Source organism: Vreelandella maris (assembly GCF_013371085.1).
Classification (GTDB): Bacteria; Pseudomonadota; Gammaproteobacteria; order Pseudomonadales; family Halomonadaceae; genus Vreelandella; species Vreelandella maris.
The window spans coordinates 1-115,343 of sequence record NZ_JABWCV010000012.1; the positions used below are offsets into that span (position 1 = coordinate 1).

The 115,343-nt window shown below is 55.2% G+C and carries 102 protein-coding genes, 2 tRNA genes and 2 pseudogenes (1 of these 106 running past the window's edge); 35 read left to right on the forward strand and 71 right to left on the reverse strand.

The window, feature by feature from the left end:
- Window positions 1-102, forward strand: a pseudogene (locus HUO07_RS11825) (IS5/IS1182 family transposase); the annotation flags it as partial.
- Between the two features lie 187 nt (window positions 103-289).
- Here the strand turns inward: HUO07_RS11825 and HUO07_RS11830 are convergent.
- Window positions 290-1,507, reverse strand: a complete 1,218-nt coding sequence (locus HUO07_RS11830) for an extracellular catalytic domain type 1 short-chain-length polyhydroxyalkanoate depolymerase (protein ID WP_176303735.1) — start codon at window positions 1,505-1,507, stop codon at window positions 290-292.
- A gap of 59 nt (window positions 1,508-1,566) precedes the next feature.
- Entirely contained in the window at window positions 1,567-1,983 is a 417-nt protein-coding gene (locus HUO07_RS11835) for a CopG family transcriptional regulator (RefSeq protein ID WP_101146069.1), read from the reverse strand.
- 316 nt (window positions 1,984-2,299) lie between these two features.
- Here HUO07_RS11835 and HUO07_RS11840 point away from each other — a divergent pair, with 316 nt between their 5' ends.
- Both HUO07_RS11840 and HUO07_RS11845 read left to right on the forward strand, forming a co-directional pair.
- Window positions 2,300-3,418, forward strand: coding sequence for an N-acetylglucosaminyl phosphatidylglycerol synthase (locus HUO07_RS11840; protein ID WP_101146068.1), 1,119 nt, complete (start codon window positions 2,300-2,302; stop codon window positions 3,416-3,418).
- Complete coding sequence (locus HUO07_RS11845; RefSeq protein WP_176303736.1) at window positions 3,396-4,421, forward strand: glucosaminyl phosphatidylglycerol flippase; 1,026 nt, start codon at window positions 3,396-3,398, stop codon at window positions 4,419-4,421. The genes HUO07_RS11840 and HUO07_RS11845 overlap by 23 nt, the downstream gene beginning before the upstream one ends.
- Window positions 4,422-4,502: 81 nt before the next feature.
- Here HUO07_RS11845 and sucD read toward each other — a convergent pair whose 3' ends face one another.
- The 9 genes from sucD to sdhC form a co-directional block, all read right to left on the reverse strand.
- Window positions 4,503-5,375, reverse strand: a complete 873-nt coding sequence (gene sucD, locus HUO07_RS11850) for a succinate--CoA ligase subunit alpha (protein WP_176303737.1) — start codon at window positions 5,373-5,375, stop codon at window positions 4,503-4,505.
- Window positions 5,375-6,541: an ADP-forming succinate--CoA ligase subunit beta gene (gene sucC, locus HUO07_RS11855; protein ID WP_008958560.1), complete on the reverse strand. Its 1,167-nt coding sequence runs from the start codon at window positions 6,539-6,541 to the stop codon at window positions 5,375-5,377. The genes sucD and sucC overlap by 1 nt, the downstream gene beginning before the upstream one ends.
- A 161-nt stretch (window positions 6,542-6,702) precedes the next feature.
- Window positions 6,703-8,142: a dihydrolipoyl dehydrogenase gene (gene lpdA / locus HUO07_RS11860; protein ID WP_176303738.1), complete on the reverse strand. Its 1,440-nt coding sequence runs from the start codon at window positions 8,140-8,142 to the stop codon at window positions 6,703-6,705.
- A 134-nt stretch (window positions 8,143-8,276) separates the two neighbouring features.
- The gene (gene odhB / locus HUO07_RS11865) at window positions 8,277-9,860 is read right to left on the reverse strand and encodes a 2-oxoglutarate dehydrogenase complex dihydrolipoyllysine-residue succinyltransferase (protein WP_176303739.1); all 1,584 of its coding nucleotides are present in this window, start codon (window positions 9,858-9,860) and stop codon (window positions 8,277-8,279) included.
- Window positions 9,861-9,898: 38 nt separating this feature from the next.
- On the reverse strand, window positions 9,899-12,733 hold the full coding sequence (locus HUO07_RS11870) for a 2-oxoglutarate dehydrogenase E1 component (RefSeq protein WP_008958563.1): 2,835 nt from the start codon (window positions 12,731-12,733) through the stop codon (window positions 9,899-9,901).
- Window positions 12,734-13,098: 365 nt separating this feature from the next.
- Window positions 13,099-13,809, reverse strand: coding sequence for a succinate dehydrogenase iron-sulfur subunit (locus tag HUO07_RS11875; RefSeq protein ID WP_101146064.1), 711 nt, complete (start codon window positions 13,807-13,809; stop codon window positions 13,099-13,101).
- Window positions 13,810-13,836: 27 nt separating this feature from the next.
- The gene (sdhA, locus tag HUO07_RS11880) at window positions 13,837-15,609 is read right to left on the reverse strand and encodes a succinate dehydrogenase flavoprotein subunit (protein WP_176303740.1); all 1,773 of its coding nucleotides are present in this window, start codon (window positions 15,607-15,609) and stop codon (window positions 13,837-13,839) included.
- Between the two features lie 4 nt (window positions 15,610-15,613).
- Window positions 15,614-15,961 (reverse strand): succinate dehydrogenase, hydrophobic membrane anchor protein, encoded by a 348-nt coding sequence (gene sdhD, locus HUO07_RS11885; protein ID WP_008958566.1) that lies wholly within the window; start codon window positions 15,959-15,961, stop codon window positions 15,614-15,616.
- Window positions 15,955-16,332 (reverse strand): succinate dehydrogenase, cytochrome b556 subunit, encoded by a 378-nt coding sequence (gene sdhC, locus HUO07_RS11890; protein WP_176303741.1) that lies wholly within the window; start codon window positions 16,330-16,332, stop codon window positions 15,955-15,957. The genes sdhD and sdhC overlap by 7 nt, the downstream gene beginning before the upstream one ends.
- A 511-nt stretch (window positions 16,333-16,843) precedes the next feature.
- Between sdhC and gltA the strand changes: the two genes are divergently transcribed.
- Window positions 16,844-18,130, forward strand: coding sequence for a citrate synthase (gene gltA, locus HUO07_RS11895; RefSeq protein WP_176303742.1), 1,287 nt, complete (start codon window positions 16,844-16,846; stop codon window positions 18,128-18,130).
- 673 nt (window positions 18,131-18,803) lie between these two features.
- Here gltA and HUO07_RS11900 read toward each other — a convergent pair.
- The 3 genes from HUO07_RS11900 to gltX all read right to left on the reverse strand — a co-directional run bounded on the left by HUO07_RS11900 (window position 18,804) and on the right by gltX (window position 20,667).
- Window positions 18,804-18,879 (reverse strand) — tRNA-Glu (locus HUO07_RS11900).
- An 80-nt stretch (window positions 18,880-18,959) separates the two neighbouring features.
- A tRNA-Ala gene (locus HUO07_RS11905) sits at window positions 18,960-19,035 on the reverse strand.
- Between the two features lie 147 nt (window positions 19,036-19,182).
- Window positions 19,183-20,667 carry a glutamate--tRNA ligase gene (gene gltX / locus HUO07_RS11910; RefSeq protein ID WP_176303743.1) on the reverse strand — a complete coding sequence of 495 codons (1,485 nt, stop codon included), beginning with the start codon at window positions 20,665-20,667 and terminating at the stop codon, window positions 19,183-19,185.
- Between the two features lie 310 nt (window positions 20,668-20,977).
- On the opposite strand from gltX, the gene HUO07_RS11915 reads away from it, so the two are divergent.
- Window positions 20,978-21,502, forward strand: a complete 525-nt coding sequence (locus HUO07_RS11915; protein WP_176303744.1) for a helix-turn-helix domain-containing protein — start codon at window positions 20,978-20,980, stop codon at window positions 21,500-21,502.
- A gap of 5 nt (window positions 21,503-21,507) precedes the next feature.
- On the opposite strand, the gene HUO07_RS11920 is transcribed toward HUO07_RS11915, so the two are convergent.
- Window positions 21,508-22,104, reverse strand: a complete 597-nt coding sequence (locus tag HUO07_RS11920) for a hypothetical protein (RefSeq protein WP_176303745.1) — start codon at window positions 22,102-22,104, stop codon at window positions 21,508-21,510.
- 146 nt (window positions 22,105-22,250) lie between these two features.
- Between HUO07_RS11920 and HUO07_RS11925 the strand changes: the two genes are divergently transcribed.
- Complete coding sequence (locus HUO07_RS11925) at window positions 22,251-23,057, forward strand: sulfite exporter TauE/SafE family protein (protein WP_101146057.1); 807 nt, start codon at window positions 22,251-22,253, stop codon at window positions 23,055-23,057.
- Between the two features lie 143 nt (window positions 23,058-23,200).
- Here the strand turns inward: HUO07_RS11925 and HUO07_RS11930 are convergent, their stop codons facing one another.
- Complete coding sequence (locus tag HUO07_RS11930; protein ID WP_176303746.1) at window positions 23,201-23,467, reverse strand: hypothetical protein; 267 nt, start codon at window positions 23,465-23,467, stop codon at window positions 23,201-23,203.
- 326 nt (window positions 23,468-23,793) lie between these two features.
- Between HUO07_RS11930 and dusA the strand changes: the two genes are divergently transcribed.
- Window positions 23,794-24,807 (forward strand): tRNA dihydrouridine(20/20a) synthase DusA, encoded by a 1,014-nt coding sequence (dusA, locus tag HUO07_RS11935; RefSeq protein WP_176303747.1) that lies wholly within the window; start codon window positions 23,794-23,796, stop codon window positions 24,805-24,807.
- A gap of 52 nt (window positions 24,808-24,859) precedes the next feature.
- Here dusA and HUO07_RS11940 read toward each other — a convergent pair whose 3' ends face one another.
- Window positions 24,860-26,329 carry a catalase gene (locus HUO07_RS11940; RefSeq protein WP_176303748.1) on the reverse strand — a complete coding sequence of 490 codons (1,470 nt, stop codon included), beginning with the start codon at window positions 26,327-26,329 and terminating at the stop codon, window positions 24,860-24,862.
- A gap of 204 nt (window positions 26,330-26,533) precedes the next feature.
- Window positions 26,534-27,565, reverse strand: a complete 1,032-nt coding sequence (locus tag HUO07_RS11945) for a succinylglutamate desuccinylase/aspartoacylase family protein (RefSeq protein ID WP_176303749.1) — start codon at window positions 27,563-27,565, stop codon at window positions 26,534-26,536.
- A 214-nt stretch (window positions 27,566-27,779) separates the two neighbouring features.
- Here HUO07_RS11945 and HUO07_RS11950 point away from each other — a divergent pair, with 214 nt between their 5' ends.
- Window positions 27,780-28,391, forward strand: a complete 612-nt coding sequence (locus HUO07_RS11950) for a TetR family transcriptional regulator (RefSeq protein WP_035559624.1) — start codon at window positions 27,780-27,782, stop codon at window positions 28,389-28,391.
- Between the two features lie 75 nt (window positions 28,392-28,466).
- Window positions 28,467-29,411: an alpha/beta fold hydrolase gene (locus tag HUO07_RS11955; protein ID WP_176303750.1), complete on the forward strand. Its 945-nt coding sequence runs from the start codon at window positions 28,467-28,469 to the stop codon at window positions 29,409-29,411.
- A 56-nt stretch (window positions 29,412-29,467) separates the two neighbouring features.
- Here the strand turns inward: HUO07_RS11955 and HUO07_RS11960 are convergent, their stop codons facing one another.
- The 5 genes from HUO07_RS11960 to HUO07_RS11980 form a co-directional block, all read right to left on the reverse strand.
- Window positions 29,468-30,154, reverse strand: coding sequence for a hypothetical protein (locus HUO07_RS11960; protein ID WP_176303751.1), 687 nt, complete (start codon window positions 30,152-30,154; stop codon window positions 29,468-29,470).
- A gap of 174 nt (window positions 30,155-30,328) precedes the next feature.
- A complete protein-coding gene (locus tag HUO07_RS11965) occupies window positions 30,329-33,514 on the reverse strand; it encodes an efflux RND transporter permease subunit (protein ID WP_176303752.1) in 3,186 nt (1,061 codons plus the stop codon).
- A complete protein-coding gene (locus HUO07_RS11970; RefSeq protein ID WP_176303753.1) occupies window positions 33,514-34,785 on the reverse strand; it encodes an efflux RND transporter periplasmic adaptor subunit in 1,272 nt (423 codons plus the stop codon). The genes HUO07_RS11965 and HUO07_RS11970 overlap by 1 nt, the downstream gene beginning before the upstream one ends.
- A gap of 76 nt (window positions 34,786-34,861) precedes the next feature.
- Entirely contained in the window at window positions 34,862-36,334 is a 1,473-nt protein-coding gene (locus HUO07_RS11975) for a TolC family outer membrane protein (RefSeq protein WP_176303754.1), read from the reverse strand.
- Window positions 36,335-36,576: 242 nt separating this feature from the next.
- Complete coding sequence (locus HUO07_RS11980) at window positions 36,577-38,547, reverse strand: sigma-54 interaction domain-containing protein (protein ID WP_217908878.1); 1,971 nt, start codon at window positions 38,545-38,547, stop codon at window positions 36,577-36,579.
- Between the two features lie 374 nt (window positions 38,548-38,921).
- On the opposite strand from HUO07_RS11980, the gene HUO07_RS11985 reads away from it, so the two are divergent.
- A complete protein-coding gene (locus HUO07_RS11985) occupies window positions 38,922-39,734 on the forward strand; it encodes a formate/nitrite transporter family protein (RefSeq protein WP_008958187.1) in 813 nt (270 codons plus the stop codon).
- Window positions 39,735-39,793: 59 nt separating this feature from the next.
- Window positions 39,794-40,234 carry a cyanase gene (gene cynS, locus HUO07_RS11990; protein WP_176303755.1) on the forward strand — a complete coding sequence of 147 codons (441 nt, stop codon included), beginning with the start codon at window positions 39,794-39,796 and terminating at the stop codon, window positions 40,232-40,234.
- A gap of 28 nt (window positions 40,235-40,262) precedes the next feature.
- Here the strand turns inward: cynS and HUO07_RS11995 are convergent, their stop codons facing one another.
- The 12 genes from HUO07_RS11995 to HUO07_RS12050 all read right to left on the reverse strand — a co-directional run bounded on the left by HUO07_RS11995 (window position 40,263) and on the right by HUO07_RS12050 (window position 52,840).
- Window positions 40,263-41,102, reverse strand: a complete 840-nt coding sequence (locus tag HUO07_RS11995; protein ID WP_176303756.1) for a fructosamine kinase family protein — start codon at window positions 41,100-41,102, stop codon at window positions 40,263-40,265.
- Window positions 41,103-41,189: 87 nt separating this feature from the next.
- On the reverse strand, window positions 41,190-42,143 hold the full coding sequence (tal, locus tag HUO07_RS12000; RefSeq protein ID WP_176303757.1) for a transaldolase: 954 nt from the start codon (window positions 42,141-42,143) through the stop codon (window positions 41,190-41,192).
- A 20-nt stretch (window positions 42,144-42,163) separates the two neighbouring features.
- The gene (xylB, locus tag HUO07_RS12005) at window positions 42,164-43,651 is read right to left on the reverse strand and encodes a xylulokinase (protein WP_176303758.1); all 1,488 of its coding nucleotides are present in this window, start codon (window positions 43,649-43,651) and stop codon (window positions 42,164-42,166) included.
- The gene (locus HUO07_RS12010; RefSeq protein ID WP_176303759.1) at window positions 43,651-45,138 is read right to left on the reverse strand and encodes a mannitol dehydrogenase family protein; all 1,488 of its coding nucleotides are present in this window, start codon (window positions 45,136-45,138) and stop codon (window positions 43,651-43,653) included. Before HUO07_RS12010 ends, xylB begins: the two co-directional genes overlap by 1 nt.
- A gap of 71 nt (window positions 45,139-45,209) precedes the next feature.
- Window positions 45,210-45,830, reverse strand: coding sequence for a nucleoside/nucleotide kinase family protein (locus HUO07_RS12015; protein WP_176303760.1), 621 nt, complete (start codon window positions 45,828-45,830; stop codon window positions 45,210-45,212).
- Between the two features lie 7 nt (window positions 45,831-45,837).
- Window positions 45,838-46,623 carry an L-iditol 2-dehydrogenase gene (locus tag HUO07_RS12020; RefSeq protein WP_176303761.1) on the reverse strand — a complete coding sequence of 262 codons (786 nt, stop codon included), beginning with the start codon at window positions 46,621-46,623 and terminating at the stop codon, window positions 45,838-45,840.
- A 2-nt stretch (window positions 46,624-46,625) separates the two neighbouring features.
- On the reverse strand, window positions 46,626-47,336 hold the full coding sequence (locus HUO07_RS12025) for an HAD family hydrolase (RefSeq protein ID WP_176303762.1): 711 nt from the start codon (window positions 47,334-47,336) through the stop codon (window positions 46,626-46,628).
- Window positions 47,333-48,484 carry an ABC transporter ATP-binding protein gene (locus tag HUO07_RS12030; protein ID WP_176303763.1) on the reverse strand — a complete coding sequence of 384 codons (1,152 nt, stop codon included), beginning with the start codon at window positions 48,482-48,484 and terminating at the stop codon, window positions 47,333-47,335. The genes HUO07_RS12025 and HUO07_RS12030 overlap by 4 nt, the downstream gene beginning before the upstream one ends.
- 12 nt (window positions 48,485-48,496) lie before the next feature.
- Complete coding sequence (locus HUO07_RS12035; protein ID WP_176303764.1) at window positions 48,497-49,363, reverse strand: carbohydrate ABC transporter permease; 867 nt, start codon at window positions 49,361-49,363, stop codon at window positions 48,497-48,499.
- 29 nt (window positions 49,364-49,392) lie between these two features.
- Window positions 49,393-50,283, reverse strand: coding sequence for a carbohydrate ABC transporter permease (locus HUO07_RS12040; protein WP_176303765.1), 891 nt, complete (start codon window positions 50,281-50,283; stop codon window positions 49,393-49,395).
- A gap of 110 nt (window positions 50,284-50,393) precedes the next feature.
- Window positions 50,394-51,716 (reverse strand): ABC transporter substrate-binding protein, encoded by a 1,323-nt coding sequence (locus HUO07_RS12045; RefSeq protein ID WP_176303766.1) that lies wholly within the window; start codon window positions 51,714-51,716, stop codon window positions 50,394-50,396.
- A 173-nt stretch (window positions 51,717-51,889) separates the two neighbouring features.
- Window positions 51,890-52,840, reverse strand: coding sequence for a sugar-binding transcriptional regulator (locus tag HUO07_RS12050; RefSeq protein WP_176303767.1), 951 nt, complete (start codon window positions 52,838-52,840; stop codon window positions 51,890-51,892).
- A gap of 128 nt (window positions 52,841-52,968) precedes the next feature.
- On the opposite strand from HUO07_RS12050, the gene HUO07_RS12055 reads away from it, so the two are divergent.
- A complete protein-coding gene (locus HUO07_RS12055; protein ID WP_176303768.1) occupies window positions 52,969-53,280 on the forward strand; it encodes a YqfO family protein in 312 nt (103 codons plus the stop codon).
- Between the two features lie 29 nt (window positions 53,281-53,309).
- Here HUO07_RS12055 and HUO07_RS12060 read toward each other — a convergent pair whose 3' ends face one another.
- Window positions 53,310-53,867: an NUDIX hydrolase gene (locus HUO07_RS12060; RefSeq protein ID WP_176303769.1), complete on the reverse strand. Its 558-nt coding sequence runs from the start codon at window positions 53,865-53,867 to the stop codon at window positions 53,310-53,312.
- 94 nt (window positions 53,868-53,961) lie between these two features.
- Between HUO07_RS12060 and HUO07_RS12065 the strand changes: the two genes are divergently transcribed.
- Window positions 53,962-54,633, forward strand: coding sequence for a CoA pyrophosphatase (locus tag HUO07_RS12065; RefSeq protein ID WP_008958203.1), 672 nt, complete (start codon window positions 53,962-53,964; stop codon window positions 54,631-54,633).
- Window positions 54,630-55,298 (forward strand): 2OG-Fe(II) oxygenase, encoded by a 669-nt coding sequence (locus tag HUO07_RS12070; protein ID WP_008958204.1) that lies wholly within the window; start codon window positions 54,630-54,632, stop codon window positions 55,296-55,298. Before HUO07_RS12065 ends, HUO07_RS12070 begins: the two co-directional genes overlap by 4 nt.
- A gap of 15 nt (window positions 55,299-55,313) precedes the next feature.
- Here the strand turns inward: HUO07_RS12070 and HUO07_RS12075 are convergent, their stop codons facing one another.
- Window positions 55,314-56,273: a L,D-transpeptidase family protein gene (locus HUO07_RS12075; RefSeq protein WP_176303770.1), complete on the reverse strand. Its 960-nt coding sequence runs from the start codon at window positions 56,271-56,273 to the stop codon at window positions 55,314-55,316.
- Window positions 56,274-56,631: 358 nt separating this feature from the next.
- On the opposite strand from HUO07_RS12075, the gene HUO07_RS12080 reads away from it, so the two are divergent.
- Window positions 56,632-57,060: a PRC-barrel domain-containing protein gene (locus HUO07_RS12080; RefSeq protein ID WP_008958206.1), complete on the forward strand. Its 429-nt coding sequence runs from the start codon at window positions 56,632-56,634 to the stop codon at window positions 57,058-57,060.
- Between the two features lie 168 nt (window positions 57,061-57,228).
- Here HUO07_RS12080 and HUO07_RS12085 read toward each other — a convergent pair whose 3' ends face one another.
- On the reverse strand, window positions 57,229-57,651 hold the full coding sequence (locus HUO07_RS12085) for an OsmC family protein (protein WP_008958207.1): 423 nt from the start codon (window positions 57,649-57,651) through the stop codon (window positions 57,229-57,231).
- Between the two features lie 215 nt (window positions 57,652-57,866).
- On the opposite strand from HUO07_RS12085, the gene HUO07_RS12090 reads away from it, so the two are divergent.
- The gene (locus tag HUO07_RS12090) at window positions 57,867-58,772 is read left to right on the forward strand and encodes a DMT family transporter (protein WP_176303771.1); all 906 of its coding nucleotides are present in this window, start codon (window positions 57,867-57,869) and stop codon (window positions 58,770-58,772) included.
- Here the strand turns inward: HUO07_RS12090 and HUO07_RS12095 are convergent.
- From HUO07_RS12095 to HUO07_RS12120, 6 genes are all read right to left on the reverse strand, one after another.
- Window positions 58,726-59,574 (reverse strand): MOSC N-terminal beta barrel domain-containing protein, encoded by an 849-nt coding sequence (locus HUO07_RS12095; protein WP_176303772.1) that lies wholly within the window; start codon window positions 59,572-59,574, stop codon window positions 58,726-58,728. The two genes, HUO07_RS12090 and HUO07_RS12095, sit on opposite strands and share 47 nt — an antisense overlap.
- Before the next feature lie 76 nt (window positions 59,575-59,650).
- Window positions 59,651-60,646, reverse strand: a complete 996-nt coding sequence (gene gntR / locus HUO07_RS12100; RefSeq protein WP_035559532.1) for a gluconate operon transcriptional repressor GntR — start codon at window positions 60,644-60,646, stop codon at window positions 59,651-59,653.
- 107 nt (window positions 60,647-60,753) lie between these two features.
- Window positions 60,754-61,281 (reverse strand): gluconokinase, GntK/IdnK-type, encoded by a 528-nt coding sequence (locus tag HUO07_RS12105; protein WP_176303773.1) that lies wholly within the window; start codon window positions 61,279-61,281, stop codon window positions 60,754-60,756.
- 29 nt (window positions 61,282-61,310) lie between these two features.
- Complete coding sequence (locus HUO07_RS12110; RefSeq protein WP_008958212.1) at window positions 61,311-62,591, reverse strand: TRAP transporter large permease; 1,281 nt, start codon at window positions 62,589-62,591, stop codon at window positions 61,311-61,313.
- 2 nt (window positions 62,592-62,593) lie between these two features.
- Window positions 62,594-63,187, reverse strand: a complete 594-nt coding sequence (locus tag HUO07_RS12115; protein ID WP_176303774.1) for a TRAP transporter small permease — start codon at window positions 63,185-63,187, stop codon at window positions 62,594-62,596.
- A 69-nt stretch (window positions 63,188-63,256) separates the two neighbouring features.
- The gene (locus HUO07_RS12120; RefSeq protein WP_176303775.1) at window positions 63,257-64,330 is read right to left on the reverse strand and encodes a TRAP transporter substrate-binding protein; all 1,074 of its coding nucleotides are present in this window, start codon (window positions 64,328-64,330) and stop codon (window positions 63,257-63,259) included.
- Between the two features lie 235 nt (window positions 64,331-64,565).
- Between HUO07_RS12120 and HUO07_RS12125 the strand changes: the two genes are divergently transcribed.
- On the forward strand, window positions 64,566-65,009 hold the full coding sequence (locus HUO07_RS12125) for a transcriptional regulator, SarA/Rot family (RefSeq protein ID WP_176303776.1): 444 nt from the start codon (window positions 64,566-64,568) through the stop codon (window positions 65,007-65,009).
- A 119-nt stretch (window positions 65,010-65,128) separates the two neighbouring features.
- Window positions 65,129-65,563 carry an organic hydroperoxide resistance protein gene (locus tag HUO07_RS12130; RefSeq protein ID WP_176303777.1) on the forward strand — a complete coding sequence of 145 codons (435 nt, stop codon included), beginning with the start codon at window positions 65,129-65,131 and terminating at the stop codon, window positions 65,561-65,563.
- 23 nt (window positions 65,564-65,586) lie between these two features.
- Here the strand turns inward: HUO07_RS12130 and HUO07_RS12135 are convergent, their stop codons facing one another.
- Complete coding sequence (locus tag HUO07_RS12135; protein WP_176303778.1) at window positions 65,587-66,279, reverse strand: aspartate/glutamate racemase family protein; 693 nt, start codon at window positions 66,277-66,279, stop codon at window positions 65,587-65,589.
- A gap of 163 nt (window positions 66,280-66,442) precedes the next feature.
- On the opposite strand from HUO07_RS12135, the gene yghU reads away from it, so the two are divergent.
- Window positions 66,443-67,312, forward strand: coding sequence for a glutathione-dependent disulfide-bond oxidoreductase (yghU, locus tag HUO07_RS12140; RefSeq protein ID WP_176303779.1), 870 nt, complete (start codon window positions 66,443-66,445; stop codon window positions 67,310-67,312).
- A gap of 103 nt (window positions 67,313-67,415) precedes the next feature.
- On the opposite strand, the gene HUO07_RS12145 is transcribed toward yghU, so the two are convergent.
- From HUO07_RS12145 to HUO07_RS12205, 13 genes are all read right to left on the reverse strand, one after another.
- Window positions 67,416-69,527 carry a TonB-dependent siderophore receptor gene (locus tag HUO07_RS12145; protein ID WP_176303780.1) on the reverse strand — a complete coding sequence of 704 codons (2,112 nt, stop codon included), beginning with the start codon at window positions 69,525-69,527 and terminating at the stop codon, window positions 67,416-67,418.
- 130 nt (window positions 69,528-69,657) lie between these two features.
- Entirely contained in the window at window positions 69,658-70,179 is a 522-nt protein-coding gene (locus tag HUO07_RS12150; RefSeq protein WP_008958220.1) for a DUF421 domain-containing protein, read from the reverse strand.
- 97 nt (window positions 70,180-70,276) lie between these two features.
- The gene (locus HUO07_RS12155; protein ID WP_176303781.1) at window positions 70,277-70,597 is read right to left on the reverse strand and encodes a hypothetical protein; all 321 of its coding nucleotides are present in this window, start codon (window positions 70,595-70,597) and stop codon (window positions 70,277-70,279) included.
- A gap of 41 nt (window positions 70,598-70,638) precedes the next feature.
- Entirely contained in the window at window positions 70,639-71,628 is a 990-nt protein-coding gene (locus HUO07_RS12160) for a lipid A deacylase LpxR family protein (protein WP_176303782.1), read from the reverse strand.
- 175 nt (window positions 71,629-71,803) lie between these two features.
- On the reverse strand, window positions 71,804-72,343 hold the full coding sequence (locus tag HUO07_RS12165) for a YaeQ family protein (RefSeq protein WP_176303783.1): 540 nt from the start codon (window positions 72,341-72,343) through the stop codon (window positions 71,804-71,806).
- A gap of 69 nt (window positions 72,344-72,412) precedes the next feature.
- The gene (locus HUO07_RS12170; RefSeq protein WP_176303784.1) at window positions 72,413-73,108 is read right to left on the reverse strand and encodes a glutathione S-transferase family protein; all 696 of its coding nucleotides are present in this window, start codon (window positions 73,106-73,108) and stop codon (window positions 72,413-72,415) included.
- Window positions 73,109-73,163: 55 nt separating this feature from the next.
- Window positions 73,164-73,781 carry a LysE family translocator gene (locus HUO07_RS12175; protein ID WP_176303785.1) on the reverse strand — a complete coding sequence of 206 codons (618 nt, stop codon included), beginning with the start codon at window positions 73,779-73,781 and terminating at the stop codon, window positions 73,164-73,166.
- 100 nt (window positions 73,782-73,881) lie between these two features.
- Window positions 73,882-74,655: an enoyl-CoA hydratase-related protein gene (locus HUO07_RS12180; RefSeq protein WP_176303786.1), complete on the reverse strand. Its 774-nt coding sequence runs from the start codon at window positions 74,653-74,655 to the stop codon at window positions 73,882-73,884.
- Between the two features lie 117 nt (window positions 74,656-74,772).
- Window positions 74,773-75,621 (reverse strand): 3-hydroxybutyryl-CoA dehydrogenase, encoded by an 849-nt coding sequence (locus tag HUO07_RS12185; RefSeq protein ID WP_176303787.1) that lies wholly within the window; start codon window positions 75,619-75,621, stop codon window positions 74,773-74,775.
- An 86-nt stretch (window positions 75,622-75,707) separates the two neighbouring features.
- On the reverse strand, window positions 75,708-77,336 hold the full coding sequence (locus HUO07_RS12190) for an acyl-CoA synthetase (RefSeq protein ID WP_176303788.1): 1,629 nt from the start codon (window positions 77,334-77,336) through the stop codon (window positions 75,708-75,710).
- 131 nt (window positions 77,337-77,467) lie between these two features.
- Window positions 77,468-79,255 (reverse strand): acyl-CoA dehydrogenase, encoded by a 1,788-nt coding sequence (locus HUO07_RS12195; RefSeq protein ID WP_176303789.1) that lies wholly within the window; start codon window positions 79,253-79,255, stop codon window positions 77,468-77,470.
- Window positions 79,256-79,377: 122 nt separating this feature from the next.
- The gene (locus HUO07_RS12200; protein WP_176303790.1) at window positions 79,378-80,751 is read right to left on the reverse strand and encodes an MFS transporter; all 1,374 of its coding nucleotides are present in this window, start codon (window positions 80,749-80,751) and stop codon (window positions 79,378-79,380) included.
- A gap of 169 nt (window positions 80,752-80,920) precedes the next feature.
- Window positions 80,921-81,565 (reverse strand): class I SAM-dependent methyltransferase, encoded by a 645-nt coding sequence (locus tag HUO07_RS12205; protein WP_176303791.1) that lies wholly within the window; start codon window positions 81,563-81,565, stop codon window positions 80,921-80,923.
- A 40-nt stretch (window positions 81,566-81,605) separates the two neighbouring features.
- On the opposite strand from HUO07_RS12205, the gene HUO07_RS12210 reads away from it, so the two are divergent.
- The 4 genes from HUO07_RS12210 (at window position 81,606) to HUO07_RS12225 (ending at window position 83,858) form a co-directional block, all read left to right on the forward strand.
- A complete protein-coding gene (locus tag HUO07_RS12210) occupies window positions 81,606-81,989 on the forward strand; it encodes a VOC family protein (RefSeq protein WP_008958233.1) in 384 nt (127 codons plus the stop codon).
- Window positions 81,990-82,149: 160 nt separating this feature from the next.
- Complete coding sequence (locus HUO07_RS12215; protein WP_176303792.1) at window positions 82,150-82,539, forward strand: DUF4870 family protein; 390 nt, start codon at window positions 82,150-82,152, stop codon at window positions 82,537-82,539.
- A 2-nt stretch (window positions 82,540-82,541) separates the two neighbouring features.
- Entirely contained in the window at window positions 82,542-83,477 is a 936-nt protein-coding gene (locus tag HUO07_RS12220; RefSeq protein ID WP_176303793.1) for a lysophospholipid acyltransferase family protein, read from the forward strand.
- 30 nt (window positions 83,478-83,507) lie between these two features.
- Entirely contained in the window at window positions 83,508-83,858 is a 351-nt protein-coding gene (locus HUO07_RS12225; protein ID WP_176303794.1) for a DUF4870 family protein, read from the forward strand.
- A 7-nt stretch (window positions 83,859-83,865) separates the two neighbouring features.
- On the opposite strand, the gene HUO07_RS12230 is transcribed toward HUO07_RS12225, so the two are convergent.
- Together HUO07_RS12230 and HUO07_RS12235 are read right to left on the reverse strand one after the other, a co-directional pair.
- Complete coding sequence (locus tag HUO07_RS12230) at window positions 83,866-85,275, reverse strand: mannose-1-phosphate guanylyltransferase/mannose-6-phosphate isomerase (RefSeq protein WP_176303795.1); 1,410 nt, start codon at window positions 85,273-85,275, stop codon at window positions 83,866-83,868.
- Entirely contained in the window at window positions 85,272-86,900 is a 1,629-nt protein-coding gene (locus tag HUO07_RS12235) for an alkaline phosphatase family protein (protein ID WP_176303796.1), read from the reverse strand. Before HUO07_RS12235 ends, HUO07_RS12230 begins: the two co-directional genes overlap by 4 nt.
- Window positions 86,901-87,126: 226 nt before the next feature.
- Here HUO07_RS12235 and HUO07_RS12240 point away from each other — a divergent pair, with 226 nt between their 5' ends.
- The 3 genes from HUO07_RS12240 to HUO07_RS12250 are packed head-to-tail and all read left to right on the forward strand — an operon-like array spanning window position 87,127 to window position 90,328.
- Window positions 87,127-88,704: an OpgD/OpgG family glucan biosynthesis protein gene (locus tag HUO07_RS12240; protein ID WP_176303797.1), complete on the forward strand. Its 1,578-nt coding sequence runs from the start codon at window positions 87,127-87,129 to the stop codon at window positions 88,702-88,704.
- Window positions 88,694-89,533: an FkbM family methyltransferase gene (locus HUO07_RS12245; RefSeq protein WP_217908882.1), complete on the forward strand. Its 840-nt coding sequence runs from the start codon at window positions 88,694-88,696 to the stop codon at window positions 89,531-89,533. The genes HUO07_RS12240 and HUO07_RS12245 overlap by 11 nt, the downstream gene beginning before the upstream one ends.
- Before the next feature lie 21 nt (window positions 89,534-89,554).
- Window positions 89,555-90,328: a creatininase family protein gene (locus HUO07_RS12250; protein WP_176303798.1), complete on the forward strand. Its 774-nt coding sequence runs from the start codon at window positions 89,555-89,557 to the stop codon at window positions 90,326-90,328.
- Between the two features lie 45 nt (window positions 90,329-90,373).
- Here the strand turns inward: HUO07_RS12250 and ribA are convergent, their stop codons facing one another.
- On the reverse strand, window positions 90,374-91,477 hold the full coding sequence (gene ribA / locus HUO07_RS12255) for a GTP cyclohydrolase II RibA (protein ID WP_176303799.1): 1,104 nt from the start codon (window positions 91,475-91,477) through the stop codon (window positions 90,374-90,376).
- Between the two features lie 181 nt (window positions 91,478-91,658).
- Between ribA and HUO07_RS21735 the strand changes: the two genes are divergently transcribed.
- A complete protein-coding gene (locus HUO07_RS21735) occupies window positions 91,659-92,483 on the forward strand; it encodes a RibD family protein (protein ID WP_176303829.1) in 825 nt (274 codons plus the stop codon).
- 60 nt (window positions 92,484-92,543) lie between these two features.
- On the opposite strand, the pseudogene HUO07_RS21740 reads toward HUO07_RS21735, so the two are convergent.
- The 4 genes and pseudogenes from HUO07_RS21740 to HUO07_RS12275 all read right to left on the reverse strand — a co-directional run.
- Window positions 92,544-93,479, reverse strand: a pseudogene (locus HUO07_RS21740) (lysylphosphatidylglycerol synthase transmembrane domain-containing protein); the annotation flags it as partial.
- A gap of 4 nt (window positions 93,480-93,483) precedes the next feature.
- Window positions 93,484-95,448 carry a glycosyltransferase gene (locus HUO07_RS12265; protein ID WP_176303800.1) on the reverse strand — a complete coding sequence of 655 codons (1,965 nt, stop codon included), beginning with the start codon at window positions 95,446-95,448 and terminating at the stop codon, window positions 93,484-93,486.
- The gene (locus tag HUO07_RS12270) at window positions 95,445-95,843 is read right to left on the reverse strand and encodes a 6-pyruvoyl trahydropterin synthase family protein (protein WP_035559443.1); all 399 of its coding nucleotides are present in this window, start codon (window positions 95,841-95,843) and stop codon (window positions 95,445-95,447) included. Before HUO07_RS12270 ends, HUO07_RS12265 begins: the two co-directional genes overlap by 4 nt.
- Window positions 95,844-95,876: 33 nt before the next feature.
- A complete protein-coding gene (locus tag HUO07_RS12275) occupies window positions 95,877-96,896 on the reverse strand; it encodes a zinc-dependent alcohol dehydrogenase (protein WP_176303801.1) in 1,020 nt (339 codons plus the stop codon).
- Between the two features lie 362 nt (window positions 96,897-97,258).
- Between HUO07_RS12275 and HUO07_RS12280 the strand changes: the two genes are divergently transcribed.
- The 4 genes from HUO07_RS12280 to HUO07_RS22225 all read left to right on the forward strand — a co-directional run bounded on the left by HUO07_RS12280 (window position 97,259) and on the right by HUO07_RS22225 (window position 100,692).
- Window positions 97,259-97,987 (forward strand): CDP-alcohol phosphatidyltransferase family protein, encoded by a 729-nt coding sequence (locus HUO07_RS12280; RefSeq protein WP_176303802.1) that lies wholly within the window; start codon window positions 97,259-97,261, stop codon window positions 97,985-97,987.
- Between the two features lie 158 nt (window positions 97,988-98,145).
- Entirely contained in the window at window positions 98,146-99,483 is a 1,338-nt protein-coding gene (locus HUO07_RS12285) for an erythromycin esterase family protein (protein WP_176303803.1), read from the forward strand.
- 25 nt (window positions 99,484-99,508) lie between these two features.
- A complete protein-coding gene (locus tag HUO07_RS12290; protein ID WP_176303804.1) occupies window positions 99,509-100,162 on the forward strand; it encodes a phosphoribosyltransferase in 654 nt (217 codons plus the stop codon).
- Window positions 100,163-100,239: 77 nt separating this feature from the next.
- Window positions 100,240-100,692, forward strand: a complete 453-nt coding sequence (locus HUO07_RS22225; RefSeq protein ID WP_422822690.1) for a hypothetical protein — start codon at window positions 100,240-100,242, stop codon at window positions 100,690-100,692.
- Between the two features lie 91 nt (window positions 100,693-100,783).
- On the opposite strand, the gene HUO07_RS12300 is transcribed toward HUO07_RS22225, so the two are convergent.
- Together HUO07_RS12300 and HUO07_RS12305 are read right to left on the reverse strand one after the other, a co-directional pair.
- Window positions 100,784-101,254 carry a GFA family protein gene (locus tag HUO07_RS12300; protein ID WP_176303805.1) on the reverse strand — a complete coding sequence of 157 codons (471 nt, stop codon included), beginning with the start codon at window positions 101,252-101,254 and terminating at the stop codon, window positions 100,784-100,786.
- Window positions 101,255-101,435: 181 nt separating this feature from the next.
- On the reverse strand, window positions 101,436-102,395 hold the full coding sequence (locus HUO07_RS12305) for a LysR family transcriptional regulator (RefSeq protein ID WP_232774720.1): 960 nt from the start codon (window positions 102,393-102,395) through the stop codon (window positions 101,436-101,438).
- Window positions 102,396-102,503: 108 nt separating this feature from the next.
- Here HUO07_RS12305 and HUO07_RS12310 point away from each other — a divergent pair, with 108 nt between their 5' ends.
- Complete coding sequence (locus HUO07_RS12310) at window positions 102,504-103,463, forward strand: sodium-dependent bicarbonate transport family permease (RefSeq protein ID WP_176303806.1); 960 nt, start codon at window positions 102,504-102,506, stop codon at window positions 103,461-103,463.
- Here HUO07_RS12310 and HUO07_RS12315 read toward each other — a convergent pair.
- Both HUO07_RS12315 and HUO07_RS12320 read right to left on the reverse strand, forming a co-directional pair.
- Complete coding sequence (locus tag HUO07_RS12315) at window positions 103,436-106,618, reverse strand: efflux RND transporter permease subunit (protein ID WP_176303807.1); 3,183 nt, start codon at window positions 106,616-106,618, stop codon at window positions 103,436-103,438. The two genes, HUO07_RS12310 and HUO07_RS12315, sit on opposite strands and share 28 nt — an antisense overlap.
- Before the next feature lie 5 nt (window positions 106,619-106,623).
- Window positions 106,624-107,811, reverse strand: coding sequence for an efflux RND transporter periplasmic adaptor subunit (locus HUO07_RS12320; protein WP_176303808.1), 1,188 nt, complete (start codon window positions 107,809-107,811; stop codon window positions 106,624-106,626).
- 452 nt (window positions 107,812-108,263) lie between these two features.
- Here HUO07_RS12320 and HUO07_RS12325 point away from each other — a divergent pair, with 452 nt between their 5' ends.
- Entirely contained in the window at window positions 108,264-109,223 is a 960-nt protein-coding gene (locus HUO07_RS12325; protein WP_176303809.1) for an AraC family transcriptional regulator, read from the forward strand.
- Here the strand turns inward: HUO07_RS12325 and HUO07_RS12330 are convergent.
- Entirely contained in the window at window positions 109,220-110,452 is a 1,233-nt protein-coding gene (locus HUO07_RS12330; protein WP_340162499.1) for a diguanylate cyclase domain-containing protein, read from the reverse strand. The genes HUO07_RS12325 and HUO07_RS12330 overlap by 4 nt on opposite strands.
- Window positions 110,453-110,550: 98 nt before the next feature.
- Complete coding sequence (gene katG / locus HUO07_RS12335; protein ID WP_176303810.1) at window positions 110,551-112,752, reverse strand: catalase/peroxidase HPI; 2,202 nt, start codon at window positions 112,750-112,752, stop codon at window positions 110,551-110,553.
- A 574-nt stretch (window positions 112,753-113,326) separates the two neighbouring features.
- Between katG and HUO07_RS12340 the strand changes: the two genes are divergently transcribed.
- Window positions 113,327-113,887 (forward strand): manganese efflux pump MntP, encoded by a 561-nt coding sequence (locus HUO07_RS12340; RefSeq protein WP_176303811.1) that lies wholly within the window; start codon window positions 113,327-113,329, stop codon window positions 113,885-113,887.
- 341 nt (window positions 113,888-114,228) lie between these two features.
- On the forward strand, window positions 114,229-115,343 hold the 5' portion of the coding sequence (locus tag HUO07_RS12345; protein WP_176303812.1) for a sodium:solute symporter family protein. It continues 538 nt past the right edge of the window; 1,115 of the gene's 1,653 nt are visible here — the first part of the coding sequence; the start codon lies at window positions 114,229-114,231; the stop codon falls past the right edge of the window.

The window sequence follows — 115,343 nt, forward strand, 5'->3', positions numbered from 1 at the left end:
TTGAAGCCGTATCGCGCCATAGCGACGCGTTACGACAAGCTCAAGCGAAACTACGAAAGCATGGTGGCCTTAGCTTGTGGTTGTTTATGGCTGCCCATGTGAAACGTCAACAGACCCTAATTAGAAAGAGAAGAATAATTGTCGGCATAAAGACCTTAAACTTTAGTTCTATATATACAAATATCACTAATATATATTTAACTAGCTTGTGCTAATTTCCAGGACGACTCTCATACAGCGCTAGGATTACTTATAGACCGAATATAGCTTCTGCTCCTGATTTTTAGATCTAAGAGCCAGCCTGCTGATGCTGAAAGAAGAAACGCAGCATTTCCTTGGTAGCATCGGGGCCTTTCGGGTCGGTATAGCTGCCTTGGGTGCTACCCCCTGACCAGGCGTGGCCAGCTCCATGAATGCGCCACTGCTCCATGTGTGGTTCGCCCTTCGCATTGTGGTGTGTGGTAAGCGTATAGGCATGGCCATTAGCCACCTTTCCCTGCACTACCTTCGCCCCCGCTTGGCGTGATGTGCTGTACTGGGCGGCCACCCGATCCGCATTGCTGGGGTGCACGGTAGTGTCACGATCGCCATGAAAGATAATCGCGGGCACTTCCGATGCCCAACCGGCCCCTTTCGCTTTACCACCGCCAAGAGGCCCCGTGCCACCCTGCATTGCGCCCAAGGCATCGGGAAGACTCTGAGCCACACCGTGGGGTAACCCGGAGTGCACGCCCACCGCCGCAAACAGATCCGGGTAGGTCATCGCCAGGGTGGTTGCCATGGCGGCACCTGCTGAAAGGCCTGCGACATAGACGCGGGAACCATCAAGGCCATGGGTCTCAATGATCTGGCGCGTCATGCCCGCAATAATCGCGGGTTCACCGCCCTCGCGCTGCTGGTCTTCGGCTTTAAACCAGTTCCAGCATTTCGAGCTATTGGCGGTCATCGGCTGAGCCGGATAGAGCACGCAACACAGCTGCTCTTCGGCCAGCCGGTTCATCTCGGTTCCGGCAGCGAAGTCATCAGGGTTCTGCGTACAGCCATGCAGCATCACCACCAGCGGCAGTGCCTGACCGGTATAGCCGCTGGGGATATACAGTTTGTAATCACGCGAGCCCACGTGGCTGGTATAACGACCGGCAGTGAACGTCCCAGGCTGTGGCTCCTCGCTCCGTGCATACTCAGGCGAGGCTTGCTCGGGTTGTGCCATGCCAGCACGAAACTTCATCCACTTGTCGCGCCATGCAGCAGGCACCTTAATATCGCCGGGCGTAAATGCGTCGGCTGGCGACTCAGTAGGCTCTGGCTTAGATTCAGTGGCTTCTTCGTCGATGACCTCGCAGGTCCCGTCGAAGGTATTGCCTTCCCGGTAAGAGGTATTCGGCGTTTCAGCGCCTCTCGATTCGGGTGCACTGCCCTGGAGAATAGCCATCGCCTCTTGCAGTTTTCCCGCACGGGTTAGCCGCGTCGCTTCTTCCATTCGCTTCGTCATCGTGGCATCGATCATTTTCAATATCCTTATTCAATGATTGCTTAGTCAGTGTTTATTGAGTGAGCCTGAGCTCTTCAGTGGATGCGATCTGCCAGAGCAGCCTTAACCGCTTTACTGGCGTTCAAGGCGCCCAGGACCACGACGGATTCAATGGTGGCAAGGGCAAGCTCAGGCGTTACGTCGTCGGCAATGCTGGCCATGCCCAGCACCTGGATCTGGAGTTTCTCCCCGGCTCCCTGCAGGGCCTCTAAATCCGCACGGCTGTAATGCTCAAGACCCAATACAAACGCCTTACGGGTCACGGTTTCCTTAACGACCTCGGCATGGGTCAACAACTGGTTACGGATAGCGGTGCGAATCAGATCGGTCCGGTTGGAGTAAAAACCTTCCTGAACCAACAGATCGATCTGCCCCAGGTCGACCACCCCAAGGTTGATAGTGATTTTCTCACTTGAATCACCGCCCTTGCGGCGCATTTCATGCACGCTCATGTGTCGTTCCTCGTTGTGCTTAGTAGCCAGACACCTTTCGCTTGGCTTAAAACATCTATATAACACTCAAACAACATCCAAATGGATTCCATTCACCATCCATATGGATGGTATATTAGTCTAGCCCTGCTAAGAGTCAACAAATAATCCAAATAAAACGATTCCTCATTACCAAGCCATCAGATGGAATAGGTGTGATGGCAAGAGGCGTTGAAAGGGATTAACAGGAAATAAAAGCCTCGGCTCAACTGTCGCTGAACTGACTTATTTCTCCTTTATGGTGAAACGATGACAATCTTTATGGTTGGAGGTTAGCTTGCACATTGCCGATGTGACGATGTTCCATGCACCCGCCAGCGGTGGTGTGCGTACCTATTTACAGGCCAAACACCGTGTTTTTTCGCGCATCCCCCAACTGCGCACCAGCCTGCTGGTGCCGGGCGCGGAGCGCGATAGTTTGGGCGATCACCACACCTTACCAGCGCTACACCTGCCTTTAGGCCAGGGCTATCGTTTTCCATTACGCTCCTCCCCCTGGCGGGATGCCCTGGTTGATCTAAAGCCTGACCTCATCGAGGCTGGCGACCCGTACGTAACGGCATGGGCGGCGTTAGCCGCGGGGCAGCGACTCGGCGTGCCGGTGGTGGGCTTCTATCACTCTGATCTGCCACGTTTGATGGGTGATCGCTTGGGGCGCTACGTTGAGCAGCGCTTAACCCGCTATGTAGCGGACCTTTATAGTCGGTTCGATAGCGTATTGGCGCCCTGTAACGCGATGGCAGATCGGCTGCGCGACTGGGGCGTCGATAATGTTCGCGTTCAGCCGTTGGGGGTCGATTTAGCGCAATTTAATCCCCAGCAGCGTGACCCCACCTTCCGACAGACCATGGGCATACCCAGCGATAAAAAGCTGCTGATCTTTGTGGGACGTAACTCACGCGAGAAAAATATTGATGTACTGCTTTCAACGATGCGTCAGCTAGGCAGCGATTACCATTTGCTGCTGATGGGTCCAGGCATGCCGCATCACGTACCCAGCAACGTCACCATTGTGGATCGCTGTTGTGGTGCCCACGAGGTAGCCAAAGCACTGGCCAGTAGTGATGCTCTGCTGCACGCAGGCACCCGCGAAACTTTCGGCTTAGTTGCTCAGGAAGCCATGGCCTGCGGCATTCCAGTGGTGGCAGCCAGGGCCGGGGCGCTGGCCGAAAACGTGCCGCTGGGTGCGGGTATTTTATGCAAGCCGCTCGACCCCACTGCCATGGCTGAGGCCTGTCTAGCGCTGTTTAGTAATGATGTCGCTGCTAGCGGGCGCTATGCGCGTCGCCATGTCGAGCGCCACTTCAACTGGGATGGCGTTATGCACTCACTGCTTGAGCACTATCAGCAGCTTTGCCACGGCAGCCAACCCTATGCACTCCACCAACACCACTAGCCGTCGCCAGCTACTGAAGTGGCGGCCTATCCACGGTGTGATGATTGCCTTGGCGCTGATTGCGCCGCTGGTGCTCACCGCCTGGCTGGGTGGCGCCGAGGCGCTTCAGCGCGTCAAACACTTCCCGCTTGGGTTGCTGCTATTGATGCTGGTGATGGCCTTTCTGTGCTGGAACCTAAATGCAGCGAGGCTACGTTTGATGCTGGGTGGTCGTGCCGGCAGGCTCGGCCAGCGCGGCGCGCTAGGGATTGAATTGGCGTCTAAGTTTGCGCTGTGCGCCACCCCAGGCGGTAGCGGTGGCCCAGCGACCCTGCTGTTGCTGCTTGCACGACGCGGCTTTCCCCCTGCCAAAGGCGCGGCAGTATTTCTGATTGATCAAGGCTGTGACTTACTGTTCTTCCTGGCCATGTTGAGCGGCCTGGTGCTCTTTTCGGTGCTCAGCGACGCCCAATGGCCACACCAATCGCTCGTTCAGTGGGCTCTGGTGGGGTTAGCGCTTATGGCGACGCTGGTGAGTGTGGTCATGCGTTATCTACCAAGCCTACTGCGCTCTCCTAGCGTGAATACGCCGTGGCCAAGCCAGTATCAGCGACGCTGGCTTGCACGGCGCCTTTTGCGCTGTCGACATGCGCTCAAGGTGACGCTAGAGCTGCCGCGTACGACGCTTCTCGCGATGATGCTGTTGACCACCGCCCATTGGCTAATGCGCTATAGCTTGCTTTATCTGGCGGTACTGGGAGTAAGCGGTCATGCAGATTGGATTTGGACCTTCCTGACTCAAATGCTGGCGATGGCCGCGAGTCAACTTAGCTTTCTACCTGGCGGGGCGGGTGCTGCGGAGGTGGGCGTGGGTGGTCTGTTGCTGCCGCTAATGGAACGCGAACAGGCCGCCGCAGCGGTATTGGTGTGGCGGCTGGTCAGCTACCATCTTTACTTGGCGGCAGGCGCCCCGCTGTTTGTGCTGTATAGCTATCGCATGCTGCGTCGCTCACCGACACCCTAGCAGTATTATTAAATAGCACACAGAAATAAATAAGGGCGCCCCGAGGGGCGCCCTTATAGCGTGCAGCTAAACGTTCATGGCTTACCAGCCAGTCACTTCTTTTAGCGCATCACCGATTTCAGCCAAAGAGCGTACGGTTTTAACACCGGCGTCTTCTAGCGCAGCAAACTTCTCGTCAGCGGTGCCTTTACCGCCAGAGATGATTGCGCCCGCGTGGCCCATACGCTTGCCAGGAGGTGCAGTCACACCGGCAATGTAGGAAACCACTGGCTTGGAAACGTTGGCTTTGATGTAAGCCGCGGCTTCTTCTTCCGCCGTGCCGCCGATTTCACCGATCATCACGATGGCTTCGGTTTTCGGGTCTTTCTCGAACATCTCAAGGATGTCGATGAAGTTAGAGCCCGGAATCGGGTCGCCGCCGATACCCACACAGGTAGACTGACCAAAACCGTGATCAGTGGTCTGCTTAACGGCTTCATAGGTCAAGGTACCAGAACGAGATACGATACCGACGCGGCCCGGCTGGTGAATGTGACCCGGCATGATGCCGATTTTGCATTCGCCTGGGGTGATAACACCGGGGCAGTTCGGACCGATCAGGCGTACGCCCAACTCGTCGCACTTCACTTTCGCTTCGAGCATGTCGAGCGTAGCGATGCCTTCGGTGATGCACACAATCAGCTTGATACCGGCATTGGCCGCTTCAAGGATCGAGTCTTTACAGAACGGCGCCGGTACGTAGATCACGCTGGCTTCCGCGCCGGTTTTCTCTACCGCTTCTTTCACGGTGTTGAAAACGGGCAGACCGAGGTGCTCCTGGCCGCCTTTGCCCGGCGTAACACCACCGACCATCTTCGTGCCATAGGCAATCGCCTGCTCGGAGTGGAACGTGCCCTGGCCACCGGTAAAGCCCTGGCAGATGACCTTGGTGTTCTTATCGATCAGGATGCTCATTACTTGCCCTCCGCCGCTTTAACGACCTGCTGAGCCGCGTCGGTCAGACTAGTAGCCGCGATGATGTTCAAACCGCTAGATGCTAGTTTTTCAGCACCCAGTTCGGCGTTGTTACCTTCCAGACGTACGACTACCGGCACATTGACGCCCACTTGCTCAACGGCACCGATAATGCCTTCAGCAATCATGTCGCAACGTACGATACCGCCGAAAATGTTAACCAGTACGGCTTTAACATTGTCATCCGACAGGATGATTTTGAACGCTTCTGCCACGCGCTCCTTGGTGGCACCGCCGCCAACATCCAAGAAGTTAGCGGGCTTGCCGCCGCTCAGGTTGACGATGTCCATGGTGCCCATGGCCAAACCTGCGCCGTTAACCATGCAGCCGATGTTGCCATCAAGCGCGACATAGTTAAGTTCCCACTTCGCCGCATCTGCTTCACGCTGATCTTCTTGCGAAGGATCACGCATGGCCTGCAGGTCAGGATGACGGTATAGCGCGTTGCTATCCAGACCCAGTTTGGCGTCGAGGCAGTGCAGATTGCCTTCTTCAGTGACGACCAGCGGGTTAATTTCCAGCAGGGCCAGGTCTTTGTCGTGGAACAACTGAGACAGACCTAGGAAAATCTTGGTGAACTGTTTGATCTGGTCGCCTTTCAGGCCCAGCGCAAAGGCAAGCTCACGCGCTTGGTACGGCTGTGCGCCGACCAGCGGATCGATTTCAGCTTTGAGAATCTTTTCCGGCGTCTCTTCTGCAACCGTCTCGATCTCTACACCACCTTCGGTAGAGGCCATGAAGACCACACGACGGGTAGTACGGTCGACAACGGCACCGAGATAGAGCTCGTCGGCGATGTCAGTGCAGGTTTCAACCAAAATCTTGGCAACCGGCTGACCTTTTTCGTCAGTCTGGAATGTAACCAGGTTCTTGCCCAGCCACTTTTCAGCAAATGCTTTAGCTTCAGCCGGGTCTTTGATCAGCTTAACGCCACCCGCTTTACCACGGCCACCGGCGTGCACCTGGGCTTTAACCACCCACATGTCACCACCGATCTTTTTGCAAGCCTCTTCCGCTTCTTCGGGAGTGTCGACTGCAAAGCCTTTAGACACTGGTAAACCATAATCGGCAAACAGCTGTTTACCTTGATACTCGTGAAGATTCATCGATTCATGCCATTGGTTGCATGTGACTCGAACGATGATCAGATTTTTTAAGAACAGTCTTAAAAGAACTGGCCATCCCCGTTCTTTCGATCTTTGTGGATTAAGACAAAGCCGAAAGTGTTGCGCCACCCATGGGTGGCGCTTCGTTGTTGCTTACTGAATTACTTACGCTTCTTGCGATTGGCCATATGAATCGCGTGGCCATCTACCGCAAGCGCTGCTTCATGAACAGCTTCCGACATGGTCGGGTGAGCGTAGCAGGTCAGGGCCAGGTCTTCGGCGCTAGAGCCGAATTCCATGGCAATCACGCCTTGGGCGATCATCTCGCCAGCGTGTTGACCTACGATATGCATACCGAGAATACGGTCAGTTTCCGCATCGGCGATAATTTTGGCACTACCTTCGGTGGCGTTATTAGCCATCGCGCGACCGCTTGCCGCGAACGGGAAGGTACCGGTTTTGACTTCGATGCCTTTCGCTTTAGCGTCTTGCTCAGTCATACCGACCCAAGCTACTTCCGGGTAGGTGTAGATAACGCTAGGAATGGTATCGTAGTTCATCTCTGCTTTATGGCCAGCGATGATATCCGCCACCATAATGCCCTCTTCAGAGGCTTTGTGCGCCAGCATCGGGCCGCGCACACAGTCACCGATGGCGTAAACGCCTGGGACGTTGGTACGGCACTGGTCGTCGACAAAGATGAAGCCACGCTCATCCAGCTCAACGCTTACGCCGTCGGCAATCACGCCTTTGGTGTACGGACGACGACCGACACACACGATGAGCTTGTCGAAGGTCATCTCTTGTTCGCCGTTGCCATCGCTGTACTTCACAACGACTTCTTCGCCTTTGACTTCAGAACCGGTCACGCGAGCGCCCAGTTTGATATCCAGACCCTGCTTCTTGAGCAGCTTCTGAGTCTCTTTGGCAACGGTGGCATCCACCATCGGCAGGAAGGAGTCCATGGCTTCAAGTACGGTGACTTCTGAGCCAAGACGGTTCCATACGCTGCCCAGCTCAAGACCGATGATACCGGCACCAATCACACCCAGACGCTTAGGCGTTTCGGTGAATTCAAGTGCGCCGGTAGAGTCGACAATCAGGCCTTCGGTCAGCGGGGTCGGCGGAATTTCCACCGGTACTGAGCCCGCAGCAATAACGATGTTTTCGGCATCATAGGTAGTGGTGTTGCCGTCATGGTCGGTGACTTCGACCTGCTTGCCGGAAACCACTTTACCGGTACCTTCGATGGCGGTAACGCCATTGGCCTTGAACAAGCCAGAGATGCCGCCGGTCAAGTTCTTAACGATCTTGTCCTTGCGCGCCATCATCTTGGTAACGTCCATGGAAACGTCACCAGCCTGAATACCCATATCGTCGAAATCGTGCTTGGCTTCAACGAACTTGTGGGACGCTTCAAGCAGTGCTTTAGACGGGATGCAGCCCACGTTCAAGCAGGTGCCACCGTGAACAACATTGCCTTCTTTACCAATCCATTTTTCAATACAGGCCGCTTTTAGGCCCAGCTGTGCAGCACGAATGGCGGCAACATAACCACCAGGGCCGGCACCGATAACGATCACATCAAACTTATCAGCCATGTTGGCTCCTTTAGCTTGCTTGCCTCCCCCCACTTAAACTCGAAGCGGGCGGGAGGCTGTGTGCGATTGCAGATAAATCCTGGTTAAGCAGTAGCGTACTCAATCATTATTTCAATAACGATGACGCTTATACTTTAGACATCCAGCAGCAGACGTGCCGGGTCTTCCAGCAATTCTTTCAAGGTAACCAAGAATTGAACGGCGTCTTTGCCGTCGATCATACGGTGGTCGTAAGAGAGCGCCAGATACATCATCGGGCGAATCTCGACCTTGCCGTTGACTGCCATCGGACGATCCTGGATTTTGTGCATGCCCAGAATGGCGGTTTGCGGCGGGTTGATGATCGGGGTCGACATCAGCGAGCCAAAGGTACCGCCATTGGTGATCGTGAAGGTACCGCCAATCATGTCGTCCATGCCCAGCTTGCCGTCACGGCCACGCTTGCCGAAATCGACAATTTTACGCTCGACATCAGCAATTTTCATGCTGTCGGTGTCACGCAGTACCGGTACGACCAAACCACGGTCGGTGGATACCGCTACACCGATATCTTGGTAACCGTGATAAACGATGTCGGTACCGTCGATAGAGGCGTTAACGTCCGGGAATCGCTTGAGCGCTTCAGAAGCGGCTTTTACAAAGAAGCCCATAAAGCCCAGCTTAATATCGTGCGCTTTTAAGAACGTCTCTTTGTACTGCGCACGTAGGGCCATGATCTCAGTCATGTCCACTTCGTTATACGTGGTCAGCATCGCCGCGGTTTGCTGCGCTTGAACCAAGCGCTTGGCGATAGTTTGACGCAAACGGCTCATCGGCACGCGCTTCTCGATGCGCTCGCCTTCGGCCGCCGGTGCAGCGGCTGATTTGGCCGGTGCCGACGATTTCGCTGCTTTCTTGGCAGAACCGTCTTTGACCGCTTTCTGAACGTCTTCTTTCAGAATGCGACCACCTTTGCCGGTGCCTTCGATCTTGGCAACGTCCAGATCATGCTCGGCAACCATTTTACGCGCGGCCGGAGCGAGGATTTTGTCACCGACTTTCTCATCGGCGCCATCGTCATCGCTGCTGTCTGCTTTCGCGGAGGCTGAATCGCCACCGCTATCGCCGCCACTGCTGTCACCGCCAGCGCCTTCAGTGAAGGTCGCAAGAATCGCTTCGGACTCTACCTGGCTACCCTCTTCAGCTTTGATTTCAGCCAGGGCGCCATCGGCCGGTGCCACGACTTCCAGCACAACTTTGTCGGTTTCGATATCGGCCAGCACTTCATCACGTTTGACCGCTTCACCAACCTTTTTGTGCCAAGTGGCCACGGTGCCTTCCTGAATCGACTCAGGGAAGCTGGGGGCTTTGACGTCATGTTGCTTGCCGCCACCGGCAGGCTTTTCTTGCTTCTCTTCAGACGGTTTTGCGTCAGCTTTCTCTTCGGTTTTTTCAGCGCCGTCATCGCTAGAAGATTTCTCTTCTTTGCTGCCTGACGCACTGCCTTCACCAATTTTGCCCAGCACCTGCTCTGACTGAACGGTATCGCCCTCTTCGGCCATAACGTCGGTCAGGGTACCCGCTTCCGGTGCGACGACTTCAAGCACCACTTTGTCGGTTTCAATCTCAACAATCAGCTCGTCACGCTCAACGCTGTCACCCGGCTTTTTATGCCACGCCGCCACTGTGCCTTCGGCAACGGATTCCGGAAAGGTTGGCGCTTTGATCTCAGTAGCCATGTCGTTTCCCTTATGTGTTCTCTAAATCCGGTGGCCGCTTATAAATTAAAAGCGTCTTCCACCAGCTGGCGCTGCTGTTCAGTATGGACGGACATATAGCCAGCTGCTGGTGCAGCAGAGGCAGGACGTCCTGCAAATTTCAACTCGCGTCCGAAGCCATCTTTCAGCATATCGGCCACTGCACGCATATTGTGCTGACTGGAGTACCAAGCGCCCTGATTAAGCGGCTCTTCCTGGCACCACACAATGTCTTCTACGTTGGTATAGCCTTGCAGCGCTTCCAGAAGTTCTTCTTTCGGGAAGGGATAAAGCTGTTCAAGACGTAAGATTGCCGTGTCATGACGCTCATTCTCGGCGCGCCAAGCGGCTAAGTCGTAGTAGACCTTGCCAGCACAAAGCACAACGCGGGTCACCTTCTCAGGCGCAAGATCGGCTTGATCAGCGAGCACCATATGGAACTTGCCGTGGGCCAGATCTTCAAGGCTCGACGTCGCTTCTTTATGACGCAGCAGTGATTTAGGCGTCATTACGATGAGCGGCTTACGCAGCGGACGAATCACCTGACGACGCAGTAAATGATAAATCTGTGCGGGGGTCGTCGGTACGCACACCTGCATATTGTGCTCAGCACACATTTGCAGGAAGCGCTCCAAGCGCGCCGAAGAGTGCTCCGGGCCCTGGCCTTCATACCCGTGGGGTAACAGCATGGTTAGACCACACACCCGGCCCCACTTCGTTTCACCTGAAGATATGAACTGGTCAACGACCACCTGGGCGCCGTTGAAGAAGTCACCAAACTGGGCTTCCCAGATCACCAAATCATTCGGCGCTGTGGTGGAGTAACCATACTCAAATGCCAGTACCGCTTCTTCCGAAAGGAAGGAGTCATGAATGGTGAAACGCGGCTGACCATCGGCCATGTTCTGCAGCGGCACATAGGTGGAACCGTCTTTCTGGTTATGCACCACCGCATGACGGTGGGAGAACGTACCGCGCCCGACGTCTTGCCCGGTAATCCGAATCGGATGCCCCTGATCGAGCAGCGTGGCGTAGGCCAGCGTTTCAGCAAAGCCCCAGTTAAGCCCCAGCCCACCGGCCTGCATTTTACGGCGGTCTTCATAAATCTTGGCCACTTGACGCTGCACGTCGACGCCATCCGGCACCTCGCACATACGGGCAGCCAACTGCTGCAGACGCTTCATATCAATCGTCGTGTCTGCATCGCCGGTCCATTCGTGGCCCAGGTAAGGCGCCCAGTCAACGAATAGAGAGGCATTAGGCTCTTGCACCAACGCATTGGCTACGTGGTTACCCGCCACCAGGTCATCACGATAGGTTTCAACCATCGCTTTGGCGGCCTCTTCAGAAAGCACACCCTGATCAACCAGGCGCTTGGCATAAAGCGAGCGCGCAGAGGGGTGATCTTTGATCTTGGCATACATCATCGGCTGCGTGCCTGACGGCTCGTCAGCTTCGTTGTGGCCACGACGACGGTAGCAAACAAGATCAATCACCACGTCTTTCTTGAACTGCTGGCGATAGTCAAGAGCAACTTGGGTAGCGTGCAGCACTGCATCAGGATCATCGCCATTGACATGAAAAATAGGCGCTTGAACCATCTTGGCAATATCAGTGCAGTATTCGGTAGAGCGAGCATCCAGTGGGTGTGATGTGGTGAAGCCCACCTGGTTGTTGATCACAATATGAATCGTGCCACCGGTTTTATAAGCACGGGTCTGGGACATCTGGAATGTCTCCATCACCACGCCTTGACCGGCAAACGCCGCATCGCCGTGGACGTTGATCGGCAGCACTTTGCTACCCTCTTCGTCGTTACGACGGTCCTGACGTGCACGTACCGAACCTTCCACTACGGGTGCGACGATTTCCAGGTGCGATGGGTTAAACGACATCGCCAAATGGACTTCGCCGCCCGGGGACATGACGTTCGAACTGAAGCCCTGGTGGTACTTCACATCACCTGAGCCACGCTCAATAACTTTCTTGCCATCAAACTCATCGATCAAGTCAGCTGGGTTTTTACCCAAAATATTGACCAACAGATTGAGTCGCCCACGGTGTGCCATGCCGATAACCACTTCCTTGGTGCCATAACCGCCGGCACGCTGGATGAGTTCATCCATCATTGGCACAAACGTTTCACCGCCTTCAAGACCAAAGCGCTTGGTACCTGGATATTTGGATGCCAGGTAATTCTCCAAACCTTCAGCGGCCGTCAAACGCTCCAGTACGTGCTTACGCACATCAGCACTGAAATCAGGCGCACTGCGTACCGACTCGAAACGTCGCTGTAACCAACGTTTCTCTTCCGTATCGACGATATGCATGATCTCGCAGCCGATGGAGCGGCAATACGTGCGCTCCAACGCATCAACGATGTCACGCAATGGCGCTTTGTCGATACCTAAAAAGAAAGAACCGGTTTGGAACTCGGTGTCCAAATCAGCTTTTGAGAGCTGATGAAAGGACAGATCGAGATCGGGGACGGGGGTGGGATTACGCAGTCCTAGCGGGTCGATATTGGCCTTTTGATGACCACGGAAGCGGTAAGCGTTAATCAGCTGCAGGACTTTTACCTGCTTTTTGTTTTCACCGCTATCGGCAGCGGCGACTACACGGCCCGGACGACTTTCGCGCCCCAGCTGGTAGAACTGATCACGGACTGGGCTTAGTGGAACATCATGGGAGGCACTGCCCTCGGGACGCGGCAACTCATCAAAATAGCTGCGCCATTCGTCAGGGACAGACTCAGGATCGGCGAGGTACTGCTCGTAAAGCGCTTCCACGTAGTGAACATTGCCGCCACTAACGTGAGAGGAACGCCACATCAACTCCATTATGCCTTGTTGCATCTCTCGGTCACCCTGCACTGATGGGGTGGTATCGGTATCGTCGCAAACGTGCGGCGACATCGCTATTGCCCTGCCGGCGGGGCGGGACATTTGCCGGCGGCGCCGGCCAACGGCCGGAAACCCTGTTCATCTAGCTATACATCATCAAGCTATTCATCATCTAACGCGTCATACGGTGTTTCGTCTTCAGTTCATGCTCGAAAGCCGGTACCCAAGGCACCGGCTTTCAAACTTGTCTGACCAGCGGTGCGACGTGACGCCGCACCACGTGACAAACCCTATGATAACAAGCGAAGCGCCATGATTTAAGTGGCATTATTACCCAACTTAAGTGGCACACGCTTTTTTACTCAAATGTCATAGACTTAGGTAGCATCTGCAAGAAGCATTTCGCGGATTTTACCGATCGCCCGAGTGGGATTAAGGCCTTTTGGGCAAACCGCCACACAGTTCATGATGCCACGGCAACGGAACACCGAGAATGGATCTTCCAGATTGCTCAACCGCTCGCTGGTAGCCGTATCACGCGAATCGGCCAGGAAACGGTAAGATTGCAGCAAACCGGCTGGGCCAACGAACTTCTCTGGGTTCCACCAAAATGACGGGCAAGCCGTTGAGCAGCAGGCGCATAGAATACACTCATACAAGCCATCTAGCTTGTCGCGCTCTTCCGGCGACTGCAGGCGCTCAATGGCAGGCGGCGGCGTGTCGTTTTGCAGATACGGCTGAATACGCTCGTACTGCTTATAGAACAAGCCCATATCGACGACCATATCGCGAATAACCGGCAAGCCTGGCAGCGGACGCAGCACCAGCTTGTTGTTCTTCACAACGTCTGACAAAGGCGTAATACACGCCAAGCCATTTTTGCCGTTCATGTTCATGCCGTCGGAACCGCAGACACCTTCACGGCAGCTGCGGCGAAACGCCAAACCGCTGTCTTGTTCTTTCATGATATGAAGAACATCCAGCACCATCACATCGCGGCCTTTGGTATCGACCTGAAACTCCTGCATGTAAGGTGCGGAGTCGGTTTCCGGATTGTAGCGGTATACGGATACCTGAAGATTGGACATAGTGACTCCCTCTCGTCTATGCGGCGTTTAGTAGGTACGAACCTTAGGCTCGAACGTATCAACGGTTTTCGGCTTGAAGTTAACGTCGCGTTTTTTCAGCTCTTTCGTCGCTGGGAAGAAGAGCGAATGCTTCAGCCAGTTGACGTCATCACGGTCTGGATAGTCGTAGCGCGAGTGGGCGCCGCGGCTCTCTTTACGCTCAAGGGCAGCGATCGCCGTCGCTTCTGCCACTTCCATCAAGTTATCAAGCTCTAACGCTTCAACACGCGCGGTGTTAAAGGCATTGGACTTGTCAGGCAGGTGAGCATTAGCAATACGCCCACGCAGTTGCGCTAGCTTATCGACGCCTTCCAGCATGTTTTTCTCTTCGCGGAATACGCCGAAGGAAGTCTGCATGATGTCCTGAAGCTCAGCTTTCAGCTCAGGAATGCTTTCGCCGCCTTCAGACTCGTTCCAGCGCGTGATCCGCTTCATGGCTGACTCAATATCAGACTCGGAAGCATCCAGGTACTCAATGCCTGCGTTCAGCGCGCCTTCGATAAACATGCCAGCGGCACGGCCGAAAACCACGAGATCCAGCAGTGAGTTACCGCCCAAGCGGTTAGCACCGTGAACAGATACACACGCCGCTTCACCACAGGCAAACAGACCGTTAACGATATGATCGTTACCGCTCTCATCCTGGGTAATCGCCTGACCATGAATATTGGTCGGAATACCGCCCATCATATAGTGGCAGGTCGGCACGACCGGGATCGGGTCTTTTGCCGGGTCGACGTGAGCAAAGGTCTTAGAAAGCTCAACGATACCGGGCAGACGCTTGCCAAGCACTTCTTCACCCAGGTGATCAAGCTTCAAGAAGACGTGATCGCCCTTCTCGCCGCAGCCACGACCTTCGAGGATTTCCATGACCATCGAACGAGCCACAACGTCACGGCCGGCCAAATCTTTGGCGTTCGGCGCGTAGCGTTCCATGAACCGCTCGCCGTCTTTATTGATCAGGTAGCCACCTTCACCACGGCAACCTTCTGTGACCAGCGTGCCCGCACCGTAAATACCGGTCGGGTGGAACTGCCACATTTCCATGTCCTGCATCGGGAAGCCAGCGCGCAGCGCCATGCCGATACCGTCGCCGGTATTGATCAAGGCGTTAGTAGTAGAAGCATAAATACGGCCTGCACCACCGGTCGCGAGTACCGTGGCCTTGGATTTAACGTGAACCACTTCACCCGTCTCGATGCACATGGCGATACAGCCAACCACATCACCGCTGGCGTTCTTGACCAGATCCACCGCGTACCACTCGTTGAGGAACACGGTGTCGTTCTTCAAGTTGTTCTGATAAAGCGTGTGCAACAGTGCGTGGCCGGTACGGTCGGCGGCTGCACAGGTACGTGCCGCCTGACCGCCTTCACCAAAGTTCTTCGACTGACCACCGAACGGACGCTGATAAATACGACCGTTATCTAAACGCGAGAACGGCAACCCCATGTGCTCGAGCTCAAATACCGCTTTCGGGCCTTCAGAACACATATACTCGGCCGCGTCCTGGTCAGCGATATAATCGCCGCCTTTAACGGTGTCGTACATGTGCCAGCGCCAGTCATCATTCGGGTCATCGGACGCGATCGCACAGGTAATGCCACCCTGGGCAGATACGGTGTGAGAGCGGGTCGGGAAAACTTTCGATAACACGGCCGTCTTTTTACCGGACTTCGCCAGTTCCAAAGCGGCTCGCAGGCCAGAGCCACCACCACCAATGATAATGGCGTCAAACGTCAGGCTACGCAGATTAGACATGTAATCAAGCTCCCCACAGAATTTGAATGCCCCACACCAAGTACACGAAAATGCCCAGGATGATGACAGCTTGGACACCCACGCGCAGGCGAGTGGACTTGAGATAGTCGGTGGTGACGGTCCACAGGCCGATCCAGGCGTGTGCAGCTAAGGCGACAAAGGCCAATAGCGAGAAAATCCGCATCCACGTTTGGTTGAACAGGCCGCTCCACGCGTAGTAATCGAGATCGGGATTAAACAGCAGAAAGGCAACGATAAAGACCGTGTAGACGGCCAGAATCACCGCAGAAACGCGCTGCATCAGCCAGTCAGAAAGCCCACTACGGCCAAAACTTGTGATGTTAGTTACCATACCCAAACTCCTGCCAGAATAATCAGAACGGCACTGACCACGACGGTGATCTGCGCTTTTTGTACGCCACCTTCAAGGGTCACACCAATGTCGACATCCATCAGCAGGTGCTTAATGCCTGCGACAAAGTGGAATGCCAGGGCGGACAACAGCCCCCAAGCAATGAACTTAGCCAAGAAATTATTGGCCAGCACATCGCTAACGGCGTCAAAACCCGCCGGAGATGACAAGGATTTACCCAGCGCCCAAAAAGCGAAAATCAGGCCAACGAACAGGATGACACCCGTAATACGGTGTGCGATCGACGTCAGGGCCGGCAGTGGGAAATGGATCGTAGTAAGGTCTAGGTTTACGGGTCGTTTGCTATTCACGGCTTTGTACACACTCTCTTGGCCCGCTCTGCGACAGGTCGGGCATGGCCCGAGCGGGCGGTGGTTGCTGGAAGGGGCTCGGCCGTTGCCAAGTCGGGCACGACCACCTACCTGCCGGTCGCGCGCCGTGGATTATAAGAACCTTCGCCCTCGCTTACAAACCGAACTCAAGCTTAACTCGACTATGGTGCAAGAAAATTGCCATCATTCGGATTCGATTTTGCGCTGCAGCATCGCTATAGTGACGATAGAGTAGCAATTTGATAAGCCTGTTAACATCTCATGTTAAACTATTGTTAACATATCGCCGGTCTTTTAACGCTTTGTCATATTGTAGATTTTTAATTCTTATACAACACTCATCATAATAACAATTTTTGTACAATACGCAGCTAGCGCTTAGGCTAATTGACAAAATGTCGCACACTTCTATAGTGGGCAGGCCTTTTCGCCGGCGCGGTATGCGCAGCAATGACTTTACGTCCCAACCCGAATTCGAAAGGAGGCCAGCATGGCTGACAGGAAAGCGACATTGACGGTAGACGGTCTTGATAAACCGATCGAGCTACCCATGTATTCCGGCACACTTGGCCCCGACGTCATCGACGTACGCGGTTTAGGCGCTGAAGGCCTGTTCACCTACGATCCCGGCTTCATGGCCACCTCTTCCTGCCAGTCTGCCATCACCTATATTGATGGCGGCAAGGGCGTACTGCTTCACCGCGGCTACCCCATCGACCAGCTGGCCAAAGAGTCTAATTTCGTAGAAGTGTGCTACACCCTGCTGTTTGGTGAGCTACCTAACGATGTGCAGTACGCTGATTTTGAATCGCGCATTCGTAACCACACCATGGTTCACGATCAGATCAACAACTTCTTTAAAGGGTTCCGCCGCGACGCGCACCCGATGTCTATCCTTTGTGGCGTAGTTGGTGGCCTAGCCGCTTTCTATCATGACCATATGGACATCACTCAAGAAGAAGACCGTATCATCAGCGCGATCCGTCTGATTGCTAAAATGCCGACGCTGGCGGCCATGTCGCACAAGTATAATGTGGGTCAGCCGTTCAACTATCCGCGCAACGACCTGAGCTATGCAGAGAACTTCCTCTACATGATGTTCAGCAACCCGTGCGAAGAGTACAAAATCAACCCGGTATACGCGAAAGCCATGGACCGCATCTTTATGCTGCATGCGGACCACGAGCAGAACGCTTCTACTTCTACGGTACGCCTGGCAGGTTCCACGGGCGCTAACCCGTTCGCCTGTATCAGCGCAGGTATTGCGGCACTTTGGGGCCCCGCTCACGGCGGTGCTAACGAAGCCGTACTGGCCATGCTTGACGAAATCGGCGAAGACTCCGAAGAGAACATCCAGCGCTTTGTTGATAAAGCCAAGGATAAAGACGACTCGTTCAAGCTAATGGGCTTCGGCCACCGTGTTTATCGCAACTTTGATCCGCGCGCCAAGGTAATGAAAGAGACCTGCGACGAAGTACTCGCAGAGCTCGGCATGGCCGACGACCCGCAGCTCAAAATTGCCAAGCGTCTTGAGCAGATCGCCCTTGAAGATGAATACTTCATCGAGCGTAAGCTGTATCCGAACGTTGATTTCTATTCAGGCATCATTTTGAAAGCAATGGGCATCCCCACCAATATGTTCACCGTGATTTTTGCAGTATCGCGTACCATTGGCTGGATTTCCCATTGGAACGAAATGCTCAGCGAAAGCTACAAAATCGGCCGTCCGCGTCAGCTCTACATTGGCCACGACCAGCGCGACTACCCGAAAAAATAAATCAACACCCCGCTTGATCAAAGGCCACCTTCGGGTGGCCTTTTGCGTATGGCCCCTTCCACGCTGGCATTACATCAAGCTACCCACCAGCGACGTGAGCCAACAACAGCTTCTACACGGTTTATAGCTTGCGCCGCCACACTAACGTGAGCTTGAGCAATTTCACCGTCTGATGGCCTACCATGATGCCCGTGGTAACCACCACCTGCTGACTTCGCTGGATACCATCATTAATTAGTCAATTTTGAATCAGCCATTGCGCTAAATCACCACCATTAAAACGCCTGAGCGCCTCCTAATATCGCTTGACTTTTTTACTTTCCGGCCTTGCCCAGGGTTTTCCACACTATCTGTGGATAACCCTGTTCACAACCACTTCAAAACGTCCCGTAATCGCCATGGGCAGTGGGCCAGCCTTAAATTGGTCATTTTTTGACCTAATATAAGTTACTGTTTTTAAACGATTTAAGTTCTGTTGAAGTTTTTTTGCGTCAACAACAAGGGGTTGTGCACAACCTTGAAACCAGAATCGCAAAAGTGGACAAGTCAAGCATAAAATCGCCCAAAAAAGTGACGATTTATAGCTTTTTTGTGAACGGCGGGAACGCAAAAATCCAGCAAATGAGAAGGCTCATTGCCAGGAAAATAACATTAGAAAGGGAGTATTAAGTAGTGGCGTCCCATAGGGGGTTCGAACCCCTGTTACCGCCGTGAAAGGGCGGTGTCCTAGACCACTAGACGAATGGGACGTATAACACTAGACATATAACGCTAAAAGCGTATCTTCCCGAGCAACTATTCACATGCTGTGGATCACATGCTGCTGAATTGGTGGAGCCTAGCGGGATCGAACCGCTGACCTCAACACTGCCAGTGTTGCGCTCTCCCAGCTGAGCTAAGGCCCCACATGTCGCGAAGACGGAGCGTATAATACTGATTCCCCTGGCCTTCGTCAACATGAAAAACGCCAATTACTTAAAGATAAGAAATTGGCGCTAGCACTATCTCAATTGCGGTTAGCTGATGTTACTAAGCTCTTTCACAGAGCTATTTCACGAAGCTATTTCACGAAACTCTTTTTCAAAGCGCTTCGCCTGTTTCTTAGAGACGCCACCCAACACCTCTATCGCGCTGCGCAGGCGAGCCCGGGTAACGTCGGAGCCAAGAATCGCCATGGCGTCCATAACCGAGGTGCTGGACGTACTGCCGGTAATCGCAATAAACACCGGTGCCAGAAACGCTTTCATTTTCAAATCAAAATGCTCGGACAGCAGCTTAACTTCGCTCAGTAGCGCCTCTTTATTCCAAGCCGAGACGCCTTCAAACCGCCAAACAAGGAACTGGAGCAATTTTACCAGCTCTTCATCCTCAAGCTTCACACTCTCAAACGACTCTTTAGTCAGTGCCGGTAAGCCCGAGAAGAAGTGCCCTGCCAACGGCATGACCTGGGAGAGCGTTTCTACCCGCGGCCGTACCTGCGGCAGAATCTGCTTAATATAGGCTTCATTGAAGGCCCACTCACGCAGCGCGCTTAACAGTGCATCATCGTCCAAGTCTTCACGAATATAGACGCCGTTCAGCCAGGTCAGCTTCTCCAGGTCGAATACAGGGCCGCCTAACGAGACACGCTGCACATCAAATTCTGCCATCATTTCTTGCAGACTGAATTTCTCGCGCTCATCGGGCATTGACCAGCCCATCCGCCCCAAATAGTTGGTGACGGCCTGGGGTAAAAAGCCCATCCGGCGGTAATAGTTGATCGACGTTGGGTTCTTGCGCTTGGAGAGTTTGGATTTATCCGGGTTGCGCAGCAGCGGCATATGGCAAAGTTGCGGCATTTCCCAACCAAAATACTCATACAGCAACTGGTGCTTTGGTGCGGAGTTAATCCACTCCTCCCCACGCAACACATGAGTGATTGCCATTAAATGGTCGTCGACCACGTTGGCTAAATGGTAGGTAGGCATGCCATCTGATTTGAGCAAAATTTGCGCGTCTACCTGCGCCCACTCCACCTCGATCATGCCACGCAGCATGTCCTTAACAACGCACACGCCTTCGGCGGGCACATTCATGCGCACTACATAAGGCCAGCCCTCTTGCTCACGGCGCGCTTGCTCTTGTGCATCCAGCGCTAAATCTGCAGGTTTTAAGGCCAGCTGCAATCCTGCTGCTTTGCGTGTCTCACGCAGCTCATCCAGCTCTTCACTGGTGCGGTAGCACTTAAACGCATGACCGGCATCCAAAAGTTTTTGAGCGTGTTGGGCATAAATGTCGCCACGCTCGCTTTGCCGATAGGGGCCATAGGGGCCACCCACATCAGGGCCTTCATCCCACTCAAGACCCAGCCAGCTCAATGAATCGAGAATCATCTGCTCTGATTCAGGCGTAGAACGCACCCGATCAGTGTCTTCAATACGAAGGATAAATTGGCCGCCATACTGACGAGCAAAACATAGATTAAAAAGCGCGATGTAAGCCGTACCAACGTGGGGGTCCCCTGTCGGAGAAGGCGCGATGCGAGTACGTACGGTCATGAAAACGTCCTATTGGCAAAAATGCATGGCGTTATTATACGCACCTTAGGCGCAACCAACAGCGGCACCCAGGGAACAACTAGCGCAAGAAAGCGTCAGAGAAATTAACTCAACGCTATTTGTCCACTAATGCGCGCTAAAGCACAATCGCTTAGTATGGCACCATAGCAACCCCTTGGACGTATACTCCAAGGTTGAGCAAGACCAATAACGAACGCATGTTCGTAGCGCCACTATTTATATTGAAAATGACTACTATAGTTAGTGGAAGACATTCACGAGCTTTTTAGCTCATCATCAGGAAAACGAAATGGAATCGCTAGGCTCACGGATCAAGCAACTGCGGCTTAGGGCCAAGCTCAACAAAGCTGCCCTTGCACGCAAAGTTGGCGTGTCAGATGTCACCATTTCTTATTGGGAATCTGGGGCGATCAAACAGATCGGTCACGAACGCTTAGTTGCGCTCGCTGACGCCCTCGACTGCTCCCTGGCAACACTATTGGAAGGTGATAGCGCACCCGAGCTATTAACGTTGACCCATACTGGTCCTCTCCCCTGGGAACAGGTACAGGCAACCACCATTAAAGTGCCCAGTCATTTGCCGTTGAATATCGACTGGAAAGCACCATGTGTGATGGCAACCCCTGGCCAAGGTACAGATTTTTCGCCCGTTAACGCTGGCGACTTACTGCTGCTCGGGCCTACTCATGTGTTTCATAAAGCGGGCCACTACGTGGTGCAACGCGACGATCGTTTCGTCATTGAGCACTTCACTAAAGCACCCAGTGACACATCGATTCATGCAGTACTATTAGCCCAATGGCATCCTGCCTAAAGCGTCTACCTCCCCGGACTCTCTAGCACCTCCACCTGGTCACGCGTTTGCCTTGGCTCACTCCCCACCAGGAAACGCTGTGAGTAGGTGGCCACCTGGCCCAGCCCGTGGCGGGATTGGCTGACAAGCTCTCCCGCCAGGTGCTGGCCCTCGTGGCCAATACGCGCCTGCACGGCGACTGGCTGCACGCTGCCTTCCGAGACTTCCACACGGACATCGTATCCGCCATCGGGCAGCCCACTGCCAGAGCCAAACGGGCCGGCTGCAAACTGGCCATTTTCGATTTGCGTTCTGGCCTGCCAGCGCACCCGGCTGATCTCACGCTCGACTACAATGCGTACTTGGGTGCCATCCGGTAAGTTGCTTTTGCCTTCCACCATTAAGCGCCGATCGCTACGTAAGGCGACCTGCGTCGATATCTCGACAACAAGCGGCTCTACTTCTACCTCAGCAATTTCCGACTCCGTCACCGGGGCTTCAGGGGTGCCCTCAGGTTGCGCGGAGGAAACCGTGTCCGTTGACGGCTCCTCCATGTCGCTACAGCCTGCCAATAGCGCAACTACCACTACCAAAATGCCAACATTGCCTATTACCTTGCGCATACGAACTCCGAAACATTACTTGTCCTGCAGCTTACCACTGCATCGCCGCTACCACAGTCGAATACTCGACTTTGGCCCCGCTACACGCGCCGCTTCCGGTACAATGTGCTTATCGTGCTAACAAGACACTTCTAGGAGCAGCGGATTTGGACATCATCTGGTGGTTGGCATATGTAGCGCTGGGCGGCTTTGTTGGCTTGATGGCAGGTTTATTAGGGATTGGCGGCGGTGGCATTATGGTGCCGATTTTAACGTCGCTATTTGTACTTCAAGGTGTGCCCCATGAACATCTCGCCCACTTGGCGTTAGGCACTGCCATGGCGTCTATTATCCCTGCGTCTACCGCCAGCCTGCTTTCACACCATCGGCACAAGGCGGTACGCTGGGACATCGTACGGTTTATTACCCCCGGTATTTTAGTCGGCACGTTTTTAGCTACCTTTATCGCCGCACTGATCCCCACCCGTAGCCTAGCCATCTTTTTCGCCTGTTTTATGGTGCTAATGTCACTCCAGATGTTGGCAAACATCAAGCCCAAACCGAACCGCGGCCTACCTAGCCCGATGGGAGTAAGCGGAGTGGGCCTGGGCATCGGTGGTATTTCAGCGCTCGTGGCGATTGGTGGCGGCTCACTAACCGTGCCCTTCCTCACCTGGTGCAACGTTAAACTCCCCCGCGCGATTGGCACCTCGGCAGCGGTTGGGCTGCCCATCGCCGTTGCCGGGGCGCTGGGTTACATCATTAATGGTTGGAGTACAGCCGGGCTGCCTAGTGCCGCGCTAGGCTATGTTTATCTTCCTGCGTTTCTACTAATGGCACCGTTCAGCATCCTCACCGCTCCGATTGGTGCCAAGCTCGCCCACAAGCTACCCGTCGCGCTACTCAAGCGCGTGTTCGCGTTTATGTTGATGGGGCTGGCGCTGCAGATGGTATATGCGGTGTTTACGGCGTGAGGAAGAGCGGATAGCGTTAAACTCAAGCGCGCCCTTTGAGGCTGCGCGGAGTAACCTAAAAAATAATGCCCTGGCCATCTTTAATGGCCGGGGCATTTTGCATCTATCGAGCGCGAACCTCTACGCTGTCTGCGATCAGCTGATTACAGGCGTTGATCGAGCCACTTTTTCACGTCCAACTGCTCGCGCTTATCACTCGGCAATTCATCACGGATCATCTCTTCTCCCTTGTGAAGCGCCGTAATGGGAGCGGAAGCGGACAGCACCGTGTTCAGCATATAAAGCACTTCATAACCCTGCTGGCGGTTAAATAGCGTGCTGTCAGGCTCACCCGTGACGCGTGAATCATCAGGTGCCGCTGCCCAATCGTAGTGATCCAGGCTCATGTTCGTTTGAGTAAAATTAGCCATTTAGCACCTCGTTCATCCAATGAAATCGCCCCTAAAATCTGGGGCCGTAGCCGCCTCCTTCATGGCGACACCCCCAGCGTAGCAAAGAATTTCATTTATGCTCGCCCAATCACGGCGCTGTGGCATATACCCTGCTATGTGCTGCGCGCCCTTTCTTACGTACAATGGCGCGCATACATCACACTACCTCTGAAAAAGTTCTCAAGGTGTACCAGGTTTTTAGGCATCAGCTGTTAAAACTGCTTGGTACAATTTGGTACATCAGGTGCGTGAATTACGGTTTTAAGAGGCAATGACTGCACTCAGTGCAGCAACAGTGTTACTAAATGACTAATTTACTTAAAGAAAATAGTGCAGATCGTGGGCGGCTTTTTTCGGTCGCGCCCATGATGGATTGGACAACCCGCGATTTTAGAGCGCTAGCACGCACCTTAACCAAGCGGACGCTGCTGTATACCGAGATGGTCACGACCGGTGCGATTTTGCACGGAACGCCCCGTGAGCGCTTTTTGGGCTATAGCGAAGTAGAGCATCCGCTTGCATTGCAGTTAGGCGGCAGCGATGCCGGTGAGCTGGCTGAGTGTGCGGCGATTGCTGAGGCGTGGGGTTATGATGAGGTGAACCTGAACGTGGGTTGCCCGAGTGACCGTGTGCAGAACAATATGATTGGCGCGTGCTTGATGGGTTACCCCGAAAAGGTGGCCGAGGCAGTGCGGGCGATGCAGGCTGTGGTGTCTATTCCGGTCACGGTGAAGTGCCGTATTGGCATTGATGACCAGGATGAGGACGCTGACCTTGAGCGGTTTATCGCTATCGTCGCTGACGCAGGCTGCGAGGTGTTTACCGTTCACGCTCGTAAGGCGTGGCTGCAAGGCTTATCGCCCAAGCAGAACCGCGATGTGCCGCCGCTTAATTACCCCCGCGTTCACCGGTTAAAGCAGAGCCGACCTGAATTGCATATCGGCATTAACGGCGGCATTAAAACGCTGGCCGAGTGCCAAGAGCAGCTTACCCATGTGGATAGCGTGATGGTGGGGCGCGAGGCGTATCAAAACCCTTGGCTGCTCGCCGGCGTCGATGAACAGCTATTTGGTGAACAAGGCCCGGCGGCGAGCCGCTTGGATGCCGCGAACGCTTTCCGGCCTTATATTCAGCAGCGCTTGGATGAAGGCGCAAAGCTGAATCACATTACCCGTCACCTGCTGGGCTTGTTCCAGGGTTGCCCCGGCGGCAGGCGTTTTCGGCGTCATTTGTCGGAACACGCCCATAAAGAAGGCGCCGGTTTGCGCCTATTTGATGACGCGCTTAGCTTGGTGAATGAACCCGAGTGCGTGGCATAAAAAACCCGCTACGCAAGCGTAGCGGGTTCGTCTTCCTAGTAGCGTAGGCTTATTAACCGTTTTCGCGGCGGTTCGCCATTACGCCCTGCTCGACACGCTCACCGATCGTTTGGTCGACGTTTTTCCAGTACTCAAATACCCGTGATAGCACCGGCTCTTCAACACCATCGGAAACGTGGCCCACAATGTTGTTGACCAATCGGTCGCGGGCAGCGTCATCCATTACCTTATTGACCAAGTCATTGGCTTGGTTAAAATCGCCATCGCCTGGGCGCAACGTGTAGGCGGCACGAACCAGTTCGCCGTCCGTCTCCCATACCGCATCTTCTGGGTACCTTTCTGGGTTGGCGTGCGCGCCCCCTTTGCTATTAGGTGCGTACACTGGGTCGGTGGAGTGGTTAATACGCATCTTGCCACCCTGGCTGTAGCTGTTCACCGGAACCTTGGGCGCGTTAACAGGGATATGTTGGTAGTTCACCCCTAAACGCGCACGGTGCGCATCAGCGTAGGAGATTACCCGCGCCAACAGCATTTTATCCGGTGAGAAACCGGTGCCCGGTACGGCATTGCTGGGCTGAAACGCTGCCTGCTCGATTTGCGAGTGGAAATCGACGGGGTTGCGATCCAACGTCATCTTGCCTACTTCTTGCAGCGGGTAGTCGCCGTGGGGCCACACCTTGGTCAAATCGAAGGGGTTGATGTGGTAGGTCTTGGCATCTTCAAACGGCATGATCTGAACTTGCAGCGTCCAGGTGGGATAATCGCCGCGTTTGATGGCATCGAACAGGTCACGGCGATGGTAGTCGGCATCCGCACCCGCCATTTGATCGGCCTGTTCCTGGGTCATGCACTTAATGCCCTGGTCCGTCTTGAAGTGGTACTTCACCCAAAAGCGCTCGCCTTCAGCGTTCACCCACATATAGGTGTGGCTTGAATAGCCATTCATGTGGCGCCAAGTGGCGGGGATACCACGATCGCCCATTAGCCAGGTTACCTGATGGGCAGATTGCGGAGAAAGCGTCCAGAAGTCCCACTGCATATCGTGATCACGCAAGCCGTTATCCGCTCGACGCTTTTGTGAGTGGATAAAGTGCTGGAATTTGAGCGGATCGCGAACGAAGAACACAGGGGTATTATTACCCACCATGTCGAAGTTGCCCTCTTCGGTATAAAACTTCAGCGAGAAGCCACGAGGATCACGCCAAGTGTCTGGGCTACCCGCCTCACCGGCCACTGTAGAAAAACGCGCCAGCATCTCGGTTTTCTTGCCCGGCTGGAGAAAATCCGCCTTGGTGTATTGACTAACGTCGTGAGTTACTTGGAAGTGACCAAAGGCGCCGCTCCCTTTTGCGTGGGGCTGACGATTCGGAATCATTTCCCGGTTAAAGGCAGCCATCTGCTCCATCAAGTAGTGATCATGCAGAACGATCGGCCCATCGGGGCCTACTGAAAGTGAGTGTTCATCACTGTTGACTGCTATACCCGCATCCGTTGTGGTGTGTTTTGGTTTATCGCTCGTCATCGCTTTTCCTCCATGTCACGGTAGACGTGGCGTATGATCGCCACTCGTTCTAGTACGATGAAAGCTTGGCTATTTGTCTTTTGTTGTCATTTTAGTAGCCGCTAACAAAGCCCATCATAGGTATAGTCAACGAGTCGCTAACTTGCCATTCGCGAAGGCTATCGTTTGCCTATCAGCTCAATAGCTTTTACTTATGAAAAGCCATTAAAAGAATGAATCAGTGGGCGGTACTAAGCTGGAGTTAAAGCTTTCAACGGCGGTTTCAGCCTCTTCAATTTCATCAAAACGGGCAATATGAAACAGCGCTTCACCCTCGTTGGCCAATGGCAAGCGGCTCATACCAATCACGATGCCATCCGCAACAGCACGCACTTCACCCTCGTCATTACCAAAGGGGTCAGCCACTTTGCCCAGCACTTCGCCTTTGGCAACGCGGGCACCCAGGCGCACCTTGGGACGCAAAATACCGTCGATCGGCGCACGCGCCCAGCTTGACCCATTGGCCAATTCGGCGGGTGCTGGCGTGCGACGGCGCTGCTCGCCAGTCAGCATGCCTAGGCGCCGCATTACCCGCAGTACACCGCGCACGCCGGGAGCAATCGCCCACTCGTCAAATCGCAACGCTTCGCCTGCTTCATAGGTCAATACCGGAATGCCGCGCGTCTGGGCGTAATGGCGAAGGCTGCCTTCACGCAGTTCCGCATTGAGCACCACGGGCGCTCCGAAAGCATCGGCCATACGCTCGGTTTCACTGCCTGGGCTCAATTGAGCGCGGATCTGGGGCAGGTTAGTGCGATGAATGGCGCCTGTGTGGAGATCAATAATGTGGGTGGCGTGATCGACGATTTGTTCACGGAACAGCGCGGCAATCCGCCCGCCTAACGAACCCGATTCGCTGCCTGGAAAGCAGCGATTAAGATCGCGCCGATCAGGCAGGTAGCGCGTTTGCTGTAAGAAACCAAACACATTCACCACCGGCACAGCGATTAAAGTGCCGCGAATGCTATTGATCGCTTTTGCGCGTAATACCCGGCGAACAATTTCCACCCCGTTGATTTCATCACCGTGAATACCACCACACACCAGCATCACAGGGCCATCCTTACGGCCGTGAACCACTTCGACTGGAATATGCAGCGGCGTATGGGTATATAAACGCGCCACCGGCACATCCACTTGTAAGCGTTGGCCGGGCATAATGGTATGTTCGCCCAACTTAAAAGGAGCTCGCGCCATGCTTTATGTCCTGTTTTTAATCGGTTATTTTCGCGATGTTAGTAAGGTTCAAAGCTAGTAACATTGCCTGTTTATACGCTTTCACTGGCAAAATGACGAATTTGTTAACTTACGTTATGCGTTGAGTCAATTATCCATACAGTTTTGAATGTAAATACTCACTCGCTTAGGTTAAAATATGACCATACAGAGTTGATAACGAGGTTCCGTTTCCATGGCAAGAAAGACCAAAGCTGAAGCTGCTGCTACTCGCGAAGCGCTGCTTGAAGCTGCAGAAGAGGTATTTTTTGCCAAAGGCGTGGCACGCACATCGCTTGAGCAAATTGCTCGCCATGCGGGCCTCACCCGCGGTGCTGTCTATTGGCATTTCAAGAATAAAGGCGACCTGTTCATGGCATTGGTTGAACAGGTGCGCATGCCCTTCCAGTCGTTAATGGATGAAGTCGACAAAACGGACACCGCCCTATCACCGTTAGAAGCGATACGTCTTGCCTGCCATGCGGGTTTGGTGCGCCTTGAACAACCGTCGTACCAACGGATACTGTCGATTTTACTGCACCGCTGCGAGTTCTTCAGCGACATTAACCCGCTTGATATGCAAGAAGAGATCGGTAACGAGTGTTACCAGGAAATGCTGGCGGTATTTGTACAGGCTAAAGAGCAGCAACTACTGCGCGAAGATTTAAGCCCGGAAGTAGCAACACGGCTAATGCAATCCATGTTGGGTGGTCTTTTCCATGATTGGTTGCGTAATCCTGACGCTTTTGCAATACGTGAACGCGGCGGCGAGCTGATCGATACCTCTATTCGTATGATGCAGCGTTAAACACCTCACCCATCCCTCGCTGCAATGCAGCAAATATGCTACTACTGGCGCTATGTCTAGCCGTGTGAGCATTCTATGGATACCCTGGAGTTTGTTCGCGTACGCGAATTAGAAGTTGCCGTACGCATTTGGAACCCTTCCGCCCCCCGCACGCTTATCGCTTGGCATGGACTTGCTCGCCACGGCGGTGACTTTAGCGCACTGGCGCGTGAACTGGGCAGCGAATGGCGTATTCTTGCACCCGATACGCCAGGCCGCGGGTTATCGAGTTGGTCGTTATTTCCAGCTCACGACTACCTTTATAGCCATTACGTGACGGTCGCCATCGCTCTATTAGATCACTTTAAACTTGATAACGTTGATTGGCTGGGCACGTCGATGGGTGGCCTGTTAGGCATGCTGATCGCTGCTGATCCAGAACACAGCGCGCGGATCTCTCGGTTAATCCTGAACGATGTAGGGCCTGAATTGAATCAACAGGGGCTGGTTGCCCTTTCCAGCTACTTTGGCGTTGCCCACCGTTTCTCAAGCTTTAGCGAGCTCCATCAGGAACTCACTCAGCACTACGCAAGTTTCGGCATCACTAAGGAGTCCGCTTGGCGTGAACTAGCGCTGAACAGTGCCCGTCGGTTGCCAGACGGTAGCTGGACGTATCACTTTGACCCTCGCATTGGCGAGCAGTTTGTGCACGATACACCGCGCGACACCTGGGCCGACTGGGAGAGTATTCGCTGCCCGGTGATGGTTATTCGCGGCGAAGAATCAACCCTGTTAGATGCCGAAACGCTGCCCCGCATGGCTGAAACACAGCCTACGCTTGTCACCCTGACCGTACCGAACTGCGGCCACGCCCCCATGTTGGATCAATCTGCACAGGTCGATCCCATTCGCCGCTTTTTAAACCACCCCGTACCACACCCAATTCCAGGCAAGTCATCGCAACCCGGCACTGGCTGGCATTACATCTGGCAGCACCCAGTGCAGTGGTTGGCGCATCAGTGGCGGCGGTGGTGGAAATAAACCGGGATGCCCAAGCCTTGGGCATCCCGGCGGCGACCCTCAATGCGCGTAATAACTCAGTGAGAGGCCGAGTAATGGCTAGCAGGGTGATGTTTTTTGCTTAACCGCAGTTTATTCAAACGAACACGTGTCTCCAGATACTCTTGCTCAGTGACACTGCGGTAAGCCCCCTCTTTAGGCAGGTACTTCACCAATACCCGGCGCTCGCCCTGTACAGGTAAGGCGTCGCGTTTGCTGAGCAGCTTTACTGTGCTGTTAGGCTCATCATCAATTACCGCAAACGCCTGTTCGCCCTCCCCCTGGCGCTCGGTCACCACTACCGTTTGGCCAAGCAAACACCGCCGGGTAAAGGGGCGGTAGCGATGCAGCACGCGGTGTAACGCATTACAAAGCGCCGCCGCCACGGGCGAGGCGATCACCAAGGTGGCCCAAAGCACCACCACGCCGACCGGAATACGTATTAAACCGAGCGGCAGCCAGCGCAACACTAGCAGTTCGATCGCGACGGTGAGTGCCGCCGCAATGGTTAGAATGACCGTTAATGCCAGCGTTGCGGGAACGCCCGCAAAGCCTAAAGAAACTAAAGTGCTAGCCAGATGATCTTCTTTTAAGCTATCGCGCTCAAACAGTTCCAAAGGGGCCAAACGGATAATCACTAGTAGCCAATAGAGCGCTAATAGCCCAAGTAGAAACGTAAACACAATGCTCGGGAATTGCGTCGCTGCGTGCAGTAGCTCGTTCATGGCGTCCTCCTCTCCCGGTACTTAGCCAGGGATGTATTGTACTTTCAGCTTAGTCGACATTAGCTTTTTAGTGCCACTTTTACTTTGACTTAGGTCATTACGACAAAAAAAGGGTGCCACCCGAAGGTGGCACCCATCTCTTTACACATTGGTTTATTCGCTAGGAGCTAAACCTTAGTGGTCATGCTCCAGCGCTGGCTTGTGGGAAGCATGCTTTTTACCCTTCATTTTGCGTCCCAGCCAGTCAGAGGCTGTCGCAATCATGGCGTAGAAGCTGGGAATGAACAGACTACCCAGGGTAGCGACAGAGAACATACCCATGGCCACCGTGGTACCGATGTGGTGGCTGCTCACGTCGCTGGCGCCGGTCGCCAAGGCCAACGGTAAAGTACCGAAAATAAACGCTAGCGAGGTCATTACGATGGGACGGAAACGCAACTCTGCCGCGGTAATCGCCGCCTCACGAATGGTTTTACCCTGCTCTTTACGCTGAAGTTCGGCGAACTCGACGATCAGAATAGCGTTTTTCGCCGCAAGCCCGACCACCACCAGCATACCGATCTGCACATACACACTGGTGTCCAGCCCGCGCAGCACGATGCCACCTATACCACCGAGGAAGGCAAAGGGGGTTGCGGTCAGAACCGCCAGAGGCAACGACCAACTCTCGTACTGAGCCGCCAGAATCAGGAACACCATCAATAGCCCGAAGACTATCGCCAGAGTCGCGGCATTACCCAGGTTCGACTCCTGGTACGCCGTACCGGTCCAACCCATGCCCCAGTTGGTTCCCAGCGTTTCCTGAACCACCTGCTCCATCGCTTCAATCGCCTGCGCCGAGCTATAGCCAGGTGCGGGATTACCCTGGAACTGAGCACCGGCGTAAACACCGAAGCGTGATACCACAGACGGACCCGTTTGACGCTCAAGCTCAACAAACTCCGAAAGCGGAATACGCTCACCATTACCGCCGCGAACATAAACGCTGCTAACGTCTTCTGGCGTTTTTCGGAATTCATCCTCGTTTTGCAGGTACACCTGGAAGTTACGATTTTGATAGCTAAAGTAGTTCACAAAGCCGTTACCAAACGTATTGGCCAGGGCTGAGTTAATGTTTTCAAGCCCAACGCCGTAACTCAGCGCTTTCTGCTGGTCGATGTTAGCCCGGTAAGAGGGTACATTGACATTGAAGGTGGTGAAAACCCGACTTAACGCAGGGTGCTGGTTAGCCTGCTGCATAATTTGCAGCGACGCTTCGTACAGCTCCCGCGGCGTTGCCCCTTCAAAAGACTGCAAATAACCGGTAAAACCGCCCGTCGTCGAAAGCCCCATAATGGGCGGCACGTTAAAGGCCATTGCGGAGCCACCATCAATACTCGCGCCCAAACCCATAATTTGGCCTACGAGATCGCTAGCCGTCAGATCACGCTCTGCCCAGGGATGCATATTGACGAACATAATCCCGCGCGCAGTATTAACAGCGCCTGAGAGAATATCGTAACCGGCAATAGCCGAGGAGTATTCCACACCGGGAATTGCTTCAACCTCAGCACTGAGTTTTTCCATATAGCGCTGGGTACGGTCAAGTGAGGCCGCATCCGGCAGCGAAACGCTCACTAACACGATGCCCTGATCAGTCTCGGGTACCAGCGTTGAAGGCGTATTGGCATATAACCAGAAAGAGCCCGCCCCTGTAGCTATCGTTAACGCTAACGCTAACACCCAAAAACGCACTAAGCCCTTTACTACCCACATATAGGCCGCAGTAATACCTGCAAACATGCGGTCAAACAGGCGTAGCGGGGTATGCAAGGCACGCTTGAACTTAGACTGTCCGGCGCCGGCAATTTTATGCTTGATAAAAATCGCTGACAGAGCAGGCGTAAAGGTCAACGCCATTACCGCCGAGAGGGCTACCGATATCGCCACGGTAATCGCAAACTGCTGATAAATCTGCCCCGTGAAGCCACCCAAGAAAGCCACTGGAACAAACACCGCCGCCATAATCAGTGAGGTCGCAATAACCGGCCCACCGACTTCTTTCATCGCTCGGATGGTGGCATCCATTACGCTGATGTCATCCTCTTCACTCAGCACGCGTTCGACGTTTTCCACCACTAGTATGGCATCATCGACCACTATCCCTATCGAGAGCACCAAGGCAAACAGCGTTAGCAGGTTGATCGAAAACCCAAACAGGTAAAAGCCGGCAAACGTCCCCACCACCGCAACGGGCACGACCGACATGGCGATCACCGTAAAGCGCCAGTTCTGCAGGAAGATAAACAGAATGACGATAACGATCAGGAAGGCTTCAATAAACGTCTTAATCACCGTCTCTACCGAAGCATCAATAAACAGCGTGGTGTCGTAAGGGGAGACATATTCAAGCCCTGGAGGGAAGCGGCTTTCCAGATCATCCATCGTCGCGCGCACAGCATTAGCCGTTGCTAAGGCATTAGCCCCAGGCTGTTGATTGATAATAATCGGCGTCATGGTGGAACCGTTCAACCGCGCGTCGATACCGTAAAAAGATGCCCCCAGTTCGATACGTGCAACGTCTTCCAAACGTAGTGATGAACCGTCGCTATTGGTACGTAAGTAAATCTCACGGAAGTCATCGACATCATTCAGTCGACCGCCTGCGGTCATGGTATAGGTGTAGGCGCGCGGTTCACTCTGAGGCGTAGAAGCAAGGCTACCCGCCGGAATCTCGGTATTTTGCGCCCTGATCGCACTGGCCACTTCGCTGGGCGTCAGGTCGTACTGTGCCAACTTATCCGGATCCATCCAGATACGCATGGCAAACTCGCCGCCGCCTAGTACTTCGGCGTTACCTACCCCGGGCACTTGGCGCAGTGCGTCAAGCACGTTCAGGGTGGCGTAGTTCTGCATATAGACGTTGTTGTAGTCGCCGTCCGGTGAGGTCAACGCTAATAACATCAAAATAGAGTCAGAACGTAGCGAAACAGTAACACCTTGGGACTGGACGGCTTCAGGCAACTGCGACAGCGCCCCTTGCACCCGGTTGTTGACGTTGATGGTATTGATATCGCCATCGGTACCGATATTGAAAGCAACACTCAGGCTCATACTGCCGTTATCAGCGCTGTTAGAGGTCATGTACAGCATATCCTCAACGCCGTTGATGGCCTCCGCGATTGGGGCCGCCACCGTTTGTGCGACGGTTTCCGCATCCGCTCCAGGGAACGTCGCCTGAACCGACACGGTGGGCGGCACTACGCTGGGATACTGCTCAATAGGCAGAATGCGCATCGACATCACGCCCACTAGCGTCACGATAATCGCCAACACTGTGGCAAATATCGGGCGGCTGATGAAAAAATTAGAGAAGTTCATTATGGTGCACCCTCTTCTCCTTCAGCGGGCTGGCCATCGGCAGCCCCCTCTTCCATTGCTTGAGCCGCCTCGGCCTGTTCTTCCGCCTCTTCTTGCTCGACACCTTCGTTAACAGCCTCCGCGTTGCCATCAAACGACTGTGGATCAATCGTCATGCCTGGCTCTAAACCGGCTGGATCACCGACAATTACCCGGTCACCCGGCTCCAGGCCGTCACGAATGATCTGCCACGGCCCCGCTATCTCACCCAGTGAGATAGTTTTCTCACGAGCCTTATTCTCTTCATCCAGGACAAACACCTGGGGGCCCATTAGGCCTTGCGTCACCGCTATCTCTGGCACCGCCATTACGTCAAAACGCTTCAAGCCGTCAAGACGTACGCGCACAAATTGGCCCGGCAGTACGGTAGCGTCAGGGTTTTCAAACGTCGCAGCGGCTTGCACGGTGCTGGTGTCTCGATCAACGCTAGAGCCCAGAAAGTCTAAGTACCCTTCTAGCTCAGAATCGCCACCTCCGCTGACACCAGGTATGCTCAAACGAGCACGAATATCCGATGGTTCAGTGCCATTGCTCAGTTGGCGACGCAGCTCAAAGGCATCGCGCTGAGGCAGTTGAAAACGCACCTCTAACGGATCTAGTGGTGTAATCGTGGCCAGCTCGGTACCGGAAGTGACCAAATTTTCCACATTAATTTGGCTTAAACCGATCATTCCAGAGACAGGTGCAGTAACTTGTGAATACCCCAAGTCCAGGTTAGCGCTAGTTAATGCCGCCTCTGCCTGCGCTACGCTTGCCTGGGCGACGCGCTGGTCAGCCAGCGCTTGGTCGTACTGCTGGCGGCTCACCGAGTTTTGGCTGAGTAGTTGCTCGAAACGTTGCGCATCACGCTGGGCGCGGGAAAGCTCAGCCCGTGCGCTTTGCAGGTCAGCTTCACGCTGGTTAACGGTTGCTTGGTAAAGATCCGGTTCGATGGTATAGAGGCGATCGCCCTCTTCGACCATTTGGCCGGGCTCGAAGTGGCGCTCTTCCAGAAAGCCATTCACACGCGCCACCAAGGTGACTTCATCATCACTGCGCAGCAAGGAGGGGTACGATTTATCCAGCGGTATATCCTGACGTGCCATTTCAGTCACTTCGACCTTATGGGGCGGGGGTTCTTGCTCGGAGCCCGGCTGAGGCGCTTCGGCCTGTTCTTGCCCACAGGCCGCAAGTGCCAGCGCGGCTACCAGCGTCATTAGACTCGCTCGGCGTGAGTGAATCATCTTCTTCATACGTTAAGTTCCCATGTATCTTTTAAAAGTCGGCTGGTAGCAAGTGCACACTTGGGTCATACACTATCGACAACCATTAACTGCCAGGCTGGGGCGGAGCACCGATGTCGAGAGCGCTCTCATAACGATCGTCGCCGCCATTCTCGGGTAAGATAAAGTTCACCTCATCACCGGTTAACCACGCGTTGACTTCCTCGATGGCTTCGACGTCCAAACGCCCGGCCTGCTGGCGCAGCGAAAGCAAATTCACCACATAGTCATAACGCGCTTCGGCGTAGTTGGCGATCGCGTTGTAAAGGTTTTGCTCCGCGTTCAACACGTCCACGATGTTACGGGTGCCCACCTCATACCCTGCACGGGTGGCTTCTAAAGCGCTGCGATTGGAAACGATGGCCTGCTGGCGCGCCTCGACGGTTTCCACGTCATTGCTCACTTGGGTGTACAGCGAGCGAACCTGCTGGATGGAGGAGCGACGCTGGGACTCGAAATCGTACTGGCTACTTTCCAGTTGATAGGTCCCTTGGCGGATGCTTGCGCTGGTGCGGCCACCGGTGTAAATGGGCAGGTTAGCGCTCAAGCCCACCTGGCTCGAGGAGTATTCACCGGCGGTGTTATCGATATCACTGTCGCCGTATTGATAATTACCAAACGCTTGAAGTGTCGGCAGGCCGCCTGCACGGGCGATTTCCACACCGGTGCGCGCTACTTCGATACCGGCCTGTTGAGCCAATACCTGCGGGTTGAGCTCAAGAGCCTGTTCCACCCAGTAGTCGCGGCTGCTGGGTTCGGGAAGGCCAACGGGCATGCTGTCGCCAAGTGCTTCAATGCTGGCATAGCGTTGGCCGGTCAGCTGCTCCAATGCCTCGAAAGCCACTTGAAGGTTACTTTCTGCGGCAATGCGATCAGCTCGTGATTGGTCGAAGGTCGCGCGCGCTTCCTCGACTTCTGTAATCGCAATCAAGCCGACCTCAAACTGCTCGCCCGCTTGTTCGAGCTGGCGCCCAATCGCCCGCTCTTGAGCAAGACGGGCCTCTAGGATTTCGTGAGCGCGCAGAATATCGAAATAAGCGCTGGCAGTGTCGATCAGCAGTTGCTGTTCGGTGGCCGCAAGCAGATACACCTGCTGGTCAATTTGGCGTTCGGTTTGAGTGACCTCCCGACGCGTTACTTCATCGTAGAGCGCTTGAGTGGCTTCTAAAGAGAGCGATACGGTGTTGTAGCGGTCATCGCTTGCGCTACTAAAATCTCCGTTAACCCTTCCTGCACCAGTGCCCACTCGCGAGGATGTCTGACTTTCGTACTGCTGGTTGTGGGCAACATTACCGGTGGCGTTGATTTGGGGAAGCAACCCACTGCGTGCCACATCTCGGCTAGCCTCAACGCTTAAATACTCAGCGCGTGCCGACGCTAACGCCGCGTTATTGTCTAATGCGTCACGGGTAATCGTGAGGAGGTCAGCCGCTTGAGCAGGCAACACAAATGAAGCTGTGAATACCGCTATCAGTAAGGGTCGTAAAGGGGCATTGACTGCCCAGTGTGCCAGTCGCATGGGATTGCCTCTAGGTATCAGCGTCAGGATGGCGAACGAACTAAGCTTCTCTGTCGACTAAGTCGATCAACTTACAAAGTCTCTCAGCTTACAAAGACACTTGGTGCATTGAGCCACTCAGAAAGATGAGCATTATAGTTACATTCATGTATGTATGCTAGCCTTGAACAATCTAAAAATGTGTGTACAACCTATTGTCAAGCCGCTTCCAGCTTACCTTAGTCCAATGTAGGGAGGGACGACTATCCACACGGCTTACTTTTACGAAATTCCCGTGGCTCAATCCCCCACTTTGTTAGCCGTGACGCTAACGTCGTTGGTTTGATACCCAGTAGCTCCGCGGCGCCGCCCGCCCCCGACACTTTGCCGCCCGCCTGGGAGAGCGCGGCTAGCGTACTTTCTCGTTGGCGCTGGCTAAGCGCATGCTCGGTCAGCAGCGTGGTTTCATGATGTTGCCCGAGGTCACGACCCGCCGTGGGCTCGTTGCTTGTGCGGCTTAACGAGCGGGGCGGCTCCCCCAACAGGAGATCATCGAATACCAGACGCCGATCCTGGGTGACGATTACCTGACGTTCAATGACGTTTTCAAGCTCACGGATATTGCCGGGCCAGGGGTAACGCTGGAGGATTTCTAATTGCGCGGGAGGGATACGCACTCCGGGCTTATTGAATTTGAGGCAGGCTCGGTGCAAAAAATGCCGCGCCAGCAGTGGCACATCCTCAATCCGTTTGCGCAAGGGCACCGAATCGATGGGGAAAACGTTAAGGCGAAAATAGAGGTCTTCACGAAAATGCCCCACCTCAATCATGTCGCGCAGTTCACGGTTGGTCGCGGCAATGACCCGCACGTCGACTTCCCGTGTGCGGTTGTCGCCCACCCGTTCGAACTGTTGATCCTGCAATACACGCAGCAGCTTACTCTGTAACTCGAGAGGAATTTCACCCACTTCATCCAAAAACAGCGTCCCGCCATGGGCGAGCTCAAAACGCCCTGGGCGGTCCTGTACCGCCCCGGTGAAGGCGCCTTTGACATGGCCGAAAAACTCGCTTTCAAACAGGTCACGCGGAATAGCCGCACAGTTTACCCGGATCAGTGGCCGGTCACTGCGCGAACTGCCCGCGTGGATAGCGCGGGCGATCAGCTCTTTACCGGTGCCCGACTCACCACTTATCAGCACATTGGCACTGGTAGGCGCCACCATCTCGATCTGTTTAATCAGCTTTGCCACGGCCGGGCTATTGCCAACAATATCGCGATGGTTGAGCTCTGCTTTTATCTCTTCTTGAAGGTACTCATTTTCCAGTTCCAGGCGCTGCTTGAGCGTCTCCACTTCGGCGAGCGCATCCCGAAGTTGCTGCTCGGCGCGCTTGCGCTCACGAATATCCCGAAACAACACCACGGCGCCCACTAAACGGCCCATCTCAAAAATCGGCGTGCTGGTGTACTCGACCGGAATCGCTTCGCCATTTTTGTGCCAAAACACCTCGTTATCGACATGGTGCACCTGACCGTCGCTGAACGAGGCGTGAATCGGGCACTGCTGCACCGGAAAGTGGCTGCCGTCGGCATGGGTGTGGTGAAACATGAGGTGCGCGTCATGGCCGACCATATCGTCGGTACTCCAGCCCAAAATGCGCTCTGCAGCGGGGTTTACAAACGTCGTTTTGCCCTCCGCATCCAAGCCATAGATCCCCTCGCCTGCCGCGCCAAGGATCAGCTGATTCTGCTTTTCGATACGCTCGAATACCTGTTCGACCCGCTGCCAACCCACTTCCCCCTGGCGGTGCTGGCGACCAAGCTCTGCCTTGGCACGTCGCTGCTCGGCTTTATTACGATCAATCAGCGTTAACAGAAGCTGTTCAGAGTCTTCAATGCACTGGGCATAAACCTCTACCCGGTAGGGCTGGCGCAGCATATCGAGTATCACCAAATCATCCGACCAGGCGGTTTTTTGCACCAGCGCCTCATCCGTAAAGCTCACCCATAGCGGCAGTGACGCACTCAAACGGTGGCTAAAGGGAGCCGCTAGAGGCATGCCTTGCTCAATACCTGTTTGCTCAGTACATAGCTGTTCAATGCATAGCAGCTCACAGGCAGCCGGATTGGCAGCCAATAGCTGATCGGTAAAGGGGTCGATCACAATCATGGCAAGCGGTGAGTAGCCGCCCATGAGTGCAGAGGCTGTGGCGTGCTTGGTTTCCTGCATAAGCATTAGCTACTACCTCAGGATTCAAGGTGATCTTCACTAATGAACCATTCAATTCCCACGCCAGTTACGATTTTTCGTTAATAAAACAACGAAATATCGTTATTTACGATTTTTCGTAACTATTCGAGTGATTCAAAACCAATGCCAAAAAAATAAATTAATCAATTAAAAACAAACGGTTAATCAGCACAATCAAGAGTTGGCACATAAATCGCAATACAAACAGTGATAGTGCGATAGCGCCACACGCTTAATCTCTTTTGCACCAGGAAGGCGCAGCCATCGGTTTTATTGCTCCTATTTATTGCTCCTAGCAGGAAACTCTAAAACTCTTGGGTTAAGCGTTAATTAACCGAAATGACACAGGAGACATGCTTATGTCTTATCTAATGCCCAGTGAATTTGTCACCAAGCTGGTGGATCAGGGTGAATCAAAAATCTATATGGGCACCCGGGATACACTTATTCGCTCCTTTATGGCGGGAGCTACCCTGGCGTTGGCAGTTATTTTCGCCATTACCATAGCGACACAAACAGGCAACTTCTTGATAGGGGCGCTGCTCTTTCCGGTCGGCTTTGTGATGCTTTACCTGATGGGCTATGACCTGCTCACTGGTGTTTTCACACTGGTGCCTCTTGCATGGCTCGACAAGCGGCCTGGCGTCACACTACCCCGAATGCTGAAGTGCTGGGGGCTGGTAGGGCTCGGCAATCTTGGGGGTGCCCTATTTATCGCCACCTTCGGTTACTTGAACTTCACCATGGGCGGCACTGAAGAGATCAACGCTGTCGGCCAAACGATGATGACCGTCGGTGAAAGCCGAACGGTGGGTTATCAGGATGCCGGCATTGCCGGTTGGATCGTGCTCTTCCTAAGAGGCATGTTCTGCAACTGGATGGTGTCCATGGGCGTGGTGGGTGCTGCCATCTCTACAACGGTTTCCGGCAAAATCATGGCCATGTGGATGCCGATTATTGTCTTCTTCTATCTCGGTTTTGAGCACTCCGTTGTCAACATGTTCCTGTTCCCGATTGGTCTGATGATGGGCGCTGACTTCACTCTGTATCAATACATTATGTGGAACGAAATCCCCACCGTACTAGGCAACTTGGTAGGCGGTTTGACGCTGGTTGGCTTGGTTCTCTACACCACCCACGTCCGCACTCAGGCCAAAAAAGTCTTTTCTTGATCGCAGCCTATTAGGCAAAAAAGGGCGTCAAACGCCCTTAACTCTAAAGGAGAACCATCATGGATAAGCTCGAAATGCGTCATACTCTGCTCGCCGCCAAAGCGCGTAAAAAAATGAGCTGGGACGACATTGGTAAAACGGTTGGCATGTCGCCGGTCTGGGTCGCTTCCGCCTGCTACGGCATGAATAGCGCCAGCAGCGATGTGGCTCATCAAATATGCGATACGCTGGGCGTGGAAAGCGACGTCGCCGAAGCGTTAGTGGCGTTTCCCACCAAAGCCTGGGACGAAGCAATTCCCCAGGACCCCTTCATCTACCGCCTGTATGAAGTGGTCGGCGTTTATGGGGAAACCTTGAAGGACGTCGTGCAGGAGAAGTTTGGCGACGGCATCATGAGCGCCATCGACTTCACCATGGAAGTCGACAAAATCGAAGACCCCAAAGGTGATCGGGTATTACTCACCTTGAATGGCAAATTTTTACCTTATAAATCCTGGTAAAACGTAAGACCTAAGCATTGTTAAGGCATTAGGTGGAAGCTTCGACCCTCGCCACGCTGCGCTCAACCGCTGACCGGTAACCGGCACCGAACAGCAGCAGGTGATTCAACAGCGGATAAAGCTGAAACAGCGCTTCACGCCTCGGCCAGTCGGTCGGGGCGTCGCCGTTCCAGTAGGCGTCAAAAAACGCCTCGCCGGGCGAGCCAAACAGAGTCAGCATCGCTAAATCCACTTCCGGGTAGTGGCGATATACCGCGGGGTCTATCAGAGCGGGCCCCTGCGGGGTGGTGAGTACATTCCCCGACCAACAATCACCATGCAGCAGGCTGGGTGGTGCATCGGGCAGCCAGCGCTCTAGATCTTCGGCCAAGCGCTCGATGCGCTCGCGCAGCTGGCTATCCAGCAGCCCTTGCTGGTAGCACGCCTCGCTAAGGGGGAGCAGGCGGCGTTCACGCTGGAAAGCCCGCCCATCACTAAGCGGCGCATTAGGCTGGGGAGTGAGCCCACAGGCATTATCCTGATGCCAACCGTGGGCATCGCCAATCACTTCGTGCAAGCTGCGCAGCCCTTCGCCAAGCGCAGTTGCGTTCTGCGGCCCGGGCACCGTGTCTAACGACTCAATGACCAGCCAGCCGTCTGCCAGTCCGAGCACTTCCGGCACCACTAGCTTCGCACAGGCATTGCGCAGGGTACGCAACCCTTCTGCTTCACCACGCAACCGAGCAGCGTCGTCATGCTTGATCACCACCTGCCCCTGGCGCGTCTCAAGGCGATAAACAGCAGCGATATCGCCGCCACTTAGCGGCTGCAAATCACCGCTCGGGGTCAGTTTAATAGACTCCAGCAACTGCCGCAGAGTGGCATCCATGACACACTCCCCATATCTGAATATAACGTCGCCAGCGTCAGGGCTTACCCTAACCCCGACGCACTTAAACCATGACTAACGTATATTTCAGCCTAGCCGTTTATCAATCAACGATTCAAGTTCCAGCTGGTCGTCGTGGAAGCGGCGGATACCTTCAGCTAGCTTGTCATTGGCCATGGCATCCTGGTTATGCCCCCAGCGGAAAGCGGCTTCGTTAAGCGGCGCAGTGGGTTTACCCGCACCTTCCCCGGCACGGATTTGCGCAGTAACGCTGCCTTCCGTCGCCTCTAGCTCTTCCAGTAACGCCGGCGAAATGGTCAGCCGTGGGCAACCTGCCAGCGCGAGCACTTGGCCGGTGGTGCGGAAGCTCGCACCCATTACCACAGTGTCGTAACCACCCTGGTTGGCTCGCTCACACACGCCCTGCACAAACTGAACACCCGGGTCGTTTTCTGGCGTGTACTCACTGCCGGTCTCTTTTTTGTACCAATCGGTCACTCGGCCCACGAAGGGTGAGATGAGAAACACGCCAGCGTCGAAACATGCCTGGGCCTGGGCATCGCTAAACAGCAGCGTCAGGTTGCACTGAATGCCCTCACGCTCAAGTACCTCGGCGGCACGAATGCCTTCCCAGGTAGATGCCAGCTTGATCAACACACGATCGCGTGACACTCCACGGGCATCGTACAGCTCGATGAGTTCATGGGCCTTGGCGATACTGGCCTGGGTATCAAACGACAAACGAGCAGCCACTTCGGTGGAAACACGTCCCGGCACAACCGCTGAAATCTCACTGCCCATGGCCACCGCCAGGCGGTCAACGGCGTGTTTGACTTGCTCTTCACGGCTGCCGCCAGAGGCTTTTACAGTGCTCAGCTCTTCGTCGATTAGCGCTTGATAACCGGACAAACTAAATGCCTTGAGCAGCAGTGAGGGGTTGGTCGTGGCATCTTGTGGCTGATAACGACGAATGGCCTCAAGATCGCCGGTGTCGGCGACGACAAGCGAATGTTGCTTTAACTGTTGCAGCTGGCTGGTCATAAAATCTCCTTGATATGCTTTTAAGCGCCGCCATGGCGTTGTTCAAGTGCTGCGCAATAACGTGCATAAATCGGTTGGTACGCGGCCACACGGTCAGGATGGGGGTCAGCCAGTGACTGGGCATCCAGGTGAACTAATTTCTCACACAGCGCTTCCAGGGTTACGCCTTCTGCACGCTGGTCGCACCAGGCCGCCTGTATCGCCGCCCCTAGGGCAGCCGCGTCGGTAATTTCGGGGCAAATCACTTGGGTACCGGTAATGTCCGACACCATCTGTCGCCATACTGGGCTATTCGCACCTCCGCCGATCAGGCGGATCTGGCTAGCCCCTGCGGTTAAATCACCCAATAATTCCAGCCCATAGCGTAGCCCGAAAGTGGCGCCTTCCACCACGGCGCGGCATAAATTAGCCTGGGTGGTATTCAAACTGGTCAGGCCAAGAAAGTCTGCTGAGGCGTTGGGCAACATTGGCACCCGCTCGCCATTGAAAAAAGGCAGCACGGTAACGCCTTCGGCGCCGATGGGCGCGCTGGCTACTTTTTCGCCAAACGCGGCTAGGTCCAGGCCGAACAGCTCGCGTACCCGCGTGGTGGCCGAGGTGACATTCATGGTGCAGATCAACGGCAGCCAGCCACCGGTGCTGGAGCAGAAGTTCGCAACCATGGCGTTGTCACACTCGACGGGGGTGGCCGAGTAAGCGCAAACGGTGCCGGAGGTGCCCAAGCTCAGCGTGATCAACCCTGGGGTAATATTGCCGGTGCCAATGGCGCCCAGCATGTTGTCGCCGCCACCGGAAGAGACAACAACCTGATCACCAAGGCCCAGCTCACGTGCGACTACCTGGCGCACCACGCCAACCGGCTCATGGGCTTCCAACAAACGGGGCAGCACCCGCGCTGGGTCTAGCTCGGGAGCTATTTCCTCAAATACCTGCAACTGCCAGCAGCGTTTGCGGGTATCGAAGTAGCCGGTACCCGAGGCATCGCCCGCTTCGGTGACCCGCTCGCCGGTAAGCCAGAAATTGAGATAGTCGTGGGGTAGCAGCAGGCTTTCGATGCGGTGGTACGCATCTGGGTGATGCTCACGCAGCCAGGCAACCTTTGAGGCGGTATAGCCGGTTTGCAGCACTAACCCCAGTTTTTCCAGGCAGCCCGTTTCACCGCCCAGGCGGGCAACTAATTCGGCATTCTGCGCGCTGGTTTCGGTATCGCACCACAGCTTGGCGGGGTAGACCGGCGCACCATCCGCATCGAGCGCCACCATGCCGTGCTGCTGGCCGGAAACGCCGATACCACGCACCTCACTCGCCGAGACCCCGGCTTTATCGAGGGCGGCAAAGAATGCGCCTTTCAGGGCCGCCAACCACTCGGCCGGTACCTGCTCGCGGCGGCCATTTTCGCCCTCTTCCAAGCGATGGGGGCGGCTTGCTTCCGACAGAATCATGCCTCGTTCAACGTCGACCACCACCACCTTGGTACTTTGGGTACCGCAATCTACCCCGATATACATCACACTGTTCCTTTGGATGACGCCAGACCCTCTAGCGTAGCGCGTGCGCCACGTTCGTGCAGTGAACTTAGAGTTGCTATATAGGCTTCAACAAAGCGGGCGCTGTCGATCAAATCACCAAACAACTCGCGGTTTTCGATAAAGGCCGTGGGTCGAGTGCGGTTCTCAGCGGCAATGGCCATTAGCGGTGCCTTCAAACGATCAACAATCTCAATCGGCTCGCCCTGCTCGTCCACCCCCTCAGCGTAGCGCGCCCAACTGGCCACCACGGCGGCACTGCGCTCTATCTCGCCACCCTGGGCCAACTGCTGGCGAATCACCGGCACTAGCCATTTGGGAATCCGGTCAGAGCTCTCGGCGCAGAGCCGTGCCAGGGTATCTTTGATTTGCGGGTTGGCAAAACGCGCAATCAGCGTTAAGCGATAATCTTCAAGATCAACCCCCGGCACTGGCGCCAATGTTGGTGTGCCCTCCTCGCGCATATAGCCCAAGAGAAAATCAACAAACAGCGGATCTTGGCATACCTCATGGGCGTAGCGGTATCCCGCTAAATAACCAAAGTAGGTCAGCGCCTGATGGCTGGCGTTGAGTAGGCGCAGCTTCATCAGCTCGTAGGGTTCGACATCCTCAACAACTTGAACGCCTACCTTTTCAAACGCTGGGCGGCCAAGGGGAAAGTGGTCCTCCAGCACCCATTGCGTAAAGGGTTCGCAAACCACTGGCCAGGCGTCCTCGACGCCAAAGCGCTGATTAAGCTCATCAATATCGGTAGGTGATGTCACTGGGGTAATGCGATCCACCATGGCGTTGGGAAACGCCACCTCGGCTTCCAGCCAGGCACCTAACTCGGAATCCCGCGCCTGGGCATAGGCGCCGAACATACGTTTAGCGACATCGCCGTTACCTTGAATATTATCGCAGGACATAACGGTAAAGGGTGCAATGCCGCGTGCACGGCGGCGGGCCAGCGCCTCCACCACGAGCCCGAAGCTGGTGGTCGGCTGGGTGGGGTTAGCAAGGTCGGCGCATACCTGAGGATTATCGAGATCGAACTCGCCACTCACCGGATGAAAGTTGTAGCCGCCTTCGGTCACTGTCAGCGACACGATACGAATCGCCGGGTCGGCCATCTGCTCAATCACCGCCTCGGTATCGTCCGGTGCAAACAGGTAATTCACCATACTGCCAATGACCCGCGGCTCGTACTGGCCGTCAGGGTGCTTGACCACCAGGGTGTAGAGATAGTCCTGTGCTGCCAAGGCCTGCTGCATACGTTTGTCGCCGGGCATCACGCCCACGCCAACAATCCCCCAATCCAGCGCTTCGCCCTGGTTCATCAGTGCATCCAGATACATCGCCTGATGGGCACGGTGAAAGCCGCCTACGCCGATATGCACAATACCGGGGGTGAGCGCCTTGCGGTCATAGTGAGGCACAGCAACATCGGCGGTTAGATTGCCCAGGTTGTGATTGTTAAGTTGGGTCATGGGTACTCTCCAGCCAAGGCCTACTTGGCGCGATGGGGATAATAAAAGTGACTAAAACGGTTACAAAAACGCTAGCGCCAGCGCTGGTCAGGCGTTAAACAGCAGCGTTTTACCAATTGCGCATTGAGCATATCTTTGTGGTGGGTCCGCTCCAGCGCCCCGGCGCGGTCCTGGCCCATCTCAAGCCAGCGATTGATCAATCGCTCAACCAACACGTCGTCATCGACGTCTATAAATAGCGTCCAATCAAATAGTGGGCGCAGGTCGCGCCAGGGAGTGCGATCCAGCAGCAAATAGTTGCCTTCGACGATCACGATGCGCTGCTTAAGCGTGATCAGCCGCCCACCTGCACGAGCGAGATCCAGCGGGCGATCAAAGACCGGTACCGCTACCGGATGGATAGCCTGACGGATGCGTTCAAGGTCGCAGCGCAGCCCCTCCACATCGAAGGTGTGAGGCGCGCCTTTAAGCGGCACCTGCTGCTCGCCCAGCACGGCGTTATCGAAGTGATAGCCGTCCATGGGCACCAGACCGACTTGGCCCGGCAAACGCTGATTAATGGCATCGCAGAGCTGGGCGCTGCGATAGGATTTCCCCGCCCCTGGCGGCCCTGCCAGCGCTACCAAGTAGCGCGATGCACCGTCAGCGGCGCTAATAATCTGTTGTGCTAAGGCATCAAGATCAGGCGTCATGGCCACCTCAGCTCATCCAATTGCCGCCATCGACATTAAGCGTCTGGGCAACTACGTAATCGCTGTCCTGGCTGGCCAGAAACACCGCTGCGCCGGTATGATCTTCCGGCAGGCCCATGCGCCCAAATGGAACCGCTTCGCCTACCAGACGTTTCTTCTCGCCAAGCGGACGGTTCTCGTAACGGGCAAAGAGTGCGTCGACTTCCTCCCACATCGGCGTATCCACCACACCGGGAGCAATGCCGTTGACGTTGATGCCGTGTTTGATCAGATCCAACCCGCAGGATTGAGTGAGGCTGATGACGGCTGCCTTGCTGGCGCAGTAAACACTCACTAGGGCTTCACCACGACGCCCCGCCTGGGAGGCTATATTGATAATTTTCCCGCCTTGGCCACGGGCTACCATGGAACGGGCAACCGTTTGCAGGGTAAAAAACATGCCCTTGGTATTAACCGCAAACTGCTTGTCGAAGCTCGCCTCGGTCACCTCAAGCACAGGCGCCATATCAAATACCGCGGCGTTATTGACCAAAATATCGATACCGCCGAAGCGCTGCATCACCGCCTCTACCATGGCATCAATCGAACTCTGATCGCAGACATTTAGTGCCACTCCCATCACCTTCTCGGCGAGCCCCAGCTGCTGCAGTGTCGCTACGGCATCGTCGATGGCGCCACGGTCAATATCGGCCACCACGACATTGGCGCCTTCTGAAAGGTAACGCTGGGCAATGGCCAGGCCGATGCCGCGAGCGCCACCGGTAATCACTGCGGTTTTATCGATCAGTTTCATAGCTATCTCCGATGAATAGGCACGCCGTTAGCATGTGGCAAGCTGGCGCCATGGGTCTGCCATTCGTCCACCAACGCTGCCAGGCCGTGCATGTGCTCTAAAATTCGCCAGGCACCGGCCTGGGTAAGGCGTGCCGACTGTTCAGCATCCACGTGGCTGGCGCCGACAAAACCGATTACGCACATGCCCGCGGCATGAGCGGCGGTTACCCCGGCAACGCTGTCTTCCACCACCAGGCAGTCCCGGGGCACTTGGCCTAACTGGGAGGCTGCCAATTGGTAGAGCGCGGGGTCAGGCTTGGGATTGGCCACCTGATCAGCAGTAAAGATAGGCACGTTGCCAAAGGCTTCTGCCAACCGCGTATTCGCCAATGACGCCAGTACGCGGCTGCGCCGACTGTTGGAAACTACCGCTTTTTCCAACGCGATGCCGCGAACGGCCTTATCCGCCCCCTCTATCGCTTTCAGTTCCCGCGCCAGGCGCGCCTCAATGGCGATGTCCACCTGTTCGGTGGCATCAAGCGGCAGTGTGTGGGCGCTTAACGCTTCGAGATGCGCAAGAATAGCCGCCGTGGTCATCCCCAGGGCCTGGCCCAGCGCCTGGTCAATATTCAGGTCGGGCAGCCACCGGGAGAGATACGCCACCAGCGTGCCTTCCGCGATGGCTTCGCTGTCGACCAGCACGCCATCGCAGTCAAAGATGAGCGTCCTCATGCAGGCTCCTCAGAAGGCGAGCCAGGGGCACGGTTATCTTGGCGGGTCAGCCCTGCTAGCGGGTGCTGCTCCAGGCTTGGCAAGGCCAGCCCGTCAGTATCAAACAAGTGGGCACGCTCGGGGGCGAAGCCAAAGTGAACGGTATCGTTAACCCGGTAGGCCACATCGCCATCGGCCATGATGGTGATTAGCTCGTCATCCATCTGAACGTACAGCGAGGTTTGGCCGCCGAGGCGCTCAAGCACTTTGATCTGTCCACTCAGCGGTCCCTGCTCATCGAGCACCAGGTGTTCTGGACGAACACCCAGCTCAAGGGCGGCGTTAGGCGCCAGGTGCTGTCCATCGACGGGCACGCTGCGCTCACCGCCACCGGGCAAACGAATAGCCACCCCGTCAGGCGTTACGCCAGTCATCGTTACCTGCAGAAAGTTCATTTTCGGTGAGCCAATAAACCCCGCCACAAAGCGATTGCAGGGGTGATGATAGAGCGCCATGGGCGAGCCTACCTGCTCTACCACGCCGTCGTGGAGCACGACGATTTTATCCGCCATGGTCATCGCTTCGATCTGATCATGGGTGACGTAGATCATGGTGGCGTCCAGCTCATCGTGCAGGCGCGCCAGCTCAATGCGCATCTGTACCCGCAGCGCGGCATCCAGGTTGGAGAGCGGCTCATCGAACAGGAAGATGCTGGGGTTACGCACAATCGCCCGGCCAATCGCCACGCGCTGGCGTTGACCGCCGGAGAGCGCTTTGGGCTTACGGTCTAACAGCGGCTCTAGCTGCAGAATCTTGGCCGCTTCCAGCACCTTGGCGCGGCGCTCCTCTTTGGGAACCCCCGCCAAGCGCATGCTGAAGCCCATATTGCCTTCCACCGTCATATGCGGGTAAAGCGCGTAGCTCTGAAACACCATGGCGAGGCCGCGGTCCGCTGGACCAACATCATTAATACGCTGTCCGTCGATCAAAATATCGCCGTCAGTAGCGCTTTCCAGCCCGGCGATCATGCGCATCAGTGTGGATTTACCGCAGCCGGAAGGGCCAACGAAGACCACAAACTCGCGGTCATTCACCTCAAGGTCGATGCCCTTGATCACCTCGGTGTCGCCAAAACGCTTGGTAATATTGTGTAATTGTAGTGTTGCCATGAGGAATATCCTTTACTTGACGGCGCCAAAGGTCAGGCCACGTACCATTTGTTTTTGCGTCATCCAACCGAGTATCAAAATAGGCGCAATCGCCATGGTGGAAGCGGCAGATAGTTTGGCCCAGAACAGCCCCTCAGGGCTTGAGAATGAGGCGATGTAAGCGGTTAACGGCGCGGCATTTGAGGTAGTCAGGTTGAGACTCCAGAACGCCTCGTTCCAACTCAAAATCACCGATAGCAGGCCCGTTGAAGCGATGCCCGGCAGCGTCAGCGGCAGCAGTAGAAACATCACCTCCTGCAGTGTCGAAGCGCCATCCATACGCCCCGCTTCAAGAATGTCCTTGGGCATATCCTTGAAGAAGGTGTAAAGCATCCACACCACAATCGGCAGGTTCATTAACGTGTAAACGATGATCAGCCCCGTTCGGGTATCCAATAGGCCAACATCGCGGAAGATCAGATAAATCGGCACCAGCACGCCCACCGAGGGCAGCATTTTAGTGGAGAGCATCCACAGCAGCGTTCCTTTGGTACGCTTGGTGGGCAAGAAAGCCATCGCATAGGCAGACGGTATTGCAATCAGCAGCGCCAGGAAGGTGGAACCAAATGCCACCGCCACGCTGTTAAGGGCAAAGCGTGCATAGCCCGAGCGCTCTTGCACCTCTTGGTAGCTCTCAAGAGTGGGCGAAAAAATCAGCGTAGGATCAGCAATAGCCGCTGATTCGGTTTTAAAACCGGTGAGGATCATCCAGAAAATGGGAAAGAAAATCACCAGCGCTACTGACCAACCCAAGATCGTCAGAAAGGCGCGTTTAGCCTGTGGGGAACGCCACCCTGACACCGAACGTGGCGCCGCCGTTTTGGAACTTAATGTTGTCATCGAAGTACTCCCAAGACACAAGTGCCGGTCTAATCTTCCAGGTTTTTGGCCACCATACGGACCAGGAAGATCGCCACGATATTGGCGAGAATGATCGCGATCACCCCACCGGCGGACGCAGTGCCTACGTCAAAATCGAGCAGCGCACGAATATAAATCAGATAAGCTAAATTGGTGGTCGCCAAGCCAGGCCCACCGGAGGTGGTGACGAAAATCTCGGCAAAGATGGTCAGCAGGAAGATCATTTCAATCATGATCACCACACTGATCGCCCGCTTTAGATGCGGCAACGTGATAAAGAAGAAAATCGCTATTGGCCCTGCCCCGTCCATACGGGCGGCTTCGACTTGATCCTCATCCAGCGATTGCATCGCGGTGAGCAGAATCAACAACGCAAACGGCAGCCACTGCCAGGCCACGATGATCACAATGGAGGTCAGCGGCAGCGAGGAGAACCAATCAACAGCGGGCAGACCAATGGATTCAGCCAGCCACGCCAGCACCCCGTTAGAGGGATGCATCATCATGTTTTTCCACACCAGGGCACTCACGGTGGGCATGACAAAAAACGGCGAGATCGCCAGCACACGAGCTATCCCGCGTCCCGCAAACTCCTGCTGAAACAGCACCGCCAGCAGGGTGCCGCCCACCACGGTAATCGCCAGCACCCACCCCACCAGCAACAGCGTGTTGCCCATAGCGGCCCATAGGGCAGGGTCGGTGAGAAGATATTCATAGTTTTCCAACCCGGCAAAGCCGGTCATGCCGGGCATTAGCAGGTTATAACGCTGGAAAGAGAACCATAGCGTCATGCCTAGTGGCACAATCATCCAAAGCAACAGTAGCGTCACGGCTGGGGCTTGAAGTGCAAGCGTTCTCAGCCCGCCAACAGTACGGCCGGAAGCACGGGTTTTAGTCATGGGATTACCTGCGAAATACGAGGCTTTATACGAAAACGGCTAGACAACATCGATAAAGCGCCTGCCCTCACTGTCAGTAACCAAGTGAACAGGCAGGCGCTGGTCTCGTTTTAGCGTTCGATGTAGCCCGCCCGCTGCATCGTGCGTTCAGTGGCACGCTGGGCGTTATCTAGCGCCTGCTCTACCGTCGTGTCGCCGGTTAACGCAGCGGCGATAGTCTGACCGACCTGAGTACCGATGGACTGGAACTCGGGGATGTTGACCGTCTGTACGCCAACGTAGGGGTTGGGTTCTAGGGTTGAGTCATTCGGGTCGGTTTCTTGAATGGCCTTTAAAACGAAATCAGCAAAAGGTGCCGCTTCGGTGTACTGCTCGTTCGCGTAAGTAGACTCACGAGTGCCCGGGGGAACGCTGGTCCAGCCTTCCGTTTCACCCACCAGCTCAATGTAGTCTTCTGAGGTGGCCCAGGTAATGAACTCAAGCGCTGCTTCCTGTTTTTCGGAAGAGGCCGGAATCGCGAGCGCCCAAGACCACAACCAATGCGAGCCTTTGGGTGTTTCTGCGATAGGCGCTGGGGCAAAACCTAGGCTGTCCGCCACATCGGATTCATTGCCGTCATACAGCTTGCCAGCGGCCGAGGTGGCATCGACCCACATGGCACAGTTGCCGCGTGCGAACAGCGCCAAGTTCTCGTTAAAGCCGTTTGAGCTTGCGCCTGGCGGCCCGTAATCGTTAAGCAGATCGACATAAAACTGGATAGCGTTAACCCATGCCTCAGAGTTGAGTTCCGGATTCCACTCTTCATCAAACCAGCGACCGCCGTAGGTGTTCACCAGGGTGGAAACAAAGGCCATGTTTTCGCCCCAGCCCGGCTTACCACGCAGACAGATACCGGCCAAGCCCTCTTCGCTGCCATGCAGTTCGCCAGCCCACTCGCGTACTTCTTCCCAGGTGGGCTGCTCGCTCATTTCGATGCCCGCCTTATCAAACAGATCCTGGCGGTAGTACATCATTGAGCTTTCGGCATAAAAAGGCAGCGCGTGTAGCGTGCCATCCAGGCTCAAGCCATCACGCACGGAGGCCAGCAGGTCATCTTCGTTGTAGTCCTCGGGTAGATTATCCAGTGGTGACAGCCAGCCGCGCTCTGCCCAGATAGGCACTTCGTAAGTACCGATGGTCATGACGTCAAATTGGCCGCCACCGGTGGCAATATCGGTGGTCATGCGTTGACGTAGAACGTTCTCCTCAAGCACCACCCAATCCAAGGTGATGTCCGGGTGAGCTTCTTCGAACGCCTCGGTGAGGCTCTGCATAATCACCATATCGTTGTTATTAACCGTGGCCACGGTGATTTCGGTTTGCGCCTGGGCATGGCTCGATATGGCAATGGCGGCCGCTAGCGTGGTGACGGGCAAGTGACGTGCGAGTCGCATAAAGCACTCCTATGGGCTTGTATTGGCATTGTTGTCGCCTTGATCTTATTGATCATCAACCGAACAAATGATCGTACGTAAGACAAAAAAAAGCAAAGCCGATCGGCTTAGACTTTACGCTAACTTATTACCCTTACTGCATGTTGCAGCGCACTCGTTTCGGTTTTAAAGGCCTAGAGCGCCTCTACAATCTGCCTAGCAGCCGCTTCGTCGGTCACCAACCCTTTCAACCAACGGCCACGCAGCGCGGCATGAATCGCCGGGGCTTTTTCACGCCCTCCCGCTATCGCCACCATATGGTGCTTGCCAAAGCGCTCCAGGGGCAGACTAGTGACCCGCCGGGTAATCGAGCAGTCGATCACCTCGCCGTCGCTATTCAGCGGCCAGCCAAGCAGCTCCCCTACCGCTGCCAAACCCAGTAACTCATCTAGTTCGCTTTCGCTAATAAAGTGATCTTGAAACAGCGTGGCCTGGCGGTCGATGCGCCCAACGCCAATAAAAGCAGCCTCGGACTCGCGCGCCACATCGGCAATTTTTTTAAATAACCGCTGCGTCAGCATCGCCTCTTTTTCAACAAGCGTTTCCGCCACCACTGGTGCGGGTAGCAAAAAGCGTTCACCGCCGGTTTTATCCGCCATCACCATCACCGCATCGTAACGGTTAGCCGAGCCGTCCCGGGCAACATTCCCCACTAACGAGACAAAGCGATGCTGAGGCCGCTCAACACGACTGAGCGCTTCTACCGCTGCCCGCACCGAACGCCCGGTGCCTAACGAAAGCGTCAACGGCTCACTGCGTTCAACCAACTGCGCCACCCGCTCGGCGGCTGCCACAGCTAGGTAAGAAGCGGCACTTTCGGCGGCGTGGTTATCGGCAGGGACCACGTCGCAGTAGGTCAAACCAAAGTGATCACGCAACGTGCTGCCTAGCGCCATGCAGTTAGAGATCGGGTGATCAATATGCACTTTCACCAGCCCCTCCTGGCGGGCCAGCGCCAACAAGCGCTGCACGCCAGGCCGTGAAACACCCAACTGGCTGGCAATCTCATCCTGGGTCATTCCCCCCACGTAAGACATCCAGGCGGCCCTGGCCGCCTGGTCCAGCTTTACCTCAAATTTATCCATACAATGGCTCACTTAATGAGTACTGAAACATCATCATACAAAGCTAAGCCCGCGACTAGTAGTCGTCTATCCGCTAACATACGTGTAGTACAGCGCTTGATGATGAATGGATTGCAGAGGGGATTAGCATGTACAAATTGGCTTTTTTTGTTCCCGTGGAAGATGCCGACAGCGTTAAGCAAGCCGTGTTTGAAGCTGGTGCCGGGCGTATAGGTGCGTACGAGAGTGTCTGTTTTCAAACCCGTGGTACGGGGCAGTTTCGCCCGACCGAAGGTGCCCACCCGCACATTGGTTCGGTGGGCAGCTTAGAAAAAGTCGAAGAGTTCAAAGTGGAACTAGTCTGTGATGACGCACACATCCATGGTGCTATCGCGGCCTTGAAACTTGCTCACCCCTATGAAGAAGTCGCTTATGATGTATGGCAGTTAGCCGATCTATAGCCGTATATTTACGTTATCAACTGGATAGCTTAGGCACTGCCAAAATAGCGCTCACGATCTTCGGGCGTCACCATGCTGATATGTAGCGGAAACTCGTTATGGGGGCGGTCAGCGTAAAAGTGCCGTAGTGTGCGCTCAATGGTCGTAAAGGCCAGTGCATCCCAGGGAATTTCGTGTTCCTCAAATAGCGCAACTTCCAGGCTTTCCGGTCCGGCGCTGAAGCCGCCGATTAGTTCGGCACGAAAAATCATATACACCTGATTGATATGCGGTAAATCAATCAGGGTATAGAGGTTGGCCAGTTTGACCTCGGCACAGGCCTCTTCGCGGGTCTCTCTGGCGGCAGCCTGCTGGGTTGATTCAGCGTTTTCCATATAGCCAGCAGGCAGCGTCCAGTAGCCTTTGCGCGGTGAAATTGCACGCTTACAGAGCAATACCTTGCTACCGCTAACGGGCAGCGTGCCGGCCACAATACGTGGATTCTGATAGTGAATCGTCCCGCAGGCATCGCACAGGTAGCGTGGGCGATCATCGCCTTCGGGGACTGCAAAACGCACCTTATCACCACAGTGGCTACAAAAGTTCATCGCGTATTCTCAACGGCTAGTGAATAGAAGCCTCGACGCGCTTGACGTCAATGACCGCTGCTGGGTAAAAGAGAACAAAGTTACTGGATGCCCTATGTTAGAGAAACTTCGCAATCAGCTGCAACAACTGACGCCTCAACGCTTAGACCACGTGGTAATGCCCGAGGCTGCGGTACTATTGCCCATTGTCGACCGGCCAGCACCTACCCTGCTGTTTACCCGCCGCGCCAGCCATTTGAGTACGCATAGCGGCCAAGTAGCATTTCCTGGTGGTAAGCGCGAGCCCTTCGATACTGATCTTTACGCCACTGCGCTGCGCGAAGCAGAGGAAGAGATTGCCCTCGACCCAACCCTGGTACAACCCCTGGGGCGGCTGTCGGATGTTATTTCGCTGCACGGCATTCGCGTTACCCCTTGGGTCGGTATCATTCCGCCTGATTTACCGCTGGTGGCCGACCCAGGTGAGCTAGACGCTATTTTTGAAGTGCCGCTCAGCCACTTCCTGGACGACCATCGCACCCATACCGATGTCATCACTGTCGATGGCGTGGCGCACTACGTGCCCAGCTATCACGTGGACGGCCACGTCATCTGGGGACTTTCAGCGATGATGCTGGTGGAGCTATTGGCCGAAGGCTTTGGGATGCCGATTGATCTGTATCAACGCCCCTTGGGCCCGCTGCGCCATTATCCGGAACGTAAAACTCGTCTCTCTTCTCCATCTACTAACACTTCCCGCCCAGCCCCATCGAGATCCAACAAATGACCCCCAGTGTTGCTACGTTTTCGCCTGCGCTCCAGCCAGCGACGCAAGTTGCCCTTGTCGATGCGCTGGTTGAGCAGGGCTGGTATGTGGGCCGCGAGGTGATTGACCTTGAGCTCTGTGAAGCACTGAACCATGAACTACTGCATCGAGCGGCCTATAACGGGTTGGACGAAGCGGGCATTGGCCGCGGCCAGCAGCACCTGTTGCGTAAGGATATCCGCGGTGACGCCATTCATTGGCTGGACCGTGAAAGCGCCGCCCAGCGGCGTTATTTAGATGCCATGCGCGAATTGCAGCAGGCGCTCAACCATGCGTTGTTTTTGGGTTTATTTGAGTACGAAGCCCACTTCGCTCACTACCCACCCGGCGCTTTTTATCAGCGCCATGTGGATAGCTTCCGCGGCCGCGCTAACCGCGTGATCTCTACCGTGGGTTATCTGACGCCCGACTGGCCAAGCGATGGCGGCGGTGAAATGGTGATTTACCATCCTGACGACCCCAGCCAAGAGGTCGCCCGTGTCATACCCGAAGCGGGCACCTTCGCCTGCTTTCTATCTGAAACCATTCCCCATGAAGTGCTGCCTACTCGCTGCCCGCGCACCAGTATTGCGGGCTGGTTTCGGCGCAATGCCTCGCTGGGTGGTGTGCTTGACCCCGCGCGCTAACACGCCCAAGCCTTATCAGGTTAACGGTACAATTTGACCGTTAGCCCGCTCCAGCACTTCACGTACCTGTTCGTAATCCGCGCTGCTGGGGCCACCCTCGTGGTGCTCTATAAGGCCGACGACGTCCAACAGCGTGTCCATGCCATAAGCGGTTTCATCCGTGGCGGTAAACGCCTGGACATAACCTCGCTCAGCGGCATCCCAGCCTACCTTGATCGGTGAATCGATAATATTGACTTGGGTGCCCACCGGCACACGCCAGAATACCGCTTCGATATCTTCCGGGTGCATACGAATACAGCCACGGCTGGCCCGCATGCCAATACCGTCCGGCTGGTTGGTGCCATGGATCAGGTAACCGGGGATATCCAGTAAAATAGCGTACTGCCCGAGCGGGTTATCAGCACCAGGCGGTACAACTGATGGCGCGGGGTCGCCACGTTCGGCGGCTTCACGGCGAATCGACTCAGGCGGATACCAGGCTGGATTTTCAAGCCGCATAGTGGTTTCGGTAATCCCCAGCGGCGTGTTGTAGGCATCGCGTCCAATACCAATGGGATAGGTTTCTACCCGCGGCGTTTCACCCTCTTCTACCTCGGGGTAATAATAGAGACGCAGCTCGGCCACGTTAATGACAATGCCGGTACGCGCTTCATCGGGCAGAATAAACTGACCGGGAATCGTCACCTCGGTACCCTCGCCCGGCACCCAGAGGCTGGTATCCGGATTGGCCATACGAATTTCTTCGTAGCCAACATTATGCGCTCGGGCAATATCCATCAGCGTACCTTCTTCGCTGGCGGTGACGGTATATACCTCGCCCACCATATTGCCTTGCTCCGGAAGCGGGAAATGACCTTTGGGCAGTTCACTGCTGTCAGCGGCGGCAGTGGACGCTAATAGCCATGCTCCCAGCGCGACACTACTGACACAGACCTGCTTTATACGTCGTAAAGGGTGGTACTGGGAAATCATCGTCAGGTTTCTCCTTTTAGGGTAGGAATATGACGACTGGGGCGAAGCAGGTCAATTCGACAGACTGTCGCACAATGACGCGGGGACAGCCTCACGTGCTGCACTGCCATAAACGTAGCCAACTAAAAGTTTTAGTTAATTGGTTGTATTTTTGATCACAACGACTAATCTATTAATTGTCTTAGCGCAGTGACGCGCATGGCGGCGTTAATTACTCAAGCGTAATTAACATACACAGGAGTAATAGCACTGGCGTTGTAAAGCTACTTTAAAGCACAGCTAACACCCTCTGCTATTGATTTATGCGGGCTATTTCGCGGAGTCGTTAAGCCCAATGAAATCGCAAGGAGCAAGTAAAATGAAAATGATCAAACCCGCCTTTCTAGGTACTCTCATGGTTCCAGCCGTTATGTTTGCTGCAGGCACCGTTAATGCCGAAGAGAATACCACTACCATGGAAGCAACCTACCTGACCGAAACACCAGAAGGTACTTTTCATGCTGATGCCTTAACCGGCAATCAAGTCAAGAGTAGTGTCGAAGATGACGAAGACATCGGCACTATCACTGACCTTGTCATCGGTGAAGATGGTCAAATTAACGCTGTAGTTGTAGGCGTCGGTGGCTTCCTCGGTATGGGCGAGAAAAATGTCGCTATCGAATGGGATTCACTTGAATTAACCAAAGACGAAGATGGTGAAGATTACATCATTACCGTTAATGCTTCACAAGACGCACTAGAATCTGCAGAAGAGTATAACCGTAACGGCGACTTGGAAGACGAATAAGCTTACTTCAGTCATACAAGCCAGTCATACAAAAAGCCTTGGCAATTGCCAAGGCTTTTTTATTGCTTTTAATTTAGTACTTAAAGAATTACTTTATGGCTAGCTTTTATTTAAAAGCCATAAAGGTTCACACATAATCGCTATGTGTGAACCAGAGCACTGGTTAAATCAGCCTTTTAACTTAGCCGTCATGCTAATGTCAGCTTTAAGCACTTTTGAAACGGGGCAATTAGCTTTCGCCGTTTCCGCCGCTTCCTGGAAAGCTGCATCGTCGGCGCCACTGATGGCGGCGACTACATCCAGATGGATTTTAGAAATATCAAATCCTGCATCGCTCTGGGAAAGGGTTACTTTAGCGCTGGTTTCAATAGAATCAGCGGTATAGCCTTTCTCACCTAAAATCATGGAGAGCGCCATGGAGAAGCAGCTGGCGTGTGCTGCGCCAATCAGTTCCTCAGGATTAGTGCCTTTTTCATCTTCAAAGCGCTTGCTGAAGGAGTAACTGGCATCTAAAACGCCACTCTCGGTTGAAATGGTGCCTTTGCCATCCTTAAGACCACCTTCCCAACGTGCGCTAGCTGTACGATCCATAACAACTCCTTGTGTGTGCCAATATGCGTAAACATATTGTCAGTGTAAGTGTCAGTGTGGGTTCGGCGAGGATTGCCGCTTGACCACCTCACCAGCGTAGCTGATTTTTTGTTTCTCTGCCGCCCCCTTACTTCCATCGCTTCCATCAACTCTCGTTCAGCCGTAAGCTAGTTAGCTACCTAACTGCGTTACTTATTTGATGTTAAGGACTCGCCATGTCGTCGGCTGATGCGCTGCGCTTGATACTGCTCTCTTCTCTGTGGGGCCTTTCGTTTATCTTTATGCGCGTAGCCGCCCCCGAATTTGGCGCGGTACCGTTAGTATTGGTACGTATGGGAATTGGCGCACTGCTGCTCATGCCGCTGTTGATCAGCCTGCATTACCTGCGGTTGATTTGGCAGCATAAGGGCCCGCTGCTTTTTTTAGGTATTGTGAATCACGTGCTGCCTTTTTCGTTACTGGCACTTGCCACCACGCGACTAGAGGCGGGCTTTACCTCATTAATTAATGCTACCACGCCGATTTTTACTGCGCTGATCGGCGCGCTGTTTTTCGCTACCGCCATACAGCGCCAGCAGTACTTAGGCCTCGCCCTGGCACTGCTGGGGGTCTATGTGCTCTCTGCGGATCGACTCGATTTCGCCCTGGGCGGCGACGGCTGGTTTATTTTGGCTGTTTTAGGCGCCACGTTTTGCTACGGCATTGCAGGCAATTATTCTAAAACGCGCCTTGGTCACCTACCCACACGTGTACTCGCCGCAGGCAGTAGCGCCATGTCAGCGTTGGTGCTGCTGATCCCCGGCATTCTATTATGGCCAAACGAGCCCATTAGCAGCCTGGCCTGGGGAAACGCGCTGGCACTGGCAGCGCTAAGCACCACTCTGGCCTTCCTGCTCTACTTTGGCTTACTCGCCAGCGCGGGCGCCACCGCCACTTCAACGGTGACGTTTCTGGTGCCGGTGAGCGCGCTGATATGGGGTTATCTACTGCTTGGAGAGACGCTGAACGTTCAGATTATCGCGGGCATGGTCATTACCCTCATTGGCACGGCGATCGCCACTAAACTACTACGCGTCAAGCGTCGCGAAACGTCGCCGCCAGTCTATCCCCCACACGAATAATACTACCTGCGCCTTCTAGCAGCGTGGCGTTCTGGCCAAAGTGGGCGCCTTTCAAAGCGGGCTGAGTATTAAGCTCAATCAAGGTTTTTAGCGGCTCAGCAGGGGCTGGTACTGCCGCCGTATGCTGATCGATAGTAGTGATCTTGCAGCGTTTGCAGGGCTTACGCAGCGCTAGTTGGAAAGCTCCCTTTTGTTCAGAAAGCGTCGCCCAACGGTCTTCAGCCCACGCCTCATCGCTCTCTACCACAATATTGGGCCGGAAACGGTTCATGGGCACTGGCGCGCCCCCTTTTGCCACCAACGCCTGATTAAGAGCATCCAACGAGCCCGTGGACGTGATCAGAAACGGGTAGCCATCAGAGAAATAGGTATGCGCCGCTCCACCGTCAAGGAAATCCTCTTCGACCGCGCGGGGAAATTCAGTTGCAAAACGTACCAAGCTCAGCCCTTGCTCCTGTTCGCCCAAGGCAGCGACTAACCAGCGAGAAACATCTTCGCTCTCCGGCAGGGCTTTGCAGTGATCATTCCACACGCTGACCAGACGCAAATTACCGGCGGGTTCTGCCAGCGGTATGTTCAGCGGGTCAACGCCAGGGTGAGATAGCACCAAGTACTCGTCGGTGAGAGCGACCTCAATGGTGGCGAGCGCAGGGAGTTGTCGCTGGGTCACAAAGCGCTGCTGGGCGTCCACCAGCATCCAGCGGCGATCCCAGGCGAGCCCGTGCTCTTGTAGCTCGCTGTGATTAACGCTGATGCCTTTTAGCGACTTTACGGGGTAGATGTTGAGTAGAGTAATCTGCACGGCAGCCTCGCGACAAGTAAAAAGGCTACTTTAGCCACTCACAATGGTGATCGCTACTCGAAAGCGTGACCTATACCTATAGCGTCATGCCTGTTTCGATACGGTAGCCTAAATCCACCACTTTCTGGGTCAGTGGCTCACCGCGAATACGCGCTAACAGCTGCCCCGCTGCTGCTTCGCCGATGGCCTGACGCGGTGTCACCACGCTGGCCAAGCGTGGTGTCATCACATGGCCCACATCGTGGCCATGAAAGCCCGCCAAGGCCATCCGCCCAGGCACCTCAATACCGCGTCGCTGGCATTCAAAATAAGCGCCTACGGCAACGTCGTCATTGGTACAAAACAGGCCATCCGCCGCTGGGTAGTCAACTAACACCTGCTTGAGTAGGGCAGCTCCCACGCTGTAAGAAGAGCGCTGGGTGCTTTGCAGCGTCACCGGCGGTAATCCGTGCTCTTCCATGGCACGACGGTAGCCCAACTCACGCTGCCGGGTACGTTCATCCAACCGCACCGCCAGATAAATCACTTGGCGACGACCGCGGCGGATCATCTCACTCACCATGTCATAGGCGGCTTGTACGTTGTCGTAGCCCACGGTCTGTTGTAGCGGAGGGCGATGGGTATCCATGATTTCGACAATTGGGATACCGGCGGTTTCCAGCATACGCAGGCTACGCGGCGTGTGATCACGGTCAGAAAGGATAACGCCATCGACGTTATAGGAGAGCAATGACGCCAGGCTGCGCTCTTCAAGCTCAGGGCTATAGCCATAGTGAGAGAGCATTAAGTGATAGCCTGCGGGTTCCGTTAACGCCTCAATGCCGACAATGATATCGGCGAACACTTGGTTGGTCAGCGACGGCACCAGCACGCCAATCGAATGACTGGTAGCCCTGGAAAGTAAATCGGGCGCACGGTTGGGAATATAGCCGATCTGTTCGGCAATCGAGAAAATGCGCTCACGAAGCCCTTCCGAAACCGTTTCAGGTTCACGCAGGCAGCGGCTGACCGTCATTTTGGTAGCCCCTACGTGGTCGGCAATGTCCTGTAGGGTGGGGCGTTTTTTCTTCAAGGGGGTAACTGCCTTATGCAGTGAGGGAGCATTGAGGTCGCCCCTTCAATCGGCGGCCTCAATACCTATTAACTCTTTTGCCTAGTGAGCGTTAGCCTAGTTGTGCGTTAGCTTAGTGTGCGGCTGGGCAGTGGCAGCGTGGCAGCAAATTGATCGACGATTTGCATGGGCGACAGGGCAATGGAGGCGTTAAACGCCTCCTCTTCATCAGGCGGCTCTAAATCAGCCAATTGACTGGCCAACATGGTATCGCCTTTGAAGAAGTGCCCTGCCCGTGTTTCTAGCCGCTCAAGCAGCAGCTCTTGCGTGCCCTCTAAGTAGAGAATCTGCAGCGCTGAGTCACCTTGGCGCAGTCGGTCACGGTAGCGCCTTTTCAACCCAGAGCAGGCAATCACCAGCGACGCATCTCTGGCCCGATAGTCGGCGAATAGCGCCGCCAACGTATCGAGCCACTCACTCCGATCATCGTCATTGAGCGGTGTGCCGCTGGCCATTTTGGCTACATTGGCGGGCGAATGGTAATCGTCGCCATCAATGAACGTCGCCCCTACGGTTTGGGCCAACTGGCGGCCAATGTGCGACTTTCCAGAGCCAGACACACCCATCACTAAAATACGATGCGAGAGGGTCTTCACAGAAGCTCTCCTATTCATTACCAAGAACCTCAGTTGCCGCGCACAGCGGTAAGATCAGGCAGCCAGGTAACGATACCCGGGAAGGCGATCAGGATCACCAGCACGACGAGGAGCGCTGCGTAGTAAGGCAGCATCGCTTTGACCAAAGACTCCATGGAGACTTTACCCACACCACAACCGACGTAAAGGCAGGTGCCAACCGGCGGGGTTAGCAGCCCGATGCCCAATACAAAGGCCATTAGTACGCCAAAGTAAGCAGCATCAACACCTACCGAGGTCACAATGGGCGCAAGCATAGGCGCCATGATGACCATGGCCGGGGTTAAGTCCATTACAAAGCCCACCAACAGCAGCAACGTTGCCACGATCAGGAGGAGTAGGAACGGGTCTTGGGTAATCGCCTGCACTTGGCTGACCAGGGTTTGCGGCACCATATTGATGGTCAGGAACCAGGCAATCACCGTGGCAAATGCCAGCAGCATCATCACCATGCCGGTCAAACGAGCAGTACGAATCAGCATACCGCCGAGCTCTTTGATCTTAAACTCACGGTAAACCACTAGCGAAATAGCCAGCGCATAAAGCAGTGCCGCTACGGCCGCTTCGGTCGCGGTAAAGACACCGCCAATAATACCGCCAATCACGATGACCGGGAGTACCAGCGCAAGCCAAGCATCTTTGAAAGCTTTCCAGAGACGATCCCAGCGGAATTTCTGCACACCGCCGCCATCTTTTTTGGCAAGAATATAGGTGGTCACCATCAGCGCAAAGCCAATCAACAGGCCCGGAATGATACCGGCGATAAACAGGCGGCTAATTGAGGTTTCAGTGACGATGCCGTACAGAATCAGCGGGATGGAAGGAGGAATAATGATCCCGATCACCGAGGACACGGTGTTGATCGCGGTAGCATTAGCCGCGGTGTAGCCCTGCTCTTTCATGGAGGGAATCATCATCGCGCCGGTAGCGGCCGTATCGGCCACCGCTGAGCCACTGATGCCACCAAAGAACATCGAACCGGTAATGGCAACCTGCCCTAGCCCACCGCGCATAAAGCCGACCATAGCGCCAGCCAGCTCCATCAAGCGACGAGCGATACCGCCATTGCTCATCACCTCACCGACTAAAATAAAGAACGGGATGGCGAGCAACGGAAAGCTGTTCACCCCACGAATCGACTGTTCGATCATAATCGACAGCGGAATATCTGAGAGTACCGCCATGACCAGCGCCGCCACGCCTAAACCAAAGGCAATGGGCAGCCCAATAACGATAGAGACCAATAAAATGGCCAGGAAAATCCATAGCATGATTAGCGCTCCCGCTCAGAGTGGCGAATAACGTTAAGGCTGACCCACATCCGCCACACCGCTACCACCGCAATAAAGATGACACACAGCACCAGCGAAAGGCTGATAAAACTCAATGGCACATCCATAATCGCTGAGCGCCCGCTTGAACGCGACAGCACTTGGTAGCCACCCCAAATCATTACCACCATTAAGCCGGTAATAATCAGGTGCTGCAGTAAATAGAGCATGTGCGCCAAGCGCAGCGGCAAGCGCCGCACCAAGGCATCAACGGCAATGTGCTCGTAACGGGAAAACGCCGCGGCGGCCCCGATAAACACCAGCCATATAAACAGCATACGCGCCAGCTCATCCGCCCACGGCAGTGAGTAATTAAACAGCGCTCGCCCTACCACGTTGCAAGAAACGGACACAATCAACGCCACTAAAATAGCGCCGATAAGATACTCCATACCTAAGGTAAGCCAGCGAAACAGCGCCGGGCCTTGGCGGGCATCGGTATCGATTTCCAGAAGCTTGCGGTTGGGGTCGTCTAGATACACCGAAGGATCTTCAATCGGCGTAGGAGAGTTAGGGGGTGTAGAGGAGAGTGACATAGGAACTCCAGGGGCACTAACACATCGGGCAGGCACGTTGCCTGCCCGATGGCGCGCTAAACGTAAGGTTTAGTTGCTGCTCTCTTCAACGATCTTTTGGATGTCGGCGATCAGGTCTTCACCAATGCGCGGCGCCCACTCTGCATATACAGGCTGAACGGCATCTTGGAAAGCGGCTAACTGCTCGTCGTCCAGGCGGGTAATTTCCATACCACGCTCTGCCAACTGATCACGTGACCAGTCATCGTACTCAGCTGACAGCTGGATTTCATAGTCGGCTGACTGACGCGCTGCTTCCAGTACCAGTTCCTGATATTCGGGTGCCATGCGCTCCCAAGTACGCTCAGAAAGCATCATGATAAAGGGAGTATAGACGTGGCGTGTTTCGGTGCCATAATCCTGAACTTCATTAAAGTTCGAGGTGAGGATGGTGCTCCAAGGGTTTTCCTGGCCATCTACCACGCCCTGCTCCATCGCAGAGAAAAGCTCACCAAATGCCATCGGCGTTGGGTTAGCGCCTAAGGCTTCCCAAATCGCCAGATGCACCGGGTTTTCCATGGTACGAACGCTTAAACCTCGCACATCAAGACCTGCTACGTCGTCAGGACTTGCCACCGGGCGAGCACTGTTAGAGAGCTGACGATAGCCATTCTCAGAGAACGCGAGTGCTTTCAGGCCAGTGCCATCAAAAGCGTCCAGCATGCCCTGGGCCACATCGCTCTGCATGACGGCTACCGCGGCTTCACGGCTAGGCAGCAGGAACGGCAGGTCAAAAGCAGCAAGCTGTTCAACGTAGCCAGTAGTGGCGGAGCTAGACGGGTAAGTCATATCCAGCGTACCGGTTTGCAGCATTTCCAGCATTTGAACATCGTCACCTAACTGGCTGTTAGGGAAAACGTTAACCTTAATGCGGCCGTCGGTACGCTGCTCCAAAATCTCACCAAAATATTGGCTAGACAGGAACTGTGGCGAGCTTTCCGCAAGGCCGATGCCCATACGTAATGTGTGCGAACCATGATCGCCGACTACCTCGCCCTCGATCTCAGGCGGATCAGAGAGTTCTGGGCTCTGAGCATGCGCCATACCAAACGTCAGTGTGGTCGCACCGACCAGAGTTAGCGTGCTGCGCCAAATAGTTGTCATTGCGTGATCTCCAAATATTCGTTGTTGTTAACGGTGAATGGGTAAGAATTGAGTTGTTACTGGCTAATTGAATGAGCGCCAAATTGTTACCGGTAACATTAATGATGCGAAGGCTAGCTAGCTGCCAAGTGCGTGTCAAAACAAAACTGCCAACTTACGACCAACGTCTAGGGATAGCCACTCACCGCTTCGCGCGCTACATTACCCTACATATTTCGGATCGGAACCCATACTTGTGCAACCATCTTGTAGCGACTTAGAACTCGATCATCAGCTCTGCTTTGCGCTCTACTCAACTTCATTGATGATGACCAAGGTATATAAGCCACTACTTAAAGAGCTTGGCCTTACTTACCCGCAATACTTAGCCATGCTGGTCTTATGGCAAAACGATGGCATCACGGTAGGCACCATGAGCAAACGCCTTCTGACGGATCCCGGCTCGCTGACCCCGCTGCTAAAGCGCCTCGAAGCCGACCAGTTGTTAAATCGCAAACGCAGTCATCAGGATGAACGGGTAGTTGAGCTTTATCTCACCGAGAAAGGCAAAGCCCTTCGCGAGCAGGCAGGCCATATTCCTAGCTGTGTGGTGCATGCGAGTGAGCAGTCAATCGAAGCGTTGACCACATTAAAAGAAGATCTGGTGCGATTGCGCGATAGCTTGCAAAAAAGCCAGTAGCTTTTGCTGAGTAGCGAAGGGCACAAAAATAGTCGTCAATTTATATTGCGCGCAAAATAAAGCTGCGCTAAATTAAAAGCGTAGGTTGATAATTAATAAACGCTGACAGGAAATTCGTAATGACGACCACCACTATCGAGAAAGTTGTATATCGCGCCCATGCTACCGCTACGGGTGGCCGTGAAGGCCATGCCAAATCATCCGACGGCGCATTGGACGTAAAACTCAGCACACCGAAAGAGTTGGGCGGCGCTGGCGGTGACGGCACCAACCCCGAGCAGCTCTTCGCAGCTGGCTACTCGGCCTGTTTTTTAGGTGCGCTAAAGCACGTGGCGAGCCAGGAAAAAGTAAGGCTGCCCCAAGAGACGAAAATTGATGGGCATGTCGGTATCGGCGCTATCCCAACCGGCTTTGGCATTGAAGTTGAGCTAAAAATTAACCTCCCAGGCCTAGAGCAGGACGTCGCTCAGCAGTTGGTCGATAAAGCCCACATCGTGTGCCCTTACTCAAACGCCACCCGTGGCAATATTAACGTCACTCTGACGTTGGTCTAAGCGTCGTTACTTCGTTTAAGTCATCATGTTAGTGCCCACGCCACCGCTCTCTGCACATGCAGAGCGGTGGTGTCATAAAGCGGCACCGCAGTATCTTGCTGGCTGACGAGCATGGCGATTTCAGTACAGCCTAGAATCACCGCCTGAGCGCCTTGCGCATAAAGTGAATCGATAATGGCTAGATAGCGTTGGCGGGAGACATCTTCTATACGGCCTTGGCAGAGCTCATCAAAGATCACCTGATGAATAGTGTCGCGCTCAGATTGCTCCGGCACCACGACCTTGATGCCGAACTGCTCTTCTAACCGGCCAATATAAAAGTCCTGCTCCATGGTAAAGCGGGTGCCTAATAGGCCCACCCGATTAATCCCGTCGGCTTGTAGCTGTAAAGCAGTGGCATCGGCAATATGCAGCAGAGGAATGGTAATCGCCTGTTCAATCGCGGGCGCCACTTTGTGCATGGTATTCGTGGCAATCAGTAAACAGTCAGCACCTGCGCGTTCGACTCCTTGAGCAGCGCTGGCGAGCAGCTCGCCTGCCGCGTCCCAATCGCCCCGCTGCTGCATGGCTTCTATCTCTGCAAAATCGACACTGACCATTACGATCCTGGCCGAATGAAAGCCGCCTAGTGCCGCTTTAACGCCTTCATTTAAGGCCCGGTAATAGCTTTGGCTCGACTCCCAGCTCATGCCGCCCAGTACACCAATGACACGCATCCACCACCCCCAGAGAACTTGAACTGTTTTATTAACAGGCTAACCACCAGCCTACCCTTGTAGCGGCTTTTCATCACCCCCATAACCTTAGAATAGTCGCACAGAGAAGATGATCATTCCTGTACCCAGCAGTTACCGATAACCGGTTAATAGCGAGGAAATAATGAGCGATAACACCTATACCCCACCGAGCGTTTGGAAATGGGAACCTGGCAATGGCGGTAAATTTGCCAATATCAATCGCCCCATTGCGGGCTCCACCCATGACAAAGCACTGCCGGTAGGTAAACACCCGCTGCAACTCTACTCCTTAGCGACCCCCAACGGTGTCAAAGTCACCGTCATGCTTGAAGAGCTGTTAGAAAAAGGTGTGACTGGTGCCGAGTATGACGCTTATCTGATTCAAATTGGCGAAGGCGACCAGTTCAGCAGTGGTTTTGTCGAGGTGAATCCCAACTCTAAAATCCCCGCGCTGATGGATCACTCCACCCAACCGCCCCAGCGGGTGTTTGAGTCTGGTGCCATCCTGCTTTATCTGGCTGAAAAATTTGATGCTTTCCTACCCAGCGATCCGGCGAAGCGCACCGAGTGCCTCTCCTGGCTATTCTGGCAAATGGGCAGTGCTCCAATGCTGGGTGGCGGTTTTGGCCATTTCTATGCCTACGCACCTGAAAAGTATCAGTACCCGATTGACCGCTACACCATGGAAGTGAAACGCCAGTTGGATGTGCTGGATCGCCACTTGGCGGAAAACCGCTTTATGGCAGGCGATGAGTACACCATTGCCGATATGGCGATTCACCCCTGGTACGGCGCGCTGGTAAAAAACCGCGTTTACGAAGCGGCGGAGTTTTTGGAGGCGCACACTTACAAAAACGTTCTACGCTGGACCGAAGAGATCGATGAGCGCCCCGCCGTTAAACGTGGCCGCATGGTCAACCGCACCTGGGGCGAACCTCACGAGCAGTTGCATGAGCGCCATGACGCCAGCGATTTCGAGCTTCGCACTCAAGACAAACTTGACGACCAGTAACTAACCGCTAAACACATAGCAACTAAAAGGGCCTACGCGTGTTGACTCAGCGTAGGCCCTTTTTAACGACTGTCTATCGGCTAAACCACTCTTGCTGCCAGACTTAGAACTGATAACGCACGTTAGCCGTTACATTTCGGCGTGCGCCGTAACCGCAGTCTCCCCCCTCATAACGGCACCAGGAAATAGTTTCATCGTCGGTGAGGTTTTTAACATCCACTGAGAAATCCCACTCATCAATCGTATAGCCCACCATAGCGTCATAAAGGGTGCTTGAGGGCACCACGGGCGAACCACCAAAGCCAACATTATCGCCAACGTAACGTACCCCGGCCCCAACACGCCAATGGTTACCTACATAGAGCCGGTTCCACCAAGAGGCCTGCTCTTCCGCTACCGCCGACAGGCGCTCGCCGGTACTGTCGTCAGTGGCATTCATATTGGTGTAAGCCAACTGCGTTTCAAAGTTCTGCCAGCGCTTGTTAACTTGAAGCTCCCAACCGTCTACCACCGCGCCTGTTTGCTCAACACCGCCTGGCGTTACACCATCACTAACGCGATTCTGCTGAGTGATATCAAAATAAGCGGCGCTGATCGCTAAAGACTGATCGGGAGAGAGGTATTTTACCCCTGCTTCCTGCTGATCGCCCGTAGTGGGATCCAGTGCGTTGGCCTCAGCAGTACCGTCGGTTCCCAGATTCATGGTGAAGGCTTCGGAGTAGCTGACATACGGCGAGACGCCATTATCGAAGCGATACATCAACCCTAAACGCCCAGTTGTGGCTTCTTGGTCGCTTACGGTATCCGGGCCAGAAAGCGCTAGCGTACGATTTTCAGCCCAATCGTGACGTAGGCCGGCCGACACCACCACCGGTCCCAGCTCAATGTGATCCGCTACGTATAAACCCACCTGCTCGATCTCATTATCCGGTCGATCCTGAGGATCCAGCGCCTCTAGCTGTAAATTACCGTACTGCGGATTGTAGATATCGATAGTGCCGCCCAGCCCCGCCCCTGAGAAGTAGTTATCCTGCTCCCAGCGTGCATCCTGGCGATCCATCCCGACTACCAACGTATGCTTTGTCGCCCCTAGTTCAAACTCACCTTCCATTCGTGCATCAAGGTTCAGAATTTGAGTCGCTGCGTCAGCGGTAAAAATAGTACGTGACACTTCACCGTTGGCGTCTGGCACGCTGGGAATATCCACCCAGTGCTCGCGCGTTTCGGTACTGGAGTCGGTATAGCGGGCAGTGGCCGAAAAGGCCCAGTTATTAGTTAACTGGTGGTCAAAAAACAGCGTGGTTTCGGTTTTTTCGCGATCGTAACGATCCCAGCCCGGCTCTCCCACAAATCGCTCAGAGCCAATAAAGCCCTGGGAACCGGGTTCGAGCGTACCCGCCTGCGGTAAGAACTGCGCTGACACTTGGCCGGTGTTTTCCTGGCGGTTAATTAACAGCGTCATACTGGTGTCGTCACTTGGCCGCCAGGTAAACGACGGCGCCAGCAGGTAGCCATCATCCTCCACATGATCTACCTGGGTATCGCTATCCCGCTGCAATGCCACCAAACGATACAGAAATTTGCCTTCTTCATCCGCAGAGCCCGTCACATCTACCGCCAGCTGTTTGCGGTTGTGTGAGCCAACCTGCGCCCATACCTCGCCGCTGCGCTCTTCCTCAGGCAGCTTGGAAACGCCGTTGATAACACCCCCTAAATCGGCTTGCCCGTATAGCATTGAAGAGGGGCCGCGTAGCACCTCGACTCTCTCCAACGCATACACATTGCTGCGGACACTGTTGTACGAACCGTAAATTTGGCGCAAACCATCCAGGTAGCGGCCAGCGTTCAAGCCGCGCACTGTGGCGCTGTCGATACGGGTATCAAAGCCATAGTTGCCCGCATTGACACCGGGCGTATAGAGCAGTGCCTCTTGAATATTTTGCGCCCCGCTGTCCTGAATGAACTCCTCATCAATCACTGACATGGAAAAGGGTTGCTCACTTATTGGCACGTTCATTTTGCCAACCTTTGGCACTTCTTCCATTTCGATGTAGCCAAATTGGCCAGCAGATTCTGCGGTTACTTCGACCGTGTCCAGCTTAACGGCCGATGAGCTTAATTCTTCTTGGGCGAGCGCATAAGTCGAAGCCCCGCATAAAGAAGCGAGCGCGATGGCGCTGGCTAGCTTGCGCAAACGAAAGTGTGGAGTGTACATAATGATCCCGGAGCAAATTATAATGCTGTTATTAACACGAATATTAATGATAGTGATTTTTATTCGTGTAAATATAAGGATCTCATCACGGTGTGTCAACTAACCGCTTCCCCCGCGGGCTTACTAAGACTTATGAGGGGCCACGAACGCCCTCTAAACTTGATTGGCCGCTCTCTGCCTGGTTTTTGACAATACTTAACGAGCCATCTGTTTCTAGCACGACGGCTTCTACTGCGGATACATCACTAAGGCCACTGCTACGAATGGCAGAAAGTACCTCGTCTTGCGTTACCCGCGCTTTTCGCAATGACGTTAAAAGAAATTCACCTTGGTAAAGCAGCATCAGCGGCTCGCCAGTCACTAATCGGCGTACCCAGCGAAACCGCACACTGGTCCAGGTGATTATAAATTGAAGTGAAATTAGTAGCGCTAAGGCAACCGCTCCATCCGCCAAAGCCACATCTTTAGATAGCAGCACGGTTGCCAGCGTGGAACCCAGCGCTACCGTAACAATTAAGTCGAAGGCATTCATTTTTGAAAGCGTACGGTTGCCCGATAGGCGCAGGAAGAGGATTAGCGTTGCATACGCCAATAGTCCGATAATCAAAATACGAAACAAACTGCTCCAGCCATTAAAAAATACCAGTTCCATATGCGTGTTCTCCTTAGGCATCAAGCGATATGCAAATAGCTGCACACCTCTGCCCAGGCTAGCACTCCTGAGCTAGTTGTATACGCAAGGAAAATATTTAGTGCTGGCTCTCCCACCACTTGGCGTAGGAACTGTTATGGGGCGCAAGGCCGCCTTCATCGGGGGCATCATCATCCCACCACACTGGGCCACGCTCCCCAAGCGCTTCTTTAGCAGCTTGAACCGCGTCACGGGCTTGGCGAAGCGCATCGTCATCTTCTTGCTGTTGGGCCGTTCTAACGGCCCGGCGGGATTTCATCAACTCTTTGATATGGTTGCGTTTTTGGTCTTCACCTAAGCGCGGATCAGTACAGCGCCAGAGTCGATTTTTGGCAATAAAATAGCGCCCATCGGGGGTGTGGGGGTATTGCTTGGCCATGAATACTCTCCTCCCGAAAGACGCTCAAACCTTTAAGCAGTTTAGAAGCGCTTGGACAGCGTTAGAGCTCCAAACTTATCCTGATCTTCTTGCCCATCAAATTCGCGTGAGCGCTGCACAGCAGCGTAAGTGACCTGCCAATCTTCCCAGGCCAACGCCAGCCCTGCGGAAATGTCGCCCACCCACTCTTTGCGGTCAACCGAGTGGCTATTTCTGAAACTGTTGCCATCCAGCGTCAGATTTTGCGCCATGTAATAGCCATCTACGCTCGCAAACAGATACCACTGCCAGCCATCATTTCCAGTCATATGGTGGCGACTACCGGGGTTTGGCGTCAATGTGGGAATACCCGAGGCTTCGTCGCCCCAGCGCACGCTATATCCAGCGCTGGCATAAGTGTACAGGTTACCTAAGGCAGCCCCGACGCTAGGACCATGAGCAAATTGCTTGCCAATAAACGGGGAGCTATGCCACCACTGACGACGCATAGCGAAGTTCACAATGGCTTCATCGCCAAGCTGATTCTTCCAACCATTAGGATGATCACTTTCGGTGATGCGGTGTACTTCTCGCTGAATACTATCGGCAAGCGAGGAAGGTCCTACCAAACCAATATCCAGATGCAGATCGGTCGCTTGACGCCAATTGCCCATCGGCACATCTTCATAAAGCGAAATACCACCGTAAACAAGGCCTGCATAGGGTCGATCGTCTTCAATCAGCCGACTTTCTTCAATGTTATTCGGCGTATAAATCTGATGCACCAACCGATAAGCGGCCATGTCGGCGCTGCCAATCAAGCTATCGGGAAGCGCCGTCGCTAAGCGCTGCATCCAGTTTTCATCACTGGGCTCAAAGGTCCAGTAAAGCTCAAAGCCGCTGGTAAAATGGCCATCATCACTACTGGCCATGCCATCATTTGCGTGCTTAATCGAGAGTACACTATCCTCGGCTTGCGCCTGCGATGACATCAGACTAATGGCAGCTATCAGCGGGAGCAATTGCCAGCGTGAAGGGTTATTTCCTTTCATTACTCGTTCCTTGAGATAGTCTTTAGGTCACAACAAACATTGTTGATTGTATGTAATTGTGCAAAAAGATAGCAAGCATACTTTTAAAAAATAAAGGATGACCCATTGGCCATCCCTTTATCGGTCTATCGCTTAAGCTTCTAGCATCAAAGGATAGACGAAAGTCTGATGATTTCTAGCGATCGCGCAACAACCACTGTGGTGTAATTTCATGCTGACCCTGTTCATCGGTAATAAACAGCGATCCTTCACTGATCATAACGGCCCAATTGATCCCTCGTGGCAGGTCTTTCGCAATGGTCGTTAGGGCTTCTTGTGGCAATCCCGCCACGTGCACATTTTTCAGCGACGCCACACTGGGCAGCACCTTACTCTCCCACTGGTCTACCCGACCGTAGGCGAGTAACGACACGCGCTCCGCCCGCCGTGAGCACCAGGTGATGCGCTCGGCATCCGGCAAGCCGACTTCTATCCAGTGTAGCAAGCGGCCATCTAAACTCTTCTCCCACAGCGCTGGCTCGTCTACATCGGAAAGCCCGCGCCCGAAAGCCAGCGTCTCGCTGTACCACAGGACATAGGCGAGTAAGCGCGCAGTCATGCGCTCCTCGGTTTCTGATGGGTGGCGGGCCACGGTAAAGCGCAATGTTTCATACACCCCGCGATCCAGGTCCGTCAGATTAATATCAACTTTGTAAGGCGTTGCACTAAGAGCCATGGACGTTTCCAAACGAAAATTTGCGCCAGTGTACCCGATGCCGGGTGTCCCTGGTGAGTTGTCACAAGGTTAAGACGTGCGGTAATCAACTTCCAGCGTGCCATTCTTTAGCGTTTCAGCTTCGTGCATAGGCTCGCGCCACGTTTCTTCCAGCGCGGCTTGATACCAGGCCTGCATGGCAGGCAGCGCTAACAGGCGTTCGACATAGGCCTGGGATTTCTCACTCACCGGCAGCTTGAACGTCTGTACGCGAAACGCCACAGGGACATAAAACGCGTCTACCGCGGAGAAGTGCTCACCCGCTAAAAACGGCCCGCCAAAGCGCTCAATTCCCTGTTGCCACAACGCATCTAAGCGGTTCACATCGGCCTTGAGATTGGCCGATAAGCCATTCAATGCCACCCGCACACCGCAGTTCATTGAACACTCGTCACGCAGGGCGCCAAAGCCGCTGTGCATTTCAGCCGTGGCAGAGCGCGCCCAGGCGCGGGCGGTTTTATCACTCGGCCAGACGTTAGCGTGTTGCTCGGCTAAATATTCAACAATCGCCAGCGAATCCCACACCGCCAGATCACTTTCCCTATCCACTAAACAAGGCACTAAGCCCGATGGCGAAAAGCGGGTGTAAACGTCATGGCTAGCGCCAAAGCCGCCTTCAAAAGGCATGAGATGTTCGTTGAACGGAATCTCCATTACTTTCATCAACACCCAGGGGCGCAGCGACCAAGAGGAATAGTTCTTGTTAGCGATATAGAGATCAAACATACAGCGCTCCTTGTATGTGAAATTTGAAGTAGCCGAGCGATATGGGCTGTCATCCTTAACGTGCCGCCTGAGCGAGGGTATTGCCTCCTAAGCCCATTAATACGCCACCACCAATGCGCTGGATGAGCCGAGAGGAGCCGTGGGATTTTTGTAGCCATTGGCGTAGAGGACTCGCAAGTAGCACCACCATGACATCCGCAGATGAAAACAGCACATTGGTGGCGATACCTAGCCAGAGCAGTTGCCATGCTACCGGCATCGCGCTCTCGGGCTGCACAAACTGGGGCAGAAACGCGACAAAGAAAATCGCGGTTTTAGGGTTGAGCATCTCCACCAGAAAGCTGTCGCGAAGCACACGTTTCGTGGTTGCCAGCGGCATCTCTTCGCCGTGGGTGCGAATGCCCTGCTGCCATAGCCGCAGTCCCATCCAGAGCAGGTAGAGCCCACCGATTATTTTCATGGCGATGTAGGCAGGGGGAATCGCCGCAAACAGCAGCGCTAATCCTAGCGCGGCGGCAACCACATGCACATAACACCCCATATGCACACCGATGACCGCTAACCACCCTGCCCGTCGGCCGCGCCCCAACGTTTGCGCTGCGGTATATAGCATTGCAGGCCCAGGTAAATAAGCGAAACCAAGCGCGGCGAGAATAAACGCGGCCCATTGCATAGTGGCGGCTCTCTTGAAAGGAACAGTTAGCTTTCGAGAATAAAACGGGGGTGGCGCAAGCGCCACCCCCTAAATAAGTAAACCTGTAATTAATCAAACCTTAGAAGTTCGGTTTGCGCTTCTCGACAAATGCCGCCATGCCTTCTTTCTGCTCGTCACCGGCAAAGCAGAAGGCGAACAGGCTGGTTTCCAGCGCTAGTGCGCTATCAAGGTCTTGATCCATGCCGTCGTGAACTGCCTGCTTGGCGCCGCGCACTGACTGTGGGCCGTTGCCTTTGAGTTGCTTGGTGAGTTCTTCAACGTAGCTCTCCAGCTCCGCTTGCGGCATCACACGGTTCACTAAGCCGATACGCAGCGCTTCTTGGGCATCGATTTTGCGCCCGGTAGTGACCAGGTCAATCGCCATGGCAGGGCCAACACGGCGTGGCAGACGCTGGGTGCCGCCAAAGCCGGGGATAACGCCCAGGAGCACTTCCGGCTGGCCGAATACGGCGTTGTCGCTGGCTACGGCCCAGTCGCAGGCCAGCGCCAGTTCGCAGCCGCCGCCAAGGCAAAACCCGTTCACCAGCGCGACCACCGGCACGGGCAGTGTCTCTAGGCGTTTAATGGTACGCAGCGCCTGGCTGGCGAAGGCCCGCGCTTCTTCGGGCGTTTTTTCACGCATTTCAGTGATATCTGCACCCGCCACGAAGGACTTCTCGCCCGCTCCGGTAATGAATACGGCGCGCAGATTGGGCTGGGCTTCAAGCTCAACCAAATGTGCTTCCAGCGCGGCAAGCACTTCGCTGTTCAGGGCATTCAGCGCTTTAGGACGATTGATGGTCAGTCGCACCATCCCGTCGTTATCAACCTTCTCGATCACTGCTTCGCTCATGGCGGACTCCTTATTCGATTTATTATTGAACATGAAAGTGAATACCACTCAACCCTAGCGAACGCTTGGTTGAGTGGCAATGACTTCTTTATGCCGGGCTGGTTTCGTCAGCGCAAGTTAGTCGTAGTGATAGAAACCGCGACCACTTTTGCGGCCTAGATAGCCCGCGGCAACCATGCGTTTGAGTAGTGGGCAGGGACGGTATTTCGGGTCGCCAAAGCCCTCTTGAAGCACTTCCATGATTGCCAAGCAAACATCCAGCCCAATCAAATCCGCCAGCGCTAGCGGCCCCATGGGGTGAGCCGCGCCTAGTTTCATGGCGCTATCAACAGCTTCCGGCGTTGCAGTGCCCTCCTGCACGATAAAAGCTGCCTCATTGATCATGGGCACCAACAGTCGATTCACAGCAAAGCCCGGCGCATCACCTACCAGCACGGCGGTTTTGCCCAGCGCCTTTGCAAGCGTTTCAATCTCGGTCACGGTAGCGTCCGAGGTTTGCTCGGCGCGAATCACTTCCACCAGTTTGAGCACCGGCACCGGATTGAAGAAATGCATGCCCACCACGCGCTCAGGGTGCTCGCATACCGCCGCCAGGCGGGTGAGCGACAGCGACGAGGTGTTGGAGGCTAAAATAGCCGTGCTGCTCATTTGGCTAAGATCGCGAAACAGCTTCTCTTTGAGTTCGGGCTGTTCGGGGGCCGCCTCGATAATGATCGCGCAGTCGCTGAGAGCATTGAGTGCGGTAGTGGTCGATAGACGGGCAAGAGCGGCACTTTTATCCGCCTCGCTGATCTTCTCTTTAGTGACCAATTTACCCAAGCCTTTATCGATATTCGCCTTGGCGCGGCCAAGCTGCTCTTCGGCCACATCGTAAAGGCGCACGTTAAAGCCACTGGCAGCCACTACCTGGGCAATCCCCTGCCCCATGGTACCGGCGCCCACCACGCCAATTTGTTGGTCACTCATGCACGATTTCCTCTATTGGTTGTCACTACTAGCGGTTATCACTACTGGCGGTTATCACCGCTAGTGCTTATGTCTATTAGGGCTGGTTAATGATTTTTAGCTTCTTCACGCAAGACGAATTTTTGTATCTTGCCCGTTGATGTTTTCGGTAGCTCGCTGAAAATAACCGTTTTAGGGACTTTGTAGCCCGCCAAATGTTCACGGCAGTGGGCGATAATATCGGCCTCGGTGACTTCGCCATAGCCCACCTTGAGCTTCACAAACGCACAGGGCGTTTCGCCCCACTTCTCGTCAGGCTTGGCGACCACTGCGGCCTCTTCCACGGCGGGATGGCCGTAAATGGCGTCTTCCACTTCGATGGTCGAGATGTTCTCTCCACCGGAAATAATGATGTCTTTCGAGCGGTCTTTGATTTCGATATAGCCATCCGGATGCCAAACCGCCAGATCGCCAGTGTGGTACCAACCGCCTTCCAACGCCTGCTGGGTGGCCTCCGGGTTCTTCAGATAACCTTTCATGACGTTATTGCCGCGCATCAGTATCTCGCCCATGGTTTGGCCATCTTTGGGTACTGGTTCAAGGGTCAGCGGGTCGGCCACGCACAGGGCTTCCAGCATGTGATAACGCACGCCCTGACGCGCTTTGATTTTGGCCCGTGCTTCGATGGGTAATTCATCCCACGCCTCACGCCAGGCACACACGGTCACCGGCCCGTACACTTCCGTGAGGCCATACACATGGGTGACTTCAATGCCCAGCTTCTCGACCCCGGAAATCACCGAGGCTGGCGGCGCGGCACCGGCGGTGGTGACTCTGACTGGGTGATCGAACTGGCGCTTATCTTCCGCGGGCAGGTTCACCAGGCCATTAAGAATAATAGGCGCCCCGCTGAAGTGAGTAACCTTCTCTTCGGCAATGAGCTGCATGATCTTTTTCGGGTCGACGCGGCGCAGGCACACGTTGACCCCGGCGTTGGCGGCAATGGTCCAGGGGAAACACCAGCCGTTGCAGTGGAACATCGGCAGTGTCCACAGATAGATCGGGTGGTGGGGCATTGCCCACTCCATGATATTGCTCACCGCGTTGAGATAAGCACCGCGGTGGTGGTAAACCACGCCCTTAGGCTTGCCGGTAGTGCCAGAGGTGTAGTTGAGCGAGATCGCGTCCCACTCATCCGCAGGCAGTTGATAGGCAAAATTGGCGTCGCCCTCGTTAAGCAGCGCTTCGTACTCAATCTCGCCAATGCCTTGCGTGTCGCCGAGAAACTCTACATCGGCAACATCAATGATCAGCGGCTTGTGGGTTAGCTTGGCAACGGCTTGTTGGATGACCTCAGCAAACTCGGGATCGACCAAAATGGCTTTCGCCTCGCCGTGCTCCAGCATATAACTGATCGCCTCGGCATCCAGGCGAATATTCAGGGTGTTCAACACACAGCCCGCAAGCGGCACGCCAAAGTGCGCCTCGAACATTGCCGGGATATTAGGCAGCATGGCGGCCACGGTTTGGCCCGGCTGGATGCCCCGCTTTTCGAGCGCAGAAGCAAGCTGGCGACAGCGTGCCCAGGTTTGCCCCCATGTGCGCCGGGTGCTGCCATGTACGATGGCAGGGTAATCGGGATAAATCGACGCCGAGCGTTCGATAAAGGTCAGCGGTGATAGCGGTACGTGATTAGCGGCGGTTTTAGGCAAGCCTTGCTCGAAAATAGCGGCCATGGTCGGCTCCTGTTGTTGTTAAGCATCCGTTTTAAGGGATCGTTTTAAGAGATCGTTTTAAATAAATGTTTTGATTGCCTAGAAACGGCACCGCCGCCTCTAGGGCGGCGGTGCTGACTCGCGTATTAACGTCAATAAACCTCAAACTCGCTTAAGCACTGTGTTCCCGCCTCGATCACCGCGCGTTGAGCACGACCTACCGGTAGCCACTGAGTGATGGCAAATTCGGCACTACGCATTTTGGCAGTATAGAAGGGATCGTCGTTGCCGTTGTTAAGGGCGGCCTGGGCGCTCAGTGCTGCTTGGCCCATCTGCCACGCGCACAGTACATGCCCTGCCAAGTTAAGAAACGGCGTGGCGTATGCCTGCACTGCATCTGCCCCTTTTTCAGGGTCAGAGCCTTGTTCCAACACAATGGCCTGGGCGGTTTTTAAGTCTTCCAAACCTGCCGCCAAGCCACGGCCCAACGCTCTAAGTGCAGGGTCGGCGTTGAGTTTCTCCACGGTTGCAGCAACGTCGTAAAGGAGCGCGGTAAGCGCTTCGCCGTTGTCACGCTGGAGCTTACGGCCTGCCAAGTCGAGCGCCTGAATACCGTTGGAGCCTTCGTAAATCGGGGCAATGCGGGCATCGCGCAGCAGCTGGGCAGCACCGGTCTCCTCCACGTAGCCCATCCCGCCGTGTACCTGAATGCCCATGGAGGCAATATCCACTGCCTGATCGGTAGAAAAACTTTTGATCACCGGAATCAAAATATCGGCGCGGGCCTGGGCGGCATGGCGGGCTTCATTACTTTCAGCGTGGCGGGAGGTATCCAGTTCGGCGGCGCAATAAAGCGCCAATGCCCGCAGCGCATCGGTGCGCGCACGCATCGAAAGCAGCATACGGCGTACGTCCAAGTGATCGCTGATGCTGCATTCAGCGCCGCCACGGTTTTTGGGAGAGCGACCCTGACGACGCTCCAACGCATAGGCAAAGGCGTGCTGGCAGGCTCGCTCGGCCACACCAATGCCCTGAATGCCGACTTTGTGGCGCGCCTCGTTCATCATGGTGAACATGTGATTAAGACCACGACCCTCTTCACCGACCAAGTAACCAATGGCACCACCGTTTTCACCAAAACTGAGGGTGCATGTCGGCGAGCCGTGAATGCCCAGCTTATGCTCAATGGACGCGCAGGTGACATCATTGCGCTCTCCCAGTGAGCCATCTTCGTTAACCAGAAACTTGGGCACCAAAAACAGGGAGATGCCTTTATTGCCTTCCGGGGCATCGGGCTTACGGGCCAGCACCAAGTGGATAATATTCTCGGCGGCGTCGTGTTCGCCCCAGGTGATATAGATCTTCTGGCCGCTGATTCGGTAGTGGTCGTTTTCAGGGAGCGCACGGGTGCGCACTTGGGAGAGATCCGACCCGGCTTGGGATTCGGTGAGATTCATGGTGCCCGTCCAGGTGCCTTCCACCAGTTTGGGCAAGTAGGTCGCTTTGAGCGCATCGCTGCCGTGATGCGCCAGTGCTTCGATAGCGCCAGCGGTCAACATCGGGCAGAGCCCTAGCGCCATATTGGCACCGTGAAGCATCTCCTGCACTGCACTGGCAACCACTTCGGTCAGGTTCTGACCGCCTAGCTCTTCTGATACACCGATACCGTTCCAGCCCCCCTCGACATAAGCTTGATACGCCGCTGCGAAGCCTTCCGGGGTCGTTACACTGCCGTCGGCATGGCGTTTGGCCCCCTGCTGATCGCCAATCTTGTTAAGTGGCCCCCAGACATCACCGGCCAGTTTTGCGGCCTCTTCAAGTACCGCCTCGACCAAGTCTGGCGTGGCTTCTTCAAAGCCCGGTAGACTAAGCGAACGGTGCGCTAGTAGCTCTTCGAGCACAAAGCGAAAATCGCGTACCGGCGCGGCGTAAACATTCATAGCGAACCTCGGGCTGGAGTTAAACAATTGTTTGAAAGTCTGCCTACGATAGTAGTAACACTCTCCCGCCTACACCATTAGCCCAAGGTATCAGCCGCTACCGATAACGTCCCCTCTTGGTTTTATTTTCGCTCACTTACTTGCTCTACATCATCATAGTAGGTGATATGGCTCTCATCTTCTGCGGGCGGCCCGACTACCGGTTCGGCGGCATCGACATCCCAAACGGCTTCAGAAAGGTCTTCCAGGTGTTCATGCTCCAGTGCCCCCTGCATTAGCTCCTCGGTAACCACCAGTTCGGCACCGGCAGCGGTCATTGGCGTAGTCGGTGTAAACGGAGCCACGGGCACCGGTGCTGGGCGTACATGACGACGCCAGGAGAAGAACATCACAAAGAACAGGCTTAGCGAACCGAAGGCCCAGAACAGACCCGCGTCTCCCATTGCCGTCATCACCGGGGAAATCATCAGTGGGCTGATGGTAGCGCCAATCGAGTTGATCAACAGCAAGCCTTGACTCATCCGCACCAGAGCCCCAGCAGGCGCACGGTCGGCGGCGTGGCTTACGGCCACTGGATAAAGGGCAAAGACGCCACCGCCGAGCAGGAACAGCAGCACTGCCAATAGCGGTGTCGAAAGAGGTAACCAGAGTATCGCCGCGGAGATAAGCACACAGAATCCGCTGATGGCGATTAGTACCATTTGTCGGTCATGGCGATCCGACCAGCGGCCAATCGGGTATTGCAGCAACATGGCCCCCATGATGAGTACCGCCATCATCTGACCCACCTGGCTCACGCTCATACCATTACGCTGCAGGTAGAGTGGCAACAGCGTGTAGGCCGCGGCGACGACCATACCCGAGCCTAAACTACCCATCACGCCGGTGGGTGTCAGAGTAATCAAACGGTGTGGGGGAAGCGGCTCGGCGTGCTCGATAATCGGCGATACGCGGGGAATCATCGCCATGGGCAGCACAGAGAGCGAAGCCAATAGGCCAATCACCATAAAGGGCGCAGTAACACCCATGGCATTCGTCACGCCTAGCAGCAACTGACCCAGCACCCCTGCGGCGTACAGAGAAATCATATATAGCGCCAACAGGCGGCCACGGACTCTTTGATCGCCAGCCGTCAGTAGCCAGCTCTCGATGACCAGATACACCCCAACCGTGGCCCAGCCGCCGATCAAACGCAGCGCAAACCACGCCCAGGGGTCGAAAAACAAGCCTTGTAGTAATACCGTCACGGCCACTAACGAGGCAAAGCTGCCGTAAGCGCGAATATGGCCAATGCGCAGCAACAGGCGATCATTCACCATTGCGCCCAACGCCAAACCGATGAAATAAGCCGACGAGACAATACCGATCACCGTCGCCGATTCACCGGCGGCATCAAGGCGCACGGTAATTAAGGTGGCAAGAAAACCGTTGCCTATCCCGAGAATGAATAGCCCTAATAGGGGCGCCAGCGCCATGGCTAGCAGTTGCCGCGACATGAAAACCTCGTCTTGACTAAAAGTGGTGAAAAACAGGCGTGAAAAACGCGACTGAGCGATTTCACAACGACCGTTATCTCACCTGGCACATCGAGTCAGGCAGGGATAGCGGCGCGCAATTATTGCCCCCAAGGGTGCAAAGTCAATGCTTTTCTAAGGTTACAATTATTCACCTTAGCGATTTATGTAGAATAACCGTGTCTGGCCCAGGAAATTCCACTACTAAACTATTCTTTTGTGCCCACCAACGAAAGGTCTCTTCACTAAAAAAGCTGATATGGGTGGGGTCGCTAATATAGTGCCAGCGAGCAAAGGCGTCAGGGGTAGAAACGCGCTTGGTCATCAGCCCAAGATAACCACCGGGCGCGAGCTGTCCGGCCAGTTGTTCCAGCACTTTGCCAGGCTGCGACAAATGCTCCACCACTTCTGTGGCAGTGATAAAATCGAACGTCTGGGTAAGCACCGCGGTATCAGGGGCATAATAGAGGTCGTAAATCGCCATCTGAAAACCGTGCTCGGCGAACATGACGGATAGCGTCGGCCCCGGCCCGGAGCCAAAATCGAGCCCGCGAGCGTCAGCGGCAAGTTTGGCCAGCAGCGGGGTAAATAAACGCCCTAAAAAGCGTCGGTATCCCGTATCATGCGGCGAGTTTTGATGCTTGTCGTATTCGGCCTTTTCAGCGGCAGCGCTCAAATGCTGCTCTGGGGGGACAAATACCAGCTTGCACGTGGCACACTGGTAGTAGTCACGACGCCGATCCCGGTGGTAAAGCGCAGTGGTGGTTTCCGCGCAGAGTGGACAGCGGCGCATCATCGTATTCTCTGGCTTATCGTTATGTATTAAGGAAAGTGGCATGCTATCAGGTCTGGATCATCTTGTAGTTACCGTGACCGACATGGGTCGCGCCGTCGATTTTTACTCACGTGTTTTAGGCTTAGATGTACGCTACCGCGATGCTCAACGGGTGGATTTAATGCTCGGTGATACCGCGTTGCGCCTGCATCAAACCGACACCGACATTGCCCCCATCTCAGCAACCCCAACGCCCGGCAGCCTGGATTTATGTTTGCGTTGCCAACTGCCGCTGGATGAGTTTAAGCAACACTTAGACGCCTTGGCTATCGACGTAGAGTTGGGGCCCGTTGCTCGCCAAGGCGCCAATGGCCCCATTGAGTCGATCTACCTGCGCGACCCGGACGGCAATCTACTCGAGATTTGCCGACCTGCTGCGCGTTAGTGCCCAATTTTCGTTAGTGATAAGGCGAATAGCGCACGCTATCATAGTGCGCCGGGGCAACCTCTGCTGAGGGTGCTTTGCATTACTAAAGAAGTGCTTTGCATCTCTAACGCAGCAGTGCCCGCTCAGCACTTATAGCGATTTACTGAAAGGAAATGTTATGCAAGATAACGCCAATGAGGCGCCACAAGAAGGCAACGTTGTCAGCGAAGAGCGCCCTCAAAAGCCCGACACCACCATGGCAATGGTGAACTATGCGCTCTATCTGGCCAGTTTCTTCCTCGGTTTTACGTCGCTTATCGGTGTGATCATCGCCTACGTCTATAAAGGCAAAGGCCCTGCATGGCTAGACGAACACTACCGCTATCAGATCCGCACGTTCTGGATAGGGCTAGTCTACGGCATTGTCTTTTCGTTCTTGACGCTCATCTTGATCGGCTTCCCGTTGCTGCTGGCCCTCGCCGTCTGGCTGATTATCCGCTGCGTTAAAGGCTTCAAAGGGCTGCAAGAGAAACGCGCCCCTTCCAACGTAGATACCTGGTTGTTTTAGATATGAAGCAACAAACGGGTGATACCCAACGCCGTTTTTCAAAAGCCAGTGCGATTAGCTGGCTATGGCGCCAGCTATCACGCTGGTCGCTTAAGCGGCTATGGCGCATGGCATCAGTACTGGGCCCAGTGGTTTACCGTTTCAATAAGCGTGAGCGAGAGGTAACCGAGCGCAACCTGACGGTCGTTTATCCCAACCTCTCTAACGCTGAACGTCAAACCCTTGCCCGGCAGAGTTTACGGCACTCAACCGCTACCATGTTGGAATTAGGCCACGCCTGGATGGCGGAGCCAAATAGAGTAGAAACCAGCGTTTTAGCGGTACACGGCCGCGACAAACTCGATAGTGCGCGCAACGAAGGCCGCGGTGTCATTGTGCTCGCCCCGCACTTCGGCAACTGGGAAGTGCTTAACTTCTGGCTATCGAGCCATTTCCCGTTTACCGCCATGTACGAGCCCCCAAAAATTAGCGATCTTGATCCGGTGATTCGCCATGGCCGTGAACGCATGGGGGCGAGCCTAGTGCCCACCAACCCCCGCGGCGTTGCAGCACTGCTCAAAGCGCTTAAGCGCAGCGAGGCGATTGGCATACTGCCCGACCAGGAGCCGGATTGGGGCAGTGGCGTTTTCGCGCCTTTCTTTGGTCGCGATGCCTACACCGCCACGTTGCTACCCAAACTAGTAGCCCGCACCCAGGCACGTGTGATCACCGGGGTCGCGCTACGGGTACCCGGCAGCGGGTTTGAGATTTATTTTCTCGATGCCGATGAGCGTGTTTACAGCCCCGATGACCAAACGTCTGCCACCGGTGTGAATGCCAGCGTGGAAGCCGCAATAAGCTTGGAACCTGCGCAGTATCAGTGGGAGTACAAGCGCTACCGTAAAGTGGTCCAAGAGCAGCAAAGGCTAGCTAACTACCGCGACTATCGCCTTTATTAGTGCGTCGACTTTATTAACCAGAGCTTACTGATGACCCAAAACGTTTTATCTCGGGATGAGATACGCCCGCCGCAGATTATTTATGCGTTATTCCTGGCGGGTATTGTCACTGCCAATATCACTCTACTGATTGGCGTGGTGATCGCCTATGTCTACCGCAAAGACGCCGCACCGTGGCTACAACCGCACTACCGGTACCTGATTCGCACCTTCTGGATTGGCACGCTGTATGCCTGCATCGCCTTTTTACTCAGCATTGTCATGATTGGCACCCTGCTCTGGCCGATGCTCGCGGTGTGGTTGGGCGTTCGCTGCGTGCTCGGCTGGATCGATGTACGTAAGGGCCGCCCTCCCGCACGCCCGGCTAGCTGGCTTTGGTAAGCTACCCTCACTCGTTGTTGTGTCGAGCGTAAACGTCATCCAAGCGCTCGATATCGTCTTCACCGAGATAGCTTCCCGACTGCACTTCAATCAGCTCAAGAGGAATTTTACCGGTATTTTCCAGCCGATGGAGCGCGCCAATAGGGATATAGGTCGACTGATTTTCACTCACCAGAAAACTGCGCTCTTCAAGCGTTACATGCGCGGTTCCCCTCACTACTATCCAGTGCTCAGCGCGGTGATGATGGCGCTGCAGTGAAAGCCGGCCACCGGGCTTCACGGTAATGTGTTTGACCTGATAGCGCTCGCCACTGTCCATCGCCTGAAAGCTGCCCCAGGGTCGCTGTACCTGGGGCGCCGAACACGGCTCGCTGCGTCCTGCCTTTGAGAGCGAAGCCACCAGCTGTTTGACCTGCTGCGCCTGATCACGGCGGGCCACCAGCACGCTGTCCGATGTTTCCACCACAATCAGATTCTGCACACCCAGCGTAGCGACGAGACGGTGTTCGGCAAACACCAGCGAATCCTGCGTATCGGTCAGCCAGGCATCGCCTTTGCTAACGTTGCCCTCCGCGTCAGGTTCAACGGTTGCCCACAGCGCATCGAAACTGCCGATATCGCTCCACGCAGCCGCCAAGGGCACCACGGCGGCGTGTTCACAGTGCTCCATCACCGCGTAGTCGATGGAGTCTGCCGGACAGCGATTGAACGCCGCTTCACCCAAACGCAGGAAATCCAAGTCACGGTGTGCTGCGCTCACCGCCTCCTCGCAGGCTTCCAGCATTGTCGGCTGTAGCCGCTTTAATTGATCCAGATAGCTTGAGGCGCGCAGCAGAAACATCCCGCTGTTCCATAAGTAATCACCGCTTTCGACTAACGCTGCAGCACGCTGGGCATTGGGTTTTTCAATAAAGGCCGCAAGATGATGGCCGCCTTCCAGCGGCTCGCCGCAGGCAATATAGCCATAGCCGGTTTCAGGCTGGGTCGGCACCACCCCAAAGGTAACGAGATAACCCGCTTCGGCTAACGGCGCGGCGACTGAAACGCTGTGTTGGAACGCATGAACGTCGCCAATTGCATGATCTGCGGGAAGCACTAACAGCAGCGGGTCTTCTCCCGAGAGGCGGGCCAGCAGCGCCGCACAGGCAATCGCTGGCGCAGTATTACGGCCTTCAGGTTCGAGCACAATAGTGGCGGTTTGATTCATTTCGCGCAGCTGTTCGGCCATTAGAAAGCGGTGGCTATGGTGGCCCATCAACATCGGCGCTGCATCGGTTAACCCAGCTAAGCGGCTTAGGGTTTGCTGCAGTAAGCTTTGAGACGAGGTTAAGCGCAAAAACTGTTTGGGCATTTGCTCTCGGGAGAGCGGCCACAGCCGTGTGCCGCTGCCACCGCTTAAAATTACCGGTTGGATCATTGCTGCGTCCTTGTGGTCGTCCTTGTATCCGGACGAGTGTCTGCATCATCTGCTAACTCACCAAAATCATCCTGCAGCCAGTGGCGCAGTTGGCTCATCCTGGGCGCGTTACTTGCCTGCTCCAGCGCGGGTAGCGTGCCGGGAATAAAGCCACGCTCTATAAATGGCGCCAATAGCGCTGGATCGCCACTGATAATATGCACCGGTACCGCTGCGCTGGCATCGTCGCCGGTAATCAATGGCGCGGCCTGATGATCACCCAGCACTATCATCAAGGTATGGTCATCCACCACCCGTTCGGCCCAGCGTCCGACCACTTTTACAGCGTAGTCCACCGACCAGGCATAGTGGTCGCGAATACGTTCAATGTCCTGCCACAGTACTTCTGGCGGGTCGCCAGCGTTCTCCCAGGGCGCAAAAATGCTGCCATCCCCAATCAAAGACCACTCTTCAATCACCGGCAGAATAGGCGTCCAGGGGGCATGGCTAGAGATTAACGCCAGTTGGGCAAACACCGGCGACTCACCCAACAAGTGTCGCTGAGTGTAGTCGAGGGTGAACTGATCGGGCATGGTCACCCAGTTGAGCGCAGGCCCGGCGTAGTCGATATCTTTTGCCGCGGCAATTTGATCGAAGCTGTAGGTCTCCCCTTCTGGCCATGTCAGGGTAATAGCGGGCATTACTGCCAAGGTCCGCTGACCGGTAGCGCTGAAATCATCAATCAAGGTGGAGTGGTCGCTGTCTAGCATCAATTGATACCACAGCTGATTATCGATCCATCGCCCGCTGAGCGCCGTTGCGTGGGCAAGCCAGGATTGCCCGCCACGGATCGGCGATTCCAACAACCCAGAGACAACATGAAGCTCGCGCTCCTCTAGCCGCTGCTGCATATCGGCAAGGGTCGGAAGCAGAACTTCCGCATAACGAGGATTATCCAGCGCAGAGACGCCATAAGACTCAATAAAGGTGAGCAACACATTGTGGCCAGCGAGCCCAGGTAACCGCTGACTTTCCAGCGGCGCTGCCTCCAATTGCGCGGTAAAGGCCAAGCGCGCGGCGTGGGTATCGGTCATTTGCTGCCATTGAAACCGTGTGCTGTTGACCATCGGCAAACGGGCGCTATCCACTAGCCGCACACCGTTAAGTTCAAGTGCGGTACCAATGGTGGCAATGACTAATAGCGTCAACGCAGCGATACCGGGCAGCCGTTTAATCGAATAAGTAACGGGAGGAAGTAGTAGTCTCACTAAGCCTAGGGCGATACCAAGCAGCACGGCAGCCCCTGCCAGCATTGCGCAAACTGCCAAAAACTGACCTACATTACCTACTAATAAGTGATAAATGGAGCGCAGCAAAGGGACGTCAAGATAGAGGTTGAGTGGCCGGGCAAACGCCATGTGAGTAGCGGCAGTGCCTAAATTCACCGCTGTCGCCAACATGATCCAACTGGCAAACCCAACACCGGCGAAACGACGCGCCTGACCGACGGGAAGCAACAGCATAAGAGGCGCAATGATAAACGCCTCCCAAGCGATCAAATGGGCGCCGACCTCTCCAAACCGCCACCATAGCGGCGCAACGAGCAGGACATTCAGCAGTAGTGACGTTAATAATATTCGAATCATCGCATTCTCATTTGTACCTGCTTTAGCTTACAGTGTCTGAAGTACGACCTCTCCATGTTCGGTCTTTAAGAGTGTGTACCCAAGCGCAAGAGAAAAGAGCAAGGAATAGAACGCAATAATCCTGTACGTCCGCATGCAATCGTATAGTTATTGTGTAAAAATTTCACGTACTGCTTGGCTTATTGCCAAACGTTTTGCAGGCCTTCACTCGATAAGGATTTCGCCCATGCGTTTTAGCCGTGTTTGCAGGTGGCAGGTTGGTAATTGGCAAGCTGGTAAGTGGATAGCTAGTAAATGGATAATTGCACTCGGCTGTGCGGTGGCTTCAACCGCCTATGCCGACGACGACAAACATTTCAGCGCCGTCATTGAGCGCGCCCAACAGCTTGCTGAAGCGCCTTATCAAGCCCCTGAAGAGACGCTGCCTGAGGTATTACGTGAACTCAATTACGATACCTACCGGCAAATTCGCTTTGATCCTGATCACGCCTATTGGCGCAATGAGAGTCCCTTTAGCCTCCAGCTATTTCACAGCGGCTTTCTTTTTCAAACCCCGGTCGCACTCAATGTGATCGAAAATGACACAGCCTCCCCGCTCCCCTTTTCGGCGGAAGACTACTCCTATGATGGCAATGCCGAAAAGCTGAAAGAGCACGATTTATCGGGCAGTGACCACGCCGGGTTTCGTCTGCATTACCCCCTCAATAATGAAGAGTACGCCGACGAGTTTGCCGTTTTTCTCGGTGCTAGCTACTTCCGCATTGTGGGGCGCGACCAAGCATACGGGCTATCGACCCGCGGGCTAGCGATCGACACCGCTTCACCTGAGGGTGAAGAGTTTCCAGCGTTTCGCGAATTTTGGCTTTATAAACCCAGCGCAGACGCCAAACAGATTGAGCTATTAGCGTTAATGGACAGCCCCTCTGTCAGCGGTGCCTATCGATTTATTATTGAACCCGGTGAAAAAACGCAGGTAGAGGTGGAAGCGGAACTGTTTGCCCGCGAAGACATTGCCAAGCTGGGGGTTGCGCCGCTCACCAGTATGTTCACTTACGGCGAGGCAAGCCGCGAGCGGCCTGATGATTTCCGCCCCCAGGTACACGACTCCGACGGTCTGCTGATGCATACCGGCAACGACGAGTGGATCTGGCGCCCACTTACCAACCCAGAGCAGCTACGCACCTCGACTTTTGCTGATAGCTCCCCCCAAGGGTTTGGCCTGATGCAGCGGGAGCGTGACTTTAACCGCTACCTGGATATCGAAGCCCAATACCACCGCCGCCCCAGTCAGTGGGTGGTACCGTTAGATGCGTGGGGGCCGGGGCACGTGGAACTGGTCGAAATTCCGACACCCGATGAAACTCACGACAATATCGTTGCTTACTGGGTCGCGGATGATGCGTTAAATGCTGGCGAATCCCGTCGTCTCCATTACCTGACGCACACGCTTAACACGCAGCCGGAAGAGCACCACCTTGGCCGTGTGATCCGCACCCGCCATGGCAGTGCCGGCGTGCCGGGGCAAGAGGACTCGGCGGCGCCAGGGGAGCGTCAGTTCATTGTCGATTTCCAGGGCGGTGCGCTTGAGGATATCGCCGCCGACCAACCTGTCGAGCTGGATATCAGTACCCATCAGGGCGAGGTAAAATTGCCCCAGGTAACCGCACTCCCCATTGGTGGCTGGCGAGCCAGCTTTCGGCTGTCCGCAAGCGACCAACCCAGCGATGTTCGCCTGCGACTCATGTTGAACGACGAACCCGTTAGTGAAACATGGAATTACGTCTGGTACCCCGATGCCGGATAAAGAGGTTCAGGGAACACGCCTAATGCGGCGCATGGCGCTGCAACGGCTGCGGAGCGCGGGCGGGCTCGCCCGCTCGCTATTCATTTATTGGCGCCCGGGGCGTCAGCGGGGGCTCCAGCGCCTTTACCAGCCGTTTATTCAGCCTGGTGCTGTCGCGTTCGATATTGGCGCTCACTTAGGTGACCGCAGCGCGGCTTTTCATGCACTAGGCGCAAAAGTGATTGCTCTGGAGCCCCAGCCCGATCTCGTAAAGTGGTTTAAGCGATTGGTTAGGCCGAAAAGCATCACGCTGCTCCCCATGGCGGCTGGCCCAACAGAGGGTTTTGCCGACATCGCTATTAGCCCCGGCAACCCGACGCTTTCCACCCTGGCCACCGAATGGCGCGAACAGATTGGCGAGCGAAATTCGGGCTTTAGCCAAGTGCGCTGGGAACAGCGCTTGCGGGTACCGGTCACCACGCTGGATACGTTAATTGAAGAGTATGGTGAGCCCAGCTTTATCAAGATTGACGTTGAAGGCTTTGAAGCAGAAGTGCTGGCGGGGCTAAGCAGCCCGGTGGCGGCGCTTTCGGTGGAGTTTGTGGCGGGTGCATTAGCAGTTAACCACGCCTGTGTTAACCATTTAAGTCGTCTTGGCGAGTATCGCTATAACGTGGTCGCTGGAGAGCAGCGCCATTTCCGTTGGGCCGAGTGGCAAACGCCGCAAGCGATGACCGAATGGCTAAGCGCTGGCGCTGATGAGCTAGCTTCTGGCGATCTCTACGCCTGCCGCTCGGATCATCAGTTGCTTCAGAACAATGTTCACAACACTATCCACAACAATGTTTAAACCCTAAAGGCTTTTCATTTCATGATTCACCACTGGCAAACGCTCACCGCACCGCAATTAGCCGAGTTCGCCCAACGCGATCCGGTAGCAGTGCTGGTACTCGGCGCCATTGAACAACACGGCACCCACCTTCCTTTGGCGACCGACCTCACTATTGGAGAAGGTCTGCAAGCCGCCATGCTGGTGGAGCTTGACCCGCATCTTAATGTGATCTGCCTGCCCGCCATTGCCGTCGGTGCAAGCGATGAGCATACCAGTTTCCCAGGTACGCTGAGCCTGCCAGCGCCATTGGCGATCGCCACGCTAGAAGCGTATGGCGACAGCCTGGCCCGCGCTGGCATTCGTCGTCTGGTACTGCTGAATAGCCACGGCGGCAATAAGGCGGTAATGGATTTAGCAGGCTTAACCCTGCGGCGGCGGCATGGAATGCGTGTGGTAAAAGCCACCTACACACGGCTCCCACCGCTAGAAGGCGCCATTGAGGCTAATGAGCTGCGTTACGGGTTACACGGTGGGCTACTCGAAACCGCCATGATGCGCTATTTGGCACCAACGCTTGTCCAGCTAGACAACTATCAAGCCACGCCGCCTGCGGCGCCCGCTGACGATGCTTTAGTGAGTGCAGAGGGTGCAGCAGCGTTTGCCTGGTTAGCGGAAGATTTAAGCTCCCATGGTGTGGCCGGTGATGCCAGCCACGCCAGCGCCGAATTAGGCGAGCGGCTGGTGATGCATTATGCCCGCCAGTTAGCGGCTGTCGTGACAGAAACCGCCCACCTACCGCCGCTAACCAGCTAAAATTACTTCACGATTGGAGCAGCGTGAGCCCGCGACCGTTTGCGGTTAGCGCTGCCCGCTTAGTACGTCTTCTAACAGATGTCCGCCGCGGGTAGCCTTGGCGTTTAGATAGCGCTGGTTGTGATTGGTAACGCTACCGTACAACGCCTGGCGCGAGACGACCTCAATACCGCCCTGACGCAGCGCTTCCATTTTCAGCGGGTTGTTGGTCAGCAGCTGCACTTGCTCAATATCGAGTGCGTTAAGCATATCCACCGCTACCGCGTACTGGCGCTCATCGTCCCCAAAACCAAGCACTTGGTCGGCATCCACAGTATCCAGGCCACCGTCTTGCAAAGTGTAAGCGCGCAGTTTATTGGCTAAGCCAATGCCCCGTCCCTCTTGCGCCAAATAAAGCAGCACACCGCCGCCCATGGCCTGAATATCCGCGACTGCGTTGCGTAATTGCTCGCCGCAGTCACAGCGCAAACTGCCAAACAGGTCACCGGTTAAGCACGCTGAGTGCATGCGTAGTGGCACCGCTTCTTCCCAACTCTCCGGCTTACCAATAACGACGGCAACATGCTCGCGTAGGCCATCCGGCTCACGGAAAAGCACAAAGCGGCTTTCAGCGGCATCCTCCAAGGGAATATGTGCTTCGCTAACGCGCTTCAGCATGCCCGGCGCACCGGCCAAGCAGTGCTCAGCGTCTTTAGCGGTAACTTGCAGTAGCCGCCCTTCTGCTAGCTGTTGCTCGATATTCGCAGCGGCCTCTTTGCTGACAAAAGCACAAAGCGCTGCTGGAATTAACAGCGCGCGGCGCATCAGCGTAACGGCCCCTAGTTCGGCTAACCCCGCTGGCTTTAAGCCGCTTAGCAGCCCACTCGCAGGTTGCGAAAGCGCCTCCGCCGTGGCTAAGCCATGCAGCTCATTGGTGCTTATCCTTGTCGCGAGCGGCAAGCTGGCTGCTTCAGCGGCTAACGTTACGCCCATGGCTGCCAAGCGGTGACGGGTAAGCACCAGCGAAGGCCGCGCGCCTGCTAACCGAGCAAGCGCTTCGACTGACTCACTGCCTTCCAGTGCCTGCACTAGCAAACGCTGCTCACCAGCATTTACCACTATTGGCAATCCGCGACGGATATCGAAAATAGCTCGTTCAATCTGGTACATGTAGGCCTCCTGGCTTCCTGGCGTGGGGGATGTACGCGCTTGCGCTGAACAACGTGCTGTTAACTACTTGTTCTGAACTACTTGCTCTTACCCAAGTAGCGCCCGCATGATGAAGCGGTTTTTTTAGCGCGGAGGCGTCATGCCCGACTCCCATGTCAATACGGGTGTTAATAGCAGTGTTATGAATACTAGCGGCACTATTTCGCTGGCCGATGCCTGGCACTGGCTCTCGGCTCTGCGTCATCGGCGCCCTTGCGGGGTGGCGATCACCGTGACGCCAAGCGGTGAGTGGCAAACGGATCAGCCGGTCAGTATTGAGGCGCGTGAGCTGCTCGACTGCCTGACCCCGTTGGCCAGTCGCCCAGCCTGGGTCGTGGCTCAATTGGGCCAAAGCCTTGATGGTCGCATCGCGACGGAAAGCGGCCACTCCCATTACATCAACGGCCATGAAAGTTTGGTTCACCTGCACCGCCTGCGCGCCCTGGTCGACGCGGTGGTCGTGGGCGCGGGCACCGCCAGCGCCGATAATCCTCAACTGACCGTGCGACACGTTAGCGGCACTAACCCGACGCGGGTGGTGCTGGATCCACGCGGCCGTATCCCCAATGACTTGTCGCTGCTGTGCAAAAGTGCCGCGCCGACACTGCTGATTGTGGGGCCTGGGGCAGCGGACACGACGCTGCCTTCCCACGTTCAGCGCTGTGTGCTGCCGCTGGGTGCCAACGGCCAGTTCAATCCGTTTGATGTCATCACCCTGCTGGCCGATAAAGGCCTGCCCCGTGTACTGATTGAAGGCGGCGGCATCACGGTATCTCAGTTTATCGAAGCGGGCGCCGTTGACCGGTTGCACCTGCTGGTCGCTCCGCTGCTGATCGGCTCCGGCAGGCCAGGGCTTCAAATGACGCCCATCCAGACGCTTGAGAGTGCGCTGCGCCCGCCCACGCGCACCTTCCGCTGTGGCGACGACACGCTGTTCGACCTGCATCTGCGGGATACCACCGCCTGAGGGCTGCGCTTTCTCGCGACGGCTTAGCGCCACCCAAATACCCGGTAGGCTCGCCAGTAGCACCAGCACACCGTAGGCCAACGACACCGCCACTCCTTGGGCGGGCGGCAGTCCTACCAGCGCCCAGACCCCAGCCGCAGCGCCTTCCCGCAAGCCCCATCCGGCCACCGAAAAGGGAATCAGCATCGCCAACAGCAGCACCGGTGTCAGCGCCAGCACATCCAATGCCGCTAGTTCAACGCCAATTGCCCGCGCCGCACACACCATCACTAAACCGTAGCTCAGCACAATGACCAGCGACGAGAATAGTTGCTGAGGCCATACATTACGCTGCCATAAGCCGCGTTTAACATCGCGCGCCAGGGCTTGGCACCAATGCGGCAGCCGTGCCAACCGATGGCTTATATGTTGGCGCAACAGCAGGCCGCTGACGATAACCACCGCGAGCGCAGCCACGACGCCTAAGCCCACCGCAGTAAGTACTGACACTCCCAACGCGGCATGCCAGAGCGGTGATAGCAGTAATGCCGCAAGCGTTAGCACAACCACAGCCACCTGGCCCGAGGCGCGCTCAATAATGACCGCTCGCCAAGCGCGACCGCGTGACTGCACCTGAGCCGCATGACGATGTGCCCGCCCGGCGTCGCCCAGTACTCCACCGGGCAACAGCTGATTAACCAGCAGCGCCAAATAGTACTCTCGCAGGGCATAAGCAAACCGCAGCGGTACATCAATCAGCCCAGCGGTAAACTGCCAACGCCAAGCGCAGAGCATGACCTGCAGCGTACTGATGACTAACGCCAGCACTACCCACCCAGCCGAGAAGCGCTGCACTTCCGCCATGATGGCCCGGGGGTCGACCCACAACAACACGGCCCCCAGCAAGGCAATACTGATCACCACCCGCCGCAGCCATGGACTTTGCAGGCATGGGCTTTGCAGACATGGACGAATGTACGCGCCTAGCCGGGTGCACAACGTCTGAGCAAACCCCATCGGCTTAGGCCTCTTCCTGAGGCTTGGCAAGCGGGGGAATGGCAAAGAGATCACGGTGCCCCACCCAAATCCCCAGCTCGCCGTTGACCACCGCCTGCTGGCGCTGCTCCAACCAGCTGGCAATGCGTGCCGCGGCGTCAGGGGCTTGTTCGGTGGCGGCCTCGGCCCAACCTTCCAACAGCGCCATCATTAGCGGCTGCTGGTCACGGCTGCCAGCAGCCAGTTGCCATGGGGTATCGTCCTGCTCAATGCGATAATCGGCCTTTTCAAGGGTAGCTACTAACACCTTTTGAGCCTGACCGCCCAATGCATCCCCCAAGCCTTTATCGCGCTGTTGGTGGGCAATAAACATAGCCAACAGCCAGTGGTCTTCATCATCCAGCACCGGCTCGCCCTGGGCATTGATAAAGTGCCACTCTCCGGTCACGCTCAGCGCGATTAGAAGCGCTTGTTGCTGCTCGGCACAGCGCCCCACTAATGCCTCGATCCATTGCTGAGAAACCAGATCAAGCAGCGCCGACGCCGTCACTAGGTGCGCATCGTCCAGCGGTACATCGGTAATCGGCTCCAGCGATACACAGTGCGTTTCGACGGCCACAGGCTGCCCTTGGCTATCGCTTAACCCGGCGGCACGCTGGCGCGCCTGCGCTAACAAGAGGACATCGTGATCAATCAGCTCCCAGCGCTGGTGGCCGTTAAAGCGCGGGGCCAGAAAGCGCATGTTACTACCCCGACCACAGCCAAGATCCGCGATCAGCGGCGTTGAGCTACGTGCCTCCAACCACTCGGCAGCTAATTGAGCAAGGCGCTGGCTGCGTGAGGCGAAATCAGCGGCCTCGCGCAGCGTTAGCCAATCGGATTCAAACTGACTCCCAGCGCGCAGGGTTAGCGAATCATTGGCGGCATGGTTTTGCGCTGTTAACGCCGCGGCGAAGGACTCGCTCGCTGCCTGCCAATCGCTTAACTGGCCACGGGCCTGGGCAGCGCCATGACGCAGTTTCTGGCGCAGTTCTGCATCGTTACAAAATCGGCTCAACGCGTCTTGAAGCGCCGCAACATCGCCCGGCTCAACGCTCAACCCGGCACCTTCTGGCAAGGTGTCGCGTAGCGCGCCACCGGTGGTAGTAATCACCGGCAGGCCATGGGCCAAGGCTTCGGTGACCACCATGCCATAGCCCTCATACCAGGAAGGCAGCACTAATGCATGCGCGTGTTGGTAAGCCGCTTCCAACGTCTCGCTATCGCACTCGCCGCGGAGATGCACACTGCTTTGCAAACCGTTCTGGTCAATCAACTGCTGCACGCGTTGCGTAAACGCCGCGTCTCGCGCGCCACCATAGCAGTCGCACTGCCAGCGATCACCGGCCACTCCCGCTAGCGCTTGAACCAGAATATCTTGCCCTTTGCGCGGCGTTAGCGTTGCCACACACAGCAGGCGCAGCGTTTCACCGGCCGCCGCTTCGGGGCTAAACGGTGCCTTGGCCACGCCTGGCTCCACCACGGTGACACTTGCATTGATGGGTATGTCATAAAGTGCCGCCAGCTCCGGCAAACGCCGAGCGGTAAAGTGGCTAGTGACAATAATGCGCGCCACAGAAGTAAGCGCGGTTAACTCGCTGCGATGAAAGCGCTGCTGTTCAGCCTCATCAAGGCCCAGCTCATCGCCTAAGGGATGGTGTAGCAGCGCGGTAATATCCAGCCGCGTTGCATGCTGGGCGACCACGTCAGGCAGCGCCCCCATGGCCAGGCCATCGATCACCACCGCCGCATGGTCGGGAAGTGACTCAAGCGCTTGAGCTAGTGCCGCTGCCGCATCGGCGTCCGCATCGGGAAACACGCCTGCCAAGCCCACGACGTCAATCTCCCAGCCCTGGTCACGTAGGGCAGAGACAATACGCGCATCGTAGATATAGCCACCGGTGCGCTGAGCAGGGTCACCGGCAACGATCAAGGTAAAACGCCGACTCATAGTGCGCCTTCGTAACTAGCCCAGGCCACATGAGACTCGTGCAGTTTGATCTCCATATGGGTAATGCCCTGGGCGGTGGTGCCCATTTTGCCTTCGCCAATCGCTTTGGCTAGCTGGTCGAAAATCACCTTAGCCATGAACTCGGTGGTGGTGTTTTTACCTTTAAATTCGCTTACTTCATCCAGGTTTTGGAAGTTGTAGCCTGCTAATACCTCTTTGACAGTTTCGCTGGCAAGGCCAATATCGATCACTAAGCCATCCTCATCCAGCTCAGGGCGCTGGAAAACCACATCCACCACATAGGTGGCGCCATGGGTACGCTGGGCGGGGCCAAAGATTTCGCCGTTAAAGCTGTGGGCAATCATAAAATGGTCACGAACGCATAAACGAAACATAAAAACTCCTGATTAATTGTTTAAAAACACAAGTTATGCGGAATATCGCAGCCGATGGCAGAGCTCAACACTACCGCGCCCAAACAGCGTATTAGCAAGCGTAGGCAATTGTTTAAAGTCGCTTTCACCGCTGATCAGTGCATCTAACCGCTCATCCACCAGTAAGCTCAGCGCGAGCCTAAGGCGGCGCTGGTAGTCCCAACGAGGGCGAAGTTTTGGTGGCAGTTGGCCTACCTGGCTGGCTTTAAGCGTCAGCCGCTGGGAGTGAAAAGCGCCGCCCAACGGAATCGAGACATCGCCCTCGCCAAACCAGCTCATTTCGATAATGCGACCTTCACTACCCACTAACTCCAAGGCCTGGCGCAAGCCAGCCGAGTGACCGCTGGCATGGATCACGCAATCTTGATCATGGGGGGCTTGTTCAGGCGTGGCGAAGGCAACGCCTAACTGCTCGGCGAGCTGGCGGCGCGCTGGGTTGATATCGACCATATACACATCCACGCCGGGTACCTGGGCACACAGGTACGCCACTAGCGCGCCGACAACACCGGCTCCAATAACGCAAATTCGTTCGCCCAGCATGGGCTCGGCATCCCACACGCCGTTGATGGCCGTTTCCATATTGGCGGCCAATACGGCGCGTTGAGCGGGCACATTGGCGGGCACTTCAAGCACCGCTGAAGCAGGCACGGTGTAGTAGTCCTGGTGGGGGAACAGGCAAAAGACGGTTTTATCTAAAAGTGCATCTGGCCCTTGTTCAACGCGACCAACGCTGCAGTAACCGTACTTGACCGGGGCGGGAAACTCACCCAACTGAAAAGGGGCGCGCATGCGCGAAAATTCGCTTTCAGGCACGCGACCGTTAAACACCAGCGATTCAGTGCCACGGCTAATACCGCTGTACAAGGTACGCACCTGCACTTCATCCTGAGCGGGCGTCGCCAGAGGCTCACCCCGCAGCTCGCCTTGGACTGGGCTGGTCACCCAGAAGGCGGTGGCGCAGCGGCTTTTGCCAGCGTCCTGTTTATTGCCAACATCGTCAGGCGTCGACATGAGCGATCCTTTTCGTTACAAGCTCGACTAAACCGAGCTCTATTTCATTCCATTGAAAGTAGCGTGGGGCCATGGCGCTGCACATTACGGCGAGGTTGCTCGTTATGTGACTTGGCCCCTTACCATACTGGACGGCCACCTCTTGAATGGCCCCATACAGAACAGTCATTAATGGCTCACCATCTTTAGCGTAGCGGTTGAAAAGAAATTATTCGATTAACAATGTGCAACACTTGAAGCTAACTAGGCTATTTTCCTTGATCATATAGACAACCCTACCTCCTTCTACAAGAATGGTACATATAAAAATACTTGCATCATTTATTTCAACTGCAGACAGCGATGCCGCTTTGTGAGCCACCATGCCGTTTTTTTCAAATGCCTCATCCATGACACTACCCAAACGGCTTTATAGCGCTGCAGAGCTACTGCTGGGCGGCTTGGTGCTAATGACTGTAGGTAAAGCATTACCGCAATTAATGGCTACTTCGGCCAACTGGTGGGTTGCCTCGGCCTTCTACACGTTTATATCTATCTTAGTAATGGTGTTCTGGCCCCACGGCTCACTGGGTTGGGCAAACCGGGTCACGCTGGCCCGCGCGGTATTAGTCGCGCTGCTGGCAGGTGCGCTCGCTGCCAATGCGTTTGTAGAGGTCATCTGGCAGTGGTTAGCAATCGCGGTGATCGCTCTACTGTTGGATGGTGTTGACGGCTGGATCGCTAGGCGCACCAAAAGCCACTCGCTGTTCGGCGCGCGCTTTGACATGGAGCTGGATGCCCTACTGATATTGCTGCTTTGCGCAGGATTGCTGCGGTTAGAGTCTCTGGGCCTGTGGGTGCTGATGATTGGGGGGATGCGCTACCTGTTTGTGGCCGCCAGTTGGCCGTTCCCCTGGCTTGCAGAACCGCTGTTCGAAAGCTTTCGCCGTAAAGCCGTATGTGTCTGGCAGGTGGTTGCGCTGCTGTTGGCGTTAACGCCACTTACCTCCCACCTTGTTGCCAGCCTGCTGGCCATTAGTGCGTTGCTTTCATTGTTATATTCATTTGGCATTGACGTTTGGTGGCTGTCACGAAAAACACGCCGCTACTAATGCACTGCGTCTTCTAGGGAGCCATTTCGCAGCTTAGCGATAAATGCTTGGATAAGCTGTTTCTTCCTTACTATAGTTATTTTCAAGCTATTCGTAATTTTCAAATTGTCAGTATTTTTAAGCTGCTTTTTCGCCTGTTCGTGTCCTGGGAGATTCCTATGGATCACTCGACAACAACACCCTATGCGTCCGCCCAGCAAGCAGCCAAGGCCATCGCTGCTGCTTGTGAGCCGCTGCCAAGTTTGCAAGAGGAAGACGCATTCGGCGCCCATTTTGATCGTTTCGGCGATGCCAAGATTGTGTTGTTAGGCGAGGCGTCCCACGGAACTTCTGAATTCTATCGCGCCCGTGCCGCCATTACGCGACGACTTATCGAACAGCACAATTTCAATATTGTAGCGGTTGAAGCGGATTGGCCGGATGCTGCATACATCGACCGCTATGTTCGGCATCGCGCTGCAACAAGTGATGACCGACAAGCTTTCACACGGTTTCCCGCTTGGATGTGGCACAACGAAGAGGTGGCGACTTTCACCGAATGGTTGCGCCAACACAATGCCGAGCTGCCTTTCAGCCAACGTACCAGCTTCCGTGGGTTGGATATCTACTCACTGCGCGCGTCCCTTTTCGCCGTGCTTGATTACCTGGATCGAATCGACCCGGAAGCCGCTCAAGCGGCCCGTCAACGTTATGGCTGTTTAACGCCCTGGCAAAGCGAACCAGCCTTGTACGGTCACGCCCTATTACAAGAAGAACAAGATACGTGCGAAGAGGCAGTGGTTGAGCAACTTCAGGCGCTACTGGAACACCGCATTGAGTATATGGCCAAGGAGGGCGAAGAAGCCTATTTCAATGCCACCCAGAACGCCCGCGTAGTGAGAGCCGCCGAACAGTACTATCGGCTTATGTACCGTGGTTCCACCCAGTCATGGAACCTACGAGACCGCCACATGTTCGATACGCTACAGCAGGTGATAGAAGCCAAAGGAGCAGACGCTAAGGTAGTGGTCTGGGCGCATAATTCCCATATCGGTAATGCGTCGGCCACTGAAATGGGCTGGCAGGGTCAATTCAATATCGGCGAGCTGTGCCGCACCGCCTATGGCGATCAAGCTGTTTTAATCGGTTTCGGCACACACACGGGGATCGTGGCAGCGGCTGACAACTGGGATTCGCCAATGAAGATCAAGCAGATCGTGCCGTCACGGGCAGACTCCTTTGAACGAATTTTTCATGAAACACAGTTGCCACGCGCCTTAATTGAGCTTCGCAACCCTCAACACTCTAAGGTTCGAGAACAATTAACCCAAACACGCCTGGAGCGTGCTATTGGCGTCATCTATCGTCCGGAAAGCGAGTACTACAGCCATTACTTCAAGGCCTCGCTAGCAGAGCAGTTTGATGCCTATGTGTGGTTCGATGAGACCACCGCAGTAACGCCACTGCCGAGCGAAAGGCCCCAGGGAGTACCCGACACTTATCCTTTTGGGGTTTAGGCCGTTTGGCGCTTAGGAGCCACACATGCACACGCAACAAGCACTTTTTGATAATCGACGAGCAGCAGGACGAAAGCTTGCCCACGCATTATCCGGGGCGCGATATGACCTAGTGCTGGCACTACCTCGAGGGGGTGTGCCCGTTGCCTACGAGATAGCGATAGCCCTTAAACTTCCGCTGGATGTGGTCATCGTGCGTAAGATTGGCGCGCCTGGGCAACCCGAGGTTGGGCTAGGCGCTGTCGTCGATGGCGACCCACCTCAGGTGGTATGGACCGCGGATGTGCTGCAGGTTTTTCAGCCTTCTGAACGTTATCTTGAAGCTGAAGTAGCGCGCCAACTAAGCGAGATAACCCGCCGCCGTCAGGCCTATATTGGTAACCGGGCGCCCATTAACGTGAGCGAACGTCATGTATTACTGGTGGATGATGGTATCGCCACCGGCGGAACCGCAAAAGCAGCCGCCAGGGCACTACGTCAGGCAGGCGCCGCTTCCGTTACTCTGGCAGTGCCTGTCGCTCCGCAATCCACATTGGATGAGTTAGCTACCGAGGTTGACGATTTGGTCTGTTTAGCTACTCCCGAGCCTTTTATCGCCGTTGGCCTTCACTATCAAGATTTCACCCAAACCAGCGATGATGAAGTGATCACCCTTTTGCAGAAGGCCCCCTCTTTTTAACGCACTCTTTTGAACGTTCTCTTTGATATAGATTAAAAGACAAAAAAGCCAGCTTTCACGACGTATGAAAGCTGGCTTTGTTTAATCTAGGTTTAGGCTTTTACGCTGCCTTTTTCGTACAAAGCCTAGGCAGCCATCGCAGCACACTCACTGGCGCAATGATGGCACGCCTTAGCGCACTCCTGACAATGCTCGGCATCGTGTTTGGCACACTCATCACCGCACGCTTTGCAAATATCAGCGCATATTCGGCAGATGTCCTTGGCGTATTCACTCCCCTGGGCCATGAAGGAAGCTGCCAAGCGGCAAATTTGCGCGCATTGGCGATCCAAACGGATACACTCAGCCATCATTTTCACATCATCTTCTTGCAAGCAGGCAGTAGCGCAAGAATCACAATAAACGGCGCAGACATTACACGCTTCAATACACGACTTATATTTTTCAAATTCCATCTTTCCACCCTCCTTGTCAAAAAACGAGAACACGGCTGGCCGTTCGCAAGGCAGGCCTTACAAGCCGTACGTTGAACTCCAATGGGTCGCATTTCTATGGAGTTCGTATAAAAGAGTAGAACAGCCTGCTTTCAACACAAGCGAAGCAAGCGGCCTCATTAATGGCCTAGCACTCCAATCCTAGCCGCTGGTGCCACTCGGCAAGACTCTCATCCGGGTACTCATCAAAGCATTTGTCTTGAAACTGCGCATTGACCTCGACCCAATCCGCCCGGCTTCCCAGCATCATGTGTGTTTTCTTGGGAGGGGTCGGCAAGTCGGTATCAATCGCTGAGGCAAAGGGATGCACCAGCTCAGGCCAATCGGGGTCATAAACCCACAGCGACGATGCACAGTGTTTGCAGAAATGCCGCTCCCCTGTGCTCTGCTCCCCCTTGATAAGCGCGCGATAGACGCTGACATGTTCTTCACCAGTTATCTTAAGCGTTTCGTTATCGCCGCTAAGGTTGATGGCGTAGCCGCCACCACCTGCCGTTTTGCGGCAAATGGAGCAGTAACAGCGGTTGAAAGGATAAGGGTGGTGTGACGTCACACTAAACGTCACTGCTTGGCAGTGGCATGAACCTTCGAGCAGCATAGTTGCCTCCGTTTGCAGCGGTTACCCAAGACGAATATCAAGGCGCGACAGCATGAACCGAGTGCGATCTTAAACTCTCTCTTAAGTTCTCACTCAAGCCCTCTCTTAATATCTTAGCTTAGCGCATAGGATCTAGGCCGCTTTTAACGGGGATAATTGACGCTGTTTGTAAGTCAAGGCATCAGCGTTCAGCCTCTAAGGCTTGAAGCAATTCAGCCACGGCCATCTCCCCTTCAGGCTCGTCAAACGCTTGTGCCAGGGAACCTTGTACATAGCTCAAAAAACGAATGGCGGCGGGGGGTAAGCGGCGTTGTCGCCTGACCACAAAGTGCCAACGACTTTTCAGCGGAAAGCCCTGCAGCGGCAGTTCTTGGACACCGTTGGGCGAATCTGCAACAACGTGGCGAGATAGCACTGCTAGGCCCATGTTTGACGCCACCGCTAGCCGAATAGCCTCATTACTGGCGATCTGCTGGGTAGAGCGTAGCTCAATACCCGCATTATACAGCCAGGCATCAAAGGTATGCCGAGTCGCAGAGCCCGGTTCACGCAGCAGAAATCGCTCCTCTTTGAGTGCGTCCATGTTGAGACCCTCTACGCTTGCCCAACGACAATGCTGGGGCCCCACCACTACCAATGGATTGCTCAGAAAAGGCGCGGCTAACACATCGTCATCAATGGGTGGATGACTAAATACGTAGATGTCATCCTCATGGCGTTCAAAACGATTGAGCATCTGCTGGCGATTACCTATCTCCACCGTGACATCTACCTGGGGGTTAGCCTGACCAAACGGCCCTAACAGCCGTGGCAGTACATATTGCGCGGTGTTCACCAAGCCGATACTGAAATGCCCGCGCCCTCCGCGGTTGTACTCTTCCAGGTACTGATTAAACACATCGGCACGGCTAAGCAAATCTTGGCTAAGTTGATAAAGCGCCTGACCAACCTCAGTGGGCACCAAGCGACCTTCCTCGTGGCTCACAATTGGTTCACCGACAATCTCTCTCAGCCGCTTTAACTGCTGAGACACCGTGGGTTGGGTCAGGTGGAGCCGATTTGCAGTGGCCGTCAGTGAGCCTGTGCGAACCACGTCGGCATAGACCTGTAGCAAACGAAAAGTGAGTTGTCGTACTTTCATAGCCAGCACCATAGAAAATCATCTATGACTGTATAAAGTCTATTTGTTTTCATCAATCTCTTTGGATCGCTAAAGTAACCGCTTTAAAACCCATCAAGGAGATTGTCCGTGCCGGATATTGTGGTGATGTTTTTTGTGCTAGGTGTGGTGGCCGGTGTGGTGCGCTCCGATCTCAGCATCCCCAAAGCCGCTTATGACATATTGAGCCTACTGCTTATGCTGACCATTGGCCTTAAAGGCGGCATGGCGCTGCATGGCAGTTTGAGCATATCGCTGCTGGTCGAGTTAGCTGGCGTCACTCTGCTCGGGATCATCATTCCACTGCTTATCTTTCCGGTGGTTCACTATTTGGTGCGGCTATCCATCGCCGACAGCGCCAGCCTTGCAGCCCACTACGGCTCCGTTAGCGCCGGCACCTTCGCCGTGGCCCTGGCGTACACTGAAGCGCATAGCCTAGTAACAGGTGGGCAGGTGACGCTTTACCTGGTACTGCTCGAACTACCGGCCATCATGCTGGGCCTGTTGCTCTACCGGCGCTTCAGCCGTAAAAAGACCGCTGACACAATGTCAGAGCCGATCAAAACTTCCGGGCTGTGGCACGAGACTCTGACCAATCGCGGTGTAATCCTTTTGGTGGGTGGTGTACTTATTGGCTGGCTATACGGCCCAAATGCAGGTGAGTCAGTCACCGGGCTGTATACCAACGCCTTCCATGGCATTTTGGCACTATTCCTGTTGGAGATGGGCTTGGTCGCGGCAGAAACACTGCGCAGCCTGCGCTGGGGGCACAGCCGTCTGATTATATTCGCACTAGCGGCACCTATCGTGCTTTCCTGCTTTGGCCTGCTAATGGCGTACTGGCTAGGGCTACCCACTGGCTCAGCGGTTATTCTAGCCAGTCTTTCCGCCAGTGCCTCTTACATTGCCGCGCCCGTTGCTATTCGCGCCGCCATTCCAGATGCCAACATTGGCCTTGCCATGCTGGCATCTTTAGGGCTCACCTTCCCTTTTAACGTGTTAATTGGCATACCTCTTTATCATCAACTTTGGGCATGGCTGGTAGGATGAGGTGAAGTGCCCAACGTAGCGCTGCGATGACTGGTTAAAGGACCAGCCAGCTTACGCAGCGCCACGTAGAACACCGGGGTCAGGAACAGGCCGAACAGCGTCACGCCGATCATGCCGGCAAAAACCGCCGTACCCAGCGCGGCCCGCACCTCGGCGCCTGCGCCGGTGGCAACTACCGAAGGCAACACCGCCGCCGTGAAGGCGATCGAGGTCATGATGATCGGCCGCAGCCGCAGCCGGCAGGCTTCCAGGGCCGCTTCCACTACGTCCTTGCCCTGCAGTTCCAGCTCGCGGGCGAACTCCACGATCAGGATGGCGTTCTTACACGCCAGGCCAATCAGCACCACCAGCCCCACCTGTACAAAGATGTTGTTGTCACCCCCGCCAAACCAGACGCCGATTAGCGCCGCAAGCATCGACATGGGCACGATCAGAATCACCGCCAGCGGTAGCGTCCAGCTCTCGTAGAGGGCCGCCAGCACCAGAAATACCAGCAGGATCGACAGCGGAAAGACCACCAGCGCCGCATTACCCTGGGTGGATTGCTGATAGCTCAGGTCGGTCCACTCCAATGCCATGCCCGATGGCAGCACCTCTTCCGCCAGGGCGGTAATAACATCCATTGCTTGTGTGGAAGAGAGTACCCGAGGATCGAACTCACCAGCCAGATCCGCTGCTGGATAGCCGTTGTAGCGCAGCACCGGGTCTGGGCCGAAGGTTTGCCGGATATCCACCATCGTACCGATGGGCACCATCTCCCCCTGGTCATTACGGGTACGCAGCCGGGCGATATCTTCTACGCTGGCCCGGAAAGGTGCGTCCGCCTGGGCGATCACCTGCCAGGTACGGCCAAAGCGGTTGAAGTCATTCACATAGGTCGAGCCAAGATAGGTCTGCAGGGTGTCGAACAGTTCGGTCAACGGCACACCCTGGGCCTTGGCTCTCAGCCGATCCACCTCGGCATCCAGTTGCGGCACGTTGGATTGATAGCTGCTGATTGGAAAGCCCATCCCCGGCGTTTGCGCAATCGCACCCTGGAGTTGATTGACCGCCTGCTGCAGCGCGCCATAGCCAAGGTTGCCGCGATCCTCTATAAACAGCTGAAAGCCCGACCCATTGCCCAGGCCCAGGATCGGCGGCGGCATAAAGGAGAATGCAAAGCCTTCTTTCAAGCCGCTAATGCCCTGGTTGATGCGGGCATTTATTTCCGCAGCGCTCAGGCTGCGCTCACCAAAGGCGCTGAGAGTAAGAAAAGCTACCCCGGTGTTGGAAGTATTGGTGAACTGCAGCGCGTTAAGGCCGGGAAAGGCAACGGCGTGCTCCACGCCTTCGGTCTCCATGGCGATGTCCACCACGTCCTGAAGCATCTGATCGGTTCGCTCCAGCGACGCACCTTCCGGCAGAATGACGCCCGCAATCAGATAAAGCTTGTCCTGCACTGGAATAAAGCCGGGTGGCACCGCCTTGAACATCACCCCGGTGCCCAGCAGCAACAGCGCGTAGACCACAAACACCGCGCCACGATGCTTCAGGGAGCGGGCTACACCGCCCTGGTACTTGTGGGAGCTGGCGTTAAAGAAACGGTTGAAGGGCCGGAAGATCCAGCCGAATAGCGTATCGATCACGCGGGTGGGTCGATCTTTGGGCGCGTTATGCGGCTTAAGCAGCATCGCCGCCAGCGCGGGCGACAGGGTCAGCGAGTTGATGGTGGAGATCACCGTGGAGATGGCAATCGTCACCGCGAACTGGCGGTAGAACTGCCCGGTCACGCCAGAGAGAAAGGCCATGGGGATAAACACTGCACACAGCACCAGCCCCACGGCGATGATCGGCCCGGAAACTTCCTTCATGGCCTGATGCGCGGCGGCCTGGGGCTTCAGGCCCTCCTCGATGTTCCGCTCCACGTTTTCCACCACCACGATGGCGTCGTCCACCACGATACCGATGGCCAGTACCAGCCCAAACAGGGTCAGCGTGTTGATGGAGTAGCCCAGCAGGTAAAGCGCCCCAAAGGTGCCGATCACCGAGACCGGCACCGCCAGCAGCGGAATAATGGAGGCCCGCCAGGTCTGCAGGAACAACGTGACCACCAGCACCACCAGCAGTACGGCTTCCATCAGCGTTTTCACAACGGACTCAATCGAGTCATTGACGAAGATCGTGGTGTCGTAAACCGCTTCATATTCAACGCCTTCCGGGAACTGTTCGGACAGCTCGTCCATGGCGGCGACCACCTGCTCGCGGATAGCCAGTGCATTGGCCCCTGGCGCCTGGAAGATACCGATGGCGACCGCGTTCTGGCCGTCCAACTGCGAGCGCAGCGTATAGTCCCCGGCACCCATTTCCAGCCGGGCCACGTCCGAGAGCCTGAGGATCTCGCCGTTCTCGCCGCGCTTCAGCACGATGTCACCAAACTCCTCCACCGTCTCCAGCCGCCCTCGGGCATTGATCAGGGTGAGAAAGTCACTCTCTTCAATGGGTTCGGCCCCCAACTGACCGGCGGATACCTGCACGTTCTGCTCGCGCATGGCCCCCACCACGTCGCTGGCCGTCAGGCCACGGGCGGCTATGCGATCGGGATCAAGCCACGCCCGCATGGCGTAGTCACCCCCGCCGAATATTTGCGCGTCGCCTACACCTTCAAGCCGGGCCAAGCGATCACGGACATTCAGCCGCACATAGTTGCGTAAGTAGAGGGTGTCGTATTCACCGCTAGGCGAGGTCAGGTGAACGACCATTAGAAAGGTGGGCGACTGCTTCTGGGTGGTGACGCCTTGACGACGCACGGCTTCCGGCAGCCGGGCCTCGGCCTGACTAACGCGGTTCTGCACCCGAACAGCGGCCTGCTCGGCATCCGTGCCAGGGCGGAAGGTGACGGTCATCTGCAGCACGCCGTCAGAGCCCGCCACGGACTTGAGGTACATCATGTCCTCAACGCCATTAATGGCTTCTTCCAACGGCGTCGCCACGGTCTCGGCGATCTCCTTCGGGTTAGCGCCGGGATAAACCGTACGCACCACCACCGATGGCGGGACCACGTCCGGGTACTCACTGATGGGCAGGTTGGGAATGGAGATCAGCCCCACCGCCAGAATGATGATCGATAGCACCGCCGCAAAAATCGGTCGATCCACGAAGAAACGGGAGAAATTCATGGCGATTAATCTTCCCTGGCAGCAATGGTGGGCTGAGCGTTCACCGGCGGTACATCAGCCACCTTGTGAGGGGCGACTTCCATACCCGGCATAAAGACTTTTTGCACCCCATTAACGATCACTCGGTCACCGGCGGTGAGTCCTTCAGTGATGACGGTTTGTTCTGCCACTTGGCGCCCGGTGGTTACCTGGCGACGTTCTGCCCGGTTATTGGCATCCACCACATAAACGTAGCGGCGATCCTGGTCGGTCAAGATCGCCTTGCGGTCCACCAGCAACGCCTGCTCTAAACGCGCTATCGGCATTTCGACCCGCGCAAACTCCCCAGGCCGGATGCGACCATCCGGGTTGGCCAGCACCGCTCGAAACTGCAGAGTTCCCGTATTGGGGTTCAAATGGTTGTCGATAAAGTCCAAAGCGCCTGTATATTGCCGCTGCGGGTCGCCGCCCAACTCAATGGTGAGGCTGTTCGGCATATCACCGATTAGCAGTGTCTGGCTCGCAAACGCGGCCTGTTCGTCCGCCTCGAAATAGACATGTACCGGATCGATGCTCACCAGCGTGGTCAAAAGGCTCTGATCGGCGTTGGCCAGATTGCCGCGGGTTACCATTGCCCGACCGGCACGGCCACTAACCGGCGCCGTAATGTGAGTGTATTCCAGGTCTAGCTCGGCGGTATCTAACGCTGCCTCGGCGGCATCCACCATGGCACGAGCATTATTCAGGGCCGCTTGACGCTGATCATGCACCTCTTGGGAAATGGCCTGACGCCCCAGCAACACCCTGGCGCGCTCGGCTTCGCTGGCAGCCTGAGCCAGCTGGCTTTTGGCCTGAGCGAGATCCGCCTGGGCGGCGCCAACACGGGCCTGGTAAGGCCGCTGATCAATCAGGAACAGCAGATCACCCTGCTCTACCAGCTCGCCCTCCTCAAAGGCGACTTCCTGGATATAACCACTCACCCGGGCTCTTAACGCAACCGTTTCAGCCGCTTCCACCCGCCCGGTAAACGACTCGCTCAACACCACCGGCTGAGCGATGATTTCCGCGACATCGACTTCCGGCGGCGGCGGTGACGAAGGCGCTGCTGCCTCCTCACTTTTGGCCTCGCATCCGGTCAACAAGGCCGTTAACAATAGGAACAGAATCACTGTTCGGCTGCTTGCAAAGCGGCTTCTTTGAGACAGACTTCCCATGATGACTTGCTCCAATGGCTACCGAAAACCGATAGCAACGTTCGTTATACATTTCACACCGCGCGGGCGGTTGACGATTAACTAGTCGTTTACGCAGCGTCAGAATCGACAGTCATTTATTGTTATCAGGAGGACTGAATGGGCTGGCATGATCGAACAGTGACTTACTGTCAATCGGACGTTACTCACCATAGGCGACGCTAACGCATTCGAGGTAGCGGGTTTCTGCGGGAAGATTGCCTAATTCTGCCGTGGCGGGTAAAAGCATTAATAAGGCGGGCGACTCAAGATAAAGCGTTGTTTACGCGCCTGAGCTTGATGAAGGTCTGATGACACTCAGCGTGGATTGCCGGTTTCTGCGAGGTGCTTGCCTGAACCTGCAAAAATACATGAAAAAGCCTTCGATTGGTGAGGCGAAGGCATATACTTCGAGCTGTTAGGGAGGAGAGCCATTGACCGTTATCGTACCTGAGCAGATCGCCCATTTCTGCGACAGCCTGCCTCAGCAGCTGAGCCAAATCGCCCGCCGCTGGACGCCCTTGGAAGAACTCCAGGATACGGCGATTGCCGAAGTGCAACTCGTGCGTGCTGACGCGCCCACCAGCTTTCACTGTGCCGTATACGAGCCGTGTCTATGCTTTGTCATTCAGGGCAGCAAGACCGTGCTACTGGGTGACAAGGAGATCGTATACACCGGCCCCAGCTACATGGCGAGCGCCGTTCACCTACCGGTGGTAGGCAGGATTGATCATGCGACTCCCGAGCTCCCCTATCTGGCGGTAAAGGTTGCGGTGAATCCTCAGGAGGTAGCGGGGCTGATACTGGAACTGGGCGACACAGCGCCGCCCGCGGGGAATGACACTATCTGCCCCGAGATGGACTGCGGCTTAAAGTCTGCCCCCATGGATTCACGTATGCAGAGCGCGCTTTACCGACTTTTAAGCCTGCTCGACACCCCAGAAGATATTAAGGTGCTTTCGCCCCTGGCCCGTCGTGAGCTGATCTATCGAGCACTGATGGGTGCAATGGGGCCTCACATGCGCCGGTTTACCGCCTCGGACTCCCAGGCTAACCGAATTGCGCGGGTCATCTACGCTCTTAATGAGCACTACGCCCAGCCGCTAAAAATCCGCGAGCTGGCGGCAGTCGCCAATATGAGCGAATCAACCCTGTACCACAGCTTCCGGCAAGTCACCCGTATGTCGCCGCTACAGTTTCAAAAGAAGCTACGCCTACACGAAGCGCGGCGGCTCATGCTAGCCGAAGGGTTGGAAGCAGCCACCGCCAGTTACCGGGTAGGTTATGAAAGCCCTTCCCACTTCAGTCGCGAATACAGCCGCATGTTTGGCGCCCCGCCGCGGGCAGATGTTAGCCAGTTGCGTGCAGCCGGAGCATCACCGCTGCCCGCCTAGTCGGCAGCGTTATTGGTATCTAACGCAGTTGGAGGGGAAGCAAACTCACTATGCAGGCAAACGTTGGCTGCGTCGGCACCTGTTTTATCGAACGTGTCGTAAAAACACATCTGATTAGAACCGGCTTTTTTGGCTTGATACATCGCCTGATCCGCGGCTTCTAACAACGCATCAGGAGTGGCGGCGGCGCCAGGATAAAACGCGACCCCAATGCTGACGGAAATCTGAATGCGCTGTTGCCCCATGTAAAATGGCATCGCCAGGGCATCGATGATCGTCTGTGCTACAAGCTCGACATCTTTGCGCTGCTCAGCGCCGGTGAGCATCACGGTAAATTCATCCCCACCTAGACGGGCAACCGTATCGTTGGCTCGAACACAGTCAGCAAGGCGTTCCGCCACGTCAGACAGTATGCGATCCCCCGCTTCATGGCCAAGCGAGTCATTGACGTCTTTAAAGCCGTCAAGATCCATAAAGAGCAGCGCAAGAGGCCGACTACGGCGCTTGGCATGTTTGATTTCCTGCTCCAGCCTATCCAGAAAAAGGCGCCGGTTCGGCAAGCCGGTCAAAAGGTCATAGTGGGCGTTATGCCACACTTCCTCTTCCGCAATAGCCTGCTCAGTAATATCGCGGGAAATGCAGACCGTCGCTTCAGTGTCTTGCTGCTCATCAAGCACGGGGGCAAGTAGATACTCGAACCGCTCACCCTGGCCAGAAGCAAAGGTATGGGCGAACTTACCGCGAAAAGTAGTCTGTTCAGCAATCACCTTATCCAAATTGCGCTGAAAGTCAGAGGCAAAGGAAAAGCCAAGGTCAAACGTGGATTTACCAATAATCGCCTCGGGCGCCATCGCGAACAAATCGGCAGTGGCCTTGTTGGCGTATATAAACCGACCGTCGAGATCCAGCACATAAATTGGGTCTGGGGATGCGAGCAGAATGGCACCAAACAGGCGTGTTTCCATCTCTTTTTCGGTAGCGTACTGCTCCAATGATTCGGCGACGGCCTGGTCTATTGCTTCATGGAAACGGGTAAGATCTTCAAGCCGTTGGCCCGCAAGCGTTGGGTGTGCTTTACTCCAGTGCGACACCACGCTCGCGCGCAGCGCCCGAAACTCAGATACCGTTTCAATAACGGTGAAGCCGCTATTCTGCCGGTCCCCACAGTGAACTTCTGCCCAAGTCTCTTCCTCACCCTTTGGTGCGACCCCTACGGTTGGGGATAACACAACAACACCCCGAACATTGGTTACTATCCAATGTTCGGGGTGCCGTGCATTAGTGATGGGCTCGTGTTTTTAGTGCGAACAAACCATCAAGGGCCCCTTCAGCGGTGCAGGTCGAACCTGTCGTTTTCCATGACCTTTACCCATCCAGCCACAAACTTGTCGATCATATGGCGTTCGCCTCCGTTTGCTGCGAACTCCTCTGCAATGGCGCGCAACTGCGAATTCGAGCCGTAAACGAGATCAACCCGCGAGGCGGTCCACTTGGTCTCGCCAGATGCGCGATCACGACCCACGAAGCGCTCTTCGCTCTCATCAACCGGCTCCCAGACAGTGCTCATATCGATGAGATTGACGAAGAAGTCATTGGTTAACTGGCCCGGACGAGCAGTAAGAATGCCGTCGCTATTGTGGTCATCGGCGTTGGCACCGATGGCTCGCATACCGCCCAATAGCGCCGCCATCTGCGGTGCGCTGAGGTTAAGCATAAACGCCCGGTCAATCATCAGGTGCTCGGCGGGAATGGACGTCGACTGCGCCTGCATATAGTTACGAAATGCATCGTGTCTCGGCTCAAGGTAGGCGTGGGTATCGACCTCTGTCATCTCCTGAGAAGCGTCGGTGCGGCCTGGGGTGAACGGCACAGTGAGATTGTGACCAGCGGCTTTTGCGGCCATCTCGACCCCGACACTGCCTGCAAGAACGATCATATCCGCCAGCGAGATATTCGCCTCAGAGTCGTTTTTGATTTGCTCCAGCCGCTTAATCACGTCCGCCACGCCAGCGCGCACGTTGATGTCCCAGCCAAGCTGCGGTTCGAGCCGAATCCGCGCGCCGTTGGCGCCCCCGCGATGGTCGGTCTGGCGGTAAGTACAGGCTGAGGCCCAGGCCGTTCCCACCAACTGCTTGGCGGTTAGTCCAGCGTTGTCGATCGCCTGCTTCAACGTGGCAACCTGCTCGTCAGTGACCAGCGGCCCTTCATGCTCAGGTACCGGGTCTTGCCAAACGAGCACTTCACTGGGCACCTGCGGGCCAAGGTAACGGGCACGTGGCCCCATATCGCGGTGTAGCAGCTTATACCAGGCGCGGGCGAACTCATCGGCGAGCACGTCCGGATTCTCGCGAAACTCCTTGGATATTTCGAGGTAGATCGGGTCGACGATCATTGCCATGTCGGCAGCATTCATCACCGGTGGATTCTTTTTGCCTTCAACGTGGGCATCGGGCACCCAGAACCCTTCTTTCACCTCTACCGGCTCCCACTGATTGGCGCCAGCCGGTGATTTTTTGACCTCCCACTCGTGGGAGAAAATCGTCTCCAGGTAGGTGTTGTCCCACTTGGTCGGTGTGGGGGTCCAGGCCCCTTCGAGCCCTGAGGTAATGGTGTATTCACCCAGGCCGGTTTCGTGCTTATTGGCCCAGCCAACGCCCATTTCGTGGAGCTTGGCCTCTTCCGGCGCCCCGCCGACGGCATCTGCGGGCCCGTTGCCGTGCATCTTACCGAAGGTGTGCCCGCCTACCGTCAGCGCGACGGTCTCGCGGTCGTTCATGCCCATTCGTGCAAAGGTTTCGCGAACGTCCATGGCCGATTTGGCCGCGTCTGGCACGCCGTTGGGGCCTTCCGGATTGACGTAGATCAAGCCCATTTGCACCGCAGCAAGCGGGTTATCGAGTACGCGGTTGCCGTCTTCGAAACTGCCGGTATAACGCTCATCTTCAGCGGCGAGCCATTCGGTTTCCGGGCCCCAATAAATGTCATCCTCGGGCGCCCAAATATCAGCGCGGCCGAAGCCGAAGCCAAAGGTTCTAAAGCCCATGGTTTCAAGCGCGCGGTTGCCAGCAAATACCAGCAAATCCGCCCAGGAGAGCGTTTCACCATATTTCTGTTTGATGGGCCACAGCAGGCGGCGCGCCTTATCCAAGTTGCCGTTATCCGGCCAGCTGTTGAGCGGGGCGAAGCGCTGTGCCCCGGTGCCGCCGCCGCCGCGACCATCAAGCGCGCGGTAAGTGCCTGCCGCGTGCCACGACATACGGATAAAGAACGGGCCATAGTGACCCCAATCGGCAGGCCACCATGCTTGTGAATCGGTCATCAGGGCATCGACATCGGCGCTCAGCTCGTTGACATCAAGCTTTGAAAACGCCTCGCCGTAGCGGAAACCTTCACCAAAGGGATTGGCGTCCGGGTGCTTCTGATGCAGCACGTTAAGGTTGAGTTGGTCGGGCCACCAGTGCTCGTTGCCTTGCAAACGTGGCGTGGTACGTGCGCCCCACTCCTGGCGTGTAGGCTTTTGATCAGACACGTTATTCTCCTCTCAAGTTGGTAATTCTGGTCGCACCAAGTGTCGAAAAACGGTTGTCGAAACCCTGTTGCCGAAACCCCATTTTCGAAACCCTGTCAGGCCTGCGACACCATTGAAAGATTCCATGAGCCATCAGATATATTGAAGGATTCAACACCGAAACCGTCAAGCTGCGGGACGAGCAAATACGGACAACCGTGTCTAACGAGTTCTGACCATGGCTGGCGCTATTGTCGGTGTGGTCATTATTAACGCCATTAATGCTTAACGTTAACCAACAATAAAAATAACAACTTTAAGTTAATAAGCACCATTAAAGATACAAAACAACCAACGATTTAAAAGAGGTTAAACTATTAAAAAGCAATAAAATCAGCTGCCAGACACATTGTTAGCCAAGGCTATGTTAGTTCACTATTAAAAACTTTATTTTTAAAACGCCGTCTTGTTTGTTCATTAAAAGCTGATAGGATTCAGCGCTATTAAATACCCGATGATTAAACTCAAGTATGGTTTTTGCTTCCATGCTGACAGGGTTTTGCGCGGTACTTTTCAGCGAGCGAGTGCATCTTTCATGACGCCTTTCACCCTGCTATTCCTGGCCGTTTCCATGTCGGCAGACGCCTTTGCCGCCTCCCTCAGCAAAGGCGCCGAGCTGCAAAAGCCGCGCTTCCGGCATGCCATCGGGATTGGCTTGGTATTTGGTGTGATCGAAGCCATTACCCCGATACTCGGCTGGGCAGCGGGTAAGGCGTCGCAACAGTATGTGCAAGCCTGGGATCACTGGGTGGCCTTTACGCTACTCTCCATTATTGGCCTGCATATGATGTATGCCGGGCTCAAGAAAGACGACAAGTTAGTACAGCGCAAACAAACACTCTGGTTATTAGTGTTAACCGCCACGGCGACCAGTATTGATGCCATGGCCGTGGGTGCCAGCCTTGCGTTTATTGATGCCAATATTATCGCCACCAGCTTAGCGATTGGTTTAGCCACTACCGTCATGGCTTCCATGGGCACCTTCCTGGGCCATAAACTCGGCAAGTTTGTTGGCCACTGGGCGGAGCTGATTGGTGGCATCGTATTAATGGGTATTGGTTTAGCGGTATTGGCAGAACACACCGCGTTTTTTTGAATAACCCCCTCCCCACCAAGCGCTCTACTCCCCCGCTCATTAGCGCACCTACCTGTACTGTTCGACCCTAAGGGAGTAGGGTACCCATCCGGATCGACCCTTCCAGCGCTTTGTTGCAGTTCACTGTTACGAACCTCTGTGAGCGTTTACTCCGGCCTTCCTATTAAGGCGCTTCCAACGCCTGAACTTGCACGACCAGGCTGCCAACCGCAGTCTCATCTCGCTACAGACATACCTAGAAAGATGTTCTGTTTTTTGCTTACTTCCTATCGCGGCCACTCCGTTAAGGGAACTGTGGTTGCTATTTAGGATGCTAGGGCTGCAAAGCCTATGGGTATTCAATGAACGAAGAAAATTTCTATCAATTCTCGACCTTAACTGTGCTCGCCTTGCTGGCGGCCTTTTACGGCGGCACTTACCTGCTGACCTTGCTGATCAAGAAGAAAAAGGAAAATACCGACGCCTTCATGGTGTCCAATCACCAGATCGGCTTTGGCCTTGGCGCTGCCAGCATGACCGCCACCTGGATCTGGGCGGCCTCGTTCTACGGCGCCGCTACCTCGGGTTACACCTACGGCATTTCCGGTCCTTTGCACTATGGGCTGTGGGGCGCGTTGATGATTCTGTTCATCTACCCCTTTGGCCGCCGCTTTCGCAAACTGGCGCCCAACGCGCACACCCTCGGTGAGCTGATTCATGCCCGTCATGGCTCTTCCAGCCAGTTGATTCTTGCCTCCTCCAATATCCTCGGCAGCATCATTAGCCTGATGGTTAACTTCACCGCTTCCGGTGCGCTGGTCTCGGTACTCTCGCCACTCTCCTTTCAGGCCGGTGTGGTCATCGCTGGGGTCGGGGTACTCGGCTACACGCTGTGGTCGGGCTTCCGCGCCTCAGTACTGACGGATTTTGCCCAACTGATGGCAATGATGGCTGTCGCCATTCTGATTATTCCAGCGGTGATGTTCGCTCTTGGCGGCCCACAAACACTGTCAGATGGCATGAGTCTTCTCACGCCAGAACAAGCCAATTTGTTCTCGATGGACGCTATTCTCAACCAAGGTGCGCCCTTCTTTGTGGCGGTGCTGGCCTACGCCATTGGTAACCAGACCATTTCCCAGCGGCTATTCGCCGTGCGTGAAGACCACATCAAGCCGACCTTTATCACCGCGACCATTGGTTACGGTGCGATCGTTATCGGCCTGGGCATGATTGGTTTGATGGCACTGATGACCGGCATGGAGCCGATTGATGGCGACATGAATAACCTGATCCCGCAGATGGTATCGATGTATCTCTCGCCGGTGTTTATCGGGCTGTTCTTTATTCTGGTGATCGGTTCGCTCTCCTCCACCGCTGACTCGGATCTTTCCGCTATGTCCGCAATTGTGATGGCCGATGTGTACGGTAAGAACATCGCGAAGAACAAACCCAACCCCACCAAAATGCTCTTTATCGG

Bases quoted from the DNA above. Each gene is read 5' to 3' on its own strand.
- HUO07_RS11830 (WP_176303735.1), bottom strand. From the start codon at position 1,507: ATGATCGATGCCACGATGACGAAGCGAATGGAAGAAGCGACGCGGCTA.
- HUO07_RS11835 (WP_101146069.1), bottom strand. From the start codon at position 1,983: ATGAGCGTGCATGAAATGCGCCGCAAGGGCGGTGATTCAAGTGAGAAA.
- HUO07_RS11845 (WP_176303736.1), top strand. From the start codon at position 3,396: ATGCACTCCACCAACACCACTAGCCGTCGCCAGCTACTGAAGTGGCGG.
- sucD (WP_176303737.1), bottom strand. From the start codon at position 5,375: ATGAGCATCCTGATCGATAAGAACACCAAGGTCATCTGCCAGGGCTTT.
- sucC (WP_008958560.1), bottom strand. From the start codon at position 6,541: ATGAATCTTCACGAGTATCAAGGTAAACAGCTGTTTGCCGATTATGGT.
- lpdA (WP_176303738.1), bottom strand. From the start codon at position 8,142: ATGGCTGATAAGTTTGATGTGATCGTTATCGGTGCCGGCCCTGGTGGT.
- odhB (WP_176303739.1), bottom strand. From the start codon at position 9,860: ATGGCTACTGAGATCAAAGCGCCAACCTTTCCGGAATCCGTTGCCGAA.
- HUO07_RS11870 (WP_008958563.1), bottom strand. From the start codon at position 12,733: ATGCAACAAGGCATAATGGAGTTGATGTGGCGTTCCTCTCACGTTAGT.
- HUO07_RS11875 (WP_101146064.1), bottom strand. From the start codon at position 13,809: ATGTCCAATCTTCAGGTATCCGTATACCGCTACAATCCGGAAACCGAC.
- sdhA (WP_176303740.1), bottom strand. From the start codon at position 15,609: ATGTCTAATCTGCGTAGCCTGACGTTTGACGCCATTATCATTGGTGGT.
- sdhD (WP_008958566.1), bottom strand. From the start codon at position 15,961: ATGGTAACTAACATCACAAGTTTTGGCCGTAGTGGGCTTTCTGACTGG.
- gltA (WP_176303742.1), top strand. From the start codon at position 16,844: ATGGCTGACAGGAAAGCGACATTGACGGTAGACGGTCTTGATAAACCG.
- gltX (WP_176303743.1), bottom strand. From the start codon at position 20,667: ATGACCGTACGTACTCGCATCGCGCCTTCTCCGACAGGGGACCCCCAC.
- HUO07_RS11915 (WP_176303744.1), top strand. From the start codon at position 20,978: ATGGAATCGCTAGGCTCACGGATCAAGCAACTGCGGCTTAGGGCCAAG.
- HUO07_RS11920 (WP_176303745.1), bottom strand. From the start codon at position 22,104: ATGCGCAAGGTAATAGGCAATGTTGGCATTTTGGTAGTGGTAGTTGCG.
- HUO07_RS11930 (WP_176303746.1), bottom strand. From the start codon at position 23,467: ATGGCTAATTTTACTCAAACGAACATGAGCCTGGATCACTACGATTGG.
- dusA (WP_176303747.1), top strand. From the start codon at position 23,794: ATGACTAATTTACTTAAAGAAAATAGTGCAGATCGTGGGCGGCTTTTT.
- HUO07_RS11940 (WP_176303748.1), bottom strand. From the start codon at position 26,329: ATGACGAGCGATAAACCAAAACACACCACAACGGATGCGGGTATAGCA.
- HUO07_RS11945 (WP_176303749.1), bottom strand. From the start codon at position 27,565: ATGGCGCGAGCTCCTTTTAAGTTGGGCGAACATACCATTATGCCCGGC.
- HUO07_RS11950 (WP_035559624.1), top strand. From the start codon at position 27,780: ATGGCAAGAAAGACCAAAGCTGAAGCTGCTGCTACTCGCGAAGCGCTG.
- HUO07_RS11955 (WP_176303750.1), top strand. From the start codon at position 28,467: ATGGATACCCTGGAGTTTGTTCGCGTACGCGAATTAGAAGTTGCCGTA.
- HUO07_RS11960 (WP_176303751.1), bottom strand. From the start codon at position 30,154: ATGAACGAGCTACTGCACGCAGCGACGCAATTCCCGAGCATTGTGTTT.
- HUO07_RS11965 (WP_176303752.1), bottom strand. From the start codon at position 33,514: ATGAACTTCTCTAATTTTTTCATCAGCCGCCCGATATTTGCCACAGTG.
- HUO07_RS11970 (WP_176303753.1), bottom strand. From the start codon at position 34,785: ATGAAGAAGATGATTCACTCACGCCGAGCGAGTCTAATGACGCTGGTA.
- HUO07_RS11975 (WP_176303754.1), bottom strand. From the start codon at position 36,334: ATGCGACTGGCACACTGGGCAGTCAATGCCCCTTTACGACCCTTACTG.
- HUO07_RS11980 (WP_217908878.1), bottom strand. From the start codon at position 38,547: ATGCTTATGCAGGAAACCAAGCACGCCACAGCCTCTGCACTCATGGGC.
- HUO07_RS11985 (WP_008958187.1), top strand. From the start codon at position 38,922: ATGTCTTATCTAATGCCCAGTGAATTTGTCACCAAGCTGGTGGATCAG.
- cynS (WP_176303755.1), top strand. From the start codon at position 39,794: ATGGATAAGCTCGAAATGCGTCATACTCTGCTCGCCGCCAAAGCGCGT.
- HUO07_RS11995 (WP_176303756.1), bottom strand. From the start codon at position 41,102: ATGGATGCCACTCTGCGGCAGTTGCTGGAGTCTATTAAACTGACCCCG.
- tal (WP_176303757.1), bottom strand. From the start codon at position 42,143: ATGACCAGCCAGCTGCAACAGTTAAAGCAACATTCGCTTGTCGTCGCC.
- xylB (WP_176303758.1), bottom strand. From the start codon at position 43,651: ATGTATATCGGGGTAGATTGCGGTACCCAAAGTACCAAGGTGGTGGTG.
- HUO07_RS12010 (WP_176303759.1), bottom strand. From the start codon at position 45,138: ATGACCCAACTTAACAATCACAACCTGGGCAATCTAACCGCCGATGTT.
- HUO07_RS12015 (WP_176303760.1), bottom strand. From the start codon at position 45,830: ATGACGCCTGATCTTGATGCCTTAGCACAACAGATTATTAGCGCCGCT.
- HUO07_RS12020 (WP_176303761.1), bottom strand. From the start codon at position 46,623: ATGAAACTGATCGATAAAACCGCAGTGATTACCGGTGGCGCTCGCGGC.
- HUO07_RS12025 (WP_176303762.1), bottom strand. From the start codon at position 47,336: ATGAGGACGCTCATCTTTGACTGCGATGGCGTGCTGGTCGACAGCGAA.
- HUO07_RS12030 (WP_176303763.1), bottom strand. From the start codon at position 48,484: ATGGCAACACTACAATTACACAATATTACCAAGCGTTTTGGCGACACC.
- HUO07_RS12035 (WP_176303764.1), bottom strand. From the start codon at position 49,363: ATGACAACATTAAGTTCCAAAACGGCGGCGCCACGTTCGGTGTCAGGG.
- HUO07_RS12040 (WP_176303765.1), bottom strand. From the start codon at position 50,283: ATGACTAAAACCCGTGCTTCCGGCCGTACTGTTGGCGGGCTGAGAACG.
- HUO07_RS12045 (WP_176303766.1), bottom strand. From the start codon at position 51,716: ATGCGACTCGCACGTCACTTGCCCGTCACCACGCTAGCGGCCGCCATT.
- HUO07_RS12050 (WP_176303767.1), bottom strand. From the start codon at position 52,840: ATGGATAAATTTGAGGTAAAGCTGGACCAGGCGGCCAGGGCCGCCTGG.
- HUO07_RS12055 (WP_176303768.1), top strand. From the start codon at position 52,969: ATGTACAAATTGGCTTTTTTTGTTCCCGTGGAAGATGCCGACAGCGTT.
- HUO07_RS12060 (WP_176303769.1), bottom strand. From the start codon at position 53,867: ATGAACTTTTGTAGCCACTGTGGTGATAAGGTGCGTTTTGCAGTCCCC.
- HUO07_RS12065 (WP_008958203.1), top strand. From the start codon at position 53,962: ATGTTAGAGAAACTTCGCAATCAGCTGCAACAACTGACGCCTCAACGC.
- HUO07_RS12070 (WP_008958204.1), top strand. From the start codon at position 54,630: ATGACCCCCAGTGTTGCTACGTTTTCGCCTGCGCTCCAGCCAGCGACG.
- HUO07_RS12075 (WP_176303770.1), bottom strand. From the start codon at position 56,273: ATGATTTCCCAGTACCACCCTTTACGACGTATAAAGCAGGTCTGTGTC.
- HUO07_RS12080 (WP_008958206.1), top strand. From the start codon at position 56,632: ATGAAAATGATCAAACCCGCCTTTCTAGGTACTCTCATGGTTCCAGCC.
- HUO07_RS12085 (WP_008958207.1), bottom strand. From the start codon at position 57,651: ATGGATCGTACAGCTAGCGCACGTTGGGAAGGTGGTCTTAAGGATGGC.
- HUO07_RS12090 (WP_176303771.1), top strand. From the start codon at position 57,867: ATGTCGTCGGCTGATGCGCTGCGCTTGATACTGCTCTCTTCTCTGTGG.
- HUO07_RS12110 (WP_008958212.1), bottom strand. From the start codon at position 62,591: ATGCTATGGATTTTCCTGGCCATTTTATTGGTCTCTATCGTTATTGGG.
- HUO07_RS12115 (WP_176303774.1), bottom strand. From the start codon at position 63,187: ATGTCACTCTCCTCTACACCCCCTAACTCTCCTACGCCGATTGAAGAT.
- HUO07_RS12120 (WP_176303775.1), bottom strand. From the start codon at position 64,330: ATGACAACTATTTGGCGCAGCACGCTAACTCTGGTCGGTGCGACCACA.
- HUO07_RS12130 (WP_176303777.1), top strand. From the start codon at position 65,129: ATGACGACCACCACTATCGAGAAAGTTGTATATCGCGCCCATGCTACC.
- HUO07_RS12135 (WP_176303778.1), bottom strand. From the start codon at position 66,279: ATGCGTGTCATTGGTGTACTGGGCGGCATGAGCTGGGAGTCGAGCCAA.
- yghU (WP_176303779.1), top strand. From the start codon at position 66,443: ATGAGCGATAACACCTATACCCCACCGAGCGTTTGGAAATGGGAACCT.
- HUO07_RS12145 (WP_176303780.1), bottom strand. From the start codon at position 69,527: ATGTACACTCCACACTTTCGTTTGCGCAAGCTAGCCAGCGCCATCGCG.
- HUO07_RS12150 (WP_008958220.1), bottom strand. From the start codon at position 70,179: ATGGAACTGGTATTTTTTAATGGCTGGAGCAGTTTGTTTCGTATTTTG.
- HUO07_RS12155 (WP_176303781.1), bottom strand. From the start codon at position 70,597: ATGGCCAAGCAATACCCCCACACCCCCGATGGGCGCTATTTTATTGCC.
- HUO07_RS12160 (WP_176303782.1), bottom strand. From the start codon at position 71,628: ATGAAAGGAAATAACCCTTCACGCTGGCAATTGCTCCCGCTGATAGCT.
- HUO07_RS12165 (WP_176303783.1), bottom strand. From the start codon at position 72,343: ATGGCTCTTAGTGCAACGCCTTACAAAGTTGATATTAATCTGACGGAC.
- HUO07_RS12170 (WP_176303784.1), bottom strand. From the start codon at position 73,108: ATGTTTGATCTCTATATCGCTAACAAGAACTATTCCTCTTGGTCGCTG.
- HUO07_RS12175 (WP_176303785.1), bottom strand. From the start codon at position 73,781: ATGCAATGGGCCGCGTTTATTCTCGCCGCGCTTGGTTTCGCTTATTTA.
- HUO07_RS12180 (WP_176303786.1), bottom strand. From the start codon at position 74,655: ATGAGCGAAGCAGTGATCGAGAAGGTTGATAACGACGGGATGGTGCGA.
- HUO07_RS12185 (WP_176303787.1), bottom strand. From the start codon at position 75,621: ATGAGTGACCAACAAATTGGCGTGGTGGGCGCCGGTACCATGGGGCAG.
- HUO07_RS12190 (WP_176303788.1), bottom strand. From the start codon at position 77,336: ATGGCCGCTATTTTCGAGCAAGGCTTGCCTAAAACCGCCGCTAATCAC.
- HUO07_RS12195 (WP_176303789.1), bottom strand. From the start codon at position 79,255: ATGAATGTTTACGCCGCGCCGGTACGCGATTTTCGCTTTGTGCTCGAA.
- HUO07_RS12200 (WP_176303790.1), bottom strand. From the start codon at position 80,751: ATGTCGCGGCAACTGCTAGCCATGGCGCTGGCGCCCCTATTAGGGCTA.
- HUO07_RS12205 (WP_176303791.1), bottom strand. From the start codon at position 81,565: ATGATGCGCCGCTGTCCACTCTGCGCGGAAACCACCACTGCGCTTTAC.
- HUO07_RS12210 (WP_008958233.1), top strand. From the start codon at position 81,606: ATGCTATCAGGTCTGGATCATCTTGTAGTTACCGTGACCGACATGGGT.
- HUO07_RS12215 (WP_176303792.1), top strand. From the start codon at position 82,150: ATGCAAGATAACGCCAATGAGGCGCCACAAGAAGGCAACGTTGTCAGC.
- HUO07_RS12220 (WP_176303793.1), top strand. From the start codon at position 82,542: ATGAAGCAACAAACGGGTGATACCCAACGCCGTTTTTCAAAAGCCAGT.
- HUO07_RS12225 (WP_176303794.1), top strand. From the start codon at position 83,508: ATGACCCAAAACGTTTTATCTCGGGATGAGATACGCCCGCCGCAGATT.
- HUO07_RS12230 (WP_176303795.1), bottom strand. From the start codon at position 85,275: ATGATCCAACCGGTAATTTTAAGCGGTGGCAGCGGCACACGGCTGTGG.
- HUO07_RS12235 (WP_176303796.1), bottom strand. From the start codon at position 86,900: ATGATTCGAATATTATTAACGTCACTACTGCTGAATGTCCTGCTCGTT.
- HUO07_RS12240 (WP_176303797.1), top strand. From the start codon at position 87,127: ATGCGTTTTAGCCGTGTTTGCAGGTGGCAGGTTGGTAATTGGCAAGCT.
- HUO07_RS12245 (WP_217908882.1), top strand. From the start codon at position 88,694: ATGCCGGATAAAGAGGTTCAGGGAACACGCCTAATGCGGCGCATGGCG.
- HUO07_RS12250 (WP_176303798.1), top strand. From the start codon at position 89,555: ATGATTCACCACTGGCAAACGCTCACCGCACCGCAATTAGCCGAGTTC.
- ribA (WP_176303799.1), bottom strand. From the start codon at position 91,477: ATGTACCAGATTGAACGAGCTATTTTCGATATCCGTCGCGGATTGCCA.
- HUO07_RS21735 (WP_176303829.1), top strand. From the start codon at position 91,659: ATGAATACTAGCGGCACTATTTCGCTGGCCGATGCCTGGCACTGGCTC.
- HUO07_RS12265 (WP_176303800.1), bottom strand. From the start codon at position 95,448: ATGAGTCGGCGTTTTACCTTGATCGTTGCCGGTGACCCTGCTCAGCGC.
- HUO07_RS12270 (WP_035559443.1), bottom strand. From the start codon at position 95,843: ATGTTTCGTTTATGCGTTCGTGACCATTTTATGATTGCCCACAGCTTT.
- HUO07_RS12275 (WP_176303801.1), bottom strand. From the start codon at position 96,896: ATGTCGACGCCTGACGATGTTGGCAATAAACAGGACGCTGGCAAAAGC.
- HUO07_RS12280 (WP_176303802.1), top strand. From the start codon at position 97,259: ATGCCGTTTTTTTCAAATGCCTCATCCATGACACTACCCAAACGGCTT.
- HUO07_RS12285 (WP_176303803.1), top strand. From the start codon at position 98,146: ATGGATCACTCGACAACAACACCCTATGCGTCCGCCCAGCAAGCAGCC.
- HUO07_RS12290 (WP_176303804.1), top strand. From the start codon at position 99,509: ATGCACACGCAACAAGCACTTTTTGATAATCGACGAGCAGCAGGACGA.
- HUO07_RS12300 (WP_176303805.1), bottom strand. From the start codon at position 101,254: ATGCTGCTCGAAGGTTCATGCCACTGCCAAGCAGTGACGTTTAGTGTG.
- HUO07_RS12305 (WP_232774720.1), bottom strand. From the start codon at position 102,395: ATGAAAGTACGACAACTCACTTTTCGTTTGCTACAGGTCTATGCCGAC.
- HUO07_RS12315 (WP_176303807.1), bottom strand. From the start codon at position 106,618: ATGAATTTCTCCCGTTTCTTCGTGGATCGACCGATTTTTGCGGCGGTG.
- HUO07_RS12320 (WP_176303808.1), bottom strand. From the start codon at position 107,811: ATGGGAAGTCTGTCTCAAAGAAGCCGCTTTGCAAGCAGCCGAACAGTG.
- HUO07_RS12340 (WP_176303811.1), top strand. From the start codon at position 113,327: ATGACGCCTTTCACCCTGCTATTCCTGGCCGTTTCCATGTCGGCAGAC.